This window comes from Polynucleobacter sp. UK-Kesae-W10, from assembly GCF_018881575.1.
Classification (GTDB): domain Bacteria; phylum Pseudomonadota; class Gammaproteobacteria; order Burkholderiales; family Burkholderiaceae; genus Polynucleobacter.
On sequence record NZ_JACVQB010000001.1, the window covers coordinates 331,681 to 447,023 of the forward strand.

A 115,343-nucleotide genomic window follows, 5' to 3' on the forward strand; every position below is an offset into this window, starting at 1 on the left:
TGCAAATGCGATCGCTGCAGAGCACTTAGAGATTTGTGCTGTAGAGCCACGTCAATGGGCAGAGAAAATTCGGCACGCTGGCGCGATCTTTATGGGCAACTACACCAGTGAGTCGCTTGGTGATTATTGTGCTGGACCCAATCACGTATTGCCAACCGCACGCACGGCACGTTTTTCCTCGCCGCTAGGCGTGTATGACTTTATTAAGCGTTCGAGCATGATTGAAGTTAGCGAGGCTGGTGCCCAAACTCTGGGTGAGGTTGCAAGTACCTTAGCCCATGGCGAAGGTTTGCAAGCCCATGCTCGCGCCGCAGAGATGCGCTTGAAAAAATAAAGCGTCAGCAGAGTCAGCGGCGTTAGCTCAGAATTTCTTTTAAAGCGGCGACGAGTTCGCCACTTTGTTCATCCGTACCAATAGTAATGCGCAAGAACTCTTCGATACGAGGAGATTTGAAATGACGCACAATGATGCCGCGCTCTCGCAATGCTTGATAGAGCTTGGCTCCAGCATACTTTGGATGACGGGTAAAAATAAAATTGGCCGTCGAAGGTAAGGTGTCAAAGCCCAAGGTGTTCAATTGCGCTACAAGCTTTGAACGGGTATTGCTGACCTTGGCGCTAGTATTCTCCAAGTGCGCTTGATCTTCAATGGCTGCAATAGCACCCGCTTGTGCAAGCCTGCCTAAGGGGTAGGAGTTAAAGCTATTCTTGACACGCTCCAAGCCCTCAATCAAGGCTGGGTGGCCAACTGCAAACCCTACGCGCAGCCCTGCTAGCGCTCTGGATTTAGAGAGCGTATGCACAACCAACAGGTTTTCTGGGCAACTGTTGCCACGCAACAGTGGAATGCATGATTCAGTGCCGTAATCAACATAGGCCTCATCAATGACCACTACAGAATCTGTATTGTTCGCGAGTAGTTTTTCAATTTCCGAGCGGGCAATAGATCTGCCGGTTGGGGCGTTCGGATTGGGGAAAATGATGCCGCCATTTGGCGTGTTGTAGTCGCCAGTATGAATTTCAAAATCAGTTCCTAGGGGAACGGTTTTGTATTCGATGCCAAAGAGTTTGCAGTAGACCGGATAAAAACTATAAGTGATATCCGGAAAGTGAACAGGCTTACTTTGTTTTAATAAACCTGCAAAAACGTGTGCCAGGACTTCATCCGAACCATTCCCTAAAAAAACCTGCTGAGGTGAAAGGCCGTGCAAAGTGGCAATCGCCTGTTTTAGGGCTGCGCCCTCAGGATCTGGATAGAGGCGCAAATCATCGTTTGTTTGATTGCGGATTGCTTCAAGCGCTTTTGGGGATGGGCCGTAAGGGCTTTCATTCGTGTTGAGCTTCACCAACCGCTGCATTTGCGGCTGCTCCCCAGGAACATAGGGGGTTAAAGTTTGAACAACGGGGCTCCAAAAACGGCTCATGAGGGTACTCTGGTCAAAAATCAGAAAGGGAGTGAAGCAATTTCAGCATTTCAATATCTTCTAGGAATGATATTATGAGGCTTCAATCAACACTTCGCCTCGCGGCGCAATGAAGCATGCGGCAAGCCGACGTTACCCGAAATACTTCGGAAACCAAAATTCAAATTTCCATCAATCTGGATGGTACTGGCAAGGCTGAATTAGCCTCTGGCGTACCTTTCTTAGACCATATGTTGGATCAGATAGCCCGTCACGGCATGATTGATCTCAAGGTAGTTGCCCAGGGCGATACCCATATTGACGATCATCACACTGTGGAAGACGTGGGTATTACATTGGGTCAAGCCTTTGCAAAGGCGGTTGGTGATAAAGCGGGAATTACCCGCTATGGCCACTCTTATGTTCCTTTGGATGAAACCCTGTCTCGTGTTGTGATCGATTTTTCAGGTCGTCCAGGCCTAGAATTTAATGTGCCATTTACACGTGCTCGTGTTGGTGATTTTGATGTCGATCTGAGTATCGAGTTTTTCCGCGGGTTTGTGAACCACGCAGGCGTGACATTGCATATTGATAATTTACGCGGCATTAACGCACACCACCAGATTGAAACGGTTTTCAAAGCCTTTGGTCGCGCTTTGCGCATGGCCTTAACCTTGGATTCACGTGCGTCAGGTGTAGTTCCATCAACTAAAGGCAGCCTCTAATCTAGATATTTCTAGTTGCCCGTTAGATCACAGCAAAGATAGGCTTAATTTTGGCGCAAAACATTGCGATTGTTGATTATGGAATGGGCAATCTCCGTTCTGTGTATCAAGCATTTCATCATGTTGCACCTGATGACAATGTATTGATTGCACATCATCCAGAAGAAATTCGTTCAGCAGATCGTGTGGTGTTGCCGGGCCAAGGGGCAATGCCCGATTGCATGAAGCACCTTGAGGAATCTGGTCTTTTGGATGCTCTATTAGAAGCCTCCAAAAGCAAGCCTTTATTAGGTGTTTGCGTCGGTGAACAAATGCTCTTTGAGCGTAGTGCCGAAGTGCGTGCCAATGAGGATTGGACGCCTTGCTTAGGTCTGATTCCTGGACAGGTCCAGCGCTTTGAGTTGGCCGGTAAAAAACAGCCCGACGGATCTGCCTATAAAGTTCCTCACATGGGCTGGAATCAGGTGCGTCAAGACTATGCCCATCCGATTTGGAATGGAATACCTGATTTAAGCAGTTTTTATTTTGTCCATAGTTACTATGTTGTGCCGCAGCGCAAAGAAGATATTGCGGGCTCTACTGAATATGGCGATTGGTTTACATCTGCAGTAGCAAGGGATAATATTTTTGCAACGCAATTTCATCCCGAAAAAAGTGCAGAATACGGATTAAAGCTTTATAAAAATTTTGTTTCTTGGCAACCTTAATACTTTATTGACATGCTGCTGATTCCTGCGATTGATCTAAAAGACGGCCACTGTGTTCGACTTGAGCAAGGTGATATGGACAAAGCCACGGTTTTCTCTGAAGACCCGGGCGCGATGGCGGCACATTGGATTAGCAAAGGCGCACGCCGTTTGCATCTGGTTGATCTCAATGGAGCATTTGCTGGCAAGCTCAAAAACGAGTCTGCAATTAAATCGATATTAAAAGCGGTTGGAGATGAAATCCCAGTGCAGCTTGGTGGCGGTATTCGCGATCTTGAAACGATTGAGCGATTATTGGATGACGGTATTAGCACTGTCATTATTGGAACGGCTGCCGTTAAAAATCCAGGATTTGTGCAAGATGCTTGTACCGCGTTTCCGGGGCATGTCATGGTTGGTTTGGATGCTCGTGACGGTAAGGTAGCAACGGATGGCTGGAGCAAAATTACTGGCCATGAGGTGATTGATCTTGCCAAGAAATTTGAAGATTGGGGCGTTGAAGCCATTATCTATACCGATATTGGTCGTGATGGCATGCTCAAGGGTGTGAATATCGAGGCGACGATCAAATTAGCGCAAGCGATTCGGATTCCTGTGATTGCTAGTGGCGGCTTATCAAATAACCACGATATTGAAGCGCTCTGCAAGGCCGAAGAAGAGGGTGTTATGGGCGTGATTGCTGGCCGTTCGATTTATGCTGGCGATCTTGATCTAGCAGCGGCACAAAAATATGCTGACGAGTTAACACTCAAGTACGCAAAGAAACTCATCTAGTGCTAACTAAGCGGATTATTCCTTGTTTAGATGTAACTGCAGGGCGCGTTGTTAAGGGCGTGAACTTTGTCGGCTTGCGCGATGCCGGTGATCCAGTAGAGATTGCTAAGCGCTATGACACTCAGGGCGCCGACGAGCTCACTTTTTTAGACATTACTGCAACATCTGATGGGCGCGATTTAATCTTGCACATCATTGAAGATGTTGCATCACAAGTGTTTATTCCGTTAACCGTTGGTGGTGGAGTTCGAGTAGTGGCTGATGTGCGCCGTTTGCTTAATGCAGGCGCAGATAAAGTGAGCATGAATTCTTCTGCAGTAGCTAACCCAGATTTGGTTTCAGATGCTGCTGCTTATTACGGATCACAATGTATTGTGGTTGCGATTGATGCTAAGCAAACGGAAGCTGGAAATTGGGAAGTATTTACGCATGGTGGCAGAACGGCTACGGGTAAAGATGTAGTGGCATGGGCGCGTGAGGTGGCCCAGCGTGGTGCAGGCGAAATTTTGCTCACCAGCATGAATCGTGATGGCAGTAAAGATGGTTTTGATTTGGCGTTGACCGCCGCAGTAAGTGATGCGGTTTCGGTTCCAGTGATTGCTTCTGGTGGCGTCGGTAATTTGCAGCATTTAGTTGATGGCATCACCAAGGGTCATGCCGATGCAGTCTTGGCGGCGAGTATTTTTCATTATGGTGAGTACACGGTTCAGCAAGCAAAGGAATACATGGCCTCCCAAGGTATTCCAGTTCGCATTTGATTTAGCTCAACAGCACTTCAAGATTTGCTCGATTCCCTGTAAAGTTCAGGTATGAACAAACTTCAGAACACCTTCGTCCCCGTAGAGTCCATTCAAGCAGGTCCATGGCTGGATGCAGTTACTTGGAACGACCAAGGTTTGGTGCCGGTGATTGCGCAGGAATTCGGAAGTAAAGATATTTTGATGATGGCCTGGATGAATCGGGATGCGCTTTTAGCAACCTTGCGCCTAGGTGAGGCAGTGTATTGGACGCGCTCACGACAAAAGCTTTGGCATAAAGGTGAAGAATCTGGTCACACTCAAAAAGTGAAAGAAATTCGTTTAGATTGCGATGGAGATACGATTTTATTAATCGTAGAGCAAAAGGATGGCATCGCTTGCCATACCGGTGAGCACAGTTGTTTTTTCCAGCAGTGGGATTCGGCTAGCTCTTCTTGGGTTGATGAGTCTCAGTTGGCGAAGTAAATGCCGCTTGAATAAAAGACATAAAATGAAGCTATGAGCAATTCAGTAAATAAACCATCTAATTTGGATTCTGCATTGGCCCACTTGGCTGATGTGGTTGATCAGCGTCGAGAGTCGTTTAAGGCGGGTACCGCCGACCCCAAAACCTCCTACACTGCCTTACTCTTTTCCAAAGGGGATGATGGCATCCTGAAAAAGATTGGCGAAGAGGCGACGGAGACGGTCATGGCTGCCAAAGATGTACGCAGCTCTAATTTAGCTGCTGAGCAGAAAAAGCTATTGGTTGGCGAGATGGCTGATTTATGGTTTCACTGTTTAATTGCCCTTTCACAATTCAATTTGCGCCCCGAAGAGGTGCTTGCTGAGCTTGAGCGTCGCTTAGGAACTTCTGGTATTGAAGAAAAGGCTGCCCGAAAAGCTGCTGGCCATGATTGAGGCCCAAGGAAGCTATGTCACACGATCCTAATTGCTTGTTTTGTAAGATTTCTCAAGGCTTAATTCCGTCCCAAAAGGTTTATGAAGATGACGAGATCTATGCTTTTAAAGACATTAATCCCGCTGCACCAGTGCATTTCTTGATCATTCCCAAAAAACATATTCCCATGTTGGAGTTGGCGGAAAGCGGAGATGCCCCTTTGCTGGGTAGAATGATGGAATTAGCGCCCCGTCTTGCCAAAGAGCAGGGCTGCCGCCCTGGTAGGGATGGTGGCTTTAGATTGATGGTGAATAACGGAGCAGATGGTGGGCAGGAGGTATATCACCTGCACCTGCATGTAATGGGCGGTCCCCGCCCCTGGAAAAAATAATCCAAGGAGATTAGAGATGGGTTCATTTAGCATTTGGCATTGGTTAATTGTGTTGGTCATCGTCATGTTGGTATTTGGTACCAAGAAATTGCGCAACATTGGCCAAGACTTGGGTGGCGCAGTAAAGGGTTTCAAAGACGGCATGAAGTCTGCAGATGAACCAAAAGAGCAAATTACTCAAGGCGCAGCTACCGCAGAAAAAACGGTTGATGTGCAGGCCAAAGACCTCAACAAATAATTGCTGATTACTCGACTACAGATTGGTGCAGTTTTTAAATGATTGATTTAGGAGTTTCTAAACTCGCACTGATTGCGGTCGTTGCATTAGTTGTTGTAGGGCCAGAGCGACTGCCTAAAGTAGCGCGTATGGCAGGCAATCTTTTTGGGCGTGCTCAGCGTTACATGGCGGATGTGAAATCCGAAGTCAATCGCCAGATGGAGATTGAGGAATTTAAAAAATTCCGCGAGGAGAGTGCCTCCGCTTTAAAAGAGGTTGAAAACAGCATCGGCTCCATTGCAAAAGAGGCTAACGCCAATCTTACAGATCAGGCGGATATTTTTGAAACCCCATTTGAAAAGCCTGCTCTGGATGAAAAAGAGGTGTTGCGCAAGACAAAGCGTCAAGGGCGTAATAGTTGGGGGGTGCGACGTGCGGCAAGGCCTATATGGTTCAAGCGTTCAGCGGGGGTGCGTACTCGAGTTCAATCTGGCGCGGCCAGAATGAAACGCTTTCATCATAGTGCTGGCAAATAAACCTGATCAGCTACATAACAAAAATAGATAGGCATGACAGAAAACCACACCACTGAAGATTCAGGACTGCAAGAATCTTTCTTGTCGCATTTATTTGAGTTGCGCGATCGCGTTATTAAAGCTGCGCTCGCAATCATTGTGGTATTTGTTTGCCTGGTCTATTGGGCGCCTGATATCTTCCATCTTTTTGCCCAGCCATTACTGAGCGCTTTGCCTGCTGGTGGAAAAATGATTGTGACTGATGTCACCGGCTCCTTTTTTGTGCCAATGAAAGTCACGATGTTGGTGGCCTTCATCATTGCACTACCGGTGGTGATGTATCAGCTATGGGCATTTATTGCACCTGGCTTATATCTGCATGAGCGTAAATTAATTCTGCCGCTAGTAGTAAGTAGCTACACCTTATTCATTATTGGTATGGCGTTTGCTTACTTCCTCGTCTTTCCAACCGTCTTTAAGTTTATGGCTAGCTATAACGCACCTTTAGGCGCGGAAATGTCTACTGACATTGATAACTACCTGAGTTTTGCCATGACCACCTTTTTAGCTTTTGGTATTACTTTTGAAGTGCCAGTAGTGGTAGTGGTATTGGTTCGCATGGGCATGGTTCCGCTTGCGAAGTTAAGAGAGATTCGGCCTTATGTGATCGTTGGCGCATTTGTGATTTCTGCAATCGTGACGCCACCCGATGTACTTTCGCAATTGCTCTTGGCAGTGCCAATGACTCTGCTCTACGAATTGGGCTTGTTGGTAGCCCGCTTGTATGTGCCTAAGGTCTCAGAAGAGGATCAGCCAGCGGACTAAGCTAGTTCAGTGTCTGCTGGTTTGAGGTTTTTAGAAAAAGTCGTCCTCAACCAACTCGTTACCTGATCGAAGCGATAGCGTCTTTGTCGGATATTGCCCTCAAGATCAAGTTCTGCGCCAGCAAAAGCTTTGCCTGCAGCTAATAGCGCGCGGCGCTGCTGAATCGTTTCAATCTGAATCAATCGAGGCAATATTTTTGGTAGTTCCCAGCGAATATCGACCACTACACAATGCTCGAGCTGCAATTGGCCGACTTCACAAAGCAATAACTCCGCCTTACTAAAGTTAAATTGGTTTGCAACAATAATGCGATGGCACAGTAATAACCAATCTTGATCTAGTTTGTGTTCGGCATGGTGATTGATTGCTTGCTCGGCGTAAAGGGCTAAGTCGTACCAATCATTTTTGGCAGGGTTGGGGCAGCTCTCTAAAATTTTATTGAGTAATTCCTTGGCCTCTGTAAGGCCTTGTTGGTTGGCTTGCCATACCCAGTAAGAGGCTTGTAGACCGCGCACTTTTTCTTCAATCTTCTCGCGTTTACGCCAAAGACTTGCCCCTTTTCTGAGTTGGGCTTGTGCATGCCCAAGATCGGCGGCGCGATCAAAGCAACGATCACTCTCAGTAGCGTTGTATCCAGAGAATTGAGGTCGACGATAAATTTCACCTAAGGCATACCAAGCATCACGATCACCATCCTTGGCTGCTAACTCTAACCAATGCGCCGCCTTTTTCAGAGAAGCATTCGATTTGCTTTCTGCGCCATCTAGTTGTGCCAGACGCAGTCCTAGAGTGAGCTTGGCGATTGTGAGACCGAACTCTGCTGCTTGCATGAGAGCGTCTTCGTTCTCATCTGCCAGCCACGCATTCCAAAGCGATGAGAGCGCTTCATTTTTTGGTTGCAACTTAATGAGGAGCTCTTTCGCATGAGCGGCAAATACGCCACCACCATCTGCGAGCTCTTGTAAATATTGGCGCCCGATTTTTTGCAGGCCGCCAAAATCCAAGTTGGCTAATGACTCGCTAAGGCCGGCCCCCGGTTTTCTTTTTAACCAATCCATCAGCTGGGATTGAATTTCTTCATTGCTGGGATTGACCAAGAGATTGGCAAGTTGCCATTTCGCTGCCAGTGTCGAGTTAGATTCCTGGCTTTCTTGCGCAATTTGCCAGAAAGACTCCCATCCAAACTGAAAGGCGGGTGAGTTAACAGTCTCAACCAGCGGAATATTGGCCATCTGATTGAGAATCTTTGCAATTTCAGACGTATTTGAGCTTTGTGCTTCAGGCCCTTGATTTTTCAGGGATAAATATGATTTTTCTAGCCAAATCAAGGCATTAGCGGGCTGAATGGGTGTTTTAAAGGCGCCAGTAAGATAGGCTTCTGCCAATTTTTGTTGCGCGGATACATCACCTGTACGCGCTGAACTAAGGATTTTTAAGAATTCACGGCTTGCCATATGACAATTTTGGCATTCAAAGGCTATAAAAGACAGAAAACAAAGGCCTTGTTGCCCTGATACAACGAAGAAAGCCAAAAAACTGCCTTTTGACAAGCAAAAAGAGGTCATAAATACCCTTACCCCCAGTCTAGCAAGGCAAAGGACGGAAAATTCATAGGTCCCAGCTTTATTTGGGCATTACTTTCAATTTATGGAGATTTACAGAATGAAAAAATCGCTATTTGCAGTTGCAGCTTTGTCAGCTATCGCTGGCGCAGCTCAAGCTCAGTCCAGCGTAACCGTATACGGTATCGTTGACGCTGGTTATGTTGGTTCCAACCAGAAATTGGCTGGTGCACCTTCTACTACTCAACCTGTTGGTGCTTCCAGCAGCGCGTTTGGTCAAAGTGCTGAATCTACAAGCCGTTTAGGTTTCAAAGGTACTGAAGATTTGGGCGGCGGTTTGTCTGCATTCTTCACTGCTGAAACAAGCTTGACACCTAACGATTCAAACATGTCTACTTTGAATAACCGTCAATCATTTGTTGGTTTGAAAAAGAATGGCGTAGGTCAATTCGCTTTCGGTACTCAGTACACCACAATCTTTAATGCTGCTGCATTGACAGATCCAGGTAACTTGAACAACGTTGCTGGTAACGTTGTTTATGCTGTTTCCCCAGTTGGCGGCCTTAACGGTAAAGTTGCTAACCCTGTAACTGGTGCTACTGGCACAGTTAACAGCACAAGCGTAACAGGTCAAACTGATGCGTTTGCAACACGTGCTGCGAACCAATTGTCTGTTGCGTCTGACACATTTGCTGGTTTCCAAGTAAATGCAATGTACACATTGAACAATTCAAACCAAACTCAAACTAACTCTTCAACTGGTGGTAGCACAAACTACAACGGTTGGGGCCTTGGCGCGAACTACACTTGGAACAAATTGTTCTTGACAGCTAACTACCAAGCTTTGAAGAGCACTCAAACTGCTTATGCTTCATTGTCTTCACCATTGCCAGCAATTTGGGGCGGTGCTGCATACCAAGGCGTTCAAACTCAAGACAACCAGTCATACATCGCTGGTACATATGACTTCGGTATCTTGAAGGCATACGCACAATGGGTTTCACGTAAAGCAACTGATACACAAAACTCTAACTACTACGCTAAGCGTAATGCACAACAGTTGGGTGTACGTAGCTACATCACTCCAACAATCGAGGCATGGGCAAGCGTTGGTAACGGTAAAGTTACAGCATTTGGCGTATCAAACCCATCTGCTAACTTCACTGGCTATCAGTTAGGTGGTAACTACTACATCAGCAAGCGTACAAACTTGTATGCGATCTATGGTTCAAACCAAACTGCTGCTTCAACAGCTTCAACAGCGTACAGTGCAAACAACTACGCTCTTGGCGTACGTCACACTTTCTAATTGTGAGCTAGCGTAAGCTAGTGAACAATTTGTAAGTTGTACGTAGTAGCAATTGAAAGCCCACCATGAAAATGGTGGGCTTTTTTCTTATATCAACCCCCTGTGGTCTTGTATTACTCAAATCGCAATCGGTTTAGTATTAGGACAATCATTCAATACAGGACACTATGACTCCCCAGATTGGCAGCCTTCTGAATCAGGCGGTTCAGTACTTTCAAAACGGTAATCTCAATACAGCAGAGCGCCTTATTAAGCAGGTGCTACAGATGCAACCTAAAAACTTTGATGCATTGCATATTTTGGCGGTAATCAAGGGAGTTCAGGGCCAAGCTGACGAAGCTAAAAAACTATTTGAAAAGGCTATACAGATTGATCCCAGGAATAACTTTGCGCGGTTTAACTACGGCAAAGCGCTCTCTGAGATGGGTAGGGATGAGCAGGCGCTTCCCCAGTTTCAGTCGGCGACGCAATTGGCTCCAGCACACATTGATGCTTGGCTTGCGTTTGGTCGAAGCTTGGCAAAACTCAATAGAACCGAAGAAGCGTTACAAAAATTCGAAGTAGCGCTGTCACAAAACCAGGGCTCAGCAGAAGCATGGGTGAATCGTGGTTTGGCTCTCATGCAGTTAAAGAAATATGAGGAAGCCAAAACTTCTTTTGAAAGTGCCCTCAATATTCAATTTCATCTGGCAGAAGTGTGGGCTTATCGAGGTAATGCTTGTCTTGAATTAGGCAATCATCAAGAGGCTATCAATAGCCTTAATAAATGCCTTGAACTCGACGTCAACAATATACAAGCGCACTATTTACTTGGAAATACGTATACAGCCCTAAAAGAATTTGCGGCAGCAACCCAGGCTTATAGCAAGGCAATTGATTTGGACGGCAATCATGCCGGCGCTCACAATAATCGTGCTTATGCTCTTTTAGAGTCAAGAGAATTTAAGGCGGCAATTGCAGACTTTCAAAAAACGCTCATGCTGGCACAGGATGCCCCGCACACTTTGGGCGCCTTAGCCTACGCAAAGCTTAGAACTGGGGAATGGACTAGCTTGCAGTCGATTTTGGCTGCCATCCAAGGTGGCTTATTGGCTGGGGAAAGGGTGAGCTCACCTTTCCCTATTCTGGCATTTTTCGATGATCTAGGATTGCAAAAAGCTGGCGCCCAAACTTGGATGAACGAAAAGTACTCACACATTCAGCGCACTCGCCCTGGCTTTCAGAGTATTGCTAACCGCAAAATTCGGATTGGATATTTTTCCGCCGATTTTCAGGAGCATCCAGTGGCGTTTTTAACGGCTGAATTATTTGAATTGCACGATAAGGATCGTTTTGAGCTTTATGCATTCTCCATGGGACCTCACTCTACTGGAGACATGCGCAAGCGTTTACAAAATTCTTTTGACCACTTTATGGAGGTCGGCGCTTCCTCTGACGAGGAAGTGGCCAGCCTCTCTAGAAAGCTGGGTATTGATATTGCTGTTGATTTGGGTGGGCTCACAGCTGGAAGTAGAAGTGGAATTTTTGCTTATGGTGCAGCGCCTATTCAGGTCAACTATTTAGGCTATGCGGGCACTATGGGCTCTGCCGCCTATGATTATCTGATTGGCGATCGCCAGGTTATTCCCGAGTCAGCTCAATCGGCATATGCAGAAAAAATTGCTTACTTACCAGCCTGCTTTCAGCCCAATGATCGACAGAAAGTAGTTGCTGAGCTCATCAAGGGTAAGGCGGATTATGGGCTGCCAGAAAATGGCTTTGTCTTTTGCAGCTTTAATAATGCCTACAAAATTAATCCAGAGGTATTTGATTCCTGGATGAAAATTTTGCTCGCTGTTGAAGGAAGTGTGCTTTGGTTATCTGAAGACAATGCAGAGGTTTCCCTGAATTTACGCAATGAGGCAAGCAAGAGGGGGGTTGATCCGAATCGCTTGATTTTTGCTAAGCGCACTGAATCGATGGCAGAGCATTTGGGCAGACAAAAAATGGCTGACGTATTTTTGGATACTTGGCCATTTAATGCTCACACTACGGCGAGTGATGCTTTGTGGGCTGGCCTTCCTGTATTGACCCGAGAGGGTGGTACTTATGCAAGTAGGGTGGCAGCAAGTTTATTAAGGGCTATAGGTCTTGATGAACTCATTGCTACCAATACAGCAGAATATGAAGCTTTGGCGATTGACTTGGCCGCCAATCCACAAAGGCTATTGCAGATTAAACAAAAGTTATCTGAAAACAAACGCACTACTCGTTTGTTTGATACGCCTGCTTATGTGCTGTCTTTGGAGGATGCGTATTTAAAAATGCTGGAGCGTGGCTTACAGGGCTTGCCGACCGATACCATCTACGCAGACTAACTACTGGCGGGCAATTTCGAGTAGAAATTGATTTAAAGCCTTTACTGGTGCGAGATCTTCAAATAAGAGGTGTTTGGAAGCAGCAATCTGCTGTTTGATGGCGTTTCGATATTGATCATCATTCGCCAATTGAGCAACTTTCTCAATAAAGACCTGTACAGATGGACAAATCAGCTCATTTAAGTCTATGCGCTTGAGAATCCCAGAGGCCAATCTACCGCGCATAAACTGACCTTCATACGTTACCACTGGAAGATCGCATTCAATCGCTTGTATAGCAGTATTAAAACCTGAGAAGCCGATCGTATCGATAAAGACATCGGCAATCTTGATAAGCCCATAAAACTTTTCTGTCGATAGTTTGGGAGCAAAAACTAGGTGATCGGCCAGCTTCAGGCCGCCACGCTCAAAAACAACAGAGAGTCGTTCTTTGAGAAGGTCTACTGGCATGTCTGGAAAGTTAAAGAAAACAAGTTGGGCATCTTTTACGCGTTTGGCAATTTCTAGCAAGGCGTAATCAAATTGCGGTGCGTACTTGAATGGGGTCCCAGGACATAACAAGATTGGACGGTCTGGATTGAGGCCTAAGTCAGCAGCGTTAATCTCTTGTACCGCTCCTTTGTAGGGGGTATAAAAGCAACCCAAATTGGGTAGCGTGACCAATTTTTCGGAGTAATACTGCTGTGAAGCTTCGGTTTCAAAATTAGCCGCAGAAATATAGTAATCAAGATTTGGCAGTCCCGTAGTTTCTGGGTGACCCCAAGTAACAATTTGTTTTTTTGCCAATCTGAGGTTTGCTAGTTGGCAAGTAAGTCTATCCATGCCCACTTCCGGAAAAAGGGCGATATCTAAGTTTTTTGCCGCAATAATATCTGTCCATTGCTCGATGGGGAGATTGCCTTGTGTGTAGCTTGAAGAAAGCGTTTTGGCAAACTCAGTTTCCGCATCCTGGGTGTCTCCCAAGTGGAAGAGGTGGATATCAAAATGTTCTGCATTGAGATTGGCGAGCCAACCCTTGGTGATGGCATTCCACACCGAATGGGTGTGGATATGGCTACTGATGATGCCCAAGCGAATCTTGCCAGTACTCCCTTCTTTTTGCTGTTGTGAAGGTTGTAAGGGACTCATGAGGCGCTTGCAAATATCGCCATAGCGAGACAGTACCTGCACATTGCTTTCTTCTTGATAGGCCAAGAAGAAAGGCTGATGACTGCCGACAACCTTGTAAGCCTCAGCTTGAGGATGTGATTTCACCCACTGATCTAAAGCATCAATTTCTTGAGTTAAATGATGACGATATTGTTTGGGATCCGCATCAATGGCATAGATTTTCGGAATTTGTGATAGCGCTTTGGCAAAGCGAGCTTCTAGGGATGTGGGTTCAATCGCGATAGCACGTTGGTAACACTCAATGGCCTTTTGAGTTTGCACTAGCTCATCGTAGTTATCACCGTTATTCACCAGCGCCTCTACGCACCCTGGATCTATTGCTAAGCAACGATCAAAAAATTGAATGGCAGTTTTGTAATTCTTGAGCGATTGAAATAGGGTGCCACAGTTGAAATAGGCTTCTGCATAATTTGGCTCAAGTGCAATAGCTTTTTCATAGCTCTTGATGGCGTCATTAAATTGCCTTAGCTCTTGTTGCGCATTGCCTAGGTTGTTATAAGCTAGTGCGTAGTCTGGGGCAAGCGCCAATGCGCTTTTGTACGCATCAATCGCTTCTGCATAGCGCCTCAGTGCCTGCAAGGCATTGCCTTCATTAAAAAATGCATCAACGTGATGAGGGGCAATTGTTCTCGCTTGCCTGAAGTCTGCCAGAGAAAGTTCATGGCGCTGCAATGCTGCTTGAGCAAGTCCGCGGTTCAAGAAGGCATTGGCATCTAGTGGATTTGCAGCAATGGCTTTGGTGATGAGTTCAACCGAGCGTAGGAAGTCATTTTGCTGAGCAGCAATCACCCCCAGATATTGCAATGCTGGAGCAAAATTGGGCTCGAAAACCAGCGCCGATTGATAGCACGCGTTTGCGCCTTCTAAATTGCCGGCTTGATGAAGCTGCAGACCTTGATTAAATTGTTCAATTGCTTTTGGCGACAGAGCTTGCGCTGAGCCGTTGCTTACATTGGGATGAATTGGATCGGAGGCCATTGCGATGATTCTACCTTGCCAACTATTGCACCTGAGGCAACTGAGAGGCCGCAGATTTAATGACTAACCTTGGGTTTGGGGCGCTTACCGATGCGGGCTTGAAGCTCGATGACCTTGCCTTTGCGTAGGATTTTTACGGGGACATCTTTGCCGGGGTCTAATTGTGCGACTTGATTGAGCAAAGAGCGCACATCATTGATGGGGTTCTGGTTGATTTCGATCAGCACATCCCCGGGCTTCATGCCAGCCCGGTCAGCAGGGCCGCCTTCTAGTATTCCGGAGAGAAGTACGCCCCGTGTTCCTTTGGGTAGGTCTAGTGACTCCAGGAGTTCTTTGGATAAATTTTGCGGTTCGACACCAATCCATCCGCGGGTAACGCTGCCGCCCTGAAGAATAGATTCCATCACTTGCTTTGCAAGATTAACGGGGATAGCAAATCCAATTCCCATTGAGCCGCCATTATTTGAAAAGATGGCGGTATTAATTCCAATTAAATTTCCACGAGTATCAACCAGTGCTCCACCAGAATTTCCAGGGTTAATTGAAGCATCTGTTTGAATAAAATTTTCAAACGTATTGATTCCAAGGTGATCTCGACCTAATGCGGAAACAATGCCCGAGGTAACGGTTTGTCCAACACCAAATGGATTGCCAATAGCAAGCACGACATCACCGACATGCACCGATTCAATTTTTCCAAAAGTAATCGGCGTTGGTAATTGTGAGGCTGCAATTTTAAGTACCGCGATGTCAGTTTCTGGATCGCTACCAATCGTTTTTGCAGAAAACTTTCTGCCATCAGCAAGCGACACTTCGATGTCATCCGCCTCGCTAATCACATGATGGTTGGTGAGGATAACTCCCTCGGGGCTTACCAGTACGCCTGATCCTAGGCTGGATTTGGGCTCTTCATCCGGGGCTTCATCACCAAAAAAGAATTTAAAGAATGGGTCGTTAGAGTCATTTCTTTTTTTGGATTTGGGTTTCGTGCTCGCCTTACTGGTAAAGATATTGACCACTGCAGGCATCGATTTTTTGACTGCCTCATGATAGGAGCCTGGGCTTAAAGACTTACCATCATATGCACCTTCGCTCAGAGTAACTCGCTCTAATAAATTATTGCTAGTGCGATTGAGCCACTCTGGTTTGAGTGTGCTCACAATGAACCAGAGGGCTAAAAAAATGGTTATTGTTTGCGCAAACAATAACCACAGGCGATTAAACATTTTTACCTAGAAAAATTATTTTTTTAAGCTATCGCGAATTTCGCGTAACAACACAATGTCTTCCGGGGTTGGTGGTGGAGGTGGTGCATCCATCACGCGAATTTTGTTCACTACCTTGACCATCTGGAAAATTACAAAAGCCAAGAGCAGGAAATTAATCGAGATCGTGATGAAGTTGCCATAGGCAAAAATAGGGACCCCAGCCTTTTTGAGCGCATCAAAAGTCCTAGGTACACCCTCTGGGACATGGCCCAAAACGATAAAAAGGTTGGTGAAATCAATGTGACCCCCCAAAAGCGTCGAAATTACCGGCATCACGATGTCGTTGACCAGGGAATCGACGATTTTCCCGAAAGCGCCGCCAATAATGACGCCGACGGCTAAATCGATCACATTTCCCTTGACCGCAAAGTCCCGAAACTCCTTTAAAACGCCCATAAATGCTCCCTTTTTTATCCGAATACTGATTAACCCGAGATTAACCCCATAACTTTCTTGCTTACCCCACTTTTTACTTTAAAATCCTACCTTTAAGCAATTTCCACCCATAAATACCCTTTTTAGGAATTTTGTAAATGAGTGACAAGCCCTGTATGGACAAGGATCGCCGCAACTGGCTGATCGCCACTTCCGCAGTTGGTGGCGTAGGCGCGGCAGCAGCCCTTTACCCTTTTGTGGACAGCTTTGAGCCATCTGAGCGTGCTAAGGCCGCCGGTGCAGCTGTTGAGATCGATATTACGGGCATGCAGCCTGATGAGATGAGAACCGTTGAGTGGCGCGGTAAGCCAGTTTGGGTGATTCGTCGCACACCAGAGCAAGTCGCTGAGCTATCTAAGCTTGACGGCGAGTTGGCAGATCCAAATTCATTGCGCGATCCTTCTCAATTTACGCCTCCTTATGCCCAGAACCAGTGGCGCTCCATCAAGCCTGAGTACTTGGTAGTAGTGGGTATTTGTACGCACTTAGGTTGTTCTCCAACCGCTAAATTTGAAGCGGGCCCACAGCCTTCCTTGCCAAATACATGGCCAGGCGGCTTCCTTTGCCCATGCCACGGTTCAACTTTTGACATGGCCGGCCGTGTTTATAAGAACAAACCAGCCCCAGACAATCTTGAAGTGCCGCCTCATATGTACTTGAGCGATACCAAGATTCTGGTTGGCGATGATAAGAAGGCCTAAGGAGAGATAAATGGCATTTCAAGAAAAACAAGTTCCAGCAGATGCGCCTGTATCGCAAAAGGTGTTGGCTTGGGTTGATTCCCGTTTCCCGCTGACATCCTCGATTAAGGCTCACCTTACCGAGTATTACGCACCTAAAAACCTGAACTTTTGGTACTTCTTTGGCTCTTTAGCCATTGTTGTTTTGGCTTTGCAAATCATTACCGGAATCTTCTTGGTAATGAACTATAAGCCTGATGCAGCTAAAGCATTTGATTCTGTTGAATACATCATGCGCGAAGTACCGTGGGGTTGGTTAATTCGTTACCTCCATTCCACTGGCGCATCTATGTTCTTCGTCGTGGTTTATATGCATATGTTCCGCGGTTTGATCTACGGTTCTTATCGCAAGCCACGTGAATTGATCTGGATCTTTGGTTGCGCGATTTTCTTGTGTCTCATGGGCGAAGCTTTCTTTGGCTACTTGCTCCCTTGGGGTCAGATGTCCTATTGGGGCGCTCAAGTGATCGTGAACTTGTTCTCTGCAATCCCATTCATTGGTCCAGACTTGTCTTTATGGTTGCGCGGTGATTATGTTGTGGGCGATGCAACCCTCAACCGCTTCTTTGCGTTCCACGTGATTGCAATTCCATTGGTATTGATTGGTTTAGTTGCCGCTCACATCATTGCTTTGCACGAAGTTGGCTCAAACAATCCAGATGGTATTGAGATCAAAGAGAATCTCGATGCCAATGGCCATCCAGTAGACGGCATTCCATTCCACCCTTACTACACCGTCCATGACGTATTTGGTTTGGGTGTCTTCTTGATGATCTTTGCGTGCATCGTATTCTTTGCTCCAGAGATGGGTGGTTATTTCCTTGAAGCCAATAACTTCATCCCTGCTAATCCATTGCAAACGCCTCCGCACATTGCACCGGTTTGGTACTTCACTCCGTTTTATTCCATGTTGCGTGCAACGACATCAAACTTCTTGTTGCCACTATGGATTTTCTTGGCAGTGATTTTGGGCATGTTTGCACTCAAGGCTAAAGACCTGAAGGTTAAGGGTGCTTGTGCTGCAATTGCGTTGGCATTAGCCGCTGGCTTCTTCTTGTTTGATGCAAAGTTCTGGGGCGTTGTGATCATGGGTGGTTCTGTCGTGATCATGTTCTTCTTGCCTTGGCTTGATCATTCTCCAGTGAAGTCCATTCGCTATCGTCCAGATTTCCATAAATATATTTATGGCGTGTTTGTGGTGAGCTTTGTGATCTTGGGTTACTTGGGAATTCAGCCACCATCACCAGTATTTGAAAAGATTTCTCAGGTTTGCACGATTTACTATCTGGGCTTCTTCTTGGGAATGCCGTTTTGGAGCACGCTTGGCACGTTCAAGCCGGTACCAACACGCGTTACTTTTAAGTCTCATTAATTCAGACACCAAAGAGAAATTAGGAACTAGCATGAAACGAATTCTGCAAACTTTGATGGGCGTCTGCCAAGCAACGCTTTTGGTTGCCGCTATCAGCTTGACTGGTGCAGCTAACGCTAATGAGCACGGCTTTCCTTTAGACGCCGCTCCCAATCGCGTTAGCAACAACGCATCATTGCAAAATGGCGCAAAGTTGTTTGTGAACTATTGCTTGAACTGCCACGCAGCCTCTAGCCTACGTTACAACCGCTTGCGCGATATTGGCCTGACCGACCAACAGATCAAAGACAACTTGATATTGAATGATGCCAAGGTTGGCGATTTGATGACCATCTCCATGACACCAAAAGAAGGTAAAGCTTTCTTTGGTAAAAATCCACCCGATTTATCGGTTGAGGCGCGTGCTCGTGGTACAGATTGGCTCTATACCTACTTGCGTACTTTCTACAAAGATGACACCACCCAAACTGGTTGGAATAACTTGGTTTACCCTAAAGTAGGTATGCCTCATGTTTTGTGGCAATTGCAGGGTGAGCGTGCTGCTAAATTTGAAGAGCGCAAAGACCCGCATGACGAAAGCAGAACAGAAGAAGTTTTTGTTGGCTTTGAGCAATTAACACCAGGCACGATGAAGCCGCAAGAGTATGACGACAATATCGCTGACTTGGTTGCATTCATGTCATGGATGGCTGAGCCAGTTCAATTGGAGCGTAAGCGTCTAGGCGTAGTTGTTCTCTTGTTTTTGGCGATCTTCACCCTCTTGGCGTGGCGCTTGAACAAGGCTTACTGGAAAGATATTCACTAAGATTTATTCATGGGCTCTGATGAGCCCATGAAGCAAATAGATTTAAAGCCGCCGTTAGTTATGCGTTTGTTGTATTGAAGTAGAAATTTAAGGAAATAAATTTATGATGGTGTTGTACTCGGGCACTAACTGCCCATTCTCGCAACGCTGCCGCTTGGTGCTTTTTGAAAAAGGCATGGATTTTGAAATCCGCGATGTCGACTTGTTTAACAAGCCTGAAGACATTTCTGTGATGAACCCTTATGGCCAAGTTCCTATCTTGGTCGAGCGTGATCTGATTTTGTATGAATCAAACATCATCAATGAATATATTGATGAGCGCTTTCCTCACCCACAGTTGATGCCGCCTGATCCAGTAGCGCGCGCCCGTGCACGTCTCTTCCTCTTCAATTTTGAGAAGGAATTGTTTGTTCACGTTGCCGCTCTTGAAAATGAAAAAGGTAAGGCCGCTGAAAAGGTTCATGAAAAAGCGCGTTTGGCTATTCGTGATCGCCTGACCCAATTGGCCCCAATTTTCGTAAAAAATAAGTATATGTTGGGCGATGAATTTTCAATGCTTGACGTTGCTATTGCTCCACTTTTATGGCGCCTTGAGCATTACGGTATTGATCTTTCCCGCAATGCTGCGGCTCTTTTGAAATACGCTGAGCGTATTTTCAGCAGACCTGCATATATTGAGGCTCTGACACCTTCAGAAAAGGTGATGCGCCGCTAAGCAATTCTGGCGGTTCATTTTCGGTCGGCATGTCTGACGTTCCAAGCAATAAACCCTATCTAATCCGTGCACTACACCAGTGGTGCACGGATTTTGGTTTTACGCCATTTATTGCCGTATTTGTGGATGCTCGGGTTGAAGTCCCAATGGAGTTTGTGAAGAATGACGAAATCGTCTTGAATCTGTCTCTTGAGGCTTGCCATCAGCTACAGATGGAAAACGATTGGATCAGTTTTCAGGCTCGATTTGGGGGTGTCCCCCGTAAAATCATGGTTCCAGTAAGCCATGTTCTAGCAATTTATGCGCGGGAAAATGGTCAAGGCATGTCTTTCCCGTTTGACCCCGCTCAGGCGCGTGATCTTCATATTGCTGATTCCTCGGATGAGGAGCCAGAAAAGCCTAAATCTGGCAGACCCTCCTTACGGGTTGTGAAATAGGATAAAATATCAACCGTTGCCCCTTTAGCTCATCTGGTAGAGCAACTGATTTGTAATCAGTAGGTGGTCTGTTCGAGTCGGACAAGGGGCACCAAAAATTCAATACGTTCAATCAAGATTGGGCGTCAGGCGAAAGCCTTCAATCAATAGCTAAATAAGTGTGAATGATGGCTTCTGAGAAATCTCCGGATTACTACCTTCAGGCCCTCATTAAGGCTAATCAATCAGACAGCAAGCAGACATTGTTCCATCGTGTTGAGCACGGTGGGTTTGGCGCAATTACTTCGCGCTTGATGACCGGCTTAAATATTTCTTTAGCCTTAGATTCCAATTATTCTTTTTTGATCGACTCTCCTTATGTTGTCGAGGGGATGTTTGATATTGGCGTTAAACAGCCAATTGAAGTGGCGCAACATCAAGAAATTATTGAGTGGAATTTTCTCAGGGACACCTGGAATGCCCCTCCGCAAATAAAGGCAGATCATCAATATCCTGCATGCCCTATTGAGGCTGGTGCTGACTTGACCAGACATCAATGGTGTGCAGTTTTGGCTAAAGCAATTTGTGGAACTCCAAGTGCCTTCTTAAATACAGAAATTGAGCGCTTAAAAAATGCAATTCATTGGGATGCGTACGATCTCCATATTGGCTTGCATATACGACGTGGCGATAAAAATACTGAGTGCCCTTATATCCCAACAGAGGCCTATTTATCTCAAATTCAAAAATTACTTCAAGCAAATCCGGGCAAGAAGGTATTGGTATTTTTATCAAGCGATGATCCAGAGGCTTTAGGGCATGTTCGCGCCAGGTTGAATGGGGTGGATGTGGCTTGGGATGAGACTGAGGCACGTTACAACAACTTTAATGCTGGCATGGTTGCGAGCAATCCGGCCTTGGCGCAACAAGAAAGTGCGACAGCCGCTAAAAATATTTCATTGCTTGGCGATTGTGATTATGTGATTGGTATGTCACATGCTCAATTTACTTGGCTTGGTGGGTTACTCGCAGTATTTAATCATCGGCTAGATGCAAGCCGACACATCATGCTTGATCCTCATACTGGTCAGCGTGGTCATTGGGCTGCTTTCTATGGGTTTCCTCTTCAAACCCTATTGTTGTAATCAAACTTCATAACCTGAAATCAAGGATGTCAATGTCTCGCGGAATCTTATCTATTTACTGGGGAGATGAGTCAAAGCTCCCAATAAATCGTTTAAAGGCATCGGTGAAAAAATTTCATCCAGATTTGCCGCATGAAATTATCAAGATTGATGCGCCCCATGGCGATATCTCTACCTTAAACCAAAAAGCAAAAATGCTCGATTTGTCGCCATTTGAAGAAACATTGTTTCTAGATATGGATACAGTAGTGTTAGGAAACCTAGATTTTGGATTTGAAAAAGCGAAGCAGTTTGGCTTGGCGCTTTCAATCTGTGAGGCACCTTGGGCCAAGAGATATAACCATCTTTTTACCGGCGATGAAGTGGAATACAACACAGGCGTCATCTTTTTCACGAAAAAGGCACAGGCAGTCTTTGATAAATGGAAAGAGTTGGCTGCAACAGTCGATTCATCGATCATTGGGGTCAATGAGAAGGGCGTGTACACCATGCCAGCTAATGATCAAGGCCCATTTGCGCTGGCAATTGATCAAACTGGATTTAACCCATTCGTTTTACCGCTAAATTGGAATTTTCGACCTGCATGGCAGCGCAGTTTTTTTGGCCCCATCAAAATTTGGCATGATTACGGTGAGCCTCCTGCATTATTTGAAGAGCTTAATACTTATTATTTGAATCCTGAGGCGCTGATTCAGTTCCACCATGGATAGCATTTATGAGTAAATATCAAATCATCAGCACCCCCGACTCTCTCAACGGCGCATTAGAGACTTGGTTTATACAAAATGATTTATTTGCTGGTGTGCCCTATGCCTTGGGATTTGATCCAAGCAAAGTAGAGGCCTCTACAGTCATTTATCTCGAATTGATTCAAATTAATTTGGATCTGATTCGGCACCTCAAGAGTTTGGAAAAAAAAGTGGTGCTGTATCACATGGGTGATGAACGTGCTGATAAAGAAATTTCCGCTTACTCAGAATGTGATTTAGTTATTCGCAATTATTTCTTTGACCATATTCTGGCAAAGACCGGCCCTGCAAAAAATATTATGTGGGCTCCTAATGGTTTTAGGACAGGTGTGGGCCCAAGGGCGGCTGACAAGCTGAAGAAAGCTTCAAGTCGCCAATCCTTGGCAGCCTTTCTGGGCTGGATCAATAATGCCGCGTCATTTAATCAGGAGCGCGTAGCGTTTGCTCAGGCAGCTAGCAATTGCGGCGAAAATTTATTTGTTCTTCCTTCTGGCGGATTTGCGGGCGGTTATAACGTTGGACTCTATTCCGCGATTATGGAAGATAGTATTTTTGCCCCTTGCCCGGCAGGCAATTCTCCAGAAACGATTCGACTGTATGACGCTTTAGAGACGGGCTCTATTCCAATTTCTCTGCGCCATGAGTTTTTGGTATCAACGGAGGCTTTGGGTTTAATTGGGCCGGTACCTTTTCCTATTCTGAATTCTTGGAATGAACTACCTGCATATTTGCAGTCTATGAGACAAAAGCTGACGTCTTCACCGCAAGAGTTAGATGATCTTCAGGCGCGTTGTATTGCTTGGTGGGTAGACTATAAAGCGGCTATACAAGAGAAGATTGCTTTACGCATCCAAAGTCTTTAGGTTTACTCGGTGAGATTGGTTTGGTGGGTTTCTGGCAAATACAGGAAGGCCACGATAGCGGCGCTTAATAAAAATAGCGTTGGATACCAAAGTCCGGCAAGATGATTGCCCCAGACTTGATTGAGCCAAGTCACTATAAATGGCAGCAGCCCGCCGATCCATCCGGCCGCTAAATTATGTGGCAGTGTTGCAGCACTATTGCGATTCTTTGCGGGAAAGAGCTCGGCCAGTAATGCGGTTTGAGGACCCACTACAAGCGCTAGCACAAAAGACAGCCATATCATCACCGCTCCCATGCCCAGTAAGGCGAAAGAGGTCAGCGTTTCCCTGTGCTGATTACCAAGATATGCCAGCAGCTCAAACGCGGGATAAATACAGATAGCACCCAAGATGATTCCGCCCACCACAATTGGTCTGCGACCAAGCCGATCAGAAAGCCAGCCTGCAAATATCGTTAAAGGAAAGAGACTGACTGTTGCACAGATACTGAGGCGATCCACTACAGATGGCTCGAGATGAATGGCAGTTTTTAAAAAAATCGCCGTGTATACCTGGATGCAAAAAAATAGAATTGCCCCGCTTGACGAGATGCAAAAGAATAAGAGAAACATCCTTTTCCGAATTTCTGGATCTTTAAAGTTATTGAGCAATTGCGATTGCGGTTTCTCAGTGTATTTACTGAGTTCTACAAATATGGGTGTCTCTTCTAGTGATTGGCGAACTTGAAATGCAATGAGCAGCAGTAATAGTGAAACCCAGAAAGGCACGCGCCATCCCCATGACTCAAACTCTGCGGGTGATAACCAATGTTGCAGTAAGGCAATTTGTAGTGTGGATACCAAGATACCTAGCGGACCCATGAGCTGCAAGAAACTGGTCTTAAAACCTCGAGACGACGCGCCGGCATGTTCGGTAAGGTAGACGGCACCACCACCAATTTCACCTCCGGCGGAGAGGCCTTGAGCGAGGCGAAGGCCAACCAAGAGGATGGGGGCCCAGATACCAATTTGGGCATAAGTCGGCAAAAAGCCCACGCTGACTGTTGCCAGGCCCATGAGAACGATGGTCATCATGAACACTGGCTTGCGACCTATGCGATCCCCTAAAGAGCCGAATAGGGCTGATCCAATCGGTCTCACCACCATTCCAACACCAAAGGTCGCTAGGCTGGCTAAAAGCCCTGCATTAGGGTCGCTAGAGGGGAAGAAAAGGGGTCCCAGTACAACAGCAAGGGTTGCAAAGGTGAGAAAGTCATACCACTCTAAAAAAGTACCAAAGCAGGCTGCAATGGCCACTCTTCGGTAAGAGTCACCACCTTTTTTATTCTCTAAATTATTGATTTTATTCAATTTTCTTAATAGTTTAATAAATTTGCTGCTTTGCAACAAAAAACTGCTTGATTTGTCATATTGCTTCAGTTACAGTGAATTTGTGCAGTGCAATAAATTGTTTATTGCGTACTGAAATGACTAGTTGTACCACTTAATTACTGGAGAAATACATGAACCAAGAACAAATCACCGCTAAATTGTCCCAAATTAATAGCAAGGGTCTCGAGGCTTCATTTTCCTTGAGTGAAGCTGCTCTAGAAAACGCCCAAAAATTGGCCGAGCTCAGCTACGCTGCATCTAAGGATGCATTGGTAAACACTCAGGATGGTATCCAGCAACTCTTGACCGCCAAAGATCCCCAGCAAGCCTCTGAATTGTTGAATGCAGAAGCATTCCAAGCAGCTGGCGCACAAGCTGCTGCATTTCAAAAGAAGGTTAGTAAAGTATTGCGTGATGGCAACAAAGAATTAGCTAACGTGGTGGATGCTGGCATCGACCAATTGCAAGATGGTTTTCAGGATTGGGTAAATACAGTCACTGCCAATGCACCAGCAGGCTCTGATGTGTTGTTATCTTCATTCAAAACTTTCTACGGAAGTGCGTTACAAGGTTTTGAGCAGTTCCGCGCTGCTAGCAAAGAAGCTGTAGCTAAAGCTGAAAAAACTACTGAACAAGCAATCGATGCGATTGCAGGTCAAGTTGCGCAAGCAAAGAAAGTCGCTATACCAGCGTCACGCACTCGTAAGTCTGCTTAATAGTCAATTGCAGCCAGTAGGATCGGCAATAAAAAACCCCGCTAGGCGGGGTTTTTTATTGGGCTGATTTATTCAGCATCTGAAGAAGATTCGATTAAGGGCGCGGAGAGATTTTTGCTGGGCTTCACCCCGAGTTCTCGAACCTTTTCGGCGGACCGAATGAGGTTGCCTTTGCCAGTCTTAAGTTTGTTGAAGGCATCGTGATAGCTCGTTTGTGCCTGGTCCAGGCGTTGCCCCAGCTTTTCAAGATCATCTACAAAGCCTACAAATTTGTCATAGAGATTGCCGCACTGTTTTGCAATCTCAAGCGCATTGCGATTTTGGTGATCTTGCCTCCATAAATGGGCAACGGTTCTGAGTGTTGCCATCAATGTGCTTGGGCAGACCAGTACGATATTTTTGGCCAGTGCCTCTTGGTATAAATTGGGCGCAGTTTTGAGTGCCAATAAAAACGCAGGCTCAATTGGCACAAACATCAGCACAAAGTCGACAGAGCCTACGCCATAGAGGGCGCTGTAGTTCTTGCTTGAGAGACCCTGGATATGCTGGCGCAAGGACCCAATATGTGCAGCTAATTCACGTTCGGCAATATCAGGATCCGTGGTCTCAGCATGCCTTGCATAGGCTGTAATGGAGACTTTGCTATCTACTACCAGGCTCCTGCCTTCGGGGAGTTTGATGACTACGTCTGGTTGTAAGCGTGAGCCATCGCTTTGGGTATGGCTATCTTGCACAACATACTCTTCGCCTTTGCGTAGGCCAGAGGATTCGAGAATGGACTCCAATACTAATTCACCCCAGTTACCCTGGACTTTGGAGTCACCTTTTAAAGCCTGAGTTAGGGAGCGTGTCTCGTCTGACATGCGCAAATTCAGGTTGGCCAGGCGTTCAATTTCACTCTTGAGTGCAAAGCGTTCGCGTGCTTCATTGCCATAAGAGGTGTTGACCTGCTCTTTAAACTCTGTGAGCTTAGTTTGCAGCGGTTTTAGTAAAGCATCTAGACTAGCTGCGTTTTGTTCTGTGAAGCGCTTGGACTTATCTTCCAGAATTTCATTTGCTAGATTTTTAAATTGACTGGTGAGCGCTTCCTTGGCCTCATTCAAGGATTCAATACGTCCAAGCCCTTGCTTGCGTTCTGCATCCAGCTCAGCCTCAAGTCGGATTGCATTCTGTAGGGCCAGATCTCGTTCCTTACGTAGACTTTCTGCCAGCGCAGTATCCGTTTGTCCTTGCTGCTCTAAACGGGCGATAGTGGATCGCAGGCTGAAGGTATAAACCAATAAGCCGGCACAAAGCCCTAGCAAAAGCCCAAAGAGCAGCAGGGAGCTGAGATCAAAAGTCACGAAGAATCTGGATGCTTTTACGTACTTAAGCTTTAACTAACTTTTGTAGTTCACCAGACTGGAACATCTCGCTCATGATGTCGGAGCCACCAATAAATTCACCATTAATGTAAAGCTGAGGAATAGTTGGCCAATTTGCATATTCTTTAATGCCTTGGCGAATATCTGCATCTTCGAGCACATTTACGGTATGTAGTTTTTCAACGCCACTAGCGCGCAAAATATTGATGGCGTTTCCTGAGAATCCACACTGAGGAAATTGAGCAGTGCCCTTCATAAATAAAACAACAGGATGGCTTGTAACGATTTCTTTAATTTGAGCTTGGGTATCCATAGATTCTTTCTAGAAAAGCAATAAAACGGTAATGATGATTCAAAAAATCTTCTGAGATAGATTTTAAGACTTTATGTAAAAAAATGGGTCTTAGCTTGAATTTCGGCCCGAAGCTACGCGAAAGTGGCCAGCTAGGTCCTGATGGGTTTGAATATCTGTCAGGCCAGCAGCATTCATGAGCTCTACGACTGCTGCAGACTGATCAAACCCATGCTCCACTGCAATCAATCCTGTTGATTTGAGGTATTTCGGGGCATTGCGCACAATTTCTTCTAAACAAGAAAGGCCATTGCTGTGGTCAGTCAGGGCAGAAATAGGCTCAAACCGGAGATCTCCTTCGGACAGATGGGGATCGCACTGTGCAATATAGGGTGGGTTGCTCAAGATAATGTCAAAACGTACCGGCTGTTGCAAAGCGGCATACCAGCTACCTTGAGAAAACTGCACGTGCGATTCGAGATGTAAGGCTTGTGCATTTGCTTTGGCAATATTCAGTGCATCTGCAGATTGGTCTGTAGCAAGAATATTTACATGTGGGGCATCGTAAGCAAGTGCTAGAGCAATCGCACCAGAACCGGTTCCAAGATCAAGTGCGGTAATCGAAGGATTTTCTCCTGGTAATTTCTTTAGGCGTGAAATTTCGCGCAGTCCAATTTCAACCAGTAGTTCAGTTTCGGGACGAGGGATTAAAACACCTGGGGCTACCTGAAGTTCAATATTATGAAAACCTCTTTTACCAATTAAGTAGGCAATCGGCTGGCCTTCGAGTCTTTTCGCTTCGAGTGCGCGCCATTCTTCAAGTGCATTGGAGCCCAGCTCCATATTATCCCGAGACAACACTGCGGAACGCGGTAATTGGTAATGTTTATCCAGCACAAAAGCCATTAGCATGCGGGCTTCGTTTGCAGGAAGCGCAGTGTCGCTCAATAAGGAGCGCAGGCTTAAGGCAGTAGTCATGAGGCTTAGTTATCGCCTAGGGCGGCTAGTAGCTCAGCTTGGTGTTCGGACGCTAGCGCATTACAAAGATCATCGATATCCCCATCCATCATTGCATCTATCTTGTAGAGCGTGAGATTGATGCGGTGGTCTGTAATGCGACCTTGTGGAAAGTTATAAGTCCGGATGCGGTCACTGCGATCGCCAGATCCAATGAGCGACTTTCGTGTCTGCGCTTCAAGTTGATGTTTTTCACGCTCTCGTGCATCCATAATGCGTGAAACGAGTACCTTCATGGCTTGCTCACGATTGCGATGTTGACTGCGATCATCCTGACATTCCACTACAGTGCCGGTAGGCAAATGGGTAATACGGACTGCCGAATCAGTTTTATTAATATGTTGTCCGCCTGCACCGGAGGCGCGGAAGGTATCAATCCGCAGTTCTGCAGGATTAATTTTGACCGCCTCAAGTTCATCTGCTTCGGGCATTACTGCAACAGTACAGGCAGAGGTATGAATGCGCCCTTGAGTCTCGGTTTGAGGAACGCGTTGTACGCGATGACCACCAGATTCAAATTTGAGGCGTGAATAAACCGATTGACCTACCAAGCGTAAGACCACTTCTTTGTAGCCACCTAAATCAGACTCTGCGGCACTAACAACTTCCACTTTCCAGCCTTGACGCTCTGCAAAGCGGGTATACATTCTGAGTAGATCGCCGGCAAATAGGGCGCTCTCGTCCCCGCCAGTCCCTGCCCGTATCTCTAGGAAGACGTTACGTTCGTCATTCTCATCCTTGGGTAATAGGAGCTTTTGTAGTGTGCCCTCTAGGGCCTCCATGGTGGCAAGCGCTTGCTTTTGCTCTTCATCTGCGAAGTCCTTCATTTCGGGATCTTTGCGCATTTCTTCGGCTGCCTGAGCATCTGCTTCCGCTTGCTTATAGAGCCCAAACTGTTCAACCACTGTCGCGATGTCGGAATGTTCACGCGTGAGTTTCCGATAGGCATCCATATCTTTGGTTGCCTCTTCTGAGGTTAAAAGGGAATTAAGTTCGGCTAAGCGCGTGTCTAGATGATCTAGCTTAGCCCGCATGCTGGGCTTCATCTAATGATCTTCTGGCTTGGTATGTGAGGCGAATAGTTTTGGCAAAAGCTTGATTAAAGCATCACGCTCAGCACCATTGGAATGTTGCAATGCATGTAAGGACCCATGCAGAAATTTATTGGTTAATCCCTGGGCCATGGCATTTAATACTTCTTGAGGATCATCGCCGCGCATTAAGCGCTTCATGGCGCGTTCGAGTTCAAGTTGTCTTAAACGCTCACCTTGTTGTTGAATATCTTGAATGATTGGAACGGCGTTGCGTCCTTGCATCCAATGCATAAAATTTCCAACACGATCTTCAATGATGGCCTCGGCCTGACTAACAGCAGCTTGACGTAAATTGGCGCCCGTTTGAATCATGACGCCTAAATCATCTACCGTATAGAGATAGACATCATCTAATCTAGAGATTTCTGGTTCGAAGTCGCGCGGCACCGCTAGATCAATCATCACCATCGGCTTATGACGGCGCTGCTTGAGGGCGCTCTCTACCATGCCAAGACCAATAATGGGCAATGAGGAGGCGGTGCTGGAGACGATGATGTCAAATTCATGCAGGCGTCCAGGAAGCTCGGATAACTTAAAGGATTCTGCCTGGACATCTTGTACCGAAATTGAGTCTGCAAGCTCCTGACCACGCTCAATAGTGCGGTTCGCAATCGCTACATTCTTAGGCTTACGGGCAACAAAATGCGTGGCGCATAAGGTAATCATTTCGCCGGCGCCGATAAACAAAATTTTCTGATCTGAAATTTTTTCGAAAATGCGTTCTGAAAGTCGCACCGATGCAGCCGCCATTGAAATAGAGTGCGCACCAATTTCAGTGGTGCCGCGCACTTCTTTTGCAACAGCAAAAGTTTTTTGAAACAGTTGATTGAGATAGGTGCCCAGAACGCCTGCATCATTTGCGGTACGCACGGCATCTTTCATTTGCCCTAAGATTTGGGTTTCACCGATAACCATTGAATCTAAACCGCAGGCAACTCTAAAAGCATGGCGCACTGCATCCGATTGCGGTAGTGAGTAGATGTGTGGTTGGAGGCTGCTAGGGGCTAGTTGTTGTGTTTTAGCCAACCAATCAAAGGTAGCCTCATGCAATATGCCAGCAGCATTAGCGTCGTTTGCTGCGCAATAGACTTCCGTGCGATTGCAGGTAGACAGGATGGTTGCTTCAGGCAGGCCGGATTGATTCGCTCCAAGCAAATGCTGGCGAAGATCGTGCAACGCTTCTTGAAGAAATTCAGGATCAAAGGCGACCTTTTCCCGAATGGCGACCGGCGCTGTGTGATGATTGATGCCGAGTGTCAACAACTTCATAATGGTGATTATAGATTTGATGACAGCACTAATGGGGGTAAGAATGGGGTTTTTAGCTTTTCTGCTAATTGGGGGTGGATCTGGGGCGTCAGCCTGGATGCTATATCCCGCCCGCCCCAAGGGCCCCAATAGCTGGGGCTTAGCAATGGCCATATTCCTTGGCTTCCTCGCCGCGGCAGCGAGCTCGTATTTAGGGCAATTTTCTGGCTTTTTTCAGTCTGGCCAAATGCTGGAGTGGATAAGTGCTGTTTTGGCCTCCTGCCTCGCTGGGTGTATTTACACCGCTTTAGTCAAATAGCTTTTTTTGTAGCGCTACCTCTGCAGTATTAGAGCGGGAGGACACCCATGCAATAGCGGGCTGCCCGCGGCTAGTGAGCCATTTATTGGTTTTGGTGAAGTGCCTGCAGCTATCACTGCCTCCCGGCAGCAAAAATGGCCGCTCGGTTTTATAGACTCCCAGTCCAGAAGGGTGTGAAGATTGCAGAATCAGCTGATCTTGCCCTGCTTCGATGAGCGGGAGTTTGGATTGTGCATGGCCTCCCCAAAGCATCCATACGAGTGATTTTTTTTCCCGAGCTAAACCAGAAATCAAAGAGTCAATCAGACTTTTCCATCCTAGGTTTGCATGGCTTCCTGCTTCACCCAGTTTGACGCTTAATGCCGTATTGAGTAGTAATACTCCCTGTTCAGCCCAGCTATGGAGATCGCCGTTGGATAGTGCCCCAAACCCTTCTAGTGCAAGAGCTTTGCTGATATTGCGTAGTGAACTTGGAAACTGTCGAGAACTGATAGAGATATTGTCAGGAATAGAAAATGCCAAACCCTGCGCCAGTCCGGGCGAGTGATAGGGGTCTTGACCAAGAATGACAACCTTGACTGAGCGAACAGGAGTTAGCGCTAGAGCCTTAAAGAAATTTTTTGGCTCCGGGGCAATTTCTGTAGAGTGCGTTAAAACTGTTTGAATATTTTTTTCTAAGACATTCCAGGCGGCTGATTCAAAGTAGCTGCCTAATAATTGACGCCAGTCTTGTGGAATGTCTTCTTGAGAAAAAGCGTCCATCAAAAAGTGTTAGCCATTGCTCGGACTAAGTTCGTATTGAGTAGGTAGCTGTGATGGCTCAAGGCGCAAAATGCGTTCATGCTCTAGATCATCGCGAAAGAAGCTGATTGCAATGGCTTGGCCCTCTGAAAGGCGTCCTAGGGTCTGGTCCCATAGCGCACTCGTAACCCGTTGTCCATTGATGCTGGCCAAAAGATCGCCAGGAGCCAGGCCTGCCGCTTGGGCTGCGCCACCATCAAGTACATGGCTTACTTTTAGCCAACCATGGGCGTCCACATGGCGCATACCCATTTGCAGCTTGGTTTTTTCTAACCCGCTAGCGCGCTTTGGTTTTACAGAGACCACTTTAGAGCCAATCCATTTTTGAATTGGAATATCTTCAGTTCCAAATAGGTAGCGTAATTTCATATCAGACCAAGTTTTGGCAAATTCGCCACCCATTAACTCGACTATCAAATCATCTAAACCATTCTCAGCAATGCCATTCATCGTCACGCCATGTTGATTCCAAATTAAGCGCATCAGATCGTCTAACGATTTTTTATTTTTAGAGAAGGCGCGAATTTGTAAATCGAGCCCCAAGGCTAGCAGCGCGCCCTTGCCGTAATAGCTGACAACAGCGTTGGGAGTGTTCTCATCAGCCTGGTAATACTTTGTCCAGGCATCAAAAGAGCTGTCTGCCAAACTTTGCTTTTGCCTGCCAGGACCGCGCAAAATAGCATTCCAATTATTGGCAACCAATTTGAGATAAGCGCCTAAATCAATGCGTTTGCTACGGAATAGTTGCAGGTCGTCGTAATAACTGGTGAATCCTTCAAATAGCCAAAGTAGTCGCGTGAGATTGCGATTTTGAAGGTCGTAGGGCTGAAATGCTTTTGGCAAAATCCGCTTGACCAGCCACGCATGAAAGTATTCGTGGCTACATAGCCCAAGAAATTCTCGATAAGCAGACTCTTCAAACAAAACCTGATTTTGTGGAATTTGATCGCGACGACAAAGTAAGGCGGTACTATCGCGATGTTCTAAGCCTCCATAACCATTTGAGACTGCATTGACTAGAAAAAGATAGTGTTGAAAAGGGGCGGACTTAGACTTTGGTTCAAATAAATTGATTGTGCTGGTACAGATAGCTTGTAAGTCATTGGCAAGGCGTGCAGCATCAATGGGGTGAATGCACCCTTGAATAGCCATGCTATGAGGCACCTCATTAGCGGTCCAGCGCACTATCTGAAACTCACCGATAGCGACCGGATGATCTAGTAAATCAGCATAATTTTGCGCCAGGTAAAAACCAAAGCCATTTGCATCAACTTTGACTTCTCGCAGCGTAGTTTGAACAGACCAATGTTGAGCAAAACCATCTTCTGGTTTAGCCAAGGCTAGTGAGCAGGGAATATCTTCTTGTCCCTTGACCGCTAAACACAAGCTGCTGGCGTTGAAGAATGCACGTTCAGTATCTAGGTAGGCAGCGCGTACTGAAGAGTCAAAGGCGTATACCGTTATTACGATAGCTACGGCACCTTCATGCTTTGGGAGGCGCCACTGATTGTTATCAATCCGCTCAAGCGTAAGTTTTTTCTTGGCGCCATCAGCAGTGCGAGCTTCAATGGATTCAATATGTTTTGAAAAATCTCGAATCAGATAACTTCCTGGAATCCAAGCAGGCATTTGCAGGATCTGGCCATTGGGGTCTGGATTAGCGATATGCAGTTTTACTTGGAAGCGATGGCCGTGGAGATCTTTTGGCCAAACGGTGTACTGGATTGCTGGAAGATCAGAGATATTCATAGTCATTACTTCAGAGAATTCAATTTCTTTTCAATATCAGTAATTTGAACCGCACCAGGGAAGCGACTGCCATCTGTAAAGAAGATGGTGGGGGTGCCGGTGATGCCATAGCTTTTGGCGGTAGTCAGATTTTTATCCAAAGGGTTGCTGCAGTCCGTTTTTCCGCTGGGACTTATACCGTTGACCATCCAATCAATATAAGCCTTATAGGGTTCTGGTGAGCACCAAATTTGTTTGGCTTTTTGTGCTGAATCAGGGGATAGGATGGGAATGAGATAGGTGTAGATTGTCACGTTATCCAGCTGCTGTAAGGATTTTTCAAGTCGCTTGCAGTAACCGCAATTAGGGTCGGAGAAGATCGCCAATTGACGGCTGCCATTACCGCGTACGTTCTTGATGGCGTTGGCTTGATTGAGGTCACTCCATTTAATGCGATTGAGATCAGATTGTCTTTGCTCGGTTATGTTTTTGCCTGTTGAAAGCTCAATGATTTCGCCTTGAATGAGATATTTTCCAGCGCTATCCGTATAAAAAATCTCGTTGCCAACCAATATCTCATATAGGCCGGCAACTGGTGCTGGAGAAACGCTGCGCACTTTTGCATTTGCCCCCAATTTTTTCTGAATATCATTCTTTAGTTGTTGCTCTGATTGGGAGTGTGCTAAGCCTGAAAAAATGAGGCCAGCACTCATCAGGAAAACGACAGATAAAAATTTAGTCAAAATGTATTTCTCCTAGAGCGCGTTCAATCAGGCGCTGTTTAATAAAGTGACTCTTATTTACTAGTCCTAAGCCCCAATTGCGCAACTGCTTTTCCGTGCTGCTATTGCCGGAAAATAATTTCTTTAATTTATCGGTAACCCACAGCAAAGCGCTAGTATCTCCTTGGCGTTGGCGTTCATAACGACGCAAGAGCTTTTGATCATTGAGGGTGCGGAAGGATTCACGCTTACCGATGATATTGAGTAATACAGAGACGTCACGCAGGCCTAAGTTCAGACCTTGCCCAGCTAAAGGATGCATGACATGTGCGGCATCTCCAATCAGTGCAACTTGGGGGTTTTCTGCGGGACCAATGAAGCGAGTGGCTCGAATTTTTCTGAGCGGAAAGGCGGCGGGAGTCGAGTTAAGCGTGAGTTCGCCCAGTTGTTTGGGGATAGCGCCATTGGCAATCGACATAAATCGATCTGACCATTGCGATGGCGTCAGAGACAGAAGCTCTGCTGCATGCTCTGGAGAGGTTGACCACACCATTGAGACTTGTTGATTGGGCAACGGCAACATGGCAACAATATCGCCACCCGGCAAGAACCACTGAAAAGCAGTCTCTAGATGTGGATAGGTGCAATGCCAATTTGCAACAACCGCATTTTGCTCATAGCTTTCTTCGCTGGCAGTAATGCCAATTGCAGAACGTATAGGTGAATTTGCTCCATCTGCTGCAATAACCAGTTGTGCATGAATCGAGAGACCGCTTTTTAAAAGCACGGTGCTTACCGTGTCACTTACTTCAATTTTTTCAACAACATCACTGAGTCGCTCAAGTTTGTTTTGAAAACGGGAGGCTTGATCAAGGGTGTGCTCAATTAAGTTAGATTCACCAATCCAAGCCAGTTGTGGTGTTCCTGCTTCAAATGCGGATAGATGTAGTTGGTCATGCTGTTCACCGCGATCGCCATAAATTCGCATATCTCGCACTACTTGTAGGCGACTATGGTCAAGGGCATCCCAAATTTGTAAATGGGCTAGTAATTTTTGGGTGCTTGGAGAAAAGGCGTAAATCCTTTGGCCCCACTGAGATCCTTGGGGTGTGGGGACTATAGCCCCTAATTCAGGGGCAATTTCCAGGGTTTGGAGGCCTAATTGGGCTAGGCCTAGTGCACAAGCCTTACCAGCAATGCCTCCGCCGATGACAAGGACATCCACCGAGCAGCTGTGGGCGGGTTTTGTGGGGTGCTGCGGTAAATGATTTTGGTGGGCTTCTGACATAACTCGATGATATCGAAACCTGCCCCTTTACAATATCGCTATGTCTTTGAAATGTGGCATCGTCGGCCTGCCTAACGTCGGCAAATCTACCCTCTTTAATGCGCTTACCAAAGCTGGAATCGCGGCGGAAAACTACCCTTTCTGCACGATCGAGCCAAATGTGGGCGTGGTTGAGGTTCCTGACCCTCGATTGGCGGCCTTGGCCGAGATCGTGAAGCCGGAGCGCATCCTGCCAGCAGCAGTTGAATTTGTTGATATTGCTGGTTTGGTCGCTGGTGCTTCCAAAGGGGAGGGCTTGGGAAATCAATTCTTGGCCAATATCCGAGAAACGGATGCCATTACGCATGTGGTGCGTTGCTTTGAGGATCCGAATGTGATTCACGTAGCAGGCAAGATTGATCCGATTGCTGATATTGGTGTGATCGATACAGAGTTAGCTCTTTCGGATTTAGCGACTGTAGAGAAAACACTCAATCGCTCAAGTAAGGCCGCTAAGTCTGGCAACGATAAAGAAGCTGCAGCTCTGGTAGCGGTGTTAACCAAAGTACAGGCGCACTTAGATTCGGCATTGCCGGTGCGTAGCTTAGATTTAAGCGATGATGAAAAACTCCTCATCAAGCCCTTATGTTTAATTACTGCTAAGCCTGCGATGTATGTTGCAAACGTGAAGGAAGATGGTTTTGAAAACAATCCACACCTTGATGCGGTAAAGCAGCATGCAGCCAAAGAAAAAGCCCCAGTAGTAGCGGTATGCGCAGCTATTGAGGCAGAAATCGCCGATTTAGATGAGGCTGATAAAACCGAGTTCTTAGCGGATCTAGGGATGGCCGAACCTGGTTTAGATCGCGTGATTCGTGCTGGCTATGCTTTGTTGGGCCTACACACCTACTTCACGGCCGGCGTTAAAGAAGTGCGCGCTTGGACGATTCACCAAGGTGATACTGCCCCTCAGGCCGCTGGTGTTATTCATACTGATTTTGAGCGTGGATTTATTCGTGCCCAAACCATTTCTTATGATGACTTCATTCAGTTTAAAGGCGAGTCAGGCGCTAAAGAAGCCGGCAAGATGAGAGCCGAGGGAAAAGAGTACGTCGTGAAAGATGGAGACGTCTTGAACTTCTTGTTTAATGTCTAAAGATATCTTCTTTTCGGTTCAAAATAAAAAAGCCCTCATTAAAGGGCTTTTTTATTATTCAAGCTGAGGTATTACTCAAGCGATTTTTGCTGCCTTCTCTAGGCACTTAGAAATCTCTTCATAGCGCTTAATGGCGAGCTTGGTTGGAAGCACTTGTTTTTTTCGTCCATCAATATTGCTCGCCATTTTGATGTAGCCCATGGCGCTTAGATTTTTGAGGCGTCCATGTAAAGTGGCTTGGGAGCCCAGTTCAGCCAGTGCAATTAAATCGCCAACCAAGACGGTTTGTCCTGCATCTGCACAAGTCACAATGCGGTTTAAAAGACTCTCTTCAATAGAGTCGAGTTTCTTACCGGGGTTAATTCGATCCAGTGCGTCGATCAAATTGAGAAACCGTAAATAGGGGGATTGCTTAGTGGTAGGCATATCTTTCATTATAGATATTGCGGCTTATTATTAGCCATAGGGCTAATGCTATTTTATTCTTCATCTCCCTATTGAGCAATTGATTGAGATCAAGCAATTCATCCATACTGTCAGTAATGTTAAAAATTTTCTCACTCACCCGTGAATGGACCGCAGGCTTTTTGATAAGTGCCATCGCTTATGGGGCCCTTTTTTATGTGAATTCCTGGCTAACAAGCAGCTTGGTTTTTGGTTTGGGCGTGAACTGGATTTATCTACCCGCTGGCCTGCGTTTGTTTTTAACGCTGATTTTTGGGCTACCTGGAGCCATGGGAATTGCTTTAGCCTCATTTTTGATTAGTTATTGCGGCGACTTTCCGCATGATCTTGCTATTTGCGTTGGCGTTGGTTTGATCTCGGGTTTTGCCCCTTACATAGCGAGAATCTTTGTGATCAGCAATGTGAAGCTCGAACCAGACCTGAGTAATTTGAATTTACCTAAATTAGTCATTTGTATTTTGGTCTACGCTCTCTTGAGCGCCGGGCTGCATCAATTTTGGTTCGCCACAAATGCCCTCGACGATACGGGCACCCTCAACCACTTTTTTGTGATGTTTCTCGGTGATGTTTTGGGATCACTCTTGCTCATCTGCGTCATCAAGTATGGACTTGATGTGCTCAAAAAGCTTAAGAAAACAGCGTGCTAAGGGCAATACCGGGATCTTCTGAGCGCATGAATGCCTCGCCTACCAAGAATGCATTGACCTGATGGTCGCGCATCAGCTGCACATCTGCGCGTCCCAGAATGCCTGACTCGGTAACCAAGGTTTTATCGTTGGGGACCGATGAGAGTAAGGATAGGGTCGTTTGTAGTGTGACCTCAAAAGTTTTGAGGTTGCGATTATTGATGCCCAGTAAGGGTGTCTTCAGCTCCAGCGCTTGATCAAGCTCAGCAGCGTTATGTACCTCTACCAATACATCTAAGCCTAATTCATGTGCGCAAGCTTCCAGATCTTGCATTTGCTTAAGTTCAAGGCAAGCAACGATTAGCAAAATCGCATCGGCACCGATGGCACGTGCTTCATAGACTTGATAGGGATCGATGGTGAAATCTTTACGCAACACGGGAATGTTGCAGGCTGCGCGAGCTTCTTGCAGATAGGCATTACTTCCCTGGAAGTACTCAACATCGGTGAGAACCGATAGGCAGGCTGCTCCGTGCTGCTCATAGGAGCGAGCAATTTCAGCGGGCATAAAGTGCTCGCGCAAGATGCCTTTGCTTGGGCTAGCTTTCTTGATTTCAGTGATGACGCCTGCCTTACCTGCTGCAATTTTTGTTTGAATCGAGCGAATAAAGCCGCGTGGCTTGAATAGAGTATCTCGATTATTTTGTTCTGCCAGTGCGCGTTGTTGCGCTAAAGAAACATGCTTTAGTTGATTTGCAACCTCAATTTTTTTAGTTGCAACAATTTTTTCGAGAATATCGCTCATGAATAGCCGCTTATTTTGATTGGGTAGCCGCAATAAAGGCATCTAATTTTTGACGCGCGGCACCAGAAGCAATAGCTTCCTTAGCCTTGGCGATTCCGGTGGCGATATCTGGGGTGATACCGGCTACATATAGAGTGGCACCAGCATTTAGGCAGACGATATCGCTGGCAGCGCCAGGTTTGCCATCGATGACATCTAAAACAATTTTTTTAGACTCATCAGCATTGGCAACTTTGAAGCTATTGGTAGGCGCTGTGCTCAATCCAAAATCCTGCGGATGAATTTCATATTCACGAACCAGTCCATCTTTGAGTTCTCCCACCAGAGTAGGACCCTCTAGGGAAATTTCATCGAGACCATCACGGCCATAAACCACTAGGGCGTGATCCATGCCGAGTGCTTGCAGAACGCGGGCCTGAATGCCAACAAGATCTGGGTGAAATACGCCCATCAAAATACGTTTTGCATCTGCAGGGTTTGTGAGTGGCCCCAGGATATTGAAAATAGTGCGTACGCCCAATTGTTTGCGAATAGGCACTACGTTCTTCATTGCGGGATGATGGTTAGGGGCAAACATAAATCCAGCGCCAACCGTTGAGATGCATTGGGCCACCTGATCAGCCGTGAGCGCTAGATTCACGCCGAGAGCCTCTAAAACATCTGCGCTACCAGATTTACTACTAACACTGCGATTGCCGTGCTTAGCAATTTTGGCTCCAGCCGCTGCTGCAACAAACATGGCAGCAGTAGAGATATTAAAAGTATGAGCGCCATCGCCGCCCGTACCAACGACATCTACTAGGTGCGAGCGATCTTGAACTTGAACTGAAGTGGCAAATTCACGCATTACTTGAGCTGCTGCCGCAATTTCGCCAACAGTTTCCTTCTTCGTACGTAGTGCTACCAAGAGTCCCGCAACCAGTTCAGGCGCCATCTCTCCACTCATGATCAAGCGCATCATGTCAGTCATTTCATCGTGGAAAAGTTCGCGGTGCTCAATGCAGCGTTGCAGTGCTTCTTGCGGGGTAATTGGCATGGTGCTTTGAAGAGAAAAAGTTATTTAATTTGTAAAAAATTCTTGAGAAGGGCGTGACCATGCTCGGACAAGATGGACTCTGGATGAAATTGAACGCCTTCTACGGCGAGTTCGCGGTGGCGTACACCCATGATTTCTCCATCAGAAGAGCTTGCAGTCACTTCCAGGACTGCTGGCAGGGAACTTCTCTCAATCGCCAGAGAGTGATAGCGGGTGACTTTAAAAGGATCTGGCAAATTTTTAAACACGCCAACGCCAGTATGGTGAATGCTATCGGTTTTGCCATGCATCACTTTTTGTGCACGAATCACTTTGCCGCCAAAAGCTTCGCCAATGGCTTGATGGCCAAGGCACACACCCAGAATAGGAATTTTTCCTGCGTATTGTTGAATGGTCTCGATAGAGATACCAGCTTCTGCGGGGCTACAGGGTCCGGGAGAAATGCAAATACGTGCAGGATTGAGTTTTGCAATCTCTGCCACCGTAATCTCATCATTACGAAATACTTTTACTTCTTCACCTAACTCCGCAAAATACTGCACAAGGTTATAGGTAAAAGAATCGTAGTTATCAATCATTAGGAGCATCAAGTCCTCCTTGTACTAAATCAGCAGCGGTTAGCACTGCACGTGCTTTGGCTTCAGTTTCTTTCCATTCGGCTGTTGGATCAGAGTCAGCTACAACGCCAGCACCAGCCTGGGAGTGCAGTAGTCCGTCACGGATGACCCCGGTACGAATAGCAATTGCTACATCCATGTCGCCAGAGAATGAAAGGTAGCCAACAGCGCCACCATAGACACCACGTTTCACAATCTCCATCTCGTCGATGATTTCCATTGCACGAATCTTGGGCGCACCAGACAATGTTCCGGCTGGGAAGGTGGCGCGAAGCACATCCATATTGCTCATATTGTCTAAAAGATCGCCTTCTACGGAGCTCACAATATGTTGAACATGCGAATATTTTTCAATCGACATTGAATCTGTGACTTTGACTGAGCCTGTTTTCGCAATTCGTCCTACATCGTTGCGTGCAAGATCTATCAGCATCACGTGCTCAGCAATTTCTTTCGGATCAGCTAAGAGCTCTTTCGCTAAGCGCTCATCCTCTTCAGGGTTTGCTCCGCGTGGCCGCGTACCTGCTAGCGGACGAATTGTCACAATCTTTTCTGCGCCACGTTTTTCTTGGCGTACCAAGATTTCCGGAGAAGATCCTACGATTTGCAGATCGCCAAAGTCATAGAAATACATATATGGCGATGGATTTAATGAGCGTAGGGCGCGGTAGAGGGCGAGGGGAGAATCAGTGAAGGGTTTGCTAATGCGTTGACCAATCACGACCTGCATGCAATCGCCGGCCAAAATGTATTCTTTGGTTTTGAGGACTGCATCTTCAAAATCAGCGGCTTTGAATTTCCGGATGAGCTCAGTCTTTGTACTGGCTAATGAAGGCGGCATGCTGATCTGTTGTCCAAGGCAAGCAAATAATTCTTTTAAGCGTACCTGGGCTTTTTCAAAGCCATCAGCAACACTAGGGTCCGCATAGACGATGAAATAAATTTTCCCAGCAACATTATCGATAACGGCTAACTCTTCTGTCAGCATGAGCTGAATATCAGGTACGCCCAATTCATCGGGTAGATGATGTTTTGCTAAACGCGCTTCGATATATCGGACGGTGTCATATCCAAAATAGCCCGCTAGACCGCCACAAAAACGGGGAAGGCCAGGTTGTACTGCAACCTTAAAGCGTTTGAAATAAGCATCGACAAAATCTAGTGGGTTATCCGTGTTGGTCTCTATTACTTTGCCATCGGTCAACACTTCGTTAACTGGATTGGAGGGGGTGCCAACAGTACGAATCACTGTTTTGGCGGGCAGGCCAATAAAGGAGAAGCGGCCGAAACGTTCGCCACCTAAGACAGACTCCAGAAGGTAGGTATTTTTTGTGCCGAATGCTTGACTCAGTTTGACGTAAAGAGATAGTGGTGTTTCTAAATCGGCTAATACCTCTTTTACAAGAGGGATGCGATTGAAACCTTGTTTTGCTAAAGCATTAAATTCTTCGCGTTGCATTAGGCGGTTCCTAGCTTTCCTAATTCAGTGCGCATGGAGTTAATCACGTCAGCATAATTTTCTTTGCCGAAAATAGCAGAGCCCGCAACGAAGGTGTCTGCTCCAGCTTGTGCAACTTGTGCAATGTTATCGACTTTGATGCCGCCATCTACCTCTAAACGAATTTGCCGTCCTGTCTCTGTTTGATGGCGATCAAGGCGCGCACGCACTTGTGCAATCTTGTGGAGAGTGCTTGGAATGAATGATTGACCGCCAAAGCCTGGGTTTACTGACATGAGTAATACTAGGTCCAGCAATTCCAGGGTGTGATCTAAGTGATCTAGTGGAGTGGCGGGATTGAGCACTAGTCCAGCTTGACATCCTTGGTCGCGGATTAAATTCAAGGTGCGATTGACATGCGGGCTTGCCTCCGGATGAAAGCTAATCAAATTAGCACCAGCTTTTGCAAAATCTGGCACGATGCGATCGACGGGCTCAATCATGAGGTGTACATCGATGATTGCAGGTTTGCCGTCTTTATTTGCATAAGGACGAATAGCCTCACAAACCAGGGGGCCAATTGTGAGGTTCGGAACGTAATGGTTATCCATCACATCGAAATGAATCCAATCTGCTCCGGCAACCAGTACGTCCTGTACTTCCTTGCCCAAACAGGCGAAGTCAGCCGACAAAATGGAGGGGGCAATCAGAAATTGGCGGTTTGATGGTGTTTTTTGGCTTTCCATCCCTAGATTCTAGCTTGCAGTTGGCCTTGGGATGGAGCAGAATTCGACCATGAATCCCCACGAAATCAGCATTACTGTCAAGACCCAGTACCTTCCGGACCAATCTGACCCAGATAATCGCCAATTTGCCTTCGCTTATACGGTCACCATACGCAATACTGGGTCGGCCAGTATTCAGCTGATTGCCCGCCATTGGTTCATTACGGACGGTGATAACGATGTTCAGGAGGTCCGAGGTCTGGGGGTAGTTGGGCAGCAGCCCTTATTGCGCTCCGGAGAGCAATTTGAGTACACCAGTTGGGCTACGCTCCCTACGCCAGCCGGAACGATGCGTGGCGAGTATTTCTGTGTCACAGAGGATGCACAGTTTTTTCAGGCCCCGATTCCAGAATTTGCGCTGGTCATGCCTCGAACACTGCATTAAGCGCTAGGCTTATTTTTTACCCTTACCGGTCCAAAGCACAATAAATAATAAGAGGCCTAGGGCAATAGCGCCCTCAACGACAAACAGTAGCATTGGGTATTCATCGAGTAAATTGGCAATCATGATTTCTAAATTTAAATTATCTGTATTAAGTGTATTCGCTATTTTGCTGGCCAGTTTGATTGTCGGATGTTCAACTCCACCTACTCGTGGATCTGGATATCGCTCTAGTGGGTCTGGTGCAGCCCCTGCAAATTACAGTTCGTCAATTGCAAGCTTTAATGCAGTTGCTTGGCAAGCGCTGCCAGGCTGGCAGGAGGATGATTTATCCCAAGCTTGGCCTGCTTGGCTCAAAAGTTGTGATGCTTTGCGAAGACGCTCTAGCGAAGTCAATTGGCGCCAAGCCTGTTCTCAGGTTGCAGGTGTCTCAGGGCGTGACACACAGGCGATCCGGCGATACTTTGAAAGTAACTTTCAGGCGTATGAGATTCGCAATAACTCTGGTAGCGAGACTGGCTTAATTACGGGCTACTACGAGCCTGTGATGAATGGCTCGCAAACACGCACCAGCACCTTTACTGTGCCACTATACGGCTACCCAAATGCCTGGAAAAAATCGCGGCCTAATCCCGGCCCCACTCGCGCTGAACTCATGAGTTCGGGAGTACTGCAAGGTTCAGAAATTGCCTGGGTGCAAGATCCCGTGGCAGCTGCATTTATGCAAATTCAGGGCTCAGGAAAAATTCGTCTTCAAGATGGCAGAGTCTTGCGTTTAGGTTTTGCTGGAACGAATGAGCAACCTTTTAAATCTTTTGCTCAGTGGCTATTGGATCGTAAAGAAATTACTCGCAGTGAAGCAACGATGCAGGGAATTTCACAATGGGCTAAGCGCAATCCGGATCGCGTGAATGAAATGCTCAACGCTAATCCACGCTTTGTTTTCTTTAAAGAATTGCCAAGTAATGTCGAGGCGGATTTAGGCCCTACAGGTGCTCTAGGTGTGCCTCTGACGGGGGAGCGTAGTATTGCGATTGATTTGCAAGCAATGCCTCTGGGCGCTCCAGTATTTTTAGCAACTACGAAACCGCTCAGCAGTCAGCCTTTACAGAAGCTAGTGATGGCGCAAGATACTGGCAAAGCCATTGTCGGGGGCGTACGAGCCGATTACTATTGGGGTTCAGGCGAGGCAGCTGGAGAAATGGCCGGCCGTATGAAACAAAATGGCAAGATGTGGTTATTGCTACCGCGTTAATGAATGACACACTGGAAAGAAAAGCATGAGCTACAAAACAATTCTGACTGAAGTTGAAGGCAAGGTTGCCACCATCACTTTGAATCGCCCCGAAGTGCTCAATGCGCTCAATGATCAATTGATGGATGAGCTTGGAGCAGCCTTACTTGGGTTTGATGCAGATGATCATGTTGGTTGCATTATTGTGACTGGTAGCGAAAAAGCATTTGCTGCTGGTGCTGATATTGCATCTATGGCTAAGTATGGTTTGAAAGATGTATATCGCGGTGATTTCATTTCTCGCAACTGGGAGCATATGAAAAGCGTACGCAAACCGGTGATTGCCGCTGTATCTGGCTATGCTCTTGGTGGTGGGTGTGAGCTGGCGATGATGTGCGACACGATCATGGCAGCAGATAATGCCAAGTTTGCTCAACCAGAAATTAAGCTTGGCATTATTCCTGGGGCTGGTGGTACGCAGCGTTTGCCACGTGCTGTATCTAAAGCCAAAGCCATGGATCTCGCCTTAACAGGTCGCATGATGGATGCAGCTGAGGCTGAACGCGCTGGCCTAGTAGCACGCATTTTCCCCAAAGCGGATTTTCTCAAAGAAGTCAAAGCGATTGCAAAAGAAATTGCAGATATGCCTTTATTGACAACCATGATGGTGAAGGAAGCAGTCAATACAGCCTACGAAACCACGCTCTCAGAAGGTATTCACTTTGAGCGCCGTTTATTCCACGCATGCTTTGGAACTAATGATCAAAAAGAAGGCATGGCTGCATTTATGGAAAAGCGGCCTGCTAAATTTACTAACTCTTAAGCAGGGCGGGCCTTTATAGGCCCGGTAAAGTCTTAGTTTTTTTCTAGGTAGCGTTGAGCGAGTTTGACCCAATAGCTCACACCTACCGGAATCAAGGCGTCATTGAAGTCGTACGATGGGTTGTGCAAATGGCATGGCCCCATGCCGTGCCCTACTGAGCGATGATCGCCATCGCCATTGCCTAAAAAGACATAGCAGCCGGGTTTTTCAAGCAACATAAATGCAAAGTCTTCTGCGCCCATCGTAGGGTCAATCGCGGTATCTACATTTTTTTCGCCAACCAATTCGCTCATGACTGCGCTAGCAAATTCAACTTCACTTTCATGATTAATCAGTGGCGGGTAGTTTCTGGAGAACTGAATCTCTGCTTGGCAATCAAATGCAGCTGCAACACTACGCGCAATATCACGCAAGCGTTGTTCAATTAAATCCAAGACCTCAAGCGTGAAAGTGCGTACGGTGCCGCCAATAAAGGCGCTATCGGGTATGACATTGCTAGTTTCACCAGCATGAAATTGCGTGACTGACAGCACTGCGGCATCGACGGGTCGTTTATTGCGGGTAATGATGCTTTGCAAAGCTAGAACTACCTGAGCGCCTGCAAATACTGGATCAGCACTATTGTGTGGCAAGGCTGCATGGCCTCCTCTGCCGGTGATCTTGATTTCAAAAGCATTGCTTGAGGCCATCATAGGGCCTGCAGTAACACCAAAGCTGCCTTGCGCTAAGCCAGGCCAGTTATGAAGTCCAAATACCGCATCACAAGGAAATTGCTCGAAAAGACCATCTTTGATCATTTCTCGAGCACCTGCACCACCTTCTTCAGCAGGTTGAAAAATGAATATCACGGTTCCTTTAAAGTCGCGATGATTAGATAAGTATTGCGCTGCGCCCAGTAACATTGCAGTGTGGCCATCATGACCACAGGCGTGCATCTTTCCGGGGTTGCGTGAGGCATGCTCAAAGTTGTTGTGCTCTTGCAGTGGGAGTGCGTCCATATCGGCACGTAGACCAATCATTTTCCCAGGGCCTAAGTCACCCTCGAGTTTGCCAACTACTCCGGTTTTGCCCATGCCGCGATAAACCGAAATTCCCCAGCTTGAAAGTGCTTCTGCAACAAGATCAGCCGTTCGATTTTCTTCAAAACGCAACTCGGGGTGCGCATGAATATTGCGTCGGATATCTTGTATCTCTTTGGCGGATTCAGTGATTTCGGGGAGTAAATGCATCCCTTCATCTTATCCGAAACTCAATTAAGACGCTGCCGAACTGAGCTTGAGTTGTCATTTTTTGCTAAGGAAGTTGAATATGCTCTGCAGCAAATTGCAATGCACCCATAGAGTAGGGGGAATTATTTTGTTTCTGAAGTTCTGGGGGCAGCGGAGGAATGAGGCCTAAAAATGGGATGGGTATTCTTGAGCGTAGTGTCTCAATGTTCTCTGGAAGTAAATGCATTTCCTGGGCTAGGGCATTTGCCACCCATCCAAGCACATTGAGGCGACGAGCCTTTAAGGCTTCCAGGGTGAGGAGTGCATGGTTGATACAGCCTAGTTTCATGCCCACCACCAAGATGACGGGTAAGTTGATTTGTTGTGCAAAGTGGCTCAAGTCTTCATGATCATTTATTGGGATCAACAATCCTCCAGCCCCCTCTACAACAACGGCATCACACTGTTTTTTCGCCTCAGTGAATGCGTCGATCATGATGCCCATATCAAGGCTGATGCCTGCAGACCGAGCCACTAAATGGGGTGCTGCAGGGTCATTCAAAATATAGGGACAATTCACTTCCGTTGACGGGTGCGAAGCGATGCGTAATGTCTCTAAATCTTCATTGAGCGTTTGGCCACCAGCATCTTGGTAAGTGCCTGCAACCACCGGTTTAAAACCCAGTACTCGCTGATGATGTGCGCGCAATTTGAGAATGAGTGCGCCACTTACTAATGTCTTGCCGACCTCAGTATCGGTGCCGGTAACAAAGAAGCCAGTGTGCCCATTCATGAAGAAGCCTTTGCGCTAATTTGCTGCTCAATATGATTGAGAGTGCTCATGAGTTGACGTAAGTCGGCTTCGCTATGATTTGCAGAAAAGGTGATACGCAAGCGAGAGCTGCCAATCGGTACGGTAGGAGGCCTGATAGCAGGAATCCAATATCCAGCATCATCTAGCAAGCTAGCAGCTTGTAAGGCGTTGGCATTGCTGCCTAGAATTACGGGCTGAATGGGGGTGCAAGAGGCAACTTTTTGCCAGCCTGAAAATTGCATTTCCTTTTGCCAAATTTCAATGAGGCGGTATAAGTGCTGGCGACGTTCAGAGCCCTCTTCGCTTTCGATGATATCCAGACTTTTGCAAAGCGCATGTGCAATTGCGGGCGGGGTAGCCGTGCTATAGATGTAGGGGCGACCTTTTTGGATTAACCATTCAATGAATGCATCCTGTGCGCAGATAAATGCGCCGCTAACACCAGCCGCTTTCCCAAGGGTGCCGATATAAATGATGCGTTCGGAAAAGATATTATCTTGCTCAAGAATGCCATGACCTCGTTTGCCTAGGACGCCAAAACCGTGTGCATCATCTACCAACAAGAGGGCGTCATACTGCTGAGCAATTGTCACCAATTCATTCACTGGCGCTAGGTCGCCATCCATGCTGAATACACCATCGGTGACAATCAATTTCAGTGGTCTCTTATCCTGCTGGAGCGCTTCACGCAATGAGTTCAATTGCGTGTGATCAAAAAGGGTGACCATGGCATTGGTTTGGGCGCTCGCTAAGCGAATCCCATCAATGAGTGAGGCGTGGTTCAGTTTGGCTGAATAAATACTCGCGCCACCCTGGGGGGCGAGCCTCACCAGTCCTGTAATCGCGGCGAGATTAGCGAGATAGCCGGTACTGAAAAATAAGGCACGTGCCTCAGGAATATGTTTCGCCTGAAACTCTGCCAAGCGTTTTTCGAGGGATTCATGCGCCAAACTATGGCCGCTAATTAAATGGGAGGCGCCGCTACCTACCCCATACTTACTGATGCCTTCGGCTAATGCACTACCAATATCAGGATGATTAGCTAGACCCAAGTAATCATTGCTACAAAAAGCGTGCAATGGGCGACCTGCAACGATTGCTTTGGTATCACAGGGAGACTGGGTCACTCGCAATTTTCGTTTAAGTAACTGTTGATCTAAATCTGCGATCTGATCTTTTGCTAAATCAAGAGCGGTAAATGTAGCTAAAGATGGTTTTGTCATGCCAGCACCCGATCAAATGCTTTCTGAACAGCGACACCTAAATGCATCATTTCTTGTTTCGACAAAATGTAGGGCGGCATGACATAAATCGTGTGCCCAATAGGCCTTATTAGCACGCCTTCTTTTAAGCACTGCGAAAACATTTCACGTGGAAAAGTGCTGACATTTTTCAAGGCGGACGATTTAATATCAAACGCCAGAATCATCCCTTGTTGGCGCCAATGTTCAATACGTTGATCTGTTTTTGCCCATGCAAATGCATTGGCTAGATCACTCGATTGCTTTTGATTATTTTCTAAAACATGGTCAGATTCAAAAATATCAAGACATGCTAAAGCAGCTGCGCAGGCAAGGGGATTTCCAGTATAGGAGTGGGAATGCAAGAAGCCCTGTCGCGTTTGGTCGCTATAAAAAGCACGATAGATCTTATCGGTTGTCATGCAGAGGGAGAGAGGAAGATAGCCGCCACTAATCCCTTTGGAGAGGGTCAAAAAGTCTGGCCAAATTTCTGCATGCTCGCAAGCAAAAAACTTCCCGCTTCGCCCACATCCCACTGCGATCTCATCGGCAATGAGGTGAATCTCATAGCGATCACATAAGGCTCTAACAAGTCGTAAATATTCTGGGGAATACATAGCCATTTGTCCTGCACATTGCACTAAAGGCTCGACAATGATGGCAGCGATTTGCTCATGCTCTTTTGCAAACAATGCTTCTAGTGTATTTGCAGCTGCTCTAGCAACATCTTCTGCACTCTCATGATGTTTAGCTTTGCGAGCATCTGGTGATGGTGCAGTAAAAACATCTTGCAATAATGATCCATAAGCCTCACGGAAAATTGCCACGTCGGTGACCGCTAGTGCGCCCAGTGTTTCGCCGTGATAGCCATTTTCAAGGCACACAAATTTTTTCTTTTTTGGCTTGCCATTCAGTTGCCAAAAATGATGACTCATTTTGAGTGCAATCTCGACTGCAGATGCACCATCAGAGGCATAAAAAACGTGACCTAAATTTCCACGAGTTAATTTAGATAGTCTTTCTGATAGCTCCACAACCGGTGGATGGGTAAATCCAGCCAGCATCACATGTTCAATTTTTTCGAGTTGATTGGTAATTGCCTGATTAATGCGCGGATTAGAGTGTCCGAATAAATTGGTCCACCAGGAGCTAATAGAGTCGAGTAAGGCGTTTCCGTGCTCATCGTAGAGCCAAGCCCCCTTGCCCTTGGTGATAGCGACCAAGGGAAAGGATTCATGCTGCTTCATTTGAGTGCAGGGGTGCCAGACTGCGGCCAGACTGCGATCTACGAGGGCGGGTTGATTTAGATCAGAAATAACCTTCATGTTTGATATTTGACCACTAGTTTTTCCTAATTCCGGCCTGTATCTGTTATGTTTATGGCTTGAATTCACTTATTTTCTGGAATTTACCCATGTTGGACGCCCAAACAGTAGAAAAACCCCTTACCCACGTCAAATCTGAGGCCGATTTACGCAAAGAGGTGGATGCGTCTGGTCAATGGACAGTAGCCCAGATTGAAGCCCTATTTGCCCTGCCTTTTAATGAGCTAATGCTCAAGGCCCAAGAAACCCATCAGACGTATTTTCCCGAAGGGGATGTCGAATTGGCAACCTTGCTATCGATTAAAACGGGCGGCTGTCCTGAGGATTGCGGATATTGCCCGCAAGCTGCTCGCTATGACACCGATGTGAAGGCTGAAAAATTAATGGGTTTAGAGGAAGTTCTCGAGGCTGCCAAAGCTGCCAAAGCAGCTGGTTCAAACCGTTTTTGCATGGGCGCTGCTTGGCGCGAACCTAAGGATCGGGATATTGAAAAAGTCACCGCCATGATTAAGGGCGTAAAGGCTTTAGGTCTGGAAACTTGTGCCACCTTAGGCATGTTGGAAGCTGATCAAGCGCAGGCCTTATCAGAGGCAGGCCTCGATTTTTACAATCACAATCTTGACACTAGCGAAGATTTTTATCGCTCAGTAATTTCAACACGCGGCTACCAGGATCGCTTGGATACGATTTCTAATGTGCGCTCAGCAGGTATGTCCGTATGTTGTGGCGGCATTGTTGGCATGGGTGAATCACGTGAGCAGCGCGCAGCATTTTTAGCACGTTTGGCAAACCTCAGTCCTTATCCTGAATCCGTTCCAATTAATCATCTCGTGCCTGTAGCTGGTACTCCATTGGCCGACCAAAAACCTTTGGATCCATTGGAGTTTGTTAGAACGATTGCGGTTGCCAGAATCACAATGCCCAAAGCGCGCGTGCGTTTATCGGCTGGTCGCCAAGAGTTAGGTAGGGCTGTGCAAGCCATGTGTTTCATGGCTGGCGCGAACTCCATCTTCTACGGTGAGCAACTGCTCACTACCGGTAATCCTGAAGCAGAACAAGACCGCGCGCTCTTAGCTGAGCTTGGTCTGAAGACCAAGCAAAGTTGTAAAGCCGAGGTTTTAGTCTAAATTTGCCTCGCCAATGTCACCCATTGATCGTCTGATTATTGAGTTTGATACTGCACTGCGATCAGTCGTTGGTGGAGCAAACGCAGGGCGACCGAATCCAGGCTCTTCTATCCCCACTCAAACATTAAATTCAGCCGAGCGCAAACATGCTGCAGGCTTGATGCGCGTAAATCATGTGGGTGAAGTCTGTGCACAAGCGCTGTATCAATCGCAAAAATTAGTTGCGCGAAATTCGCAAATCCAAGAGATGCTCGAGCACTCCGGAAAAGAGGAAATGGATCACTTGGCTTGGTGTGAAACTCGACTTCAAGAATTGGGTTCTCATACGAGTTATCTAAATCCACTTTGGTATGCAGGGTCTTTTGCAATTGGCCTCGTTGCAGGTCTAGCTGGAGATAAGTGGAGTTTAGGTTTTGTTGCTGAAACAGAAAAGCAAGTTGAAAATCATTTAGAAAGTCATCTTGAAAAATTACCGCAAGATGATCATCGCTCTCGCGCTATTGTTGATCAAATGCGCATTGACGAAATTGAGCATGGCCAAGCTGCAGTGCATGCCGGGGGAGTTGCCCTACCGGAGCCTGTCCAAAAAGTAATGCAGGCTATGTCCAAGGTGATGACGAGTACTGCTTACAAAATTTAGCAGGACCCTGAATCGTTTTTGGCTTATAAAAAAATATTGATTGATTTAAAAATGGATTTACTGTGTATAAATACAGTGGATTTTGGGGTTATTTAGCTCTATAGCTAAGACTTGGTCTTAAGTATATTTTCCAAGCCATTGTTTCAAGTAGCTATTTTATTATCACCATTTTATGAACACAATGCGCTAAGTGTTTGTAAACACTAGAGAAATTCCCAAAAAAATCCCCAAAAACACTTGACCCTCTTAGTACGATCCTCTAAAGTGGGAGGAAGTGTGAAAAAGTGGGGTAAATGGTGTTTCAAGGCGCGTCAGCTCTCAATTTAGATGCAAAAGGTCGGATGTCTATTCCAGCCAAGCATCGTGACGCCTTGTTGGTTCAAGGCGAGGGCAGAGTCACGCTGACAAAGCACCCTGATGGTTGCCTCCTATTATTCCCAAGACCAGAGTGGGAAGCATTCCGCGCGCGAGTTGCGCAATTACCCATGGATGCTCATTGGTGGCGTCGTATTTTCCTTGGTAACGCAGCGGAGATGGACTTGGATAGTGCTGGCAGAATTTTGGTGAGCCCTGAATTGCGTGCTGCTGCAGGAATTGAAAAAGAAGTCATTCTGTTGGGTATGGGTAGTCACTTGGAATTGTGGGATGCAGCAACATACGCTGCAAAAGAACAGGCTGCGATTGCGCAAGGTATGCCTGAAGCACTCAAGCAATTTAATTTTTGATGACAGGGTGCCATGAACATAACTCATCGCCCAGTGTTGCTGGCCGAGGCGGTGACGGCGCTAATCAGTGGTCCGCTCATTCAACATTCATCTGCAACACAGAGTACCTTGGTAATCGATGGAACATTTGGGCGCGGCGGCCACACACAAGCTTTGCTCAACAAGCTTCCATTGACTGCGCGCATGATTTCCTTCGACAAAGATTTGGATGCCATTGCAGTAGCAAAACAAATCAACGATTCGCGTTTGACGATCGTGCACGACAGCTTTGCTCGGATGGATCAATACGCGCAAGCAGAATCGGTCGATGGAATTTTGTTGGATTTGGGAATCAGCTCGCCGCAAGTGGACGAAGCACATCGAGGCTTTTCTTTTCGTCGCGAGGGCCCACTCGATATGCGTATGAACACGGATCATGGCTTAACGGCTGCAGAGTGGCTGGAACAGGCACCGCTGGAGGAAATCACACGCGTGATTAAGACTTACGGCGAAGAGCGTTTTGCATTTCAAATCGCAAAGGCCATAGTGGCCAAGCGAGAAGAGGGCTTGTCTCCAAAAACTACTACGCAACTAGCTAGTTTGGTCGCTGGTGTTGTGCGCACTCGGGAAGCGGGTCAAGACCCAGCCACGCGAACTTTTCAGGCGCTCCGAATTTTCATCAATCGCGAGTTAGAAGATTTAGAGCTCGGGCTGAGAGCAGCATTGAAATTATTAAAACCAGGCGCAAGATTGGCTGTGATTAGTTTTCATTCGCTAGAAGATCGCATTGTGAAGCAGTTTTTACAGGCGCATGCCAAGGTAGAGATCCCACGTGGTTTACCTGTTCGCGAAAAAGACTTGCCACAAAGCGCGCTCGAAATTATTGGGCGTGTAAAGCCAAGTGATGCTGAGGTATCTGAAAATCCTCGAGCCCGTTCAGCAATTATGCGAGTAGCAGAAAAGCGTATGGAGGCGAGTGCATGAATCGCGCCACTTTGACCCTGCTCGCCCTCTTATTAATCTGCGCCTTGTCCTTGGTGGCCGCACAGCAACGTGCGCGCAAGTTATTTATTGCTCAGGAGCGGGCTCAGATTGAAGAGCGCAAGTTGAATCAAGAGTGGTTGCGCCTAGAGTATGAGCAACGCAATCTCTCTAAATCTGCACGTATTCGTGATGTGGCACGCAATCAACTGCGGATGGTGCCAATTTCTCCTGAACGTACTTTGTACCTAAAGGAGGCTCAATGAGGCCGGTAGGTTTTTCTACGACACCAAATTTAGTCTTGCGCTTGCCGATGTGGCGTTCGCGCTTGATGTTATTCCTCTTATTTTTTGTATTCATGATGCTGCTACTGCGTGCATTTTGGATACAAGGCCCAGGCAACGCATTTTATGAAGCGAAAGGCGTTCGCGGTACACAGCGTGAGCTGGAATTGCCTGCTAGTCGTGGAAAAATCTTAGACCGAAATGGTCAGGTGATCGCAACCAGTCTTGAGGCAAAGTCAGTCATCGCCTATAACGATACCGTTCCTGATGATTTGGCGGCCGATAAGGTGCAAAAATTGGCAAGCTTATTGCAGATGAGTGAAGCTGATTTACGTAAAAAACTAAAAGATGAACGCAAGCAGATTTTCTTAAAGCGTCAGGTTGATCCTGATGTAGGTCAGCAGATTAAACAATTGGAAATCCCAGGCATTGGCCTGAATAACGAATATCGCCGCTTCTATCCAGAAGGCGAGGCAATGGCTCACGTAGTTGGCTTTACAAACGTGAATGACAAAGGCCAGGAAGGCATGGAGCTTTCTCGCGAGAAAGATCTTGCTGCGCATCCTGGCCAAAGACGTGTAGTGATTGATCGTCTTGGGCGCGTGGTTGAAGACGTTGCGATTGAGCAGTTACCGCAAAATGGTAAAGATCTACAGTTATCGATTGATAGCAAGATTCAATATCTTGCCTATAACGCGGTTAAGAGCGCCGTTGAGCAGCATCACGCAAAAGCCGGTGGCGCGGTTGTTTTAGATACTCAGACTGGCGAGATTTTGGCTTTGGCCAACTATCCAAGCTATAACCCGAACGATCGCCGCAACTTAAGTGGAGAGCAATTACGCAATCGTGTTTTAACTGACACCTTTGAACCTGGTTCTACGATTAAGCCGTTAACTATTTCCATTGCCTTAGAAAAAGGTGCTGTGGCACCGAATACCAATATGGTGATTGGTGCGAAATATTTAGTGGGTCCTAAGCCTATTACTGATACGCATCCTTATGGAAATTTGACCGTTGCTCAAGTGATTCAAAAATCTAGCAATATTGGTACGGCAAAGATTGCGATGAATAATCTTTCGCCAGAAGAGATGTGGGATTTTTATACCGCTGTGGGTTTAGGCCAAGCCCCGAAAATCGGTTTCCCTGGCGCGGTTGCGGGCACTGTGCATCCATTTAAAAAGTGGATGCCAACAGATCAAGCCCGTATCGCTTTTGGATATGGTATTTCTGCTTCCCTCTTTCAGGTGGCACGCGCATACACAGTATTTGCACGCGATGGCGAGTTAGTGCCGTTGACGATCGAGCGCAGTCCAGAATTTAAGCCAGGTACACGTGTCCTTTCAGCAAAGACAGCAATTGAAATGCGTGAAATGCTAGAGACTGTCACCGAGCCTGGCGGTACGGCGGTTAAAGCGCAGTCTGAGGGATATCGCGTTGGTGGAAAAACTGGTACGGCCCATAAATTGGTTGGTAAGGGTTACGGAAATTCTTACCGCGCCTACTTTGCGGGGCTAGCTCCCATTAGTGCACCTCGCATTGTGGTGGCGGTCATGATTGATGAGCCCACTGGCGGAAGCCACTATGGCGGAGATGTGGCCGCACCGGTGTTCTCAACGATTGTTGGTGAAACATTGCGCACACTCAATGTATTGCCCGATACCAAAGTAAAGCAAATGGTTCTTGATGACAAGGGCCCGCAAGAGGTTCGTACGGCGAATGTTCAAACACAGCATGTGGTTCTGAAAAGATGAGGGTGGCATTGAAAATAGAGCCCAATCACTTGATTGACCACTTACACGCACTTGCAAATGCTACTGCAAAGGTGAGTGCGGATAGTCGCCAGATACAGTCTGGCGATATCTTTTTTGCTTACCCTGTGGGGCATGGAAATGCTTTGCGCGATGGCCGACAATTTATTGATGCTGCTTTAGAGAATGGCGCTGCTGCAGTAGTATTGGATCCCGCAGGAATTGGATCTCAGTATGAAAATCACCCCCAATGTTTTGCTATTGATAATCTAGCGGAAAAAGCGGGTGAGCTTTGCGCACAGTGGTACGGATATCCAAGTAAGCAATTACAAATGATTGGTGTCACTGGCACCAATGGAAAAACAAGCATTACTCAATGGCTGGCTCAAGCATTAGATCAGCCAAGTCATCGCACTGCCGTTTTAGGTACCTTGGGTACTGGCTTTCCAGGCGCGCTCGTGAAGACTGGATATACAACGCCGGATGCTCCCAAATTGCAGACTCAATTAAAAGAGTTGCTTGATGCTGGCGCTAAACAAGTAGCCATTGAAGTTTCATCACACGCTTTGGATCAGAGTCGAATTGCAGGTACTTGGTTTAATTGCGCAGTATTTACCAATCTGACTCAAGATCATTTGGACTATCACGGCACCATGGCCGATTATGCTGAAGCAAAGGCGAAGCTCTTTATGCAGCCTGGCCTTGAGCATGCTGTCATTAATATAGATGATCCATTTGGTCGTGAGTTGGCAATAAATCTATTGGCAAAAGGCGAGATCACTATATGGGCATATGCACTGACGCCGGCTACTTTCCAGAGTTTTGAAAAATTTGGTAATCGTATTCAGCGCATTTTTGCAGCAGATACCGCATTCAATGGCGCTGGATATGAAGCAGTCTTTACGCACGAAGGGGTATCTAGCACTTCTCTGCACATTCCTTTGCTGGGCGCTTTTAACTTAAGCAATGCCTTGGCTGTATGGGCTGTATTACTTGCTCAGGGATTGACGCCTGAAGATGCGGGTAAGCGTGTGAGTCATTTGCAGCCAGTGCTCGGTCGCATGGAATTGATTCAGTTAGGCAAGAGTCAAAAAGCGGAAGGCTTAATGGCGGTTGTGGATTATGCGCACACTCCAGATGCGCTTGAAAAAAGCTTACAAGCACTACGTCCGATTGCTCAGCAACGTAGCGGAAAAATTTGGTGCGTGTTTGGATGTGGTGGTGATCGTGATAGTAGTAAGCGCTCAAAAATGGGTGCGGTAGCTCAGCAATATGCTGATCAAATTATTGTTACGAGTGATAACCCAAGATCAGAAGATCCTCAAGAAATTATTCGCATGGTTTGTGATGGGCTAACAAGTTCATCTGCCAATGTTCAAGCTATTGCGGACAGGGCTGCGGCCATTATGGCCGCGATTCGACATGCTGGTGCAAACGATATTGTGTTGGTTGCTGGCAAAGGGCATGAAACTACGCAAGAGATTAATGGTAAAAAGTTTGAATTCTCCGATCAAGAGCACATTCGCTTGGCTGCTGGAGGGATGGCTTAATGTCCAGGATGATGACATTGGCTCAAGTGCATGCCATGCTTCCTGGTAGCCAATTGCTTAATGTGTCTGAACAGGATGCTCAAACTCTAGCTATTTCGCGAGTAGGTACTGACAGTCGTCAAATTGACGCGGGTGAATTATTTGTTGCTTTATCAGGCGAGCGTTTTGATGCTCATGACTTCCTGGTAGATGTAGTCAATTCTGGTGTTGGTGCTGCGCTCATCAGTGATGCGCAAAAGTGCCCAAAAAACTTACCGGCAGTTTGTGTGTCTAATACACGGAGTGGCCTAGCAGCTTTGGCAAAAGCATGGCGCAAACAGTACGATATTCCTTTGGCGGTGGTAACGGGAAGTAACGGCAAAACTACCGTGAAAGAAATGATCGCGGCAATCTTTAAAGCTTCAGCTGGTGACGCTCATGCTTTGGTGACCAAAGGCAATTTAAATAATGACATTGGATTACCTTTGACATTATTGAAATTACGTTCCACCGATCGTCTTGCGGTAGTTGAGCTGGGTATGAACCATCCTGGCGAGACTGCGCTGCTAGCTGATATTGCTCATGCAAGCATTGCATTGATTAATAACGCTCAGCGTGAACATCAAGAATTTATGGCCACAGTTGAAGCGGTTGCACAAGAGCACGCTGATGTAGTTAGAGCTTTGCCTAAAGAGGGTGTTGCTGTATTTCCTGCAGATTCTGAGTTCAGCTCTGTTTGGCGTGATGCGGCTGCAGAAAGAAAGGTGATCGATTTCGCTTTGAATTCTGCCCAGGCCAGTTCGAATGCCTCTGTAAGAGGACGTTTATTAAATAATGGTCGCGTAGAGGTGGTGACTGAGCTTGGATCAATTGAGATTCAGTTAAATACGCTTGGTAGTCACAATGTACGCAACGCTTTGGCCGCAAGTGCTGTTGCCTTGGCAGCGGGGATCAGTTTAGACAAGATCAAACAAGGTCTGGAGACCTTTACGCCAGTCAATGGTCGGATGCAAGCTAAGAAGCTTGATGCTAGTCACACCATTATTGATGATAGCTATAACGCCAATCCAGATTCTGTAAGAGCTGCTATTGATGCCTTAAAGCAGTCGGGCAATCTGTCATGGCTGATTCTGGGAGATATGGGAGAAGTAGGCAGTCAAGGGCCTGAGTTTCATCGTGAAGTTGGTGCTTATGCTGCTGAGCAGGGCGTTACTAAGTTATTTGCTCTTGGTGAGCAATGTCAGTTTGCCATTCAAGGATTTGAGGGGGCAAATAAAGCAGCTCCTGCAGCAAAGGCTATGCATTACTCCGACATGGATAGTCTGATCTCTCAAGTTCGAGATGCACTGCATGCACAGTCGACCGGTAGCAATCAACACTTCAATATTTTGGTCAAAGGTTCACGTTTTATGCGCATGGAGCGTGTAGTGCAAGCCTTGTTAGAGGAGGCAAAAACATGCTCTTAATGCTCGCTCAATGGTTGCAAGAAGACTTTGGTTTTTTTCGGGTATTTAACTACATCACTTTTAGAGCAGTGATGGCAACGGTTACTGCCTTATTGATTGGATTAGCAGCAGGCCCTTGGGTGATTCGGAAGTTGGCTGAATTAAAGATGGGGCAGGCAGTGCGTACTGATGGACCTCAAACCCATTTAGTGAAATCAGGTACCCCTACGATGGGCGGCGTTCTGATTTTGTTGGGCATGTTTGTTTCTTGCATGTTGTGGGCTGATCTTAGCAATCGCTTTATTTGGATTGTGATGATTGTGACTTTTGGATTTGGCGCTGTTGGCTGGGTAGATGACTATCGCAAAGTTGCGCGCAAAGACCCTAAGGGCATGGCTTCGCGAGAAAAGTTTTTTTGGCAAACCTTAATTGGATTATTTGCTGCTATCTACTTGGCATTTTCTGTATCCGAGGTCAATAACCTCAAAGTATTGCAGCTGTTTTATGAATGGCTAAAGAGTGGTTTTGCATTGGATCTTCCTGCTAAAACAAATCTGCTAATACCTTTCATGAAAGAGGTGAGCTATCCCTTGGGCATGATGGGCTTCATCATTTTGAGTTACTTGGTGATTGTAGGCAGTAGCAATGCGGTCAATCTCACGGATGGTCTAGATGGTTTGGTAATCATGCCGGTGATTTTAGTGGGTGCTGCATTAGGCGCATTTGCATATGTCATGGGTAATGCGATTTACGCCAAGTATCTATTGTTTCCCTATATTCCCGGCGCTGGTGAATTGATGATTTTTTGCGGCGCTATGGGCGGCGCAGGCTTGGCCTTTCTTTGGTACAACACACATCCCGCGCAAGTCTTTATGGGTGATGTAGGTGCCCTAGCCTTAGGCGGCGCTTTAGGAACGATTGCAGTCATTGTGCGCCAAGAGATTGTGCTCTTTGTTATGGGCGGAATTTTTGTTGCCGAAACAGTTTCAGTAATGATGCAAGTCTTTTGGTTCAAGTTAACTAAAAAACACTTTGGCGAAGGCCGCAGAATTTTTCGGATGGCCCCTTTGCACCATCACTTTGAATTAGGCGGCTGGAAAGAGACGCAAGTCGTTGTTCGTTTTTGGATTATCACCATCTTGTTAGTGCTAGTGGGTTTATCTAGCTTGAAATTACGGTGAACTAAAGAATAGATATGTTGAGTTTAGAAAACACCTTCGCAAATCCAGCAGCAGTTGCTGATGCAGGCTATGAAGCCCCAAATCGATTTTTGATTTTGGGTCTCGGTGAGTCTGGTGTTGCCATGGCTAAATGGTGCTTATTCAATGGTGCTGTAGTCCGTTTGGCGGACACGCGCGAACAATCACAATTGACAGAGCGTCAATTGGCCTGGTTAGAAGACTTACGAATTGCTGGCCTTAAAGATGTTGTGCTTGGCCCATTAAGTGACGAGCTGCTTTCTGATATTGATGTGATTGGAATCAGTCCTGGCTTATCGCCAATGCAAGAGCCCACACAATCATTCTTGGTATCTGCTCGGAAATCCAGAATTGATGTCTGGAGTGAAATTGAATTTTTTGCGCGTGCGATCGCTGCATTAAGTCGTATGGCTCAGGCAGCTGAGTCAAGCTATTCATCTGCAGTGCTTGCTATTACCGGTACTAACGGCAAAACAACGACTACCGCTTTAACAGGGCAATTATGTGAGCGAGCTGGTAAGAAGGTGGCAGTTGCAGGAAATATTAGCCCTGCTGCACTAGATAAGTTGATCGATTGTTTAGAAGGTTCTGACCAGATCGAGGATATGCCCGATATCTGGGTTTTAGAGTTATCTAGCTTTCAGTTGGTTTATACCCACTCACTAAATGCTACCGCAGCTACGGTTCTCAATATTACCCAGGACCATTTAGATTGGCATGGCGATATGCCGAATTATGCTCAAGCAAAGGGCAAAATTTTTGGTGCTGATACTGTCTGCATTTTGAATCGCGATGATCCCTTGGTAATGGGCTTGCTCACAGATGAGCAAAAGATAGAAAAAGCAGTAGTGAGCTTTGGTTCGAATCGACCTGATGAGCAAGGCGCTTTCGGTATCGAGCATGATCTCCGTGCTGGTGGAATTGATTGGTTAGTGTGGGCGGAGGTGGATGAGGACCTGGAGCCAAAGCCTAAACGTCGTCGTAAGTCTGTAGCGGTAGAGGAAGACGAGCCATTGCGCCTAAAGCGTTTGATTCCGGCTGATGCTCTGCGTATTCGAGGCCGTCACAATGCATTAAATGCCCTAGCGGCTCTGGCTCTGGCTCGCGCAGCTAACCTGCCAATGAATGTTTTGTTGCATGGATTGCGTGATTACCATGGTGAACCACATCGTGTTCAAAGTGTTGCGATTGTGAATGATGTGGAGTACGTGGATGACAGCAAGGGTACTAATGTTGGTGCAACTGTTGCTGCTCTGAATGGCTTAGGTAGTAATGAGTCTGGAAAACGCATTTGGTTAATTGCCGGCGGTGATGGTAAAGGTCAAGACTTTAGTCCATTGCGTGAGCCTGCACTTCGTTTTGTAAAAGGCGTCTTCTTAATTGGAAAAGATGCCGACAAGATTGCCCAAGCAATGGGCGATATTCCTTGCGTGACGAGTGGTGACTTACAGTCTGCCGTGCGGGCGGCCGCTGCCCAAGCTGTTACAGGCGATTTGGTTTTACTCTCCCCTGCTTGCGCTAGCTTGGATCAGTTCCGCGATTACAAAGAGCGTGCGCAGGTTTTTGTGGCAGAGGTTGAAGAGTTAGGAATGCGCTTCGAAGGAGTTCAGGCATGAGCTTAAAAGAAAAACTATTCCCAGAAAATCGTCTTGGCTTGGATCGCTTTTGGAACTTTTCCAGGGGCGGTATTGATAACTTCCGAACTGGCTTGAGGGATGCTGTCTCTGGCGTAGAGCAGACGCGCTCACGCATGATGGAATACGACCAGTTACTGGTATGGGCAGTTTTATCTCTCATGCTCATTGGTTTAGTGATGGTTTATTCAGCCTCCATTACTTTGGCTGACGGTCCTAAGTACGCGAATTACAGTAGTAATTTCTTTTTAATTCGCCATGTAATTTCTTTGGCAATTGCGATTGGCGTAGGGATTTGGGCTTTCAAGATTCCGACTAAGGTTTGGGATCGCTACTCACCAGTGATTTTTGGTTTTACAGTCCTGCTTCTCATAGCAGTTTTAATCCCAGGTATTGGCAAAGGGGTGAATGGCGCTAAACGCTGGATTCCATTGGGCGTAATGAATTTTCAGCCTTCTGAGTTGATGAAGTTTGCTGCAGTGATCTTTGCAGCAAGTTATACCGTTCAGCGACAAGAATATTTGCATTCTTTTTCTAAGGGAATGCTCCCTATGGGAATCGCTGTTGCCTTGGTGGGTGGCCTGCTCATGAAAGAGCCTGATATGGGTGCTTTTGTAGTAGTAGCTTTAATTGCATTTGGTATTTTATTTTTAGGCGGTATTAACGCTAAATTATTTGGCGGTTTGATTGTGGTTGGCTTATTAAGTGGTGCAGCCATGATTGCCCTCTCTCCATTCCGCCGTGGTCGTATGTTGGCATTTATGGATCCTTGGCAGGTGGATAACGCTGCCAATAAAGGCTATCAATTAACTCATTCACTCATGGCTTTTGGTCGAGGCGAGTGGTTCGGTACAGGTCTTGGCGGTAGCGTTGAGAAGCTCCACTATCTCCCTGAAGCTCATACTGACTTCATCATGGCAGTGATCGGTGAGGAGTTGGGTTTTGTCGGTGTTGTAGTGATGATCTTCTTGTTCTATTGGATCGTGCGTCGCGCATTCATTATTGGCCGTACTGCATTGCAGTTAGATCGTAGTTTTGCTGGCTTAGCTGCAAAAGGCGTTGCAATTTGGATTGGTTGGCAAGCTTTTATCAATATGGGCGTGAACTTAGGTTTGTTGCCAACAAAAGGCTTAACCCTGCCATTAGTGAGTTATGGTGGCTCGGGCATTTTGATGAATGCAGTAGCAATCGCCATGTTGCTGCGAATTGACTATGAGAACCGTATCCTGATGCGCGGAGGGAAGCTGTGACAAAACCCTCAATATTGGTGATGGCTGGTGGCACTGGAGGACATATCTTTCCAGGGCTGGCTGTCGCCGAATATTTGCGGATTTGCGGTTGGCAGGTTTCTTGGCTAGGCAATCGGAATGGCATGGAGTATCGCCTGGTGAAGTCTTGCGATTTTCCATTTGAGGCAGTTGAGTTCGGTGGCTTGCGAGGTAAAGGCGCAAAAGCAAAAATCATGCTGCCGATTAATTTGGCACGCGCATGCTTTCAGAGCTGGAAGATTATGCGTCGCCTAAAGCCAAGTGTTGTTTTGGGTATGGGCGGTTACATTACCTTCCCTGGCGGATTGGTAACAAAGTTATTGAAGCGACCATTAGTGTTGCATGAGGCAAATTCTGTAGCTGGAAGCGCCAATCGTGCACTTGCTAAGATTGCCATGCGTACCTTAACGGGCTTCCCTGACACTATGCAAAATGCTGAGTGGGTTGGTAATCCGATTCGGGAAGAGTTTGACCACATACAAAATCCAGAATTGCGTTATCAGGAACGTCAAGGTCCTTTATCTATTTTGGTGGTTGGTGGTAGCTTGGGTGCTGCAGCCTTAAATGAAAACATCCCTGCTGCCTTGGCGCTGCTCCCAAAAGAATCTCGCCCAACAGTGATTCATCAAGCGGGCGATAAACATTTGGCAGAGCTACAGCAGCGCTATGCGGACCTGGGTGTTGAGGCAGATACTCGACCATTTATTGATGACATGCCTGCGGCATATGCGCAAGCAGATTTGGTGATTTGTCGATCCGGTGCAATGACGGTATCCGAGTTGGCTGCATGTGGTGTTGCTTCATGTTTGATTCCCTTTCCGCATGCTATTGATGACCATCAAACTGCGAATGCCAAATTTTTATCGGATGCGGATGCGGCAGTGTTGTTACCGCAGCAATACCTTAATCCTCAGGACTTGGCATCCATGATTCAAAACTTGAATCGCGCAGATTTAAAAGAGATGGCAGTGCGTGCACACGCATTAGCTAAACCACACGCTACACAGCGTGTTGCTGAAGTATGTGCGGATTGCGCGGGGGTGGGTGTATGAAACATATTGTTCAGCAAATACATTTTATTGGCATTGGTGGCGCTGGTATGAGCGGCATCGCTGAGGTTCTCTTGAATTTGGGTTATCAAGTATCAGGCTCTGATTTGGCTGGGAGTGTGACGACCAAACGTCTTCAAGAGTTGGGTGCAGTCATTTATATTGGGCATGACCCTAAAAATGTGGGCACTGCAGAGGCGGTAGTGATTTCAACTGCTGTAGCTGGCAATAATCCAGAGGTGCTGGCAGCTCGCGCTGCCAAAATTCCAGTCATTCAGCGCGCAGTAATGCTGGGCGAGTTAATGCGCCTAAAGCAGGGTATTGCGATTGCAGGTACCCATGGCAAAACAACGACTACGAGTTTAGTTGCATCCGTTTTGGCAGAAGGTGGCTTAGATCCGACTTTTGTCATTGGCGGAAAGCTCAACTCTGCCGGGGCCAATGCACGTTTGGGTCGTGGTGATTTTATTGTCGTTGAAGCAGATGAATCGGATGCTTCATTCTTACAGCTATTTCCAGCCATGGAAGTGGTTACTAATATTGATGCTGATCATATGGATACCTATCAGCACGATATGGCAAGACTCAAACAGGCTTTTGTGCAATTCATTCAACGTATGCCATTTTATGGCGTAGCAGTTTTATGTATCGATGATGCGAATGTACGCGACATTATTCCCTTTGTGTCGCAGCCCGTTTTGCGGTATGGCTTATCAGAAGATGCAGACATCCGCGCAAGCAATGTGCGTGCTGATGGAACAAGGATGCACTTTACAGTTGAGCGTCGCACAGTTCGCCGACATGGTAATAAACCAGGCCCGCTGGAAGTGACTTTGAATTTACCTGGCTTGCATAACGTTCGTAATGCATTGGCAGCGATTGGAATTGCAACCGAATTAGGTGTTGGGGATGAGGCTATTAAGAAGGCCTTGTCTGAGTTTGGTGGCGTAGGCCGGCGCTTCCAGCGTTATGGCGATATAGCACTGTCTTCTGGCGGTAGCTTTACTCTCATTGATGACTATGGCCATCACCCAGTAGAGATGGCAGCTACTTTGGCTGCAGCGCGCGGCGCGTTCCCAGGTCGTCGTTTGGTGTTGGCATTCCAGCCACATCGCTTTACGAGAACACGGGATTGTTTTGGAGAGTTTGTTCAAGTTCTGCGTAATTTTGATGCCTTGGTATTGACCGAGGTATATCCAGCTGGCGAGGCAAAAATTCCCGGAGCCGATGGTAAGAGTTTGATGAAAGCTGCAGTAGCTGAGGATAAGAATTCCCAATCATTACTCAATTTTGCGGCGGTGGTATTCGCGTCCAATGTTGCTGAGATGCCAGAAAAATTAAGTCAAGTTTTAAAAGATGGAGATGTATTAATTACGATGGGTGCAGGTTCTATTTCAGCATTGCCACACACCTTGGCGGAGGCAAAGAATGTCTAAGCAAGGTTTAAGCTTGTGGGGCGAGCGCGTTCAATCTCAGTTAGCCAACCTGGATGTGAAGCGTTTTGGTCGCGTAGGTGTTTTACTGGGTGGTCGCTCTGGGGAGCGCGAGATTTCTTTGATGTCTGGTAATGGCGTACTCCAGGCCCTTTTATCCAAAGGGGTTGATGCCCACGCTTTTGATCCAGGAGTACGCAACCCAACTGAATTGGTAGCGGAAAAATTTGATCGCGTATTTATTTCTCTCCATGGTCGATATGGTGAAGACGGCACAATCCAGGGCTTACTCGATTTGCTGCAGTTGCCTTACACCGGCAGTGGTGTACTAGCTTCCGCATTAGCGATTGACAAGATTGTTACGAAACAAGTTTGGATTAGTAACGGACTTTCTACTCCTGAATTTGAGGAATTAACTGCGGATAGCGACTGGGATAGCGTTGTGAAGCATCTAGGCCTACCTTTGATTGTGAAGCCAGCTCATGAGGGCTCCTCACTGGGTTTAACAAAGGTGAAGTCAGTTGATGAGTTGCCAGCCGCATATCAATTAGCTGCTGGCCTAGATAAAAAAGTGATTGCTGAAACTTGCATCGTAGGCGATGAGTTGACTTGCCCATTGGTTGGTCAAGGTAATAGCGCTGAAGCGCTGCCCGTAATCAAAATTATTCCACCCCAAGCAAACTACGATTTTCATAATAAGTATTTTTCTGATGAGACTCAGTACCTCTGCCCAACTGGCTTGGCGGCAGAGGTCAATGAACGGGTTCAGGCACTTGCCCTGGCTGCATATAAAGCATTGGGTTGCCGTACTTGGGGGCGCGCAGATGTGATGTTGGATCAAAAGACTGGCAAGCCTTATTTATTGGAGATGAATACCTCTCCTGGTATGACATCGCACTCGTTGGTGCCAATGGCGGCTAAAGCTGCTGGTGTTGAATATGCCGATTTAGTGCTGTGGTTGTTAAGTCAAACGCTGCAACAAAAAGAGAGTGCTACTGCATGAGTTCGTTTATGGACCGGTTCGGCGAGATTTTCGCCATGCTGATGTCTCCTCTCTGGAATCATCCAGAGCGGATGCAAAAGCTCAGCCGTTTCTTGATGCGCTGTTTTGCAGTTCTGATGGCGATTGGTATTTTGGTTTGGTTGAGCCAAAGACCGGTATTTGCATTAAAGCAAATACAGATTGAGCCAGTGTCTGGTCAAACCTTGAAACACATTAATAAGTCGGTTGTGAAGCAGCAGGTATTGGAGACTGTGCAAGGTAATTTCTTTAGCGTGCGCCTAGAAGATGTGAAGCGAGGCTTTGAAAGCATGCCTTGGGTACGCCACGCTAATGTCCGCCGTGTTTGGCCAAATGGACTCATTGTGAGTATTGAGGAGCAAAAGCCATTTGGTACATGGGGTGGTGCAGACAGCCATACCTTAATTAATAACCATGGCGAGATATTTGCTGGCCGTGTATCAGAGATTGGTGATGACCTGCGTTTGGTCGATTTTTATGGTCCAGAAGATGCCGGCAAAGAAGTCATGAGTCTTTATGAAAAGGCAAACAACTGGTTTAAACCTTGGGGCGCAGAGGTTGTCAGTCTTGCATTAACTGAGCGTTACGCTTGGCATATCAAATTATCCAATGGTATGAAAGTGGAGTTTGGCCGCGATGAAGAGAGTTCCGATAAGAATTTGACTGAAGAGCGGGTTGCTCGTCTCTTTAAGTATTGGCCTCAAGTGCAGGATAAGTGGCCCAATCGTGTTGACGCAGTAGATCTCCGTTATGCAAATGGATTTGCAGTTCATCTTGCTGCTGCAGGCATGAAAAAGAATGATGTTGATGGCAAGAAAAGCGAGCTGAAGCAATGAGGAATGGTAATGAGTAAAGACAATCGCGATATTTTGGTTGGTTTGGATATTGGCACTTCCAAGGTGGTTGCCTTGGTCGCTGAATTAGCACCAGATGGTCAATTTAATGTGGTGGGTGTTGGACAAACAGCTTCCAAGGGTTTGAAGAAGGGTGTTGTTGTCAATATTGAGGCTACCGTTCAGTCAATTCAAAAGGCTCTCGAAGAAGCGGAGATCATGGCGGATCGCCAGATCGTTCAAGTTTTCACTGGAATTGCTGGTAATCATATTGTGAGCTTTAACTCTAGCGGCATGGTTGCGATTCGCGATAAAGAAGTGAGTGCTAGCGATGTGGAGCGTGTCTTAGAGACCGCAAAAGCGATCAATATTCCAACCGATCAGCAAATTTTGCATATTTTGGTTCAAGAATTCATCATCGATGGTCAAGAGGATGTGCGTGAGCCGATTGGTATGAGCGGCCTACGGTTAGAGGTGAAGGTTCATATTGTTACTGGCGCAGTCAGTGCTGCCCAAAATATTGTGAAGTGTGTGCGTCGCTGTGGCTTAGAGGTTAACGACCTGATTTTGCAGCCTTTGGCATCAAGTTTGGCCGTGCTCACGGAGGATGAGAAAGAGCTCGGCGTTGTCCTGGTCGATATCGGTGGCGGCACAACCGATATTGCTATCTATTGCCAGGGCTCTATCCGCCATACCGCGGTGATTCCGATTGCAGGCGATCAAATTACCAATGACATTGCGATGGCATTGCGTACGCCAACCATTGATGCGGAAGATTTGAAAATTGCACATGGAATTGCGCGTCAAGAAATGGCCGATCCAACGGCCATGATTGATGTACCTGGCGTTGGCGATCGTGAGCCACGTCCGATGTCCAAGCAGGCCCTTGCTGCAGTTATTGAGCCACGTGTTGAAGAGTTATTCACGCTCGTTCGTGGTGTAGTACGTGACTCTGGTTACGAAGATATGGTGTCTTCAGGCATTGTGTTGACCGGTGGGACTGCACTCATGCCAGGTATGGTGGAGTTGGCAGAGCAAGTATTTTTGCGGCCAGCCCGTATCGGCACTCCGGAATACCGCGGCCATCTACATGAAGTTCTGCGTAGCCCGCGTTTTGCTACCAGTATCGGTTTATTAATGGAAGGCCAGGCGCAGTTATTGCGCGGTCGTCGGGTATCTCAATCAGGCGCGTTACAAGGTGTTATATCGCGTATGAAGGAATGGTTTGCAGGAAATTTTTAAGTTTTTTTCGTCGTCGTCAATGTAGTACGTTTTTTACCTAGGAGGGTATATGGAATTTGAAATGTTAGATCAAGAAACAGCTGGCAAAACCATTATTAAAGTGGTTGGAGTTGGTGGGGCTGGTGGTAATGCCGTCCAACACATGATCCGTCGCGGAGTGAATGGCGTAGAGTTCATTTGCATGAACACCGATGCAGGCGCGTTACAGCGTTCTGAAGCATCTGTGAATTTGCAACTGGGCTCTAGCGGGTTAGGTGCTGGTGCAAAACCAGAAATCGGTGCTGCTTCTGCTGAAGAAGCGCGCGCTCGTATTGCAGATACATTGCAAGGTGCCCACATGGTATTTATTACCGCTGGTATGGGCGGTGGCACAGGTACTGGAGCAGCGCCAATTGTTGCTCAGGTTGCAAAAGAGATGGGTATTTTGACAGTTGGCGTAATTAGTAAGCCGTTTGACTTTGAGGGCGTAAAGCGTCTTAAGGTTGCTGAAAATGGTGCGGCTGAGCTCGAGTCTTATGTAGATTCATTGATCGTGGTTCTCAATGAAAAACTCTTTGAAGTGATGGGCGAGGATGCTGAGTTTGATAAGGCATTCGCATGCGCTGATGATGTATTGCACAATGCCGTTTCTGGAATTGCAGAAATCATCAACGTTCAAGGTTTGATTAACGTCGACTTTGAAGATGTGAAGACGGTGATGGGCGAGCAAGGTAAAGCGATGATGGGAACGGCGACTGTTTCCGGTATGGATCGTGCACGCTTGGCTGCAGAAGCTGCTGTTGCATCACCATTGCTCGAGGGCGTAGATTTATCTGGCGCTCGCGGTGTATTAGTCAACATCACTGCTAGCCGTTCATTGAAGTTATCTGAAACTCGCGAAGTGATGGCTGCAATCCGTGGTTACGCTGCAGATGATGCAACAGTGATTTTCGGTACCGTATATGACGAGAGCTTAGGCGATGCATTGCGCGTTACTGTCGTTGCGACTGGTTTAAATAATCCACAAGCACGTAAGGCAAACCAACCAGAGGTAGTTTGGAGACAAGCTACTGGTACGCATGATGCAATGCCAACTATGGCTGATCTCAATAGTTTTGCTCCTGCCAGCGCATCTGCTGCAATTAGTAAAGTAAGCTTGGATTCAGCTTTGGGTACTAGCGCTGGTATGGCATCGATTGGGTCTGCAAGTGCACCGGCAATGCCGATGCAAGCAGCACAACCTGCAGCTGGTGGCGTTGATTACAGTCAGTATGACTTGCCGCGGGTTTTTCGTAGCTCTCGTGAAGCGACTCCTGCGCCTACCTTAGGTGCGGATAGCTCTCCTCAAGCAAAAACCTTGCTTGATAAAGGGGCTGATTACTATGAAATCCCAGCGTTTTTACGTAAGCAAGCAGATTAATTGACTGCTTAATACAATAGGTGATTGCGAAATGCCGGCGCGGCGCCCCTCCGGACGACGAATCCCGCGCTTGCGTTGGCATGCTTACTAACGATTACCTATTGGAGACGCCATGATTGCTGTTGGACAAAAACTACCAAATGCCACTCTTTATGAATTTTTTAATGAAGAGACAGAAGGGTGTGCATTAGGACCAAATGCATTTGAAGTTGACAAACTTGCAGCTGGCAAAAAGATTGTTATCTTTGCCTTGCCTGGCGCATTTACCCCAACCTGCTCTGCCAAGCATGTGCCAGGATACGTTGAACACTTCGATGCTATTAAAGCAAAAGGTGTCGATGAGATCTGGTGCATTTCCGTAAATGACCCATTTGTCATGGGCGCTTGGGGACGTGATCAAAAGGTCGGTAAAAAAATTCGCATGCTAGGTGATGGCAGTGCCGAGTTCACTAAAAAAGTAGGTCTCGAGTTGGATTTAACCGCTCGCGGATTTGGTGTTCGCTCAGACCGTTATGCCATGATTGTGGAAGACGGCGTTGTAAAGAGCTTAGATCGCGAAGCTCCTGGCAAGTTTGAAGTGAGTGATGCGGCATCGATCCTCAAAAAATTATAATTTTTTAATAAGCGCCCCCTGAATTTAGAGATGTCATCATGATGAAGCAAAGAACCATTGCAAGCCCTGTGAAAACAGTGGGTATTGGTTTGCACTCTGGCCGCAAGGTGACTATCTCTATTAAGCCAGCCCCAGTGAATTCAGGGGTGCAATTTGTACGTGTAGATACTCCGGAGCAGTCACTTGTTCCGGCCACCGCTCTAGCGGTCTGTGACACTAGGCTTGCCTCGGTAATTCAAAAAGATGGTGTGCGAGTTTCTACGGTAGAGCATTTGCTTTCAGCCTGCGCTGGCCTTGGCTTAGATAACTTATTGATAGAGCTTGATGGTGAAGAAGTGCCCATCATGGACGGCAGTGCAGCTTCCTTTTTGTTTTTAATTGAGTCAGCCGGCATCATCGAACAAGAAGCGCCACGTCAGTTCCTAGTGATTAAAAAGCCGGTCGAAGTGAAAGACGGAGACAAGCTTGCGCGTCTTGAACCATTCTTTGGATTTAAATTAGATTTCACGATTGATTTCAAGCATCCTGCAGTGGACAAGACTGGCCAACGATTTGTTGTAGATTTTGCAGAACATGCCTACCGGAGTGAAATCGGTCGAGCACGCACTTTTGGTTTTGCTCACGAAGTTGAAGCGCTCAGAGAGATGGGGCTTGCTCGTGGTGGTAGTTTAGATAACGCGATTGTTTTGGATGAGCACCGGATTCTGAACAATGAAGAATTGCGTTACGAAGATGAGTTTGTGCGTCACAAAATTCTGGATGCCATTGGGGATTTATATTTAATTGGCCATCCCATTGTCGGAGCTTATGTTGCCGAAAAATCAGGCCATGCCTTAAATAATGCGCTCTTACGTAAACTTTTAGAAGATCCAAGTTCTTACGAAATTTGTGAGTTTGCTGAAAACAAGGCCCCTGAAGCCTACTCTCAAGAAAATCAGCCCCTCTTCTTTTAAGTTTGGGCTTATTTCGGTTTTCGCTGCAAGAGCCGTTCTACCGTTTTTCTAAGCTCTGAATCTGGGGCGAGCTTATCGAGCAAGTCCTCCCAGGATTTCTTGGCTACCGCATTAAAACCCACTATTTTTTGGTTTTTTTGATCATCGGCCCTTGGCTTTACTTCCCAGTTTGCCGGTGAGGGCTTCATTTTCACTTTAATGCCCTTACAGGGCAATCCAAGTACTGATAACTCCTTGATTAGACTGGGTAAATTTTGTTGAAGGCGGGTGGCAATACTAGCGCTTCCAACCTGCAAAAAGAGCTCATCCTGGCCCCCAGAGTGCCATCCAGCTTCAATTTTTGAACTTAAATGCTCTAAGCCTATATTGCTTAAGGCTTTGCTGAGGGTGACCTTGAGTTTGGCTAAATCCTCTGTTTTGGCCAAAATACCCCCAAGTCCATTGGACTGACGCAGGTATTCCAGCCAATCGTGGGCTGTTTGCTTGCGGGGTGGTTTGGGGCTGAAGTTCATAAAAAATGGGGTTGCGGGTGATAAACTCAAGGACTTAATTTTCTTCAATATCCCATGGTAATCGGTCTTCTTAAAACCCTGGTCGGCAGTCGAAACGACCGCCTCTTAAAACAGTATCGCAAAGTCGTTGCCAAGGTCGCCGCTTTTGAAGCGAGCCTGCAATCTTTGGATGATGCCGCGCTTGCAGCCAAGACAACAGAATTTAAGTCTCGTCTGGCAGCCGGTGAGTCTTTGGACGATATTGCTCCGGAGGCATTTGCAGTTGTTCGCGAGGCCAGCGTACGCGTGATGAAAATGCGTCACTTTGATGCTCAGCTGATGGGTGGCTTAGCCTTGCATCAAGGCAAGATCGCAGAGATGGGTACCGGCGAAGGAAAAACCTTAACAGCAACCTTGCCAGTGTATTTGAATGCACTTACTGGCAAAGGAGTTCACGTAGTTACCGTCAATGATTATTTGGCGCAGCGTGATGCGGAGTGGATGTCTAAGTTATATAACTTCTTGGGCATGAAAGTTGGCGTGAATCTTTCTCAAATGGATCACACTGCCAAACAAGAAGCTTATGCCGCCGATATTACTTACGGAACAAATAACGAATTTGGTTTTGATTATTTGCGTGACAACATGGTCCAGGATTTGGATCAGCGTGTACAGCGTGGTTTAGCTTACGCCATTGTTGACGAGGTTGACTCCATCTTGATTGATGAGGCACGAACCCCATTGATTATTTCTGGTCAGGCAGACGACCATACCGATCTTTATATCAAGATTAATGCCTTACCCTCCTATTTAGAGCGTCAGATAGGAGAAGAAAAGGCTGATGGTACTGGCGTTGAGAAGCCTGGAGATTATTGGGTTGATGAAAAATCTCAACAGGTTTATCTCACAGAGCAAGGTCACGATAAAGCAGAACAAGTGCTGGTGCAGATTGGTGCTTTAAATGATGGCGATTCACTTTATGCTCCGCAGAACATTACCTTAATGCACCACGTGTATGCCGCGCTGCGCGCTCATACTTTGTATAACCGTGATCAACAGTATGTTGTTCAAAACAAAGAAGTCATCATTGTTGATGAGTTCACCGGTCGTCTCATGCAAGGTCGTCGCTGGTCTGATGGTTTACATCAGGCAGTAGAGGCTAAAGAAGGTGTTCCGATTCAGAATGAGAATCAAACTTTAGCAACGATCACCTTCCAGAATTACTTCCGTATGTACGGAAAATTAGCCGGTATGACCGGAACTGCTGATACTGAGGCGTATGAATTTAAAGAAATCTATAACCTAGAGACGGTTGTCATTCCTCCGAACCGCATTAGTCAGCGTAAAGACAAGCAAGATCAAATTTACAAGTCTTCGCGCGAGCGTTACGACGCCGTCATTAAAGATATTGAGGATTGCTATCAACGGGGTCAGCCAGTCTTGGTAGGAACAACCTCCATTGAAAACTCGGAACTCATTGCTAGTCTGCTCGATAAGCGTAAGTTACCGCATCAAGTGCTCAACGCGAAGCAACATGCGCGTGAAGCAGAGATCATTGCTCAAGCAGGTCGCCCCAAAATGATTACCATCGCCACGAATATGGCAGGTCGTGGAACAGATATCGTGCTTGGCGGTAATGTTGGCAAGCAGTCTGCTTTGATTGAGGCTGATGACTCATTAAGTGATTCTGATAAAGCAGCCAAGATTAAGCAGCTTCAAGACGAGTGGCAAAGTATTCACGATCAAGTGTTGGCTGCAGGTGGCTTGCACATCATCGGTACGGAGCGCCATGAAAGCCGCCGTATTGATAACCAACTAAGAGGCCGCTCAGGTCGCCAGGGTGATCCAGGTTCTTCCCGTTTCTATCTTTCATTGGATGACCCCCTCTTGCGCATCTTTGCTGGAGATCGCCTACGCGCCGTGATGGAGCGCTTGAAGATGCCTGATGGTGAGCCAATTGAGGCAGGCATGGTGACTCGCTCGATCGAGTCTGCTCAGCGCAAGGTGGAAGGCCGTAATTTTGATATTCGCAAGCAATTGCTTGAATATGATGACGTTGCGAATGATCAGCGTAAAGAAACTTACCGTCTGAGAAATCAGGTTCTAGAGAGCCAAGATATTGGTGAGCTTATCGCCAATCTTCGAGAAGATGTCTTGCGCTCAGTCTGTGCGTTCTATGTTCCCCTAGAGTCTATGGAAGAGCAATGGGATTTGCCAGGGCTGGAGAATGTTTTAGCTAACGAGTGGGGCTTAACCGTTGATCTGCAAAAGTGGGTTGAGCGCGCCGAGAGTATTGATGATGCTGAAATAGTTGAGCGCGTTCTGCAAGCGGCTAAAGATGCCTATGATGCGAAGGTTGAGCTGTCTGGGCGTGATTCTTTTGCAAGTTTTGAGCGCTCTGTTCTTTTGTATAGTGTCGACACGCATTGGCGCGAGCATTTAGCGGCTTTGGATCATTTACGCCAAGGCATTCATTTGCGCGGCTATGCGCAAAAGGATCCAAAGCAGGAATACCGTCGTGAAGCCTTTGAGCTTTATGGAGAACTTCTCGACGTTATCAAGAATGATGTTGTGAAAAGCATCATGACTGTACAAATTCGGAGTGCTAGCGAGCTGGATCGCGCCTCAGAGTCCATGAATGAAGATTTAGCCAAGTTGAAAGATCTTCAGTATCAGCACGCAGATGCTGATATGGAGGTGGCCGGCTCAACTGGTGACCGCGGTGCTGCAATTGACATCCAGCCTGCGCCTGCACGCACTGGACCAAAGATTGGTCGCAATGATCCATGTTCTTGCGGTAGTGGCAAGAAATACAAAAATTGTTGTGGCGCATTGACGTAATTTTTGCGCCAATGTAATCAACTTAAATGGCTCGAATGTATTCGAGCCATTTTTCTTGGTGGAATCCCTAAGCCTTGATTTCAGCGTAAATCTTCCATATCTGTCATTATTTGTAATTGATAAAACAATTTGTTTTCATTCCCACTCTTTCAATTTATTAAGGGGGCGTTATGGCCGTATCTTTCACTCTGAATGGCAAAGCAGTTAATTTTGAGGGGGATCCAGAAACCCCAATCCTTTGGGTTCTGCGAGATCACTTGGATGTCACTAGCCCTAAGTATGGCTGTGGTGCTGGTCTATGTGGTGCCTGTACTGTGCATCTTGAGGGTGCAGCAATTCGCTCTTGCTCAACTCCTATTTCAGCTGCTGCTGGAAAAAAAGTGACTACGCTTGAGGGTCTCTCAGACAAAGTCGGCAAAGCTTTAGCTGATGCTTGGATTGAATTCGATGTTCCTCAGTGTGGTTATTGCCAGACAGGACAAATGATGTCTGCCGCAGATTTACTGGCAAAGAAAAAACAGCCTAGTAGCGATGATATTAAAAACGCCATGAGCGGAAATATCTGTCGCTGTGGAACCTATTCCCGTATTGAAAAAGCAGTCAAACGTGCTGCCGATAAATTGGCTTAAAGGGGATATATAGATGAAAAATAATTCTTTACCAAATCAAGGTCGTCGCCAGTTCCTGCAGCAGGGCGCAGCAGCCACAGGAGCCTTTGTAATTGGCACGCACCTGCCATTGTCTAGTCAAGCTGCGACAGGAGGAAGTAATCAAGCGGCATTGGCAAATGCCTGGATTCAAATCACGCCCAATAATCAAATTACCTTAATCTGCGCGCGCTCGGAAATGGGTCAAGACGTCTACACCTCTTTGCCAGCTTTGCTCGCTGAGGAATTGAATTTGCCTTTATCAATGATTAAGGTAGAGATTGCAGGAGTTGCGCCGGTGTATATCAATGCGATGTTGGGCGGCCAAATTACTGGTGGCTCTACTTCAGTGCGTGAAGCCTTCGATAAGTTGCGGACAGCTGGAGCTGCTACGCGCTCCGTCTTGGTTCAAGCGGCGGCTCAGAAGTGGAATGTAGCAGCGGCTGACTGTAAGGCGATGAATGGCAAGGTGGTTCACGCGAACGGTAAGTCTGCCACCTATGGTGAATTGGCTGCGGATGCTGCAAAGCTGCCGTTACCAGAAAAACCAACCCTGAAGTCACCAGCTAATTTCATGGTAATTGGTAAAGAGAGTATGCGCCGCTTAGATACGCCAGCGAAGGTCGCTGGTAAAGCGGTATATGGCATCGATGTGAAGATTCCCGGTATGGCGATTGCTTCTCTAGCCCAATGTCCAGTAATTGGCGGTACCCCAACATCCTTTGATGCATCAGGAGCCATGAAAGTTTCTGGCGTGATCAAGGTGGTTCAGATTTCTGATGGCGTGGCCGTATTGGCAAAGGATTTCTATGCCGCACGCAAAGGCAGGGATGCGCTGAAGATCACCTGGAACGAAGGCCCTAATGCAAACTTAAACAATGCAGTTGTCCGTAAGTCCCTAGAAGATGGCCTCTCTCAAAAAGGGGCGGTTATCAAAACAGTCGGTGACACGGGCGCTGCCGTACCAAATGGTAAGGCCATCAGCGCGCAATATTTCTTGCCGTATTTGGCGCACTCCACAATGGAGCCAGTCAATTGCTCAGCTGATGTTTCTAATGGCAAATGCAGAATTATTGGACCAATTCAATTCCAACAGGGTGGTCAGGCTGTTGCGGCTGCAGCTGCAGGCGTTAAACCTGAAGATGTCACGATTGAAACGACCTTCTTGGGCGGTGGATTTGGGCGTAAATTAGAACTCGACTTTATCCGTCAGGCTGCTGAAATTTCAAAGGCGGCTGGCATGCCAGTGAAGATGCTGTGGACCAAAGAAGACGACATCACCCATGACTTCTATCGTCCAATGAGTATTCATCGCGTTGAGGGCGTTTTGGGCGCAAATGGTCAATTGGCAACCATGAAGGCCAAAATGGTTTCCCAGTCGGTAACCGCGCGTGCTTTCCCTGGCTTTGTGAAGGATGGTTTTGATCCCTTTATGGTTGAAGGCTCCAACAATATTACGTATGAAATTCCGAATTTAGAAATCACCAACGTGATTACGGATACGGGATTACGTGTGGGTTATTGGCGTTCAGTGAGTAATGCACTCAATGCATTTGCCATTGAGAGTTTTGTCGATGAGGCTGCAAAAGCTGCTGGTAAGGATCCTGTAGCTTATCGTCTGGCATCCTTGAGCAAGCACCCAAGAGCAAAAGCCGTGCTGGAGACAGCCGTCAAGAAGTCGGGTTATGTTGCTGGTAGCAAGCGCTTTGGCGTTGCTCAAATGGAGTGTTATGACACCTATTCTGCTTGTATTTTGGAGCTCGATACTGCCGCTCCTGATACTAAGGTGAAGAAGATTACCTTTGTGTCGGATTGCGGCATTGCGGTTCACCCAGATCAAGCAAGGGCCCAACTCATGGGAGGCGTGATTTATGGTTTAAGCGCTGCCTTGGGGAATGTGATCACAATTGAAAATGGGCGAGTTCAGCAAAACAATTTCAATGACTACCCAAGTCTGCGTCAAAATCAGGTGCCCAATATTGAGGTGCATCTCATTCCTAGCCAGGAAAAGCCAGGTGGCTTGGGTGAGGTTGGGGTGCCTTTAGTAGCGCCGGCCTTGGCTAATGCAATTGCAGCAGCTACTGGTAAGCGCATTCGAGAGTTACCAGTAAAAGCCTAATCAGGCCTTTTTGATAGATAAAGCGCGCCACCGGTTGGCGCGCTTTGTTTTTACGCCTCATCTACAATTATCAGACTATGACAGTTAACTTACCCCTCCCCCAAAAAGCCGATCTCAAGCCTGTTAAAGGTTTTGAAATGGGCATCGCTGAAGCCGGAATTAAAAAGGCAAATCGCAAAGATTTATTGGTCATGACATTGGCGCCTGGATCGCAGGTAGCCGGTGTTTTTACTTTAAATCGCTTCTGTGCCGCCCCGGTACAAGTTTGTCGAGAGCATTTGGCGCAAGAGGGCCGTAACGGTGAGATTCGGGCTTTGGTGGTGAATACTGGTAATGCAAATGCTGGTACTGGTGAGCAAGGCATGCGCCATGCATTAGAGACTTGCGCTGCCTTAGCGAAAGATCTCCGGATTCATCCAGAGCAAATCTTGCCATTTTCAACAGGTGTCATTCTGGAGCCTTTACCAATTCAAAAAATCATTACCGCCTTACCCAAGGCAGTTGCAAATTTAGGTGAAGATAACTGGTTTGATGCAGCTCAAGCAATCATGACAACGGATACGCAACCCAAAGCCAGTTCTGTCACGATTCAAACTCCAGCGGGTGAGGTGGTGCTTACTGGTATTTGCAAAGGTGCTGGAATGATTCATCCCAATATGGCAACCATGTTGGGATTTATTGCAACGGATGCAGGCTTTGCACCAGGCCTGCTTGCCAATCTGACGCGTGAAGTAGCTGATCTTTCTTTTAACGCTATTACGATCGATGGTGATACTTCTACAAATGATTCCTTCATCATCATGGCTACTGGCCAGTCCAAGGTACAGATTCAATCTGTGAATGATCCAAGTTATATAGTGGTGCGCGATGCATTGATTGCTTTGGCTAGAACATTGGCCCAAATGATTGTGCGCGATGGGGAAGGCGCTACCAAATTTATGACGATTGAAGTTGTTGGTGGAAAAACTCCAGAAGAATGTCGTTTGGTGGCTAAGGCCGTGGCGCACTCTCCCTTGGTAAAGACCGCTTTCTTTGCTAGTGATCCTAATTTAGGGCGAATTTTGGCCGCCATTGGTTACGCCGGCATTCAAGACTTGGATGTGAATCATGTGCAGATGTGGCTAGGGGATGTTTGGGTGGCTAAGGATGGTGGGCGCAATCCGAGCTATCAAGAGGCCGATGGCCAGCGTGTCATGCAGGCTGCTGAGATCACCGTCAAGATTGACCTAGGGCGCGGTAGCGCAACGCAAACAATGTGGACATGTGATTTGTCTCATGAATATGTCTCGATTAATGCAGACTATCGCTCTTAATAGATCACTCAGACCATGAATAAGAAATTAGACCAACTTTTAGACCATCTCGAAACCTTCTTACCTAAAGCATTGTCTGAAGAGCAGTGGAAGTCTTCCACTGCATTTAGATGGCGCCGCAGAGATAGTATTTTTGGCAGCATCGGTTTTTTACAGCCCGTAAAGCATGTGGCTGATATTACGTTTGATGACCTTCAAAATATCGATCGCCAGCGGGATGCTATTCGGGACAACACCAAAAACTTTATTCAAAAAAAGCCAGCCAATAATATTTTGCTCACTGGTGCCCGCGGCACCGGCAAATCCTCTTTAATTAAAGCAAGTTTGCATGAATTTGCTAGCCAAGGGTTGCGCTTGGTAGAGGTGGAAAAAGAACATTTAGCAGATTTGGCCGACATTACTGAACTTTTAGCCGATCGGCCAGAGCGCTTCATTATTTTTTGCGACGATCTCTCTTTTGAGGATGGAGAATCCGGCTACAAGGCCATGAAATCGGCTCTAGACGGCTCAGTATCCGCCCAAGTCGACAATATTTTGATTTATGCCACCTCAAATCGACGTCACTTGTTACCTGAATATATGAAAGATAACGAGGGTTATGTGCATGGTGATGATGGCGAGATTCACCCTGGTGAAGTCGTTGAAGAAAAAATATCTTTGTCGGAGCGTTTTGGATTGTGGCTCTCTTTTTATCCGCCAAAGCAAGACGAGTACTTGGCGATTGTTGCGCATTGGCTCAATCATTTTGGTTTAAGTGCCGAAGAAATTGAGACCGCTCGTTCTGAGGCCTTGGTGTGGGCGTTGGAGCGTGGTTCACGCTCGGGTCGAGTCGCTTGGCAGTTTGCCAAGCACTGGGCTGGCTCCCATCCTAAATAAGTAATGCTGTATGACAGACACTAAGCGTCCAGTTACTGAAGTTGCTGCGGGAATATTGCTGGATCAATCCGGTCGTTATTTACTAGGCCAAAGGCCTGCCGGAAAACCCTACGCTGGATATTGGGAAGTACCAGGTGGAAAGATTGAAAAAGGTGAGTCTGTATTTGAGGCGCTCAAACGCGAATTGCAAGAAGAGCTCGGCATTGATATTCAGGCGAGTGAAGAGCTGACTGTTCTAGAGCATGATTATCCTCATGCTTATGTACGCCTACATGTGAGCATTATTCGGGATTGGATTGGGGTGCCAAAAGGCTGTGAGGGACAGGCCCTCTCATGGGAACTTCTGAAGGCAGAAAAACCGAGTGTAGCCCCTTTGTTACCGGCCGCATGGCCAATGCTGGAAAAGCTTAAGGCCCTGATAGATTAAAGCTGGCAGAGGGTTAGCTTGAAGCCAACATCCTGATTTACTGGCTGCGCTTTTTTGTCGCGATCCGATTGTAAAAAACGTACTGATAGCAAGTATTTATTAGCACTAATCTCAGAGAAAAGCGTGTCATCTTCGACTGCAATGCGCATCAATTGATAGACTTTGCCAGAAGGCGCCTGCTGAAATGAGCCGTTGTGTGCAACTACTTCTTTTGCTTCGCCGGATTGACGCAACAAACGTAAAAATAGCTGACAAGCATCTTGCCAAGGCAAGAGCGGGCTGACAAAATTTTCTAATAAATTGCGGCGCTCAGAAGAGGGGCTATTTTTCCAAGCGTGATAGCTTGGCAAATCGATAGGGCTTGTACCGCCAGGAATATTTAAGCGCGTACGAATAGCGTTAAGCCATTCGCTTTCAGCAATCACTAAATTAGGTCTTCCTGCGGATTGGTTAATCTTGCCTGCAACCGCGTCGATTTCTGAGAGTGTTTGTGCAAGAGCCTCTTGATCTACCTTTTGGGAAGATTTCAGACCATTCAACGCGTACCTTTGGCGCTCAAACTCTTTTAAGAGTAGTGACTTGATATCTCCGCGTGCACCAATATCACCAAGATCAAACAAAATGGAAATCGCATTGTGATGCAGCTCTGGATCATCCGAACGAGTGAAGTGATTAAAGCGGGCGAACAAATACTCCAGTCGAAGCATGCTTCGAACTAATTCGTTGAAGGGGTATTCGTAGACAATCACAAGCCCATATTCTATGACGAACTGAGCAGATCTTTCTGAATCTGTAGGATTTTTTGGTGCAAGCGGATGACTTCGGGTTCTAAATCACCAAGTGCCCCTTGGTTTTGAATAACCATATCCGCCCTGGTCAAGCGCTGCTCTCTGGTGGCCTGGGCCTGCAGAATTTTCTCCACTTCCTGGCGAGATAAATTGCTGCGCTGCATCACTCTTTCAATCTGGGTCGCTTCAGGGCAGTCCACCACGACCAATAGATCTATCAAAGTCTCCCAAGAGCCCGACTCCAGCAGCAGGGGAACCACAAAGACTAGGTAAGGGGCGCCTGATTTGGCTAGATGGGTTGCCTGTCGAATCGTTTCTTGGCGAATCAGTGGATGGGTAATGGCCTCCAAAGCCTTTCTAGCCTCCGGTTTTGCAAAGACCAATGCACGCATTTTGCTTCTGTCTAAAGCGCCAGAAGAGTCGATAAATTCTGCCCCAAAGCTGTCTTTAATCGATTGGATTGCCGCTCCTTGGGGCGCGGTAATTTGGTGTGCAATTAAATCGGTATCAATGATGCCGGCACCCAGCTTTCCCAGGAGATCACTTACGGCAGTTTTGCCGGAACCAATCCCGCCAGTTAAGCCGATAAGGGGTAGAACCCTTTTTAAGCTGCTTAAGCAGGGCTGCTCAGAGTCAAGGAGTAAAGAAGCTGTGGCCATAACAACTCAATAATGCCAGCAATGGCAAGAAATGGTCCAAAAGGGAAGGCTGTGCGCATCGTCTGCCTTTGGGAGCGAAGCCAAATCATCCCACCTAGCAAGCCGCTTAAAGAGGCGATGAACAGGATGCCGGGTAAGGCGCTCCAGCCAAACCATGCACCAAGAGCGGCCAGTAGTTTTGCGTCACCCATGCCAATACCGTTTTGTTGATAAAGCTTGTGATAGCAAAAGTTCAGAAACCAAAGAGAGTAGTAGCCAGTAAGGGCGCCAAGTAGAGAGTTTTGTAAATCCGTAAAACTGATGCTAGCTAGTCCGCTAAAGAGGATGCCTGCCCCAAGCAGTGGCATTGTGATGAGGTCGGGCAGCCGAAAAGTTCGCCAATCCTTATAAGCCAAATAAATCAATACGACTATCAGCGCAATACGAATGTAATCGATTGGTAGCATGGGCATCGTTAAATAATTTGTCCAAGGTTAAAAATCGGTAGATACAAGATTATGACTAGGCTACCAATAATGATGCCAACAGTAATGATGAGTAGGGGCTCTAGTGTATGGCTGAGATTGTTTAGGTGCGCACCCAGTTGGGCACTCAAAGTATTAGCACGCTTGCCGAGCATTTCAGGAAGAAAGCCACTTTCAGAGGCAATATGAAGCAATTGCAAGGTTTGGGTATCAAACAGATGTTTTTTGGGATCTGCTTTATTGAGTGCTTCACCCAGAGACCAACCTCGTGTCAGATGCTTAAAGACTTCTGCGCTCAGATCATGGCTCAGCCAGTGATTAGAGGATTGCGCGGTCACGCGCAATGCATCTGGAAGCGCAAGACCAGAACTCAGGAGATGACCTAACGTTCTGCACCAGTAAACCAGGGCGGCAAGGCGAAATAGTCTCCCCAATAATGGCATCTGTAGGCTCCATAGATCACATTTTCTTTGCAATGATGGTGATTTCATCCAAGCCAAAAAAAAGAGTGTGGCGCTACCAAACAAGCATGTGCAAATTTCTAAGAAGAAGTGGTTCATGATTGCAGAGGCTTGCAGCAGTGTTTTGGTAGGCAGTGGAAGTTCTGCTTGGAAGTGAGAGAAGACCTCCTTAAATACAGGCACCACCCAAATCATCATCACGATCACAAGTAGGCAGGCGCTCCCTAAGGTAATCACTGGATAGCTCAATGCCTGTTGAATTTTGCGCCGCAATTCAATTTGAGCTTCCAGTTGCTGACTAATCGTGTGAAGGGCAAGAACAAGATCTCCAGTGCGTTCGCTAACGCGAATCAGATTGATAAATTCTATCGAGAATTGCTTGCCCTGCGAGGCTAAGGATTGGGAAAAGCTATCCCCTTTTCGTAGTGTTGATTGAATGTGCTCAAGCCAAGATTGCCATTCTTTTGGGGCAGAGGCTTGAATCAGTTCAATAGCATTTAAGAGCGCTAAGCCGGCGTTTAAGAGGGTGAGTAACTGCTGTGCGAATTCGAATTGACGCTCTTTACTTAATGCCATGAACTCACCTCGGCATCCAGGGCGGCCTGATCGATTAAGCCAGCATGAACATGGCGCATACCCGCCTCTTGAAGGCTGAGAAAGGATAGTGACGGGTCAATTAAATGAGGTATATCAAGAACCTCATGCACGCCAATACGACCTTGGTAGCCACTTCCCTTGCAGATGCTGCAGGATTTGGCGCCCTGAAGATTCGAGTTTTTGCATCCGGCGCAAAGCTTTCGTACTAGTCGCTGGGAACTGATGCTGCGAATGCAGGTTTCAATGGATTCCTGATCTATTCCGAGATTTTTCAATCTGACCAAGGCGCCTCTAGCGTCTCGAGTGTGGAGCGTACTCAATACGAGGTGACCAGTTTGTGCTGCTTGAAATGCAAGATGCGCAGTCACACTATCTCGAATTTCTCCAATCATGATGACGTCTGGATCTTGCCTTAGCAGCGCTCTAATAATGACTGGAAAATCTAGACCTGCACGAGGGTGGTAGGCAACCTGATTAATTCCTGGCAGTCGAATTTCTATTGGATCCTCAATGGAGCATATATTGCGTTGCTCTTGATTGAGTCTATGAAGACAGCTATAGAGCGTCCGTGTTTTGCCGCTCCCCGTTGGCCCTGTCACCAAGATCAGGCCATTGGTTTTAGCAATTGCATGTTGAAAGATGGCTAATTGCTCCGGTAAGAGACCAGTATTTTCTAGCTCGAGCTCGTCCAAGCAATTGGGCAAGATGCGAATGACGGCTTTTTCTCCATGGAGTGTCGGCAGAATGGATACGCGGCAATCAATGCTGGGTTTTGAGAACTCCAGGCCAATACGTAAGCGACCATCTTGGGGTATGCGTTTCTCAGCGAGATCTAGCCGTGCCAATACTTTGATGCGAGCAATCAGGCGATCATGAAATTCGCTCGGATAGCGTGACTGAATTTGTAACAAGCCATCGACTCGAATGCGGATCGAAGTGTCCTGTAATCCTGCCTCTATATGAATATCGCTAGCTCTGGCCTGAATTGCATGAGCTGCAATTTCATACCATGTACGAATAATGAGTGAGTCATCTTGAAGGCTCAATCTTGTTCTTGAGCGGGTTTATGGAGTTTGACTGTTTTAATGCCTTGATCATCAAACTGAACGATCTCCATCACAACGCCAGCAATTTTGATGCTGACATCATGATCCGGAATGGCTTCTAACTTTTCAAGGATAAGACCATTCAGTGTTCTGGGGCCATCTAAGGGTAGATTCAGATTGAGAAGGCGATTAAGGTCACGCAAAGTTGCGCTGCCACTGGCAAGATAAGTGCCATCAGCCAACCAGCGTGGATCGGTTGAAAGATTGGAGAATGAGGTTGTGAACTCACCAATCAATTCTTCAACGATGTCTTCAAAAGTCACCAAGCCCAACACTTCCCCATATTCATTCACAACCAAACTCAAGCGCTGCTGATTATCTTGAAAAAACTGCATTTGCTGCAAGACGGGTGTGCCGCTAGGAATAAAGTAAGGCTCATTGACGAGGACCCTAAAGTCCTCATGCTTTAAGTCTGAGTTACCTAAGAGGGAGAGCGCTTTCTTGACGGACAAAATTCCGACAATCCGCTCAGAGTCGCCATCACATACTGGTAATTTATTGTGATAACAGGTCTCTAGCTGCTGCACCACCTCATCGATGGGGCGCGAAAGGTCCAATACCTCTATTTTTGATCTTGGCGTCATCACATCATCTACGGTGATATTTTCAAGATTAAATAGATTGAGCAAAATATTGCGATGGTGATTGGAGACAAAGCGGTTCGATTCCAATACAAGACTGCGCAATTCTTCTTTACTCATTGCCCTGCTATCCGATGTCGATTGCAGACCAGAAACCTTCATGAGCCCAGAGACAAAGCTATTGATGAACCACAGCAAGGGTTTGAGTATGTAAGTGAGGGGGAGGATGAGCCATCCCACATTGCTGGCAATCTTTTCTGGAAATGCGGCGCCAATTACTTTTGGAGTGATTTCACTAAAGATAATGATTAATAAGGCAACCACTAAAGTTGCAATGGAGAGAACAAAACCGCTCTCACCGAATAAGTGCAGTGCAACACCCGTAACCAAGATTGGCAGGATGGTGTTAATTAGGTTATTGGAGATCAGCAAGACCGATAAGAGTGAGTCAATCCGCTTTAGTAATCGCTCTGCTAATGCAGCGCCGGCGTTCCCACTATTTGCCATAGCCCGAAGGCGATGGCGGTTTGAAGACAGCATGCTGGTTTCGGCCATTGAAAAAAAGCCAGAAAGTGCAAGTAAAAATAGGACTAAAGCGACCTGGCTATATAAGGGCCAATCGTCAAAAAAGTTGTCCATGAAGGTTTGCCTGCAAAAAAGTAATGAGGATTCAATATAGCAAAGTAGTATTTCTAAGGCTATAGCGCCACTGGAAATCTGGCGTCATCCACCCGATCGATCTATGTCAGAATCATCCACATATGACCTTATCTAGAAAACCCCTCTTGCCAGAAAGTGCACGTTATTGCGTGATTGCCGCACCATTTGGTCGGCTTGGGATTTTGACGGAGTTGGTAGAGGGGAGCTTAATGTTGTCAAAAATTGACTACCTCCCATCAGAAGTTGCTTTACTAGCGCCGCAAAATGCATTGGCTAAAAAAGTAGCAAAACAGTGCCAAGCGTATTTCACAGATCCTCATTATGTATTTGATTTACCGCTCAAGCCCTTGGGAACAGCCCATCAACAAAGGGTCTGGCAGAAAATTGGCCAGATCGCTAGTGGCAAGACGCAAACCTATGGTGAGCTTGCAAAAGCGATACAGAGTGGTCCACGTGCTGTGGGAACGGCGTGTGGTGCAAATCCTTTTCCATTGATTACCCCTTGCCATCGAGTGGTATCAAGCCAAGGCATTGGTGGTTTTATGAAGGAGAATGCGCCAGGACTTTATCGCCAAATTAAAATCTGGCTTTTACAGTATGAAGGCGCTCTGTAGTTATTCGGCGATGCTGCGCAGGGGTTTTCCTGCAATTGCGAAGAAAGCTTTCATCAGCGCATCACTGCAAACAGCAATTTTTGTGAAAGCATAAAAAGCCATTACCACTTTTCTTGAAAGCTTTACTTCATCCTTAAATTGAAATTGGTTGTGAGTCGCAATTTTGGAAAGTGTCATAACCGCTAGACCAAAAGCAAGAAAGCAAAAACGGCGCATGCCATAGTCTTCCTTGGGGATTAGTAGGATATAGCGTAAGGAGTCTTTCAGTTTTTGATTCGCGATGATCAATAACTCCGCTTGGCTGACTAGAGTAGGCTTCCAGGAGACCCCACGTGCCTTATCCTCTGGAGAGTCTTTGAGAATATTGGTCATTTGTAGGGCTTGACCAAAAGCCACCGCTAAATCCTCATGTCCCTGAAGTTGCTTGGCAAATGCGGGAGAGTGAGTTGCAAAGATCGTAGTGAGCAATTCTCCAACGACTCCAGCGACAACGTAACAGTAATGTTCGAATTCTGCTAAGTCCTTCAGACCTGCTTCACTTTGTTTGTTATGAAAATAAGACATGCCTTCGGACATGATGGAAACGCATCGACTGACTGCGGCTTGATCATTACTTGAGCAGGTATGCAAAATTCTCAGAACGGTAGGGGTATGTGCAATCAAATCGAGCTCATCTTGATTACCATAGTCTTTTAGCGCGATGAGGCAAGGGTCTACAAAAGACTGCACAGATGCCTTCTCAAGCACAGCATCTAAAAATAATTTCGACAGTGTTTGCTTCGTTTCAGGACTCAGACTCCCAGCATCTTCAATCGTGTCAACGATGCGACAAAGCAAGTAGGTATTACCAACGACGATTTCAATATCGGGCGGCAATAAGGGGATTGTGAGCGCGAAGGTTCGGGATACCGAGCTCAAAATGGTCTTTTGATAGGCCAGATCTGCTTCTAGGTTATCTGTGGGGTGAATTTGGGGTGTGCGCACTACTGAATTATGTCAGACCTGCATGCTCTAAATTGGCACTTATATCCATACTTCTAAAAGTGACATGGCCATATAATTTCAGCAAATTCTGGAAGGAGAAGTTCGGCGTGCTTATTTGGTTCGTCATTATTTACTGGGTAGTTTCAGTAGGCATTGGCCTCTGGGCTGCCTTGCGTGTAAAAGATACGGCTGACTTTGCTGCTGCTGGTCACAGCCTTCCTATGCCGATTGTTACAGCAACTGTTTTTGCAACTTGGTTTGGTTCAGAGACTGTTTTAGGTATTCCGGCGACTTTTTTAAAAGAGGGCTTAGGCGGTGTAGTTGCCGATCCGTTTGGCTCATCCCTTTGCCTTATTTTGGTAGGCCTATTTTTTGCGCGACATTTATACAACCGTCGCATGCTCACGATTGGTGATTTCTTTCGTGAAAAATATGGCCGCACAGTAGAGGTATTGGTTACCCTTTGCATTGTGGTGTCTTACTTGGGTTGGGTTGCTGCGCAAATAAAAGCTTTGGGACTCGTTTTCAATGTGGTTTCGGAAGGTAGTATTTCGCAAACAGGCGGGATGTTGATAGGTGCTGCCAGTGTTTTGATTTACACCTTATTTGGCGGTATGTGGTCTGTGGCTATTACCGACTTTATCCAGATGATCATCATTGTGATCGGCATGCTGTACATCGGTGGTGAGATGACCGTCCAAACCGGGGGCATTGGCGTCGTCATTGAGCACGCCGCAGCTGCCGGTCAGTTCAGTAATTTCTGGCCTGATATGAACTTGGCATCGATTTTGGGTTTCGTGGCCGCGCTATGCACCATGATGCTAGGCTCGATTCCACAGCAAGACGTTTTCCAACGCATCACCTCTAGTAAGAACGTTAACATTGCAGTCAATGCGGCCATACTTGGCGGCGTCTTGTATTTCATTTTTGCATTTGTCCCAATGTATCTGGCTTACTCCGCGACTTTAATTAGTCCTGATTTGGTCAAGCAATATTTAGATACTGATCCACAAATGATCTTGCCTAAGTTAATCTTGAATCATGCGCCCATCATTGCACAGGTAATGTTCTTTGGCGCCTTGCTATCCGCAATTAAGAGTTGTGCGAGTGCTACCTTGTTAGCACCATCGGTCACTTTTGCAGAAAATATTGTGCGAGGATTCTTTAAGCATCTTTCAGACCGACAACTGTTGAAGATTATGCGTATTACGGTGCTGTGTTTTGCTGTCGTCGTCACTTTCTTTGCTGTTAATTCTGAGCTTTCTATTTTTAAGATGGTTGAAAGCGCTTACAAAGTCACCTTGGTTGCTGCATTTGTGCCTCTCGCATTTGGGGTCTATTGGTCTAGAGCAAATTCTTTGGGTGGTTTATTAGCGGTAGTTGGCGGTCTGACGATTTGGATAAGCTGTGAGATTCTGGCGCCCCATGCGATTGTGCCTCCGCAGTTAGCAGGTTTATTGGCGAGCATGGCAGGAATGATCCTCGGAAGCCTAGTGCCAAAAGATGCCTTGAAAGCGGTTTAAATTGTCATTTGCCTAAAAATTAGGCAATAAATTGTTGCACCGCAAAATATTCTCATCTAATATGACAGTAATTCAAAAATTTTTGTTCTTGTGGAGTTTTTTATGAAAATCTGTGTGATCGGTGGGGGCGGCGCAATTGGCGGCTACCTGGCTGTCATGTTGGCGCGAGCTGGTAACGACGTTACCGTTGTAGCCCGTGGCGCAACTTTAGCCGCCATTAAAGAGCGTGGCTTAGCTTTAATTATGGACGATCAGCCTGAGCCTCTCGTAGCCCAGGTGAAGGCCGTCGAAAAAATTCGGGATGCAGAAACGCCTGATGTCGTGATATTGGCAGTTAAAGCGCATCAAGTAGAACCAATCATTGATGACTTAGCAGCCATCATGGGCCCTGAAACTATTTTGATTCCGATGCAAAACGGTATTCCTTGGTGGTATTTCCAAAAGCTGGGTGGCGAGTATCAAGATCACTCAGTTGAAACTGTGGATGCAGGTGGAGTTGCTAAGAAGACAATTAATCCCAACAACATCATTGGTTGCGTAGTGTATCCAGCGACCTTTACTCAGGCGCCTGGTGTGATTCGCCACGTAGAGGGCAATCGCTTTCCATTAGGCGAGTTGGATGGCAAGACCACTGAGCGTATCCAGAAGATGTCTGAAATGATGGGTGCAGCTGGATTTAAGTCCCCCATCTTGGACGATATTCGTTCAGAGATTTGGCTCAAACTTTGGGGCAATATGACTTTCAACCCAATCAGTTCATTGACTCACGGCACCCTCGAGGGTATTTGCCAGTATCCGCTGACCAAAGAGTTAGCGCGCAATATGATGGCTGAAGCTCAAACAATTGCAGAAAAATTGGGTGTTACTTTCCGTGTTGATATTGAGCGACGCATTGCTGGTGCTGAGAAAGTCGGCAAACACAAGACTTCTATGTTGCAAGACTTAGAAGCTGGACGTAGTTTGGAAATTGATGCTTTGTTAGGTTCCGTGATTGAGCTGGGTAAGATCACTCAAACCCCTACACCTTGCTTAAATACTGTCTTTGCTTTGACGAAATATTTGGATGAAAATGTCCAAGCTTCTAAAGGTAGTTTGGCCTTACCTTCTGTATCGGGCTATTAAACGATAAGCTCGCGGCACATTCGCAGTAGATTTGCTGCAATAAAAAACCCTTGCTAGTAATTTAGCAAGGGTTTTTGTTTTATTGGATTGACAATTATTCGAAACGATTATCGAGGCGTCCAACTCCATCGATGATGATGCTGACATTGCTACCGGGTTTCATGGAGCCTACACCCGCAGAGGTGCCGCAGGCAATGATGTCACCTGCTTCGAGTGGTACATCTTGGGAGATCAGGCTGACTAATTTTGCGGGCGGGAAAATCATATCTGCCACCGGATAGTTTTGACGTTCTTGATCGTTCAAAATCGTTTTGATAGTGAGCTTGCTGGGATCAACATCAGTTGTGATGTACGGGCCAAAGACGCCAAAGGTATTAAAGCTCTTTGAGCGAGTCCACTGGGCATATCCGGGATCACGATTAAGGATTTCGATGGCTGTGACATCGTTGATGCAGGTGTAGCCAAAAATCGCCTTAGCCGCCTCTGCTTCATCTGCCTCATGGCAACGCTTACCAATCACAATGCCCAGTTCACCTTCGTAAACCACTTTGCCTGAGTAAGATTTTGGTGTGCGAATGACTTGATTGGCGGCCAAGAAAGAATTGTTACCTTTGAGAAAGTACAGTGGTTCGGCGGGTACGGCATGCTCTAGTTTGGTGACCAGCGCATGAAAGTTATCAACCATCGCCACCATTTTGGATGGCGTACATGGGATGTCCAGCGTGACGTCGCCCAGCTTGAGTGTTTCACCGGTTGCTGTTGGCGCATTAAATAAATCGCCTGAGTAGACCAAAATTTGGTCACCTTGAACCTGTCCTAAACCAGTTTTTCCTTGATGCTGAAAACGAAGCCATTGAGCCATGATGAAGTCCTATGAAGTAATGATGAAATCTTAGGTCTGGCGTGCCAGAGAGTAGCTACATAAGTCGCGCAGTGCTGTAGTAGCCTCATTGTCTGGAAAGTGTTGAATGCATTCCAGCGCCAAGTCTGCTTCACGCTTTGCGGCTGTTTGGGTGTATTCCAAGGCGCCAGAGCTTTGAACGGCTGCCAGAATTTGTGCAAAGACATCATCTGGTAAATCTTGATTTTGTTCAATGGCGGCGCGCACTAACAGGCGCTCTTCATTGCTACCATTTTCTAGGAGATAGATCAGTGGCAAGGTTGGCTTGCCCTCGCGCAAATCATCGCCTGCATTCTTGCCCATCTGAGCAGCGTTTGCGGTGTAGTCCAATAAGTCATCCATGAGTTGGAATGCAGTTCCAATATGACGTCCAAAGGCGGCTGCTTGCTCGCGTTGTGCTGCTGATGCATTGGCAAGAATTGCGCCTAGTTCTGTAGATGCTTCAAACAGTTTGGCGGTTTTATAGCGAATCACCTGCAGATAGCTTGCTTCATCTACTTCTGGGTCATTCATATTGAGCAGTTGCAGCACTTCACCTTCAGCAATGGTATTAGTGGCATCCGAGAGAATTTGCATGACCCGCAGATCATTGGGGCCGACCATCATCTGGAATGCTCGGGAATAGAGAAAATCGCCAACTAAAACACTGGCAGCGTTGCCAAAAGCAGCATTAGCAGTCTCCCGCCCCCTTCTGAGGGTGGATTCATCGACCACGTCATCATGTAAGAGGGTGGCGGTATGGATAAATTCCACAACCGCAGCCATTTCTAGGGCGTGTGGGGTAGCTTGGCCCTTGGCTAGGGCCTTGGCAACCAACATCAATAAGGCCGGTCTGACCCGTTTTCCACCCGCCTGGATGATGTAACTGGAGATTTGGTCAATTAAGGCAACTTTTGAGGCTAATCGCAGGCGTATCACCTCATCTAAGCCCTTGAAATCTAAGGCGATCGGGGCCAGAATCTGGCTTAATTCATTGATTTTGACAGTGCTCGTCATGCAAGATATAATAATGGGCTTAGCTTATCCAGGGTGGATTAGCTTAAATGTAGATATTAATTGAGGTTTCAAACCATGTACGCGGTCATAAAAACCGGTGGCAAACAGTATAAAGTTGCTGCAGGCGAAAAATTGAAAATAGAACAGATACCAGCGGAAATCGGCAGCGAAATCACTCTTGACCAAGTCCTCGCCGTTGGCGAAGGCGCTTCACTGAAATTAGGTGATCCATTGGTTAATGGTGCAGCTGTGATGGCCACTGTCGTCTCCCAAGGACGTCACGATAAAGTGACAATCTTTAAGATGCGCCGTCGCAAGCATTATCAAAAGCACCAAGGCCATCGTCAGAATTTCACTGAAATTTTGATCAACACGATTAAAGCCTAATTCAGGGTAGGAGAAAGATATGGCACAGAAAAAAGGCGGCGGCTCAACACGAAATGGCCGCGACTCAGAATCGAAACGCTTAGGCGTTAAAGTATTCGGCGGCGAGCATATTAATGCTGGCAGCATCATTATTCGTCAACGTGGCACACGTGTTCATCCGGGCGCAAACGTTGGTATTGGTAAAGATCACACTTTGTTCGCCTTAATTGACGGCCAAGTGGAATTCGGCGTTAAGGGTGCTTTGAAGAAGGCCCAAGTTTCAGTCTTGCCTCGTTCATAAGGCGCCTGACTGAGACTCGTTTGATTCAGATTTATTCCGAATTTAACTCTTAGGAACAGGCCTCGCTAAGCGAGGCCTTTTTTATTCATGAAATTTATAGACGAAGCACGCATTGAAGTCATAGCCGGCCAGGGTGGCGCCGGGAGCGCCTCTATGCGCCGTGAAAAGTTTATTGAATTTGGCGGACCGGATGGCGGCGATGGCGGCAAAGGCGGAAGTGTTTGGGCTACTGCTGATCGCAACATCAATACGCTGATTGATTACCGCTACGCAAAAACCCACACCGCAAAAAATGGTGAGCCAGGTCGTGGTGCCGATTGCTATGGCCGCGCTGGTGACGATATCGAATTGCGAATGCCCGTGGGAACCATTATTTCTGACTACGAAACTGGTGAGCCTATTGCTGACCTTACTACCCATGGCGAGCGTCTTTGCTTGGCGCAAGGTGGTGTTGGTGGCTGGGGCAATATTCACTTTAAGAGCAGTACGAATCGTGCACCACGTCAAAAGACAAACGGTAAGCCTGGTGAGCGACGTAAATTAAAGTTGGAACTCAAGGTATTGGCTGATGTTGGTTTGCTGGGTATGCCCAATGCAGGCAAATCCACCTTGATCACTGCAGTTTCCAATGCGCGTCCAAAGATTGCCGATTACCCATTTACTACCTTGCATCCGAATTTAGGTGTGGTGCGTGTGGGTAATGAGCGTAGCTTTGTGATTGCTGATATTCCAGGGCTAATCGAGGGTGCGGCTGAGGGCGCGGGTTTGGGTCATCGTTTCTTACGTCACTTACAGCGTACCGGCGTACTGTTGCATTTAGTCGATCTTGCTCCATTTGATGAGAATGTCGACCCTGTCGCAGAAGCAAATGCCATTGTGAATGAGTTGCGCAAATACGATGAAGCCTTGGTAGAAAAGCCACGTTGGTTGGTTTTAAACAAGGTCGATATGATTCCGGAAGAGGATCGCAAAAAGGTTGTCGCTGACTTTGTAAAGCGGTTTAAGTGGAAAGGCCCTGTATTTGAAATTTCCGCTTTAACGGGACTCGGTTGCGATAAGCTTTGCTACTCACTTCAGGATTATTTAGATTCCGTACGTCGTGATCGAGATGACGCTGAAGAGCGTGCTGCAGATCCGCGTTACCAAGATCAAGCTGAAGATAAAACCCCCGATTAAAGTATCGATTGAGCGCCTCTTTTTATGAGTCTTAAAAACACTAAACGGATCGTTGTCAAAGTAGGTTCTAGTCTGGTCACCAATAACGGTGAAGGCTTGGACCATGCTGCCATTGCGCTTTGGGCAGAGCAAATTGCGGATTTATTAAAGGCGGGCCATGAAGTATTGATGGTGAGCTCAGGCGCAATTGCTGAGGGTATGCAGCGATTGGGTTGGGCTAAGCGCCCCCAAGAAATTCATCAACTCCAAGCTGCCGCCGCAGTGGGGCAGATGGGCTTGGTTCAGGTATATGAAAGTTGTTTTGCGCGCTTTAATTTACGCAGTGCCCAGATTTTGTTGACTAACGCAGACCTGGCGCACGCCGAGCGCAATGCTAATGCCAAAGCAACTTTAGATACTCTCTTGAAGTTGGGAGTTGTTCCCATCATCAATGAGAACGATACCGTGGTCACCGATGAGATTAAGTTTGGTGATAACGATAGCCTGGCCGCCTTAGTAACCAATTTGGTTCATGCGGATTTACTCATTATCTTGACGGATCAAGGTGGATTATTCACTGCAGATCCTCGCAATAACCCAGATGCTACTTTGTTGACCCAGGCGGTAGCCGGTGATCCTGCCTTAGAAAAAATGGCCGGGGGAGCAGCTAGCGAGCTGAGCAAAGGCGGGATGTTGACTAAGGTGCTCGCTGCCAAAATTGCTGTGCAAACCGGGGCATCTACGGTGATTGCTTCTGGACGTGAACCACAGGTTTTAACTCGCCTATTGGCAGGCGAAAAGATCGGTACTTGTTTAGTGCCGCCAGCGACCCATTAAAACCGATAAGCCCCGACTTTAGTTGGCAATAATGCCAAATGAATTGCTAGGCTGACTACCGCCAGTAAAGGCATTCGGATTAAGAGACTTCAAAATCGTGTTGACGTCTTTTACTTGAGTATCAAAATTGCAAATTGCTCCTTGCGCTAAAGAGGCTTGGTAGCGGTTGGGAACATTGCTCTGAATTGTTTTCCAAGTAGAGAGAGGGTTTTCTCTCCAGGCGCTATTTTCAAGTGTTCCATAGAGTCTCCACTGAAATGAATCGCAACGAATACCCTCGTACTGCGCCTGTTGGCTGCCATTGGGACTGGTAAGAACGACGATATAGCGCGTCACACCATCGGCGCCAATCAGAATGGAGTCTGTGTCAATTGCAAACTTAAAGACCGTGTGTTGTGATACATAGAAGGGTAGTAGCTTAGACGGATTGGGTGGATTGAGGGGCATTGTCGTTGTCCCTTCCTTAAACACCATTGGTGCAAATGGATCTAAGCCACTCTCTATTGGGTCTCCTGCGCAAGCAAACAGCATGCCCGTCATTGCAGCGCAAATGGTGTAACGACGAAATTGATGCAGGTGTGAGTTCATATTATTTTGGCTTATCCGATTTGGAGGATTCTTTGGGGTTCTCTTCTGCTTTGGGGTAGAAAGATTGCAATAAATCTAGTGGAGAGCCCCAAGCGAGCTGTTGCATGCGCACTCCTTTGGATAGGTAGCGGGCAAGTTCAGACAATGCCAGTTGGTAAACCTCACGTTTAAATCCAATCACCGCATCCAATTGAATCCAGAAGGGTACCCAACGCCAGGCATCAAACTCGGGATGCTCAGTTGCCCTCAATTGAATATCGCTATCAAGACCAACCATACGCAGAAGAAACCAGATTTGTTTTTGGCCACGGTATGCGGCCCGATGAACGCGGGTGGCGTGTTGCCGGCGTAAATATTCCTCAGGGACGTCGTAGCGAAGCCAGTCCCTGGTCCGTCCAATAATTTGGACATGTTCCGGCAGCAAGCCTACCTCTTCATGCAATTCGCGGTACATTGCCTGCTCAGGGCTTTCGCCATGAGCAATCCCACCCTGTGGGAACTGCCACGAATGCTGCCCAACGCGTTTTCCCCAGAAAACCTCGTTACGGCTGTTAAGGAGGACAATGCCGACATTGGGTCTATACCCTTCACGGTCAAGCATGATCGTGCCCCAAATCCTTTAAAATCAATGATTTGATTATATCCATACATGAAAGCATCACAATCATTTCTCGCCACGCTCAAAGAAGCCCCCTCTGACGCAGAGGTGGTCTCGCACAAACTCATGGTGCGCGCTGGTTTAATCCGCAAGCTGAGTGCTGGTGTTTATAACTATTTGCCACTTGGTCTGAAGGTCATTCGCAAGGTGGAAAACATCATCCGCGAAGAAATGAGTCGTGCTGGCGCAATTGAGTTGTTGATGCCAATGATTCAGCCTGCCGAATTGTGGCAAGAAACCGGTCGTTGGGAAAAGATGGGTCCTGAGTTGTTACGTATTAAGGATCGCCATGATCGCGACTTTTTAATTCAGCCAACCTCAGAAGAAGTCATTACCGATTTAGCTCGTAATGAAATCAAGAGCTATAAACAATTGCCAGTCAATTTTTATCAAATTCAAACGAAGTTCCGTGATGAGCGTCGTCCGCGCTTTGGCATCATGCGTGGCCGCGAATTCAGCATGAAAGATGCGTACTCATTCGATCGTGATGCTGAAGGTCTGAAAAAGTCATACCAAATCATGTTTGATGCGTATACCCGTATCTTTAAGCGCATGGGACTGCAGTTCCGTGCAGTCACTGCTGATAATGGTGCTATTGGTGGCTCTGGCTCTCAGGAGTTTCATGTGATTGCCGATACCGGCGAAGATGCGATTGTGTATTGCCCCAGTTCCGATTACGCAGCGAATTTAGAGGCTGCCGAGTCCTTGGCCTTGATTGCCGCCCGTGCTGCTGCAAGCCAGACAATGGCTAAAGTTCCAACGCCAGATCAAACCAATTGTGCTGACGTTGCTAAGTTCCTCAACATTCCACTTGAAAAGACTGTGAAGTCCTTATTGTTTGCTGCCGACCAAGAAAATGGACCAGCGAAACTCTTTATGTTGTTGGTACGTGGTGATCACGAATTGAATGAAGTGAAGGCAAGCAAGATACCCGGAATGGCGGAATCTCGTTTTGCAACTGAAGCAGAAATTAAACAAGCCTGTAATGCTCCCGCTGGTTATCTCGGGCCTGTAGGTGTTAGTGCTGATGTAACCGTGGTGGCCGATCGTACCGTTGCCAATATGTCTGATTTTGTCTGCGGCGCAAATGATGCTGGTCACCACCTGACTGGTGTTAATTGGGCGCGCGATTTACCTGAACCATTAGTAATGGATATTCGTAATGCCGTCATCGGTGATCCTTCTCCTGATGGCAAGGGCGTAGTGGATATCTGTCGCGGAATTGAAGTGGGTCACGTATTTCAACTGGGTACTCGTTACTCAGAGGCAATGGGTTGTACGTACTTGGATCAACAGGGTAAAGCGCAGCCGATGGTGATGGGCTGTTATGGCATTGGTGTAACGCGCTTGCTTGGCGCTGCCATTGAACAAGGTCATGACGATAAAGGCATCATCTGGCCTATTTCGATGGCGCCGTTTGAGGTGGTCATCTGCCCAATGGGCTATGAAAAGTCAGAGGCAGTAAAGGCCGCATGCGATCAATTGCATGAGGAATTGCAAGCTGCTGGGATTGACGTCATTTTGGATGATCGCAATGAGCGTCCTGGTGCCATGTTTGCTGACTGGGAGTTGATTGGTGCGCCATTCCGTGTAGTGATCGGAGATCGCGGATTGGCAGATTCTCAAGTGGAGTTTAAGGGTCGTACTGATGCGGAGTCACAAAATATTCCGCTGGCGCAAATTAAAGACGCTGTGATCGCCGCCGTTCAGACAGCAAAGCGTTCAGTCAACTAAGTTTTTACCAACGGTTTTATTTTTTGAAGAGTCCGCCAATTCCTTTGGCGGCTCCTTTGGCGGCCATGGCGGCCATGGTACGCGCCATCTTTCCACCTTTGAATTGTTTCATCATGGTTTGCATTTGCTCAAATTGAGCTAGCAAGCGATTGACCTCTTGTACCTCTACGCCTGCACCAGCGGCGATGCGTCGCTTGCGGCTAGCCTTTAGGAGTTCTGGCTTGCTGCGCTCACGCGGTGTCATGCTGTCAATAATGCCGCGCATACGTTTGGTTTGTTTATCGGCGTTACTCAAGTTTGCTTTGGATGCTGCTTGTGCAACTTGACTAGGCAATTTATCCATTAAGCTGGCCATGCCACCCATCTTTTGCATTTGCATGAGCTGATCACGAAAATCTTCAAGATCAAACCCGCCCTTAGAAATCTTGCTTGCTAATTTTTCTGCTTTTGCAACATCTACATGTTGTTGCGCTTGCTCTACTAAGGCAAGAATGTCGCCCATGCCCAGAATGCGGTTTGCCATGCGCTCAGCATCGAAGGCCTCAAGGCCATCCATTTTTTCAGCAACGCCAATAAACTTCAGGGGCACCCCGGTTACCTGGCGAACAGAGAGTGCTGCGCCACCACGGGAATCACCGTCTAACTTGGTAAGGATGACGCCAGTCAGCGGTAATGCTTCATGGAAGGCTTTGGCCGTGTTGACGGCATCCTGCCCGAGCATTGCATCCACCACAAACAGGGTCTCAATAGGATTGAGGCTGGCGTGCAAGGTTTTAATCTCTTGCATGAGTGCTTCATCAATGCCTAGACGTCCTGCGGTATCGACCAGAACAACATCAAAATAATGACGACGTGCCCAATCTAGGGCCGCTACTGCAATGTCATTCGGCTTTTGATTGACATTACTCGGGAAAAATTCTGCGCCCACTTGTTTTGTCACAGTCTCTAACTGCTCAATAGCGGCAGGGCGATATACGTCACAAGAAACCGTCAGAACTTTCTTTTTCTTTTTCTCCTGCAACCATTTAGCCAGTTTTCCGACAGAAGTAGTTTTACCTGCACCTTGTAGGCCCGCCATCAAAATCACTGCAGGCGGCTGTGTCGCCAGGTTGAGTTCGCCACTTTGATTGGTGTCACCCATCATGACCTGGGCTAACTCGCGCTGCACCACGCCAACAAGTGCTTGGCCTGGGCTGAGGCTGCCGACAACCTCTTCGCCTAGCGCCTTAAACTTAATTTGTTCTAGTAAAGACTTGACTACTGGTAGGGCTACGTCAGCCTCCAAGAGCGCCAAGCGGATCTCGCGCAGCATCTCTGCGGTATTGGCTTCCGTAAGGCGGGCTTGACCCCGCATTGTTTTAACAACACGAGATAGGCGGTCGGTGAGGTTTTCTAGCATTTATCGATTAGACTTTCCAGATGGATATTTTAGGTCACTCAAGTTACGGATTACTTCCTCCCGCACTTTATTTGCTTCTTTTGCTCTTTTTGAGCGCGAGATCAAGGGGTGGCGTCGAGTCACCAAGCTCCTCAGGCTTGATACAAATCTTCATTTTGCTGATTTTGGTGATTCATGGGGTTGATTTGCATGAGTCCGTCTTCACTCCCCAAGGCTTTGTATTTGGTTTTGCCCAAGATTTGTCTTTGATTGCTTGGGTTGGCTTAGCTTTTTATTGGTTTCAGTCTTGGTTTTTGCCAATTTCTAGTCTGCGTTGGCTTGCTGTCCTCTTTGCCTTGATCTGTTCTTTGTTGCCAAGTCTTTTTCCTGGCACATTGATTTCACCTAAAGCGGTATCGGATCCTTGGTTTAAGGGGCACTTTATCGTCGCAACAATTGCTGTTGGCTTGCTGAGTCTGGCGGCGATGCATGCGATGTTGATGAGCGTACAAGACCGTGCACTGCACCGCCAGCTCGCTATTGTTCCTAATAGTCGCGTGGCTCACTGGTTAGAGGATTTGCCACCATTGATGACAATGGAAAGCCTGTTGTTTAATTTGCTCTATGTTGGTTTTGCGCTCCTGAGTCTGACCGTATTTTCCGGCTTGTTGTTTTCGCAAACTCTGTTTGGTAAGCCTTTGGTGTTTGATCATAAGACCATCTTTGCGCTGGTTTCTTGGTTTTTATTTGCTGGACTCTTATTGGCGCGTTGGCGCGTTGGCCTGCGTGGCCGTGCTGCAATTCGATGGGTGCTCAGTGCATACACTGCGCTGCTATTAGCCTATGTTGGCAGCCGTTTTGTTTTAGAAGTCATTTTGCAGAGGGTATGACCCTTGTTTAAGTGGCTTTTATTATTCGCGCTCGGATATTTTTTCTATCGTTGGCTTCAGCTGCAAAAGCGGTCTAAAGAGACTTTAAAAAAAGCCCCAGAGCCCAGCCCCCAAAAGGCTCTAGAGCCTGAGCCAGTGGTGCAATGCCATCACTGCAAAGTCCATCTTCCTAGCTCTGAAGCCATTGCTAACGATGCTCGCTTTTATTGCTCACAAGAGCATCTGCAGAGTTTGGATGAGCAGGGTTGGGTGGGCAATGCTGCGTGGCGCTTATCTCCTAATTACGACGCTCGACCCGAGGGTGTGAGACCAGATGTGGTGGTGATTCATCACATCAGCCTGCCGCCAGGCGAATTTAAGTATCAAGAGTCTAGTCGGTACATCGTTGATTTTTTCCAAAATCATTTGGATCCTGGCGCTCACCCCTATTTTGCAGAGATCGCCGGACAACAAGTATCAAGTCACTTTTTAATTACCCGGTCTGGGAGATTGATTCAGTTTGTTTCTACGCAAAATAAGGCATGGCATGCTGGCCTGTCTTCATTTCTGGGCAGAGAAAAATGCAATGACTTCTCTATTGGCATTGAGTTGGAGGGCGATGGAGAGTCAGCTTTTGAGGAGGCGCAATACCAGGCATTGGCAAATTTGGTAAAGATATTGGAGGGAAATTATTCCCCACTCCAGTTTGCTGGCCATAGTGACATTGCACCCAACCGAAAAACAGATCCTGGAATCTTTTTTGATTGGAAAAAGTTCCAAAAAGAGACAGGAATTTCTTCTGAAAAACTGCCTTACGGGCTGACTTCGCGCTAATCTTTTTTTGTATGTGAGCGTACGCTTACTTTGTTAGCCTTTACCTAAAAAGGGCTAAAAATTACGCACCAAAATGACTCCCAAATTACTGAATTACTTAGTAAAAATACTTATAAGTTTTTGCCAGAAAAAGCTTACCAAAGACTCAATATTTCCCTATACTTAGTGCCTAATGCGCTTCGAAACACTAGATGTAGTGTTTGAATCTAGCAATACCCCATTGTTTTTTAACGATTTTTTGTCCAAATAACTATATATAAGAGCAGGAGCAACATGACATACGCTAATCCACAGACAGCAGGCCAAGCACCTGGAGTAAATAACCCAGGAATGAGCCCTGCAGGGGCAGTCAATCAAGCCCCTTCTGCCAGCTTTGTAGCTGGTGGTGTTGGTGGTACTCAGGCAACTCAATTGTCTGATTACAAAATTATTCGCCGGAACGGCTCAGTGGTGGCATTTGAGCCATCCAAGATTGCCATTGCCGTAACGAAAGCATTTTTAGCAGTTAATGGTGGCCAAGGTGCTGCATCTGCGCGCGTGCGTGAACAAGTTGAGCAACTCACTCACTCAGTGGTGCGCGCTTTACTGCGTAGCCGCCCAAATGGTGGAACATTCCACATTGAAGATATTCAAGATCAGGTTGAATTGGCTTTGATGCGCAGCGGTGAGCACAACGTTGCCCGCGCTTATGTTCTTTACCGCGAAAAGCGTAATCAGGAGCGAGCCGCCCAGCAAGAGGTTTCCCAAGAAGCACAATCTGCTAATCAGGCCGCTGAATCTGGCATCAAAGTCACCGATAACGGCGTTGAAAAGTGGCTCGACATGGCCGCTTTGCGTACTGTCATTGAGGCAGCTTGCGAAGGCTTGGGCAATCACATTGATGCCACACCCATCATCACTGAAACTATTAAGAATTTGTATGACGGTGTACCAATGGCACAAGTCTATGACTCAGCTATTTTGGCTTCCCGTACTTTGATTGAAAAAGATCCTGCATACAGCCAAGTAACTGCTCGCATCCTGATGCACGTGATTCGTAAAGAGATCTTGGGTAAGGAAGTATTGCAAGGCGATATGCAAGCGGAGTACAGCACTTATTTCGCGAAGTACATCAATGAAGGTATTTCTGCAGAATTGTTAGATCCACGTATGCGTGAGTTTGACTTGCCACGCTTGGCCGCTGCTCTAAACGCAAGCCGTGACTTGCAGTTCAACTACCTCGGTTTACAAACTTTGTATGACCGCTATTTCTTGCACATTGAAGACCGTCGTATTGAAATGCCACAAGCATTCTTTATGCGCGTTGCAATGGGCTTAGCTTTGAACGAGTTGGACCGTGAGCGTCGTGCAATTGAGTTCTATGAAATCCTCTCTACATTTGATTTCATGTCCAGTACCCCAACACTGTTTAATTCAGCAACAACTCGTCCACAGCTCTCTAGCTGCTACTTGACCACAGTTGAAGATGATCTGGATGGCATTTACGAAGCGTTGAAAGAAAATGCTCTGTTGTCTAAGTTTGCTGGCGGCTTGGGTAATGACTGGACTAATGTTCGTGCATTAGGCAGCCATATCAAAGGCACTAACGGTAAGTCACAAGGTGTTGTGCCTTTCCTCAAAGTGGTCAATGACACTGCCGTTGCAGTAAACCAAGGTGGTAAGCGTAAGGGTGCGGTATGCGCCTACTTAGAAACTTGGCACTTAGATATCGAAGAGTTCTTGGAGTTGCGCAAGAACACTGGTGATGACCGTCGCCGTACCCATGACATGAATACCTCTAACTGGATTCCTGACTTGTTCATGAAGCGCGTTATGGAAAACGGTGACTGGACCTTGTTCTCACCTTCCAATACACCGGATTTACATGACAAGTTTGGTAAGGATTTCGAAGCTGCTTATGTTGCTTATGAGCAAAAGGCAGATCGTGGTGAGCTCAAGCCGTTCCGCAGAATTCCAGCGCAGCAATTGTGGCGCAAGATGCTCGGCATGTTGTTTGAAACAGGCCACCCATGGATTACTTTCAAAGATCCTTGCAACATCCGTAGCCCGCAACAGCACATCGGCGTTGTTCACTCTTCTAACTTATGTACTGAGATCACTCTCAATACAAACGAAGACGAGATTGCAGTTTGTAACTTGGGTTCTGTGAACTTAACTGCTCACATGACTACTGATGCAAACGGTAAATTGGTTTTGGATCATGAGAAGTTACAAAGAACTGTGCGCACTGCAATGCGCATGCTCGATAACGTGATCGATATCAACTACTACGCAGTTGCTAAAGCACGTAACTCAAACCTCAAGCACCGTCCAGTTGGTATGGGCATCATGGGCTTCCAGGACTGCTTGCATATGCAACGTATTCCTTACGCTAGCGATGAAGCTGTGAAATTTGCTGATTCTTCTATGGAAGCAGTTTGCTACTACGCCTATCAAGCTTCTAATGAATTGGCTGAAGAGCGCGGTGTTTACAGTACCTATAAGGGTTCCCTGTGGGATCGCGGCATCCTGCCACAGGACTCAGTTGCTTTATTGGCTGCTGAGCGTGGTGGATACCTGGAAGTAGACAGCTCATCCACTATGGATTGGAATAGCTTGCGTGCCCGTATTAAGCAGCACGGCATGCGTAACTCCAATTGCGTAGCGATTGCACCTACAGCAACTATTTCCAACATTATTGGCGTTTCTGCTTGTATCGAGCCAACATTCCAGAACTTATTCGTGAAATCGAATCTTTCTGGCGAGTTCACGGTGGTGAATGAGTATTTGGTCCGTGATTTGAAAGATCGCGGCTTATGGGATGAAGTAATGATTGCTGACTTGAAGTACTTTGACGGTACTTTGTCCAAAATTGATCGCATTCCGCAAGATTTGCGTGATTTGTATGCGACTGCCTTTGAAGTCGAGCCAAGCTGGTTGGTTGAGGCGGCCTCCCGTCGTCAGAAGTGGATTGATCAAGCTCAGTCATTGAATATTTACATGGCTGGTGCATCTGGCAAGAAATTGGACGACACTTATAAGTTGGCTTGGTTGCGCGGTCTCAAAACCACGTATTACCTCCGCACTATGGCTGCAACTCACGTTGAGAAATCTACGGTTGCTAGCGGCCAATTGAACGCGGTTTCCAGTGGCGGTGGCGTAAACGGTACCGATGCAGCGGCCGCTGGTCCAGCTGGCGGCGTTGAAGCAGATGGTCCAGTTTGCACAATGCGCCCAGGTGATGCTGGATTTGAAGAATGTGAAGCATGCCAATAAGCCATTCGCTTATTGGCCATAAATAAAAGAAATTAGGAGAAAGTTATGTTGAATTGGGAAGAGGAAGTTGCTCCAGCACTAGCGAAAGCTGGTCTTGCACCGCAGCCGGTTGCAGTGGAGCCACAACGTCCACAGCCAGATCAAGTGGCGATGGCGCCTCAAACTGCTGCGCCTGTAGCTGCTGCCAGTTTGTCTGGTGGTGCAGCTTTGCGGGTAAATGCTGCTGACAAGCGCGTGATTAATGCCAAGACTGACGTTAATCAGTTAGTTCCATTTAAATATAAGTGGGCTTGGGAGAAATATTTGGCTGGTTGTGCAAACCACTGGATGCCACAAGAGATCAATATGAACCGCGATATTGCGCTTTGGAAAGATCCTAATGGCCTGACAGAAGACGAGCGTCGCATTATTAAACGCAACCTTGGTTTCTTTACAACAGCCGACTCTTTAGCTGCGAACAACATTGTTTTGGGTACTTATCGCCACATTACTGCTCCAGAATGCCGCCAATACCTATTGCGCCAGGCTTTTGAAGAGGCAATTCACACCCATGCATACCAATATATTGTGGAATCTTTGGGTTTAGATCAGTCCGAAATCTTCAATGCGTACCACGAGATTGACTCGATTCGCGCTAAAGATGAGTTCTTGATTCCTTATATTGACGTCCTAACCAATCCAAATTTCAAGACTGGCACCTTAGAAGCCGACCAAACATTGCTCCGTTCACTGATTGTTTTTGCTTGCGTAATGGAAGGTTTGTTCTTTTATGTTGGTTTTACGCAAATACTTGCGATGGGTCGTCAAAACAAAATGACGGGTGCTGCCGAGCAGTATCAATACATCCTTCGCGACGAGTCAATGCACTGCAATTTTGGCATCGATTTAATTAACCAAATCAAGCTGGAGAACCCGCAGTTATGGACTTCCGCGTTCAAAGACGAGATCAAATCGATCTTCGAAAAAGCGGTCGAATTAGAGTACCGTTATGCCGAAGATACGATGCCTCGTGGAGTGCTCGGATTGAACGCTCCGATGTTCAAAGGGTACCTAAGATACATCTGTAATCGCAGATGTTTGCAAATAGGACTTGACGCGATGTTCCCAAATGAAGAGAATCCATTTCCATGGATGTCAGAAATGATTGATCTGAAAAAAGAAAGAAACTTTTTTGAGACACGCGTTATTGAGTATCAAACTGGCGGTGCGCTAAGTTGGGAGTAGTTAGCAGTAAGTAAGCGCATAGCCGGCTAAATAGGAGATTAGACGGTTGGATAGTTTAAGTAGTCAGCAAAAACAGACTCAAATCCGAAAACCCTTGCTCAAGGGTGCCTGGGCTATTCTCTCTATTTTTTCCAGCACATTTAAGAAGCCGTTGTCCTTCGGGGCCACGGCTTTTTTTCCAGGATTCATTAGCGTGCAGCACTTAGCTTCAAGCCGCGCGCCGATGAATGGCTCGCTCGCCAGATCCAAAAGGTTGCAAAACCCCGCGGAAATGAGTGGTCGGGTCTTCTTAATGTAGTTTGTACTAATCCTCACGTGAAGGAGCAATACTATGGCAATCGCCAAGAAAAAACCTGCTGCAAAGAAACCAGCTGCTAAGAAAAAAGTAGCTGCAAAGAAACCAGCTGCTAAAAAAGTAGCTAAGAAGCGTCCTGCTGCTAAAAAAGCTGCTGCTAAAAAGCCAGCTGCTAAAAAAGTAGCTAAGAAGCGTCCTGCTGCTAAAAAAGCTGCTGCTAAAAAGCCAGCTGCTAAAAAAGTAGCTAAGAAGCGTCCTGCTGCTAAAAAAGCTGCTGCTAAAAAGCCAGCTGCTAAAAAAGCAGTTAAGCGCGTAGCAAAAAAGCGCGTAGCAAAAAAAAAGTAAGTAAGCCTGCTGCGAAGAAAGCGGGCTCTGCTGTAAAAAAGCCCGCGGCTAAGAAAGCTGCACTAGCAACATCCGCCGCTGCTTGGCCCTTCCCAACTGGCACACGTCCTTAATTGGACGGGTGTTACTAGAAGGGGTCTCTCACGAGACCCCTTTTTTATTGCCTATCGTTTTGAAATGCTCAGAAGCTAAAGCCAAATGCAGTTTTAAACTGTTCGGCGATCTGTGCTTTGCTCAATTGATGATTTTGTGGTCCCTGATGGGTGATCTTGATTGAGCCCAGCAAGCTCGCTAGACGACCGGTAGTTTCCCAATCCATGCCGTTTTCCAATCCGAATAGCAATCCGCCGCGGAAGGCATCGCCACAACCGGTTGGATCAACTACTTTGGCTGCCGGTACCGGCGGAATGGAGATGCATTTGCCGTCGCTATAGATATCTGCCCCCTCTGCGCCTTTAGTCACAATCAAGGCTTTGACACGTTCAGCAACTTTTGCCAAGCTCAGCCCCGTTCTTTGTGAAAGCATTTCTCCTTCATAGTCATTCACTGCCAAATAGCTAGCGATATCGACTAATTCCAATAATTCCGGGCCATTAAACATGGGAAGACCTTGGCCTGGATCAAAAATAAATGGGATATTCGCTTCAGCCAGTTGGTGGCAGTGCTCCCACATGCCTTGACGTCCATCCGGGGCAACGATGCCAAATTTAGCCGCCCCTTTTCCATTTTTGCTGCGCTCAGTCACTACTGCGGCCACTTGATTAAGGTGCGATTCGCCCATTGCACCAGGGTGGAATGCGGTGATTTGATTGTTTGCCTGGTCGGTGGTGATCATGGCCTGTGCAGTAAACGCATGATCAATTTGTCGAATATGGCTTGCATCGATCTTGAGGTCCTTGAGTCGATTCAAGTACGGTGCAGCATCCCCGCCAACCGTTGCCATGATGATCGGATCTCCCCCTAGCAAGTTGAGGTTGTACGCAATATTGCCAGCGCAACCTCCAAATTCACGGCGCATGGTGGGGACCAAGAAGGCTACATTCAATATATGAATCTGCTCGGGCAGAATTTGATCGGCAAATTTGCCTTCAAAGTTCATGATGGTGTCGTAAGCGATAGAGCCGCAGATCAAGCTAGCCATAAATTACTTTCTAAGAGGGTGGGGGTGGTCAAAAAGGATTATTGAGGGTAGAGAACGTGCACACGATACCCTGCAGCATTGGGCGGCAAGACAATGGGGAGCTCTACTTGGATGATTTCTCCGGCAGGTGCACCCAGTTTTGAAAAATCGGGATGCGCTGCTTGCCAGGTATTCGGTAGCCATTCTTGTGGCTCAAATTGAATCAACTTCACTTCTGCTTCTTCAGCATCCGTGAGAGAAACTTCTAAATTAGGGAGCAAAACTGGAACAGCAAGTCTATTTTGTATTTCAACTTGCAGCATAGATTGATTTGCAGCGCTTTTAAGGCCTTCTCGCGCGCTTTCGGGCGATAGAGTAGCTGAAGTTATTTTCCATGCAGAAAAATCGCTCACAGAGCGATTAAAGCAGCCTAGCGCCTTACATAATTTTTGATCAATCGCTTGCAGCAGTGCAAATGCTTTTACAGCAACGACAGAGGAGCTGCCATCAACCCGTGGCGCGAGTGCCGGAAGCAAGGTGTTGCGAGAAAGGTGCTCACCAAAGACAAGCAAGATCAAAAGGAGGCCGGTCAGGGCGAGGAATTTAAGACTTTTTTTTTGAGCAGGTGCAGCAAAAGCAGTTTGTTTTTCTGCTGTTAGGGTGCCATGTAAGCAAACCCAGCCTTCACTTTCCTTCCAAACTGAGAGTGTGAGCCATTGGCTGTAAGTGGCAATAACTTCCTCTGCTTGTCTTGCAAGCACGCCAGATAAAACAATTTGACCACCAGGGCGCATCTTGTTGACCAGTGCTGGAGCAAGCACTTGAAGAGGATTGGCCAAAATATTGGCCATCACGATGTCATATTTGGTTTCGGCTGCAAGTTCGGGCGCCCCTTCGGTCGGCAGAACAAAGCGAATGATGGTGTTGTTGATTTCTGCGTTACTTCGGGCAGCAACCATTGCTTGAGGGTCAATATCAGTGCCAACTACAGGATTGCAACCCAGTTTTGCGGCAGCAATTGCCAAAATACCTGAACCACAACCGTAATCGAGCAAACTTTGATTTGTTAAATTGGTGTGCTCTTCAAGCCAAAGTAGACATAGATGTGTAGTGGGGTGGCTACCGGTGCCAAACGCTAATCCCGGATCCACAGCCAAGCAAATAGCATTGGGATCGGTTGGAGCATCGTGCCATGAGGGCACTACCCAGATGCGTTTACCAATCTGAATGGGAGCAAATTGACTTTGCGTCAGCCTTACCCAATCTTGCTCTTCAACCGTTTTTTCTTGGGGTGGCGCCAAGTTAAAGCCAGATTCCTTGAGAGCAGAAAGCAGTTCTGGAATAAAGTTGGCGCTTCCTGAAGCATCTATCTCTGGATTGAATAAGGCGGTAACCGCTGAGCGATCCCATGCTTGCACTTCGGGAGAAAGGCCGGGCTCTCCGTATAACGGATTTTCATCATAGCCACCAGCTGCGTCATCTTCCACCGTAACAGAGAGTGCGCCTAATTCGAGTAAGGCATCACCCAGAGGTTCGGCAGTTTCAGCAGCTACCGTGAATACGAGTTCACGATAGGACATGGGGTACTCGCATCAATTAAGGTTTTCCGCGGCTTGCAGCTTGCTCTTCTAGGCGATGCTCTAGGTAATGGATGCTGGTTCCGCCCTCAATAAAGTTGGGATCTAGCATGAGCTCGCGATGCAAGGGAACATTAGTAGTGATGCCATCAATCACCATCTCAGACAGTGCAATTTGCATACGGCGGATCGCTTGTTCGCGGGTATTGCCGTAAGAAATCAGCTTGCCAATCATGGAATCGTAGTTGGAGGGAACCATGTAGCCGCTATAGGCGTGAGAATCGACGCGAATACCGGGGCCGCCCGGCATGTGAAAGGAGCCAATGCGACCAGGACTTGGAGTGAATTTAAAAGGATCTTCTGCGTTGAGACGACATTCAATCGCGTGACCACGGAAAACAATATCTTTTTGGCGATAGCTCAACTTAAGACCAGCTGCAATGCGAATCTGTTCTTGAACGATGTCAACGCCGGTAATCATTTCTGTGACGGGATGCTCCACTTGAACACGGGTATTCATCTCAATAAAGAAAAATTCACCGTTTTCATAGAGGAATTCAAAGGTGCCCGCACCACGATAGCCAATTTTTCTACAGGCTTCAGCACAGCGCTCACCAATTTTGGCGATGAGGCGACGATCAATTCCTGGGGCAGGGGCTTCTTCAATCACTTTTTGGTGGCGGCGCTGCATTGAGCAATCACGCTCACCTAACCAAATGGCATTGCCGTGGGTATCAGCCAGAATTTGAATCTCTACGTGGCGAGGTTTCTCTAAAAACTTCTCCATATAGACTTCAGGGTTGCCAAAGGCGCGGCCAGCTTCTTCGCGGGTCATATTGACGGCATTAATCAAGTGCGCTTCGGTATGCACCACGCGCATGCCGCGTCCACCACCACCGCCGGCAGCTTTAATGATGACTGGATAGCCAACCTTTTTGGCCGCAGCAATAATTTCCTTGGGATCATCCGGCAACGCGCCCTCAGAACCTGGAACACAAGGAACGCCTGCTTTGATCATGGCGCGCTTAGCAGAAACTTTATCGCCCATTAGGCGAATCGAAGCTGCTGTGGGGCCGATGAATGCAAAACCAGACTTTTCAACACGCTCTGCAAAGTCAGCATTCTCGGAGAGAAAGCCATAACCCGGATGAATCGCTTCTGCATCGGTGACCTCGGCTGCAGAAATAATTGCAGGCATATTGAGGTAGCTCAGTGGAGAGGGCGCAGGTCCGATGCATACTGCTTCATCAGCTAGCTTTACGTACTTGGCTTCTTTGTCTGCAGTGGAATAGACCACAACAGTTTTAATTCCCAACTCGCGGCATGCGCGTTGGATGCGGAGAGCAATTTCTCCCCGATTGGCAATCAGAATCTTATCGAACATGTCGGCTCTGAGTTAGGTAAAAAGGATTAAAAGGAAACGCGAACAGATTAAGCAATGACGAAGAGCGGCTGATCAAATTCAACGCCCTGACCGTTTTCGCAGAGAATTTCTTTAATAACTCCCGCTTTTTCTGATTCGATTTCATTGAGCAACTTCATAGCTTCAATGATGCAAAGGGTTTGTCCAACCTTCACGGTGTCGCCTACGTTGACGAAGTTTGGAGATTCTGGATTTGGTGCGCGATAGAACGTACCCACCATTGGAGATTTTGCAATAAAGCCGGTTTCAGCCGCAGGTGCTTCTGGTACTGGTGCGGCAGCAGCAGGAGCTGGAGCAGCAGCAGGTGCGCTAGCAGCTGCGGGTGCTGGGTTTGCATAAACCACTTGACCTACTGGGGCAGGGGATCCCGCATTCACAATTCGTACGCGGTCCTCACCTTCGTTGACCTCTAATTCAGAGATGCCTGATTCAGAAACTAGGTCGATTAGGGTTTTGAGTTTTCTTAGATCCATGTGAGTATGTCCTCTCTTGCGATTCTTTAAGTAAGCTTATTTTTGTAAACGAGCAATGGCTGCTTGCAGTGCTAATTCGTAGCCAATCACGCCAAGACCACAAATCACTCCAGTTGCAATGTCTGACAAATAGGAGTGTTTGCGAAACTCTTCGCGTTGGTGAATATTCGACAGATGAACCTCTGTAAAGGGGATGGCAACGCCTGATAAGGCATCACGCAGCGCAACACTGGTGTGGGTAAAGGCGCCTGGGTTAATGATGATGAAATCAACACCATCTTGCTTGGCCTTTTGAATGCGATCAATGAGTTCGCCTTCGTGATTGCTTTGGTACGTACCAAGGTCAACGGACTGGGCTTTTGCCAAGGCTGCTAGTCTGGCATGGATATCTTCTAGGGTAGTTTTTCCGTAAACCTCGGGTTCACGGGTGCCCAATAGATTGAGATTTGGGCCCTGAATTACGAGAATTGAAGCTTTTTTAGACATAGATCCCTATTTTTAGAGGCAGTTAGGTGTCAATTGTTTAATTTGGCTGTTAGCCGCCCGTATACAAACATGCTTCACTTGCGATGTCTGAAAGTATACCCTCTAGGGGGGGGGGAACAAACTAAAAAAGAGGGCCTAAAAAAAGATTTTTCTCTGCTTTTAATGACAATTATTGAAAATTATCGTTATTAATGCCCAATATTTAGGCAATAAATATTGGGATGAATTTCGCTATCATGAGTCAAATTAATCTATAAGGCCGAATTTATTGCCTTTTTGAGTTCATCTTCGCTTATTTTCCCTAATTTGGTGTAGATTGATTTTCCTTGTGGATTGATGATGACCGTGTATGGGAGTGCGCCTTGAGTATTCCCCATTTGTTTTGCGAGATTGCTGCCTTCTAATCCACCAATCACAATAGGATATGAAATCGGTGTTTTTTGAAGAAATTCACGTATGTTAGAAGGTGAATCGATACCGATGCCAACAATTAATACATTTTTATCGGCATATTCCTGTGCAATTTTGTCTAAAGCAGGCATTTCCTCAACACAGGGTGGGCACCAGGAGGCCCAAAAGTTCACAACCAGTACTTTATTGCGCCAATTTTCCGAATTAGCCGGTTTTCCATCTGGAGTTTGCCAAGAGTTGGCAAAAAAGGCCTTGATTGAGGGATCGCTTGCCAGACCCGTTTGAGAAATCCAGTGAGAGGAAAAGACTCCAGCAAGGAGCGCCAAAAGACTAATTCCGCTGATGATGATCCACTGTCTTCGGTTCACTGCAACTCCTTCGCTAAAATTCGCAGATGCATATACATATCTTGGGCATTTGCGGTACTTTCATGGGCGGCATAGCCGCAATCGCTCGGCAAGCGGGACATCGCGTTACGGGATGCGACGCCAACGTCTATCCACCAATGAGTACGCAGCTGCAAGCACAAGGCATCGAACTGATTGAGGGATTCTCGCCGGATCAATTATTACAGTTTGAGACCATGCCTGATTTATTCGTGATTGGCAATGTGGTTTCTCGAGGCAATCCTTTGATGGAGGCCATTCTCAATCAAGGTCTACCTTATATTTCTGGCCCCCAATGGTTGGGTGAGCAAGTTTTATATGGCCGGCATGTGTTGGCAGTAGCAGGTACGCATGGCAAGACAACAACATCGGCAATGCTCACTTGGGTTTTGGAGTTTAATGGTTACAAGCCGGGATATTTAATTGGTGGTGTTCCCTTGAATTTCACGGTGTCTGCGCGCCTAGGCGAAAGTAAATATTTTGTCATCGAGGCCGATGAATATGACACCGCGTTTTTTGATAAGCGCAGTAAGTTTGTGCACTACAGACCTCGCACGGCTTTATTAAATAATTTGGAATTTGATCACGCTGATATTTTTGCTGATTTAGCAGCTATTGAGACCCAATTTCACCATTTAGTTCGCACTGTTCCAGGCGATGGTTTATTGGTGGTGAATGGCGAAGAGCCTGCGTTAGAGCGTGTGGTTGCGCGGGGAGCCTGGGCTCCAGTAGAGCGCTTTGGTCAGGATGCCGCGAATGCATGGTCTTTGATTTCGCAAGACGCCGATGGTTTTATTGTGAAGCACCTTGGCAAGGAAGTGGCAACTGTGATGTGGGCACCCGATTCTGGTGTGATGGGTAGGCATAATCAACTCAATGCCTTGGCTGCAATTGCTTGTGCAAATCACATTGGTATTTCTCCGGCGGATTCTGCGCGTGCTTTGGCTGCCTTCAAGAATGTGAAGCGTCGTTTAGAAACGATTGGCGTTGCCAAAGACATTACGGTTTACGATGATTTTGCGCATCACCCTACTGCCATTACAACTACAGTCGATGGTTTGCGTCGTCGTGTTGGTCAGGCAAGAATCTTGGCGGTCTTAGAGCCCCGTTCAAATACTATGAAACTGGGCGTGATGAAGGCGCAGTTACCGGCAAGTTTGGAGCGGGCTGACAAGATCTTTGCTTTTGGTGCCAATGCTGGCAAAGAGTCGCTTGGCTGGGACTTGGCTCAAGTACTGGCGCCACTGAATGCAAAAGAGCGCGATCGAGCGCAAGCCTTTGATGATTTAGACGTATTGGTGAATGCAGTTGCCCAAGAGGCAAAGCCAGGGGATCACATTCTGGTGATGAGTAATGGTGGATTTGGCGGCGTCCATCAAAAAATATTAAAAGCTGTAGCGTCACAATAAATACAGAAAGCAAAACATGGGCGATAGATTAAAAGGCAAAGTAGCGATTGTTACTGGAGCAGCAAAGGGTATCGGCTTTGCAACCGCACAACGATTTGCTCAAGAGGACGCGATTGTCATCATTGCGGACATGAATGCGCAGGCCGTGCAAAGCGCAGCAGCCCAAATATCCAATGCCGAAGCCTATGCGATGAACGTGACAGATCGTGCCAGTATTCAGGCGGTGGTTGATCAAGTAATGCAGAAGTATGGTCGTATCGATATTTTGATTAATAACGCTGGCATTACTCAGGATGCCCGCTTGATCAAAATGACTGAAGCGCAATTTGATACGGTGATTGATGTCAATCTCAAGGGTGTATTCAATTGCACACAATTGATCGTGCCGCATATGCTGGAGGCTGGCTCTGGGGCCATTGTCAATGCTTCTAGCGTAGTGGGACTCTATGGCAATTTTGGCCAAACCAATTATTCCGCCACTAAATTTGGTGTGATTGGCTTTACAAAAACGTGGGCGCGCGAACTTGGTCCAAAGGGGATACGAGTCAACGCAGTGTGCCCTGGCTTTATTGCTACCGAAATGGTGAAGGCCATGCCTGAAAATATTCTGCAGGATATTGAAAAACGCAGTTGGCTTGGCCGCCTTGGCACCCCTGAAGAAATGGCCAATGTATATTTATTTTTGGCGAGCGATGAGGCGAGCTATGTCAACGGAGTCGCTTTAGAAGCTAGTGGCGGGATCTCGCTCTAAGCATGAATCTTTTATACGAAGAAGGTGGCGATATCAAAATCGCTACGGTGCAGTCAGCCACCGGCTCTGGAGATGCAGAGTCCTGGCAGGCAACCAGTCTCTCGGGCAAGAAAATCAAACTCAAAGCCAAAGAAGTATGGCTGCGTTTTGAGAAGCCGGAAGCGCAAGCGGTCATGAATGAGGCGACTACCTTATCTCAAGATATCGATTTACAGCTGCTGTGGGATTGCGCTCCCGACGAGGAGTTTGGGTTAATAGAGGTATCACTCGAATACTTTGGCGCACAAGCCACTATCCCTCAGCAAGTGGCTTTGGCCATTGCTTTACAGGGTGCCCCTGTCTTTTTCCGTCGCAAGGGTCGCGGTCGTTTTCAGCGGGCGCCACTAGAGCAACTTCAGGCAGGCTTAGCTGCCCTAGAGCGCAAACAAAAAGAGCTAGAGCAGCAATCGGTTTGGCAGCAAGAGTTTGTTGCTGGCACGTTTCCGGAGGCTTTAAAGTCATCAGCCAAACCATTGCTTTTTTCGCCTGATAAAAATACTAGCGCTTACAAAGCCCTCGTGGCTGCCTGTACTGAAACGGGCGAGTCTGCCGCTCAACTGATGATTCGTTGCGGTGCCTTAGATTCTCCATTGGCCTATCACCAAGGTTTATTTCTAAAGGCCCACTTTCCACAAGGGGCGGCGCATCAAGATATCGTAGTGGAGCAAGCGAGCTTTGATGCAGCGATTGCGGATTTACCTTTAGCGCAAGTGAGCGCCTTTTCAATTGACGATTCCGGCACTACTGAAATTGACGATGCCTTATCAGTTACCGAATTAGCGGATGGTGCCCATCGTATTGGTATCCATATTGCAGCTCCTGGATTGGCTATTGCCAAGGATGATCCTCTAGACAAGGTCGCGCGTAATCGCATGTCAACGGTCTATTTTCCAGGCGACAAAATCACCATGTTGCCCAATGCAGTCATTGAACGGTTTTCTCTAGACGAGGGCGCACCACGGCCGGCCTTGTCGATATATGTCGATATCGATGCCAGCGGCGTGGTGAATCGTGATTCTTTACAAATGCGCGTAGAGAAGGTCCCGATGGCTGCAAACTTGCGCCTAGAAAATATCGAATCCCTGGTAAGCGAGGAGAGCCTTGCTGATGATGGCGCTCAATACCCTTTCCACCGAGAGCTGGCAGTTTTGTGGCAAGCCGCAAAGCACCTGCATGCTGGCCGTCAAGAAAAACGCGTTGCCAATGGCCTGCGCGCTGAGCAGTTAGGCTTAGTTGATCCCAATGCCTTGGCAAGAGACTTTCATTTTCAAATAAAAGATGTTGATGGAGTACAGCGTGTTGAGATCACGCCTCGTCAGCGGGGCTCTATTTTGGATACGATTGTTGCGGAGTGGATGATCTTTTGTAATAGCGCATCTGGTCAGTTGTTGGCAGATCATGGTCTACCTGGCTTATTTAGAACCCAAAAAGGTTGGGGACCATTGCGCACACGCATGCAAACTACACCTGGCCCGCATGAGGGCCTCGGTTTGGATTACTACGCTTGGTGCACCTCTCCCTTGCGTCGCTATTCTGACTTGGTAAATCAATGGCAATTAATTGCCTTGGCAAAACATGGAGTAACAGCCAAGATGGTTGCCCCCTTTCCGCCCAGAGATGCCGGTTTGATGGGCATTGCTGCCGATTTTGAATCTTGTTATCAAGCCTATGGCGAATATCAGGACCGCTTGGAAAAGTATTGGTGTTTGCGTTGGATTGCACAAGACGGGGATTCTAAAAATCTCTATGTACGTCATTTGAAAGAAGGCATGTCTCGGGTGGAGCAAGTACCGCTGCATTTGCCAATCCCAGAATTAATCAGCCAGCCTCGCATGACCCGCGCACAAGTGACAGTATCTGATGTGGATTTATTGCAATTAAGCGCTGCTGTTAGGGTGATCGAGATTGAGGCTAAGGTAGAGGCAGAGCCTGCTACCCCACCAGCTGGTGATACTGAAGAAGATGCTGGCTCGGATTAAAACATTCCAGATGCCGCGCTCGGCTAAGTTGGAGCAAGTCATTGCGTACTTCCAAAATGCCTGGCGGCATCATCCATTTCGTCTGGCGCTGTGTGCTTCCCTCCTGATCCACATTATTTTTTTATCATTTCGTTGGGGGTTTGGCGAGATACAAAGCCGCCGACTTAATACGCCCTTAAGCGTAGTGTTGGTCAATGCAACCAATAAAGTGCCACCACAACAGGCAAATAAACTAGCTCAAGCAGACTTGCAAGGGGGTGGTAAATCCCAAGATCAGGACGCCACTGCTTTGCATCGCGCAAGATTAGGGGCTGAGGCACGCTTAGAGGTTCTGGAGAAACAGCAAAAGCAAATGCTTGCTAAGCTCGATGAGCAGCGTGCGCGCTCTGGCGGTCGCAAGAGTGGGGATGAACAAAAAATTGCCTCACAGTTAAATTCATTAGAGGCTGAATTGGCCAAACGGCTCCAGACTGATGGTCGTGAGCCGCGACGCAAAGTATTGACTGGTGCCAATACCAAATCCGTGACCTTTGCACATTATTACGATGCGATGCGACAAAAGATTGAGGCTTACGGCAGCGCTTTTTTCCCGCGCGCCAATGGGCGCCCACTGTATGGCAGCTTAATCATTGTTGTTAGCGTAGACGCACAAGGTAGGATTACCTCGAATGCCCAAGGCAAGGATGGTTTAGCAATTGGGCGTAGCTCAGGCAATCCAGAATTAGATCGTCAGGCTTTAGCAATTGTGCGGGCTTCGGCTCCCTTTGGCCCCTTTCCTTCAGAGATGCGCAATCAAATCGATATTCTCGATTGGGTTTCTACTTTTGAGTTCACACGCGAGGGAAATGATCGTCTGGAATTACGCCATTAATCATTTTTTAGAAAACTAGTCCAGAAATTCGCTTATTCTTTAGCCATCATGACTTCCTCTGCCTCCATCGCTTTGCATACTGATCCTAGTTTATTTCCAGACTTGGAGGTATATGCCGTTGCTGGTAATCCCATTGGGCACAGTAAATCACCTTTGATTCATCAGCGTTTTGCAGAGCAAGCCCAACAAGCAATGCACTATGGCCGCTTACAGCCGGATTTGAATGGGTTTGCAAAGGCTGCCAAAGCCTTCTTTGCTGCTGGTGGCAAAGGTATGAATGTCACAGTGCCCTTTAAGTTAGATGCCCAAGAGTTTGCGGACGAAGTGAGTGCGCG

Annotated in this window: 113 protein-coding genes, 1 tRNA gene and 2 pseudogenes (2 of these 116 only partly in view); 71 read left to right on the plus strand and 45 right to left on the minus strand. The window is 47.0% G+C overall.

The annotated features are described in order from the left end of the window. Positions 1–334 carry the 3' portion of a histidinol dehydrogenase gene (gene hisD / locus ICN24_RS01830; RefSeq protein WP_216220943.1) on the plus strand. 989 nt of this gene lie to the left of the window's left edge, so only the last 334 of its 1,323 coding nucleotides appear in the window; its start codon lies beyond the left edge, outside the window; it ends in the stop codon at positions 332–334. A 22-nt stretch (positions 335–356) separates the two neighbouring features. Here the strand turns inward: hisD and hisC are convergent, their stop codons facing one another. Continuing rightward, complete coding sequence (hisC, locus tag ICN24_RS01835; RefSeq protein WP_216220944.1) at positions 357–1,424, minus strand: histidinol-phosphate transaminase; 1,068 nt, start codon at positions 1,422–1,424, stop codon at positions 357–359. Between the two features lie 116 nt (positions 1,425–1,540). Between hisC and hisB the strand changes: the two genes are divergently transcribed. From hisB to tatC, 10 genes are read left to right on the plus strand one after another with little or no spacing between them, the layout of a single operon-like run. Continuing rightward, entirely contained in the window at positions 1,541–2,128 is a 588-nt protein-coding gene (gene hisB / locus ICN24_RS01840) for an imidazoleglycerol-phosphate dehydratase HisB (RefSeq protein WP_216220945.1), read from the plus strand. A 50-nt stretch (positions 2,129–2,178) separates the two neighbouring features. Then, entirely contained in the window at positions 2,179–2,835 is a 657-nt protein-coding gene (hisH, locus tag ICN24_RS01845) for an imidazole glycerol phosphate synthase subunit HisH (RefSeq protein ID WP_216220946.1), read from the plus strand. Between the two features lie 12 nt (positions 2,836–2,847). Further along, entirely contained in the window at positions 2,848–3,609 is a 762-nt protein-coding gene (gene hisA, locus ICN24_RS01850; RefSeq protein WP_216220948.1) for a 1-(5-phosphoribosyl)-5-[(5-phosphoribosylamino)methylideneamino]imidazole-4-carboxamide isomerase, read from the plus strand. Further along, complete coding sequence (hisF, locus tag ICN24_RS01855; RefSeq protein WP_216220950.1) at positions 3,609–4,367, plus strand: imidazole glycerol phosphate synthase subunit HisF; 759 nt, start codon at positions 3,609–3,611, stop codon at positions 4,365–4,367. Before hisA ends, hisF begins: the two co-directional genes overlap by 1 nt. A 51-nt stretch (positions 4,368–4,418) precedes the next feature. After that, positions 4,419–4,832, plus strand: coding sequence for a phosphoribosyl-AMP cyclohydrolase (gene hisI / locus ICN24_RS01860; protein ID WP_216220952.1), 414 nt, complete (start codon positions 4,419–4,421; stop codon positions 4,830–4,832). 33 nt (positions 4,833–4,865) lie between these two features. Next, the gene (locus tag ICN24_RS01865; protein ID WP_216220953.1) at positions 4,866–5,267 is read left to right on the plus strand and encodes a phosphoribosyl-ATP diphosphatase; all 402 of its coding nucleotides are present in this window, start codon (positions 4,866–4,868) and stop codon (positions 5,265–5,267) included. Between the two features lie 14 nt (positions 5,268–5,281). Continuing rightward, a complete protein-coding gene (locus tag ICN24_RS01870) occupies positions 5,282–5,638 on the plus strand; it encodes a histidine triad nucleotide-binding protein (protein ID WP_216220954.1) in 357 nt (118 codons plus the stop codon). Between the two features lie 16 nt (positions 5,639–5,654). Further along, positions 5,655–5,876, plus strand: coding sequence for a Sec-independent protein translocase subunit TatA (gene tatA, locus ICN24_RS01875; protein WP_216220955.1), 222 nt, complete (start codon positions 5,655–5,657; stop codon positions 5,874–5,876). Positions 5,877–5,914: 38 nt separating this feature from the next. Further along, a complete protein-coding gene (tatB, locus tag ICN24_RS01880; RefSeq protein ID WP_216220956.1) occupies positions 5,915–6,391 on the plus strand; it encodes a Sec-independent protein translocase protein TatB in 477 nt (158 codons plus the stop codon). 33 nt (positions 6,392–6,424) lie between these two features. Beyond that, positions 6,425–7,195, plus strand: a complete 771-nt coding sequence (gene tatC / locus ICN24_RS01885; protein ID WP_216220957.1) for a twin-arginine translocase subunit TatC — start codon at positions 6,425–6,427, stop codon at positions 7,193–7,195. Here tatC and ICN24_RS01890 read toward each other — a convergent pair. Further along, complete coding sequence (locus tag ICN24_RS01890; RefSeq protein ID WP_216220958.1) at positions 7,192–8,649, minus strand: tetratricopeptide repeat protein; 1,458 nt, start codon at positions 8,647–8,649, stop codon at positions 7,192–7,194. The genes tatC and ICN24_RS01890 overlap by 4 nt on opposite strands. A 208-nt stretch (positions 8,650–8,857) precedes the next feature. On the opposite strand from ICN24_RS01890, the gene ICN24_RS01895 reads away from it, so the two are divergent. Together ICN24_RS01895 and ICN24_RS01900 are read left to right on the plus strand one after the other, a co-directional pair. After that, entirely contained in the window at positions 8,858–10,066 is a 1,209-nt protein-coding gene (locus ICN24_RS01895; RefSeq protein ID WP_216220959.1) for a porin, read from the plus strand. Between the two features lie 167 nt (positions 10,067–10,233). Then, the gene (locus ICN24_RS01900; protein ID WP_216220961.1) at positions 10,234–12,423 is read left to right on the plus strand and encodes a tetratricopeptide repeat protein; all 2,190 of its coding nucleotides are present in this window, start codon (positions 10,234–10,236) and stop codon (positions 12,421–12,423) included. Here ICN24_RS01900 and ICN24_RS01905 read toward each other — a convergent pair whose 3' ends face one another. Genes ICN24_RS01905 through mscL form a run of 3 tightly spaced genes read right to left on the minus strand, consistent with a single transcriptional unit; the run spans position 12,424 to position 16,235 of the window. Further along, positions 12,424–14,571: a glycosyltransferase family 41 protein gene (locus tag ICN24_RS01905; protein ID WP_216220964.1), complete on the minus strand. Its 2,148-nt coding sequence runs from the start codon at positions 14,569–14,571 to the stop codon at positions 12,424–12,426. 56 nt (positions 14,572–14,627) lie between these two features. Continuing rightward, a complete protein-coding gene (locus ICN24_RS01910) occupies positions 14,628–15,797 on the minus strand; it encodes a Do family serine endopeptidase (RefSeq protein ID WP_216220966.1) in 1,170 nt (389 codons plus the stop codon). Between the two features lie 15 nt (positions 15,798–15,812). Beyond that, positions 15,813–16,235 (minus strand): large conductance mechanosensitive channel protein MscL, encoded by a 423-nt coding sequence (gene mscL, locus ICN24_RS01915; protein ID WP_216220969.1) that lies wholly within the window; start codon positions 16,233–16,235, stop codon positions 15,813–15,815. Between the two features lie 137 nt (positions 16,236–16,372). On the opposite strand from mscL, the gene petA reads away from it, so the two are divergent. The 9 genes from petA to ICN24_RS01960 all read left to right on the plus strand — a co-directional run bounded on the left by petA (position 16,373) and on the right by ICN24_RS01960 (position 23,079). Beyond that, positions 16,373–16,975, plus strand: a complete 603-nt coding sequence (petA, locus tag ICN24_RS01920; RefSeq protein ID WP_216220970.1) for a ubiquinol-cytochrome c reductase iron-sulfur subunit — start codon at positions 16,373–16,375, stop codon at positions 16,973–16,975. 10 nt (positions 16,976–16,985) lie between these two features. Next, the gene (locus ICN24_RS01925; RefSeq protein ID WP_216220972.1) at positions 16,986–18,386 is read left to right on the plus strand and encodes a cytochrome bc complex cytochrome b subunit; all 1,401 of its coding nucleotides are present in this window, start codon (positions 16,986–16,988) and stop codon (positions 18,384–18,386) included. Positions 18,387–18,417: 31 nt separating this feature from the next. Further along, positions 18,418–19,191, plus strand: a complete 774-nt coding sequence (locus tag ICN24_RS01930; RefSeq protein ID WP_370623089.1) for a cytochrome c1 — start codon at positions 18,418–18,420, stop codon at positions 19,189–19,191. A 103-nt stretch (positions 19,192–19,294) separates the two neighbouring features. Beyond that, the gene (locus ICN24_RS01935; RefSeq protein ID WP_068320223.1) at positions 19,295–19,906 is read left to right on the plus strand and encodes a glutathione S-transferase N-terminal domain-containing protein; all 612 of its coding nucleotides are present in this window, start codon (positions 19,295–19,297) and stop codon (positions 19,904–19,906) included. Between the two features lie 29 nt (positions 19,907–19,935). After that, positions 19,936–20,343 (plus strand): ClpXP protease specificity-enhancing factor, encoded by a 408-nt coding sequence (locus ICN24_RS01940; protein WP_216220974.1) that lies wholly within the window; start codon positions 19,936–19,938, stop codon positions 20,341–20,343. Between the two features lie 18 nt (positions 20,344–20,361). Next, positions 20,362–20,437, plus strand: a tRNA-Thr gene (locus ICN24_RS01945). Between the two features lie 73 nt (positions 20,438–20,510). Beyond that, complete coding sequence (locus tag ICN24_RS01950) at positions 20,511–21,467, plus strand: hypothetical protein (protein ID WP_216220976.1); 957 nt, start codon at positions 20,511–20,513, stop codon at positions 21,465–21,467. A 32-nt stretch (positions 21,468–21,499) separates the two neighbouring features. Next, positions 21,500–22,177 (plus strand): hypothetical protein, encoded by a 678-nt coding sequence (locus ICN24_RS01955; RefSeq protein ID WP_216220978.1) that lies wholly within the window; start codon positions 21,500–21,502, stop codon positions 22,175–22,177. Between the two features lie 5 nt (positions 22,178–22,182). Next, complete coding sequence (locus tag ICN24_RS01960; protein ID WP_216220979.1) at positions 22,183–23,079, plus strand: glycosyltransferase family 47 protein; 897 nt, start codon at positions 22,183–22,185, stop codon at positions 23,077–23,079. A gap of 2 nt (positions 23,080–23,081) precedes the next feature. Here ICN24_RS01960 and ICN24_RS01965 read toward each other — a convergent pair whose 3' ends face one another. Then, positions 23,082–24,428: an MFS transporter gene (locus ICN24_RS01965; RefSeq protein ID WP_216220980.1), complete on the minus strand. Its 1,347-nt coding sequence runs from the start codon at positions 24,426–24,428 to the stop codon at positions 23,082–23,084. A 152-nt stretch (positions 24,429–24,580) separates the two neighbouring features. Here ICN24_RS01965 and ICN24_RS01970 point away from each other — a divergent pair, with 152 nt between their 5' ends. Then, positions 24,581–25,165, plus strand: a complete 585-nt coding sequence (locus ICN24_RS01970; protein ID WP_216220981.1) for a phasin family protein — start codon at positions 24,581–24,583, stop codon at positions 25,163–25,165. A 68-nt stretch (positions 25,166–25,233) separates the two neighbouring features. Here ICN24_RS01970 and ICN24_RS01975 read toward each other — a convergent pair whose 3' ends face one another. The 9 genes from ICN24_RS01975 to ICN24_RS02015 all read right to left on the minus strand — a co-directional run bounded on the left by ICN24_RS01975 (position 25,234) and on the right by ICN24_RS02015 (position 35,038). After that, positions 25,234–26,508 carry a DNA recombination protein RmuC gene (locus ICN24_RS01975; protein WP_216220982.1) on the minus strand — a complete coding sequence of 425 codons (1,275 nt, stop codon included), beginning with the start codon at positions 26,506–26,508 and terminating at the stop codon, positions 25,234–25,236. Positions 26,509–26,533: 25 nt separating this feature from the next. Continuing rightward, a complete protein-coding gene (gene grxD / locus ICN24_RS01980) occupies positions 26,534–26,842 on the minus strand; it encodes a Grx4 family monothiol glutaredoxin (protein WP_216220984.1) in 309 nt (102 codons plus the stop codon). 90 nt (positions 26,843–26,932) lie between these two features. Next, positions 26,933–27,799: a peptide chain release factor N(5)-glutamine methyltransferase gene (prmC, locus tag ICN24_RS01985; protein ID WP_216220985.1), complete on the minus strand. Its 867-nt coding sequence runs from the start codon at positions 27,797–27,799 to the stop codon at positions 26,933–26,935. 5 nt (positions 27,800–27,804) lie between these two features. After that, entirely contained in the window at positions 27,805–28,884 is a 1,080-nt protein-coding gene (gene prfA, locus ICN24_RS01990; RefSeq protein WP_216220987.1) for a peptide chain release factor 1, read from the minus strand. Next, on the minus strand, positions 28,885–30,201 hold the full coding sequence (hemA, locus tag ICN24_RS01995; protein ID WP_216220989.1) for a glutamyl-tRNA reductase: 1,317 nt from the start codon (positions 30,199–30,201) through the stop codon (positions 28,885–28,887). 286 nt (positions 30,202–30,487) lie between these two features. After that, positions 30,488–31,261 (minus strand): uracil-DNA glycosylase, encoded by a 774-nt coding sequence (locus tag ICN24_RS02000; RefSeq protein WP_216220991.1) that lies wholly within the window; start codon positions 31,259–31,261, stop codon positions 30,488–30,490. A gap of 9 nt (positions 31,262–31,270) precedes the next feature. Beyond that, complete coding sequence (locus ICN24_RS02005; protein ID WP_255532528.1) at positions 31,271–33,055, minus strand: M61 family metallopeptidase; 1,785 nt, start codon at positions 33,053–33,055, stop codon at positions 31,271–31,273. Continuing rightward, entirely contained in the window at positions 33,055–33,771 is a 717-nt protein-coding gene (locus tag ICN24_RS02010) for a DsbC family protein (protein WP_216220993.1), read from the minus strand. The genes ICN24_RS02005 and ICN24_RS02010 overlap by 1 nt, the downstream gene beginning before the upstream one ends. Next, positions 33,764–35,038 (minus strand): FAD-dependent monooxygenase, encoded by a 1,275-nt coding sequence (locus tag ICN24_RS02015; RefSeq protein ID WP_216220995.1) that lies wholly within the window; start codon positions 35,036–35,038, stop codon positions 33,764–33,766. The genes ICN24_RS02010 and ICN24_RS02015 overlap by 8 nt, the downstream gene beginning before the upstream one ends. Before the next feature lie 40 nt (positions 35,039–35,078). Here ICN24_RS02015 and ychF point away from each other — a divergent pair, with 40 nt between their 5' ends. Continuing rightward, positions 35,079–36,173 carry a redox-regulated ATPase YchF gene (gene ychF, locus ICN24_RS02020; protein ID WP_216220997.1) on the plus strand — a complete coding sequence of 365 codons (1,095 nt, stop codon included), beginning with the start codon at positions 35,079–35,081 and terminating at the stop codon, positions 36,171–36,173. Between the two features lie 75 nt (positions 36,174–36,248). Here the strand turns inward: ychF and ICN24_RS02025 are convergent, their stop codons facing one another. After that, a complete protein-coding gene (locus ICN24_RS02025) occupies positions 36,249–36,599 on the minus strand; it encodes a hypothetical protein (RefSeq protein ID WP_216220998.1) in 351 nt (116 codons plus the stop codon). A gap of 116 nt (positions 36,600–36,715) precedes the next feature. Here ICN24_RS02025 and ICN24_RS02030 point away from each other — a divergent pair, with 116 nt between their 5' ends. After that, a complete protein-coding gene (locus tag ICN24_RS02030; protein WP_216220999.1) occupies positions 36,716–37,285 on the plus strand; it encodes a hypothetical protein in 570 nt (189 codons plus the stop codon). Here ICN24_RS02030 and trpC read toward each other — a convergent pair. From trpC to rpe, 5 genes are read right to left on the minus strand one after another with little or no spacing between them, the layout of a single operon-like run. After that, the gene (gene trpC / locus ICN24_RS02035) at positions 37,266–38,069 is read right to left on the minus strand and encodes an indole-3-glycerol phosphate synthase TrpC (RefSeq protein ID WP_216221000.1); all 804 of its coding nucleotides are present in this window, start codon (positions 38,067–38,069) and stop codon (positions 37,266–37,268) included. The genes ICN24_RS02030 and trpC overlap by 20 nt on opposite strands. A gap of 10 nt (positions 38,070–38,079) precedes the next feature. Further along, positions 38,080–39,105, minus strand: a complete 1,026-nt coding sequence (trpD, locus tag ICN24_RS02040) for an anthranilate phosphoribosyltransferase (RefSeq protein ID WP_216221001.1) — start codon at positions 39,103–39,105, stop codon at positions 38,080–38,082. A gap of 20 nt (positions 39,106–39,125) precedes the next feature. After that, positions 39,126–39,692, minus strand: coding sequence for an aminodeoxychorismate/anthranilate synthase component II (locus ICN24_RS02045; protein WP_216221002.1), 567 nt, complete (start codon positions 39,690–39,692; stop codon positions 39,126–39,128). Next, positions 39,676–41,181, minus strand: a complete 1,506-nt coding sequence (trpE, locus tag ICN24_RS02050) for an anthranilate synthase component I (RefSeq protein WP_216221004.1) — start codon at positions 41,179–41,181, stop codon at positions 39,676–39,678. The genes ICN24_RS02045 and trpE overlap by 17 nt, the downstream gene beginning before the upstream one ends. Continuing rightward, positions 41,181–41,906, minus strand: a complete 726-nt coding sequence (gene rpe, locus ICN24_RS02055; RefSeq protein ID WP_216221005.1) for a ribulose-phosphate 3-epimerase — start codon at positions 41,904–41,906, stop codon at positions 41,181–41,183. The genes trpE and rpe overlap by 1 nt, the downstream gene beginning before the upstream one ends. Positions 41,907–41,955: 49 nt before the next feature. On the opposite strand from rpe, the gene apaG reads away from it, so the two are divergent. From apaG to ICN24_RS02070, 3 genes are all read left to right on the plus strand, one after another. Then, positions 41,956–42,330 carry a Co2+/Mg2+ efflux protein ApaG gene (apaG, locus tag ICN24_RS02060; protein ID WP_216221006.1) on the plus strand — a complete coding sequence of 125 codons (375 nt, stop codon included), beginning with the start codon at positions 41,956–41,958 and terminating at the stop codon, positions 42,328–42,330. Positions 42,331–42,451: 121 nt separating this feature from the next. Next, positions 42,452–43,582, plus strand: a complete 1,131-nt coding sequence (locus tag ICN24_RS02065) for a murein transglycosylase A (RefSeq protein ID WP_216221007.1) — start codon at positions 42,452–42,454, stop codon at positions 43,580–43,582. Positions 43,583–43,607: 25 nt separating this feature from the next. After that, positions 43,608–44,384 (plus strand): enoyl-CoA hydratase, encoded by a 777-nt coding sequence (locus tag ICN24_RS02070; RefSeq protein ID WP_216221008.1) that lies wholly within the window; start codon positions 43,608–43,610, stop codon positions 44,382–44,384. A gap of 32 nt (positions 44,385–44,416) precedes the next feature. On the opposite strand, the gene ICN24_RS02075 is transcribed toward ICN24_RS02070, so the two are convergent. The 4 genes from ICN24_RS02075 to bioA all read right to left on the minus strand — a co-directional run bounded on the left by ICN24_RS02075 (position 44,417) and on the right by bioA (position 48,972). Then, positions 44,417–45,613 carry a M20 aminoacylase family protein gene (locus ICN24_RS02075; protein WP_216221009.1) on the minus strand — a complete coding sequence of 399 codons (1,197 nt, stop codon included), beginning with the start codon at positions 45,611–45,613 and terminating at the stop codon, positions 44,417–44,419. A 64-nt stretch (positions 45,614–45,677) separates the two neighbouring features. Next, positions 45,678–46,385 carry a dethiobiotin synthase gene (bioD, locus tag ICN24_RS02080; protein WP_216221011.1) on the minus strand — a complete coding sequence of 236 codons (708 nt, stop codon included), beginning with the start codon at positions 46,383–46,385 and terminating at the stop codon, positions 45,678–45,680. Next, the gene (locus ICN24_RS02085; protein ID WP_216221013.1) at positions 46,382–47,629 is read right to left on the minus strand and encodes an 8-amino-7-oxononanoate synthase; all 1,248 of its coding nucleotides are present in this window, start codon (positions 47,627–47,629) and stop codon (positions 46,382–46,384) included. Before ICN24_RS02085 ends, bioD begins: the two co-directional genes overlap by 4 nt. Further along, positions 47,626–48,972: an adenosylmethionine--8-amino-7-oxononanoate transaminase gene (gene bioA, locus ICN24_RS02090; RefSeq protein ID WP_216221015.1), complete on the minus strand. Its 1,347-nt coding sequence runs from the start codon at positions 48,970–48,972 to the stop codon at positions 47,626–47,628. Before bioA ends, ICN24_RS02085 begins: the two co-directional genes overlap by 4 nt. A gap of 89 nt (positions 48,973–49,061) precedes the next feature. Between bioA and bioB the strand changes: the two genes are divergently transcribed. The 19 genes from bioB (at position 49,062) to lpxC (ending at position 70,074) form a co-directional block, all read left to right on the plus strand. Continuing rightward, the gene (gene bioB / locus ICN24_RS02095; protein WP_216221017.1) at positions 49,062–50,099 is read left to right on the plus strand and encodes a biotin synthase BioB; all 1,038 of its coding nucleotides are present in this window, start codon (positions 49,062–49,064) and stop codon (positions 50,097–50,099) included. A gap of 13 nt (positions 50,100–50,112) precedes the next feature. Further along, positions 50,113–50,739, plus strand: a complete 627-nt coding sequence (coq7, locus tag ICN24_RS02100) for a 2-polyprenyl-3-methyl-6-methoxy-1,4-benzoquinone monooxygenase (RefSeq protein ID WP_216221018.1) — start codon at positions 50,113–50,115, stop codon at positions 50,737–50,739. Positions 50,740–51,035: 296 nt separating this feature from the next. Next, complete coding sequence (mraZ, locus tag ICN24_RS02105; RefSeq protein ID WP_216222171.1) at positions 51,036–51,464, plus strand: division/cell wall cluster transcriptional repressor MraZ; 429 nt, start codon at positions 51,036–51,038, stop codon at positions 51,462–51,464. Positions 51,465–51,476: 12 nt separating this feature from the next. Continuing rightward, positions 51,477–52,427 carry a 16S rRNA (cytosine(1402)-N(4))-methyltransferase RsmH gene (gene rsmH / locus ICN24_RS02110; RefSeq protein WP_216221019.1) on the plus strand — a complete coding sequence of 317 codons (951 nt, stop codon included), beginning with the start codon at positions 51,477–51,479 and terminating at the stop codon, positions 52,425–52,427. Next, positions 52,424–52,690: a cell division protein FtsL gene (gene ftsL / locus ICN24_RS02115; protein ID WP_215366737.1), complete on the plus strand. Its 267-nt coding sequence runs from the start codon at positions 52,424–52,426 to the stop codon at positions 52,688–52,690. Before rsmH ends, ftsL begins: the two co-directional genes overlap by 4 nt. After that, a complete protein-coding gene (locus ICN24_RS02120; RefSeq protein WP_216221020.1) occupies positions 52,687–54,459 on the plus strand; it encodes a penicillin-binding protein 2 in 1,773 nt (590 codons plus the stop codon). The genes ftsL and ICN24_RS02120 overlap by 4 nt, the downstream gene beginning before the upstream one ends. Next, on the plus strand, positions 54,456–56,006 hold the full coding sequence (locus ICN24_RS02125) for a UDP-N-acetylmuramoyl-L-alanyl-D-glutamate--2,6-diaminopimelate ligase (protein ID WP_216221021.1): 1,551 nt from the start codon (positions 54,456–54,458) through the stop codon (positions 56,004–56,006). The genes ICN24_RS02120 and ICN24_RS02125 overlap by 4 nt, the downstream gene beginning before the upstream one ends. Further along, positions 56,006–57,451 carry a UDP-N-acetylmuramoyl-tripeptide--D-alanyl-D-alanine ligase gene (gene murF / locus ICN24_RS02130; RefSeq protein WP_216221022.1) on the plus strand — a complete coding sequence of 482 codons (1,446 nt, stop codon included), beginning with the start codon at positions 56,006–56,008 and terminating at the stop codon, positions 57,449–57,451. The genes ICN24_RS02125 and murF overlap by 1 nt, the downstream gene beginning before the upstream one ends. Continuing rightward, complete coding sequence (gene mraY / locus ICN24_RS02135; protein WP_216221023.1) at positions 57,442–58,611, plus strand: phospho-N-acetylmuramoyl-pentapeptide-transferase; 1,170 nt, start codon at positions 57,442–57,444, stop codon at positions 58,609–58,611. Before murF ends, mraY begins: the two co-directional genes overlap by 10 nt. 14 nt (positions 58,612–58,625) lie before the next feature. Then, complete coding sequence (gene murD, locus ICN24_RS02140; protein ID WP_216221024.1) at positions 58,626–60,245, plus strand: UDP-N-acetylmuramoyl-L-alanine--D-glutamate ligase; 1,620 nt, start codon at positions 58,626–58,628, stop codon at positions 60,243–60,245. Next, positions 60,242–61,513 (plus strand): putative lipid II flippase FtsW, encoded by a 1,272-nt coding sequence (ftsW, locus tag ICN24_RS02145; protein ID WP_216221026.1) that lies wholly within the window; start codon positions 60,242–60,244, stop codon positions 61,511–61,513. The genes murD and ftsW overlap by 4 nt, the downstream gene beginning before the upstream one ends. Next, positions 61,510–62,583 carry an undecaprenyldiphospho-muramoylpentapeptide beta-N-acetylglucosaminyltransferase gene (gene murG, locus ICN24_RS02150; RefSeq protein WP_216221027.1) on the plus strand — a complete coding sequence of 358 codons (1,074 nt, stop codon included), beginning with the start codon at positions 61,510–61,512 and terminating at the stop codon, positions 62,581–62,583. Before ftsW ends, murG begins: the two co-directional genes overlap by 4 nt. Continuing rightward, positions 62,580–64,016 (plus strand): UDP-N-acetylmuramate--L-alanine ligase, encoded by a 1,437-nt coding sequence (gene murC / locus ICN24_RS02155; protein ID WP_216221029.1) that lies wholly within the window; start codon positions 62,580–62,582, stop codon positions 64,014–64,016. The genes murG and murC overlap by 4 nt, the downstream gene beginning before the upstream one ends. Beyond that, positions 64,009–65,016, plus strand: a complete 1,008-nt coding sequence (locus ICN24_RS02160; RefSeq protein WP_216221031.1) for a D-alanine--D-alanine ligase — start codon at positions 64,009–64,011, stop codon at positions 65,014–65,016. Before murC ends, ICN24_RS02160 begins: the two co-directional genes overlap by 8 nt. Then, the gene (locus tag ICN24_RS02165; RefSeq protein ID WP_216221033.1) at positions 65,013–65,870 is read left to right on the plus strand and encodes a cell division protein FtsQ/DivIB; all 858 of its coding nucleotides are present in this window, start codon (positions 65,013–65,015) and stop codon (positions 65,868–65,870) included. The genes ICN24_RS02160 and ICN24_RS02165 overlap by 4 nt, the downstream gene beginning before the upstream one ends. A 9-nt stretch (positions 65,871–65,879) precedes the next feature. Continuing rightward, entirely contained in the window at positions 65,880–67,109 is a 1,230-nt protein-coding gene (ftsA, locus tag ICN24_RS02170; protein WP_216221035.1) for a cell division protein FtsA, read from the plus strand. A gap of 49 nt (positions 67,110–67,158) precedes the next feature. Beyond that, positions 67,159–68,508 (plus strand): cell division protein FtsZ, encoded by a 1,350-nt coding sequence (ftsZ, locus tag ICN24_RS02175; protein ID WP_216221037.1) that lies wholly within the window; start codon positions 67,159–67,161, stop codon positions 68,506–68,508. 112 nt (positions 68,509–68,620) lie between these two features. Then, positions 68,621–69,121 (plus strand): peroxiredoxin, encoded by a 501-nt coding sequence (locus tag ICN24_RS02180; RefSeq protein WP_216221038.1) that lies wholly within the window; start codon positions 68,621–68,623, stop codon positions 69,119–69,121. 38 nt (positions 69,122–69,159) lie between these two features. Beyond that, positions 69,160–70,074: a UDP-3-O-acyl-N-acetylglucosamine deacetylase gene (gene lpxC / locus ICN24_RS02185; protein WP_216221039.1), complete on the plus strand. Its 915-nt coding sequence runs from the start codon at positions 69,160–69,162 to the stop codon at positions 70,072–70,074. Between the two features lie 8 nt (positions 70,075–70,082). Here lpxC and ICN24_RS02190 read toward each other — a convergent pair whose 3' ends face one another. Then, positions 70,083–70,616, minus strand: a complete 534-nt coding sequence (locus tag ICN24_RS02190; protein ID WP_255532530.1) for a hypothetical protein — start codon at positions 70,614–70,616, stop codon at positions 70,083–70,085. Positions 70,617–70,640: 24 nt separating this feature from the next. Here ICN24_RS02190 and secA point away from each other — a divergent pair, with 24 nt between their 5' ends. The 6 genes from secA (at position 70,641) to ICN24_RS02220 (ending at position 78,788) form a co-directional block, all read left to right on the plus strand. Beyond that, a complete protein-coding gene (gene secA / locus ICN24_RS02195; protein ID WP_216221040.1) occupies positions 70,641–73,406 on the plus strand; it encodes a preprotein translocase subunit SecA in 2,766 nt (921 codons plus the stop codon). 170 nt (positions 73,407–73,576) lie between these two features. Further along, positions 73,577–74,035, plus strand: coding sequence for a (2Fe-2S)-binding protein (locus ICN24_RS02200; protein WP_216221041.1), 459 nt, complete (start codon positions 73,577–73,579; stop codon positions 74,033–74,035). Positions 74,036–74,048: 13 nt separating this feature from the next. Next, a complete protein-coding gene (locus ICN24_RS02205) occupies positions 74,049–76,172 on the plus strand; it encodes a molybdopterin cofactor-binding domain-containing protein (protein WP_216221042.1) in 2,124 nt (707 codons plus the stop codon). Positions 76,173–76,249: 77 nt separating this feature from the next. Then, positions 76,250–77,485, plus strand: a complete 1,236-nt coding sequence (gene argJ / locus ICN24_RS02210) for a bifunctional glutamate N-acetyltransferase/amino-acid acetyltransferase ArgJ (protein WP_216221043.1) — start codon at positions 76,250–76,252, stop codon at positions 77,483–77,485. Positions 77,486–77,500: 15 nt separating this feature from the next. After that, positions 77,501–78,361, plus strand: coding sequence for an ATP-binding protein (locus ICN24_RS02215; RefSeq protein WP_216221045.1), 861 nt, complete (start codon positions 77,501–77,503; stop codon positions 78,359–78,361). 10 nt (positions 78,362–78,371) lie between these two features. Further along, entirely contained in the window at positions 78,372–78,788 is a 417-nt protein-coding gene (locus ICN24_RS02220; protein ID WP_216221047.1) for an NUDIX domain-containing protein, read from the plus strand. On the opposite strand, the gene zapD is transcribed toward ICN24_RS02220, so the two are convergent. Genes zapD through ICN24_RS02250 form a run of 6 tightly spaced genes read right to left on the minus strand, consistent with a single transcriptional unit; the run spans position 78,785 to position 84,083 of the window. Continuing rightward, positions 78,785–79,537, minus strand: coding sequence for a cell division protein ZapD (gene zapD / locus ICN24_RS02225; RefSeq protein ID WP_216221048.1), 753 nt, complete (start codon positions 79,535–79,537; stop codon positions 78,785–78,787). The two genes, ICN24_RS02220 and zapD, sit on opposite strands and share 4 nt — an antisense overlap. 11 nt (positions 79,538–79,548) lie before the next feature. Continuing rightward, on the minus strand, positions 79,549–80,235 hold the full coding sequence (gene coaE, locus ICN24_RS02230; RefSeq protein ID WP_216221049.1) for a dephospho-CoA kinase: 687 nt from the start codon (positions 80,233–80,235) through the stop codon (positions 79,549–79,551). After that, the gene (locus ICN24_RS02235; RefSeq protein ID WP_255532531.1) at positions 80,190–80,681 is read right to left on the minus strand and encodes an A24 family peptidase; all 492 of its coding nucleotides are present in this window, start codon (positions 80,679–80,681) and stop codon (positions 80,190–80,192) included. Before ICN24_RS02235 ends, coaE begins: the two co-directional genes overlap by 46 nt. An 8-nt stretch (positions 80,682–80,689) precedes the next feature. After that, entirely contained in the window at positions 80,690–81,736 is a 1,047-nt protein-coding gene (locus ICN24_RS02240; RefSeq protein ID WP_216221051.1) for a type II secretion system F family protein, read from the minus strand. Further along, the gene (locus ICN24_RS02245; RefSeq protein ID WP_216221052.1) at positions 81,727–82,803 is read right to left on the minus strand and encodes a GspE/PulE family protein; all 1,077 of its coding nucleotides are present in this window, start codon (positions 82,801–82,803) and stop codon (positions 81,727–81,729) included. Before ICN24_RS02245 ends, ICN24_RS02240 begins: the two co-directional genes overlap by 10 nt. Further along, a complete protein-coding gene (locus ICN24_RS02250) occupies positions 82,800–84,083 on the minus strand; it encodes an HlyC/CorC family transporter (protein WP_216221053.1) in 1,284 nt (427 codons plus the stop codon). The genes ICN24_RS02245 and ICN24_RS02250 overlap by 4 nt, the downstream gene beginning before the upstream one ends. A gap of 122 nt (positions 84,084–84,205) precedes the next feature. Here ICN24_RS02250 and ICN24_RS02255 point away from each other — a divergent pair, with 122 nt between their 5' ends. Next, a complete protein-coding gene (locus ICN24_RS02255; protein ID WP_216221055.1) occupies positions 84,206–84,718 on the plus strand; it encodes a methylated-DNA--[protein]-cysteine S-methyltransferase in 513 nt (170 codons plus the stop codon). On the opposite strand, the gene ICN24_RS02260 is transcribed toward ICN24_RS02255, so the two are convergent. Then, positions 84,719–85,702, minus strand: a complete 984-nt coding sequence (locus ICN24_RS02260) for a squalene/phytoene synthase family protein (protein ID WP_216221057.1) — start codon at positions 85,700–85,702, stop codon at positions 84,719–84,721. 107 nt (positions 85,703–85,809) lie between these two features. Here ICN24_RS02260 and ICN24_RS02265 point away from each other — a divergent pair, with 107 nt between their 5' ends. Both ICN24_RS02265 and ICN24_RS02270 read left to right on the plus strand, forming a co-directional pair. Beyond that, on the plus strand, positions 85,810–87,225 hold the full coding sequence (locus ICN24_RS02265) for a sodium:solute symporter family protein (RefSeq protein WP_216221060.1): 1,416 nt from the start codon (positions 85,810–85,812) through the stop codon (positions 87,223–87,225). A gap of 102 nt (positions 87,226–87,327) precedes the next feature. Continuing rightward, complete coding sequence (locus ICN24_RS02270) at positions 87,328–88,347, plus strand: 2-dehydropantoate 2-reductase (RefSeq protein WP_216221062.1); 1,020 nt, start codon at positions 87,328–87,330, stop codon at positions 88,345–88,347. A gap of 94 nt (positions 88,348–88,441) precedes the next feature. Here the strand turns inward: ICN24_RS02270 and ICN24_RS02275 are convergent, their stop codons facing one another. After that, on the minus strand, positions 88,442–89,209 hold the full coding sequence (locus tag ICN24_RS02275; RefSeq protein ID WP_216221064.1) for a fumarylacetoacetate hydrolase family protein: 768 nt from the start codon (positions 89,207–89,209) through the stop codon (positions 88,442–88,444). A gap of 30 nt (positions 89,210–89,239) precedes the next feature. Next, positions 89,240–90,244, minus strand: a complete 1,005-nt coding sequence (locus ICN24_RS02280; RefSeq protein ID WP_216221066.1) for a polyprenyl synthetase family protein — start codon at positions 90,242–90,244, stop codon at positions 89,240–89,242. 75 nt (positions 90,245–90,319) lie between these two features. Here ICN24_RS02280 and rplU point away from each other — a divergent pair, with 75 nt between their 5' ends. From rplU to proB, 4 genes and pseudogenes are all read left to right on the plus strand, one after another. Then, complete coding sequence (rplU, locus tag ICN24_RS02285) at positions 90,320–90,631, plus strand: 50S ribosomal protein L21 (protein WP_011902040.1); 312 nt, start codon at positions 90,320–90,322, stop codon at positions 90,629–90,631. Positions 90,632–90,650: 19 nt separating this feature from the next. Further along, positions 90,651–90,911 (plus strand): 50S ribosomal protein L27, encoded by a 261-nt coding sequence (rpmA, locus tag ICN24_RS02290; protein WP_011902041.1) that lies wholly within the window; start codon positions 90,651–90,653, stop codon positions 90,909–90,911. Between the two features lie 87 nt (positions 90,912–90,998). Then, positions 90,999–92,087 (plus strand): GTPase ObgE, encoded by a 1,089-nt coding sequence (gene obgE / locus ICN24_RS02295; protein WP_216221068.1) that lies wholly within the window; start codon positions 90,999–91,001, stop codon positions 92,085–92,087. A gap of 24 nt (positions 92,088–92,111) precedes the next feature. Further along, a pseudogene (proB, locus tag ICN24_RS02300) lies at positions 92,112–92,885 on the plus strand (glutamate 5-kinase); the annotation flags it as partial. Between the two features lie 36 nt (positions 92,886–92,921). Here proB and ICN24_RS02305 read toward each other — a convergent pair. Then, the gene (locus ICN24_RS02305; protein ID WP_216221072.1) at positions 92,922–93,491 is read right to left on the minus strand and encodes a CNP1-like family protein; all 570 of its coding nucleotides are present in this window, start codon (positions 93,489–93,491) and stop codon (positions 92,922–92,924) included. A gap of 1 nt (position 93,492) precedes the next feature. Beyond that, on the minus strand, positions 93,493–94,092 hold the full coding sequence (locus ICN24_RS02310; RefSeq protein ID WP_216221073.1) for an RNA pyrophosphohydrolase: 600 nt from the start codon (positions 94,090–94,092) through the stop codon (positions 93,493–93,495). Positions 94,093–94,140: 48 nt separating this feature from the next. Here ICN24_RS02310 and ICN24_RS02315 point away from each other — a divergent pair, with 48 nt between their 5' ends. Next, entirely contained in the window at positions 94,141–95,883 is a 1,743-nt protein-coding gene (locus tag ICN24_RS02315) for a proline--tRNA ligase (protein ID WP_216221075.1), read from the plus strand. A 16-nt stretch (positions 95,884–95,899) separates the two neighbouring features. Here the strand turns inward: ICN24_RS02315 and ffh are convergent, their stop codons facing one another. Next, complete coding sequence (gene ffh / locus ICN24_RS02320; RefSeq protein WP_216221077.1) at positions 95,900–97,282, minus strand: signal recognition particle protein; 1,383 nt, start codon at positions 97,280–97,282, stop codon at positions 95,900–95,902. 137 nt (positions 97,283–97,419) lie between these two features. Between ffh and ICN24_RS02325 the strand changes: the two genes are divergently transcribed. From ICN24_RS02325 to ICN24_RS02345, 5 genes are all read left to right on the plus strand, one after another. Next, a complete protein-coding gene (locus ICN24_RS02325; RefSeq protein WP_255532532.1) occupies positions 97,420–98,151 on the plus strand; it encodes an inner membrane protein YpjD in 732 nt (243 codons plus the stop codon). Positions 98,152–98,154: 3 nt separating this feature from the next. Next, positions 98,155–98,964, plus strand: coding sequence for a 1,6-anhydro-N-acetylmuramyl-L-alanine amidase AmpD (gene ampD, locus ICN24_RS02330; RefSeq protein ID WP_255532533.1), 810 nt, complete (start codon positions 98,155–98,157; stop codon positions 98,962–98,964). Positions 98,965–99,294: 330 nt separating this feature from the next. Further along, the gene (locus tag ICN24_RS02335) at positions 99,295–102,219 is read left to right on the plus strand and encodes a ribonucleoside-diphosphate reductase subunit alpha (protein WP_370623108.1); all 2,925 of its coding nucleotides are present in this window, start codon (positions 99,295–99,297) and stop codon (positions 102,217–102,219) included. A 45-nt stretch (positions 102,220–102,264) separates the two neighbouring features. Next, a complete protein-coding gene (locus ICN24_RS02340; RefSeq protein ID WP_216221081.1) occupies positions 102,265–103,443 on the plus strand; it encodes a ribonucleotide-diphosphate reductase subunit beta in 1,179 nt (392 codons plus the stop codon). 331 nt (positions 103,444–103,774) lie between these two features. Then, on the plus strand, positions 103,775–104,083 hold the full coding sequence (locus tag ICN24_RS02345) for a hypothetical protein (protein WP_255532534.1): 309 nt from the start codon (positions 103,775–103,777) through the stop codon (positions 104,081–104,083). Between the two features lie 181 nt (positions 104,084–104,264). On the opposite strand, the gene ICN24_RS02350 is transcribed toward ICN24_RS02345, so the two are convergent. The 7 genes and pseudogenes from ICN24_RS02350 to ICN24_RS02375 all read right to left on the minus strand — a co-directional run bounded on the left by ICN24_RS02350 (position 104,265) and on the right by ICN24_RS02375 (position 109,941). After that, positions 104,265–105,224: a carbohydrate kinase family protein gene (locus ICN24_RS02350; RefSeq protein WP_216221082.1), complete on the minus strand. Its 960-nt coding sequence runs from the start codon at positions 105,222–105,224 to the stop codon at positions 104,265–104,267. Positions 105,225–105,262: 38 nt separating this feature from the next. Continuing rightward, entirely contained in the window at positions 105,263–105,781 is a 519-nt protein-coding gene (locus tag ICN24_RS10320; RefSeq protein WP_255532585.1) for a DUF3426 domain-containing protein, read from the minus strand. 81 nt (positions 105,782–105,862) lie between these two features. Further along, a pseudogene (gene prmA / locus ICN24_RS10325) lies at positions 105,863–106,783 on the minus strand (50S ribosomal protein L11 methyltransferase); the annotation flags it as partial. A 16-nt stretch (positions 106,784–106,799) separates the two neighbouring features. Continuing rightward, on the minus strand, positions 106,800–108,164 hold the full coding sequence (gene accC, locus ICN24_RS02360) for an acetyl-CoA carboxylase biotin carboxylase subunit (RefSeq protein ID WP_216221084.1): 1,365 nt from the start codon (positions 108,162–108,164) through the stop codon (positions 106,800–106,802). A gap of 47 nt (positions 108,165–108,211) precedes the next feature. Then, the gene (accB, locus tag ICN24_RS02365) at positions 108,212–108,676 is read right to left on the minus strand and encodes an acetyl-CoA carboxylase biotin carboxyl carrier protein (protein WP_216221086.1); all 465 of its coding nucleotides are present in this window, start codon (positions 108,674–108,676) and stop codon (positions 108,212–108,214) included. Positions 108,677–108,712: 36 nt separating this feature from the next. Then, positions 108,713–109,162 carry a type II 3-dehydroquinate dehydratase gene (gene aroQ, locus ICN24_RS02370; RefSeq protein ID WP_216221088.1) on the minus strand — a complete coding sequence of 150 codons (450 nt, stop codon included), beginning with the start codon at positions 109,160–109,162 and terminating at the stop codon, positions 108,713–108,715. Positions 109,163–109,413: 251 nt separating this feature from the next. Further along, entirely contained in the window at positions 109,414–109,941 is a 528-nt protein-coding gene (locus ICN24_RS02375) for a redoxin family protein (RefSeq protein ID WP_216221090.1), read from the minus strand. Between the two features lie 26 nt (positions 109,942–109,967). Between ICN24_RS02375 and mpl the strand changes: the two genes are divergently transcribed. The 5 genes in view from mpl to aroE are tightly spaced (at most 48 nt apart) and all read left to right on the plus strand, a layout consistent with a single transcriptional unit that may run on beyond the window. After that, a complete protein-coding gene (gene mpl, locus ICN24_RS02380) occupies positions 109,968–111,368 on the plus strand; it encodes a UDP-N-acetylmuramate:L-alanyl-gamma-D-glutamyl-meso-diaminopimelate ligase (protein WP_216221092.1) in 1,401 nt (466 codons plus the stop codon). Positions 111,369–111,384: 16 nt separating this feature from the next. After that, positions 111,385–112,119, plus strand: coding sequence for a 3-oxoacyl-ACP reductase FabG (gene fabG, locus ICN24_RS02385; RefSeq protein WP_216221094.1), 735 nt, complete (start codon positions 111,385–111,387; stop codon positions 112,117–112,119). 2 nt (positions 112,120–112,121) lie between these two features. Further along, positions 112,122–114,137: a ribonuclease catalytic domain-containing protein gene (locus ICN24_RS02390; RefSeq protein WP_216221096.1), complete on the plus strand. Its 2,016-nt coding sequence runs from the start codon at positions 112,122–112,124 to the stop codon at positions 114,135–114,137. Between the two features lie 10 nt (positions 114,138–114,147). Next, entirely contained in the window at positions 114,148–115,008 is an 861-nt protein-coding gene (locus ICN24_RS02395) for an energy transducer TonB (RefSeq protein ID WP_255532535.1), read from the plus strand. A 48-nt stretch (positions 115,009–115,056) separates the two neighbouring features. Continuing rightward, positions 115,057–115,343, plus strand: the beginning of a protein-coding gene (gene aroE, locus ICN24_RS02400) for a shikimate dehydrogenase (RefSeq protein WP_216221100.1). It continues 619 nt past the right edge of the window; only the first 287 of its 906 coding nucleotides appear in the window; the start codon lies at positions 115,057–115,059; its stop codon lies off the right edge, out of view.

Bases quoted from the DNA above. Each gene is read 5' to 3' on its own strand.
- ICN24_RS02220 (WP_216221047.1), top strand. From the start codon at position 78,372: ATGACAGACACTAAGCGTCCAGTTACTGAAGTTGCTGCGGGAATATTG.
- murF (WP_216221022.1), top strand. From the start codon at position 56,006: ATGTCCAGGATGATGACATTGGCTCAAGTGCATGCCATGCTTCCTGGT.
- rpmA (WP_011902041.1), top strand. From the start codon at position 90,651: ATGGCACAGAAAAAAGGCGGCGGCTCAACACGAAATGGCCGCGACTCA.
- ICN24_RS02255 (WP_216221055.1), top strand. From the start codon at position 84,206: ATGACCTTATCTAGAAAACCCCTCTTGCCAGAAAGTGCACGTTATTGC.
- ICN24_RS02030 (WP_216220999.1), top strand. From the start codon at position 36,716: ATGTTAAAAATTTTCTCACTCACCCGTGAATGGACCGCAGGCTTTTTG.
- rplU (WP_011902040.1), top strand. From the start codon at position 90,320: ATGTACGCGGTCATAAAAACCGGTGGCAAACAGTATAAAGTTGCTGCA.
- ICN24_RS01925 (WP_216220972.1), top strand. From the start codon at position 16,986: ATGGCATTTCAAGAAAAACAAGTTCCAGCAGATGCGCCTGTATCGCAA.
- ICN24_RS02120 (WP_216221020.1), top strand. From the start codon at position 52,687: ATGAGGCCGGTAGGTTTTTCTACGACACCAAATTTAGTCTTGCGCTTG.
- ICN24_RS02280 (WP_216221066.1), bottom strand. From the start codon at position 90,244: ATGACGAGCACTGTCAAAATCAATGAATTAAGCCAGATTCTGGCCCCG.
- tatC (WP_216220957.1), top strand. From the start codon at position 6,425: ATGACAGAAAACCACACCACTGAAGATTCAGGACTGCAAGAATCTTTC.
- ICN24_RS01910 (WP_216220966.1), bottom strand. From the start codon at position 15,797: ATGTTTAATCGCCTGTGGTTATTGTTTGCGCAAACAATAACCATTTTT.
- ICN24_RS02390 (WP_216221096.1), top strand. From the start codon at position 112,122: ATGAATCTTTTATACGAAGAAGGTGGCGATATCAAAATCGCTACGGTG.
- ICN24_RS02200 (WP_216221041.1), top strand. From the start codon at position 73,577: ATGGCCGTATCTTTCACTCTGAATGGCAAAGCAGTTAATTTTGAGGGG.
- ICN24_RS02075 (WP_216221009.1), bottom strand. From the start codon at position 45,613: ATGCATTTACTCCCCGAAATCACTGAATCCGCCAAAGAGATACAAGAT.
- ICN24_RS02160 (WP_216221031.1), top strand. From the start codon at position 64,009: ATGTCTAAGCAAGGTTTAAGCTTGTGGGGCGAGCGCGTTCAATCTCAG.
- hisC (WP_216220944.1), bottom strand. From the start codon at position 1,424: ATGAGCCGTTTTTGGAGCCCCGTTGTTCAAACTTTAACCCCCTATGTT.
- ICN24_RS02215 (WP_216221045.1), top strand. From the start codon at position 77,501: ATGAATAAGAAATTAGACCAACTTTTAGACCATCTCGAAACCTTCTTA.
- bioA (WP_216221015.1), bottom strand. From the start codon at position 48,972: ATGAAGGTTATTTCTGATCTAAATCAACCCGCCCTCGTAGATCGCAGT.
- grxD (WP_216220984.1), bottom strand. From the start codon at position 26,842: ATGGATACCCAAGCTCAAATTAAAGAAATCGTTACAAGCCATCCTGTT.
- ICN24_RS02045 (WP_216221002.1), bottom strand. From the start codon at position 39,692: ATGCTCCTAATGATTGATAACTACGATTCTTTTACCTATAACCTTGTG.
- ICN24_RS02335 (WP_370623108.1), top strand. From the start codon at position 99,295: ATGAGCCCTGCAGGGGCAGTCAATCAAGCCCCTTCTGCCAGCTTTGTA.
- ftsL (WP_215366737.1), top strand. From the start codon at position 52,424: ATGAATCGCGCCACTTTGACCCTGCTCGCCCTCTTATTAATCTGCGCC.
- mraY (WP_216221023.1), top strand. From the start codon at position 57,442: ATGCTCTTAATGCTCGCTCAATGGTTGCAAGAAGACTTTGGTTTTTTT.
- ICN24_RS01905 (WP_216220964.1), bottom strand. From the start codon at position 14,571: ATGGCCTCCGATCCAATTCATCCCAATGTAAGCAACGGCTCAGCGCAA.
- ftsW (WP_216221026.1), top strand. From the start codon at position 60,242: ATGAGCTTAAAAGAAAAACTATTCCCAGAAAATCGTCTTGGCTTGGAT.
- ICN24_RS02205 (WP_216221042.1), top strand. From the start codon at position 74,049: ATGAAAAATAATTCTTTACCAAATCAAGGTCGTCGCCAGTTCCTGCAG.
- mscL (WP_216220969.1), bottom strand. From the start codon at position 16,235: ATGGGCGTTTTAAAGGAGTTTCGGGACTTTGCGGTCAAGGGAAATGTG.
- rpe (WP_216221005.1), bottom strand. From the start codon at position 41,906: ATGGAAAGCCAAAAAACACCATCAAACCGCCAATTTCTGATTGCCCCC.
- aroQ (WP_216221088.1), bottom strand. From the start codon at position 109,162: ATGTCTAAAAAAGCTTCAATTCTCGTAATTCAGGGCCCAAATCTCAAT.
- ICN24_RS02235 (WP_255532531.1), bottom strand. From the start codon at position 80,681: ATGCTACCAATCGATTACATTCGTATTGCGCTGATAGTCGTATTGATT.
- ICN24_RS02270 (WP_216221062.1), top strand. From the start codon at position 87,328: ATGAAAATCTGTGTGATCGGTGGGGGCGGCGCAATTGGCGGCTACCTG.
- lpxC (WP_216221039.1), top strand. From the start codon at position 69,160: ATGATGAAGCAAAGAACCATTGCAAGCCCTGTGAAAACAGTGGGTATT.
- ICN24_RS02015 (WP_216220995.1), bottom strand. From the start codon at position 35,038: ATGTCAGAAGCCCACCAAAATCATTTACCGCAGCACCCCACAAAACCC.
- murC (WP_216221029.1), top strand. From the start codon at position 62,580: ATGAAACATATTGTTCAGCAAATACATTTTATTGGCATTGGTGGCGCT.
- apaG (WP_216221006.1), top strand. From the start codon at position 41,956: ATGAATCCCCACGAAATCAGCATTACTGTCAAGACCCAGTACCTTCCG.
- accB (WP_216221086.1), bottom strand. From the start codon at position 108,676: ATGGATCTAAGAAAACTCAAAACCCTAATCGACCTAGTTTCTGAATCA.
- bioB (WP_216221017.1), top strand. From the start codon at position 49,062: ATGTTGGACGCCCAAACAGTAGAAAAACCCCTTACCCACGTCAAATCT.
- ICN24_RS01935 (WP_068320223.1), top strand. From the start codon at position 19,295: ATGATGGTGTTGTACTCGGGCACTAACTGCCCATTCTCGCAACGCTGC.
- rsmH (WP_216221019.1), top strand. From the start codon at position 51,477: ATGAACATAACTCATCGCCCAGTGTTGCTGGCCGAGGCGGTGACGGCG.
- ICN24_RS02240 (WP_216221051.1), bottom strand. From the start codon at position 81,736: ATGGCATTAAGTAAAGAGCGTCAATTCGAATTCGCACAGCAGTTACTC.
- argJ (WP_216221043.1), top strand. From the start codon at position 76,250: ATGACAGTTAACTTACCCCTCCCCCAAAAAGCCGATCTCAAGCCTGTT.
- ICN24_RS01900 (WP_216220961.1), top strand. From the start codon at position 10,234: ATGACTCCCCAGATTGGCAGCCTTCTGAATCAGGCGGTTCAGTACTTT.
- hisB (WP_216220945.1), top strand. From the start codon at position 1,541: ATGCGGCAAGCCGACGTTACCCGAAATACTTCGGAAACCAAAATTCAA.
- accC (WP_216221084.1), bottom strand. From the start codon at position 108,164: ATGTTCGATAAGATTCTGATTGCCAATCGGGGAGAAATTGCTCTCCGC.
- ICN24_RS01955 (WP_216220978.1), top strand. From the start codon at position 21,500: ATGTCTCGCGGAATCTTATCTATTTACTGGGGAGATGAGTCAAAGCTC.
- hisI (WP_216220952.1), top strand. From the start codon at position 4,419: ATGAACAAACTTCAGAACACCTTCGTCCCCGTAGAGTCCATTCAAGCA.
- ICN24_RS02340 (WP_216221081.1), top strand. From the start codon at position 102,265: ATGTTGAATTGGGAAGAGGAAGTTGCTCCAGCACTAGCGAAAGCTGGT.
- ICN24_RS02395 (WP_255532535.1), top strand. From the start codon at position 114,148: ATGCCGCGCTCGGCTAAGTTGGAGCAAGTCATTGCGTACTTCCAAAAT.
- trpC (WP_216221000.1), bottom strand. From the start codon at position 38,069: ATGAGCGATATTCTCGAAAAAATTGTTGCAACTAAAAAAATTGAGGTT.
- fabG (WP_216221094.1), top strand. From the start codon at position 111,385: ATGGGCGATAGATTAAAAGGCAAAGTAGCGATTGTTACTGGAGCAGCA.
- ICN24_RS01970 (WP_216220981.1), top strand. From the start codon at position 24,581: ATGAACCAAGAACAAATCACCGCTAAATTGTCCCAAATTAATAGCAAG.
- ICN24_RS01930 (WP_370623089.1), top strand. From the start codon at position 18,418: ATGAAACGAATTCTGCAAACTTTGATGGGCGTCTGCCAAGCAACGCTT.
- ICN24_RS02305 (WP_216221072.1), bottom strand. From the start codon at position 93,491: ATGAACTCACACCTGCATCAATTTCGTCGTTACACCATTTGCGCTGCA.
- ICN24_RS01895 (WP_216220959.1), top strand. From the start codon at position 8,858: ATGAAAAAATCGCTATTTGCAGTTGCAGCTTTGTCAGCTATCGCTGGC.
- ICN24_RS02315 (WP_216221075.1), top strand. From the start codon at position 94,141: ATGAAAGCATCACAATCATTTCTCGCCACGCTCAAAGAAGCCCCCTCT.
- prfA (WP_216220987.1), bottom strand. From the start codon at position 28,884: ATGAAGCCCAGCATGCGGGCTAAGCTAGATCATCTAGACACGCGCTTA.
- coaE (WP_216221049.1), bottom strand. From the start codon at position 80,235: ATGGCCACAGCTTCTTTACTCCTTGACTCTGAGCAGCCCTGCTTAAGC.
- hemA (WP_216220989.1), bottom strand. From the start codon at position 30,201: ATGAAGTTGTTGACACTCGGCATCAATCATCACACAGCGCCGGTCGCC.
- ICN24_RS02000 (WP_216220991.1), bottom strand. From the start codon at position 31,261: ATGGACGCTTTTTCTCAAGAAGACATTCCACAAGACTGGCGTCAATTA.
- ICN24_RS02250 (WP_216221053.1), bottom strand. From the start codon at position 84,083: ATGGACAACTTTTTTGACGATTGGCCCTTATATAGCCAGGTCGCTTTA.
- ICN24_RS01870 (WP_216220954.1), top strand. From the start codon at position 5,282: ATGTCACACGATCCTAATTGCTTGTTTTGTAAGATTTCTCAAGGCTTA.
- ICN24_RS02025 (WP_216220998.1), bottom strand. From the start codon at position 36,599: ATGCCTACCACTAAGCAATCCCCCTATTTACGGTTTCTCAATTTGATC.
- murD (WP_216221024.1), top strand. From the start codon at position 58,626: ATGTTGAGTTTAGAAAACACCTTCGCAAATCCAGCAGCAGTTGCTGAT.
- ICN24_RS02310 (WP_216221073.1), bottom strand. From the start codon at position 94,092: ATGCTTGACCGTGAAGGGTATAGACCCAATGTCGGCATTGTCCTCCTT.
- ICN24_RS02350 (WP_216221082.1), bottom strand. From the start codon at position 105,224: ATGGCTAGCTTGATCTGCGGCTCTATCGCTTACGACACCATCATGAAC.
- ICN24_RS02180 (WP_216221038.1), top strand. From the start codon at position 68,621: ATGATTGCTGTTGGACAAAAACTACCAAATGCCACTCTTTATGAATTT.
- coq7 (WP_216221018.1), top strand. From the start codon at position 50,113: ATGTCACCCATTGATCGTCTGATTATTGAGTTTGATACTGCACTGCGA.
- ICN24_RS01865 (WP_216220953.1), top strand. From the start codon at position 4,866: ATGAGCAATTCAGTAAATAAACCATCTAATTTGGATTCTGCATTGGCC.
- ICN24_RS02125 (WP_216221021.1), top strand. From the start codon at position 54,456: ATGAGGGTGGCATTGAAAATAGAGCCCAATCACTTGATTGACCACTTA.
- ICN24_RS01960 (WP_216220979.1), top strand. From the start codon at position 22,183: ATGAGTAAATATCAAATCATCAGCACCCCCGACTCTCTCAACGGCGCA.
- petA (WP_216220970.1), top strand. From the start codon at position 16,373: ATGAGTGACAAGCCCTGTATGGACAAGGATCGCCGCAACTGGCTGATC.
- prmC (WP_216220985.1), bottom strand. From the start codon at position 27,799: ATGACTACTGCCTTAAGCCTGCGCTCCTTATTGAGCGACACTGCGCTT.
- ICN24_RS02165 (WP_216221033.1), top strand. From the start codon at position 65,013: ATGAGTTCGTTTATGGACCGGTTCGGCGAGATTTTCGCCATGCTGATG.
- secA (WP_216221040.1), top strand. From the start codon at position 70,641: ATGGTAATCGGTCTTCTTAAAACCCTGGTCGGCAGTCGAAACGACCGC.
- ICN24_RS01890 (WP_216220958.1), bottom strand. From the start codon at position 8,649: ATGGCAAGCCGTGAATTCTTAAAAATCCTTAGTTCAGCGCGTACAGGT.
- ICN24_RS02345 (WP_255532534.1), top strand. From the start codon at position 103,775: ATGGCAATCGCCAAGAAAAAACCTGCTGCAAAGAAACCAGCTGCTAAG.
- obgE (WP_216221068.1), top strand. From the start codon at position 90,999: ATGAAATTTATAGACGAAGCACGCATTGAAGTCATAGCCGGCCAGGGT.
- hisA (WP_216220948.1), top strand. From the start codon at position 2,848: ATGCTGCTGATTCCTGCGATTGATCTAAAAGACGGCCACTGTGTTCGA.
- bioD (WP_216221011.1), bottom strand. From the start codon at position 46,385: ATGAATGGGCACACTGGCTTCTTTGTTACCGGCACCGATACTGAGGTC.
- tatA (WP_216220955.1), top strand. From the start codon at position 5,655: ATGGGTTCATTTAGCATTTGGCATTGGTTAATTGTGTTGGTCATCGTC.
- tatB (WP_216220956.1), top strand. From the start codon at position 5,915: ATGATTGATTTAGGAGTTTCTAAACTCGCACTGATTGCGGTCGTTGCA.
- ICN24_RS02085 (WP_216221013.1), bottom strand. From the start codon at position 47,629: ATGACAAAACCATCTTTAGCTACATTTACCGCTCTTGATTTAGCAAAA.
- ychF (WP_216220997.1), top strand. From the start codon at position 35,079: ATGTCTTTGAAATGTGGCATCGTCGGCCTGCCTAACGTCGGCAAATCT.
- trpD (WP_216221001.1), bottom strand. From the start codon at position 39,105: ATGCCAATTACCCCGCAAGAAGCACTGCAACGCTGCATTGAGCACCGC.
- ICN24_RS01940 (WP_216220974.1), top strand. From the start codon at position 19,936: ATGTCTGACGTTCCAAGCAATAAACCCTATCTAATCCGTGCACTACAC.
- mpl (WP_216221092.1), top strand. From the start codon at position 109,968: ATGCATATACATATCTTGGGCATTTGCGGTACTTTCATGGGCGGCATA.
- ftsZ (WP_216221037.1), top strand. From the start codon at position 67,159: ATGGAATTTGAAATGTTAGATCAAGAAACAGCTGGCAAAACCATTATT.
- ffh (WP_216221077.1), bottom strand. From the start codon at position 97,282: ATGCTAGAAAACCTCACCGACCGCCTATCTCGTGTTGTTAAAACAATG.
- ftsA (WP_216221035.1), top strand. From the start codon at position 65,880: ATGAGTAAAGACAATCGCGATATTTTGGTTGGTTTGGATATTGGCACT.
- ICN24_RS01950 (WP_216220976.1), top strand. From the start codon at position 20,511: ATGGCTTCTGAGAAATCTCCGGATTACTACCTTCAGGCCCTCATTAAG.
- ICN24_RS02005 (WP_255532528.1), bottom strand. From the start codon at position 33,055: ATGACTATGAATATCTCTGATCTTCCAGCAATCCAGTACACCGTTTGG.
- ICN24_RS02275 (WP_216221064.1), bottom strand. From the start codon at position 89,209: ATGGCTCAATGGCTTCGTTTTCAGCATCAAGGAAAAACTGGTTTAGGA.
- ICN24_RS02065 (WP_216221007.1), top strand. From the start codon at position 42,452: ATGATTTCTAAATTTAAATTATCTGTATTAAGTGTATTCGCTATTTTG.
- ICN24_RS02070 (WP_216221008.1), top strand. From the start codon at position 43,608: ATGAGCTACAAAACAATTCTGACTGAAGTTGAAGGCAAGGTTGCCACC.
- trpE (WP_216221004.1), bottom strand. From the start codon at position 41,181: ATGCAACGCGAAGAATTTAATGCTTTAGCAAAACAAGGTTTCAATCGC.